The organism is Halobaculum sp. CBA1158 (genome assembly GCF_021431925.1).
Taxonomy (GTDB): Archaea; Halobacteriota; Halobacteria; order Halobacteriales; family Haloferacaceae; genus Halobaculum.
Window position 1 is genome coordinate 1,544,303 of record NZ_CP090371.1, and the last position, 109,372, is coordinate 1,653,674.

Here is a 109,372-nt window from a genome sequence, read left to right on the forward strand (position 1 = left end):
CACGAGCTGACGCGGGATTACCTCCGCTCGATGGTCCGTCGCGGCGCGTCGAAGATCGACCTCAGCCGGACGGTCCGCACGACCGACGACTACCGCGTGCGCGTCCACCCGGTCGCGTTCACGACCAAGAAGGCCGACCGCTCCCAGGAGCAGGCCATCCGGAAGATCATGATCGACCTCGTCGACGACGCCGCCGAGGAGCGGACGTTCGACGAACTGGTCGACTCCGTGGTCGAGGGCCGGCTCTCCTCGGCCATCTACGGCGAGGCGAAGACCATCTACCCGCTGCGCCGGGTCGAGGTCAAGAAGCTCTCGCTGGAGGCGCGCCCCGAGGAGATCGCCGCCGAGGAGGAGGCGTCCGTCGACGTGGACGACGACGAGTAACGGTCCCGGCGACCGTGACGCCGACGCGACGCCAGCGTCGCCCGCGACGCGACCGCAGACGCGACTTCTTTCGGACTCCGCACTCGACCGATCAGCGACTGCGCTGCACGCCGTCCCGGCCCCTCGTTACTCTTCGACGCGGACGACCCCGACCATGCCGGCCCCCTCGTGGGGGATACAGAAGTAGGTGTAGTCGCCGGCGACTTCGAAGGTGTGCGAGAAGCGTTGCCCGTTCGTGATCGCGCCCTCGTTGCCGTCCCACGCCTCCCGGGCGGCCGCCTCCGAGTCGAAGCCGCCGGTGGCGAAGTACTCCGCCTCCGCGGGGATCTCCTCCTCGTAGGCCGTCACCGAGTGCGCGCGCGTCGAGGTGTTGTCCCAGACGACCGTGTCGCCGACGGAGACGGTGATCTCGTATGGGCGGAACGCCTCGGCGGTCATGCCGACGTCGTAGTCGTCGGCAGCCGCCGAGGGGTCGATGACCGAACAGCCCGCGAGCGTGGCCGACGCGCCCGCACCCACGGCCGCGAGGAAGCGGCGTCGGTTCATGTCCGAACCGAGGGGACGGCGAGATAAATGGGCCGCGATCGGGGGCCGTCGCTCCCGCCGGCGGCGAGAGCCGCCGCCGTCGCTGGCGTCGCCGTCGGCGACCCCGGATGGAAAGCCATACGGCGAGCGCTGCCCTCCCGGCGCGTATGACCGACCGGCCGCGCTTCTGCTCGCGACTCGGCCTCGCCGATATGGTCACGGCCGGGAACGCCGCGCTGGGGACGCTCGCGGCCGCGGTCGTCGCTATCTCGCCGGAACTCGCCGCCCGACTCGTCCTCTTGGGAGCGATCGCCGACGGACTCGACGGCGTCGTCGCCAGGCGCTACGGCGGCACAGCGGTCGGCCCCCACCTCGACTCGCTGGCCGACGTGGCCTCCTTCGGCGTTGCGCCCGCCCTGCTGGTCGCCGCGACCGTGACCGGAGCGTACCCCCTGGCGGACTCGCCCGTCGTGTTCGCCGCCGGACTGGCCGTGCCGGCGGTGTACGTCGCGCTCGCGGTCGTTCGGCTCGCCGTCTACACCGTCGAGGAGTCCGGCGCGAAGACGACCCACGGCGTCCAGACGACGCTCGCGGCGACGGTCATCGCCGCGTCGGTGCTGGCGGGGCTGGACTCGCCCGCCGTCGTCCTCGGGCTGGCGGCGCTTGCCGCCCCGCTGATGGTCACGCCCGTGCGCTACCCGGACCTCCACCCGCAGGACGCGCTCGTGATGGGCGTGGTGCAGGCGCTCGCGGTCCTCCTGGGCGGGATGGCCGGCGAGTCGTTCGCGTTCGCGCTGTTGTTCCTCGCGCTCGGGTACCTCGTGCTCGGTCCGCGGTTCTACTGGCGCGAGGTGGTCGACCGACCGGACGGAGGCCCCGGCGGCGACGAGTCGCTCGCCGCCGCCGGCGACGCCGACCGCGACGCCTGACTCACTCCGACGGTCCGTCGGCTCCGACGGGTCCGTTCCGGGAACGGTTTACCCCCGGCCGCCGACGGGTCCGACATGGAACCGAGACAGGTGGCAGACCTCTCTCCCGACGAGCGCCGGGCGTTCTTCGAGCGCGACGCCGGCGTCGACGCGGTCCGCGGCGACGTGCGCGACATCGTCGAGCGCGTCCGCGACGAGGGCGACGCCGCGTTGCGGGAGTTCTCCCGGGAGTTCGACGGCGTCGAGGTGGCGAACGTCGACATCACCGACGAGGCCGAGCGCGCGGTCGAGTCCGTCGACGACGACGTGCTCGCGGCGATCCGCGAGTCGATCGCCAACGTCCGCGAGTTTCACGAGGCACAGCTTCCGGAAGACTGGACCCGCGAGTTCGGCGAGGGTCGCGAACTCGGCAAGCGGTACCGCCCGCTCGATCGGGTCGGCGTGTACGTCCCCGGCGGCACAGCGGCGTACCCGTCCTCGGCGATCATGGGCGTGGTGCCGGCGACGGTGGCCGGCGTCGACCACGTCGCCGTCGCGACGCCGCCGGCCGAAGAGATCAACCCGGCGACGCTGGCGGCGATCCACGAGGCCGGCGCGGACGCCGTGTACTCGGCGGGCGGCGCACAGGGGGTCGCCGCCCTGGCGTACGGCACCGAGACTGTGACGAGCGTCCGGAAGGTCGTCGGGCCGGGCAACAAGTGGGTCACGGCCGCGAAGGCCGAGGTCCGCGGCGACGTGGAGATCGACTTCCTCGCGGGCCCCTCGGAGGTGCTGGTGCTCGCGGACGACACGGCCGATCCCGGCGCGATCGCGGCGGACCTGCTCGCGCAGGCCGAGCACGACCCGAACGCCTCGGTCGTCGCGGTGACCGACGACGCCGACCTGGCGGCGGCGGTCTGCGACGAGGTGGAGGCGCGCGTGCCCGAACGCGAGCGAGCCGAGACGATCGAGGCCGCCCTCGACAACGACGCCTCCGGCGTCCTCGTCTCGCGGTCGATGCCCGAGGCCGTGCTGTTCGCAGAGGAGTACGCGGCCGAACACCTGTCGATCCAGGCGGCGGACGACGAGGCGCTGCTCGACCGGATCTCGAACGTCGGCTCGGCGTTCCTCGGGCGGTTCACGCCGGTCGCCGCCGGCGACTACGCCTCCGGGACGAACCACGTCCTCCCGACCAACGGCGGCGCGCGGGCGTTCGGCGGACTCTCGACGGAGACGTTCCTCCGGTCCTCGACCGTTCAGCGGCTCGACGAGGGAGGCCTGCGCGACCTCGCCGACGCCGTGACGACGCTCGCGGAGGCGGAGGGACTCGAGGCCCACGCCGAGAGCGTCCGGACCCGCTTCGCTGATCTCGAGGACGACGAGTAGGAGGTGGCCGAGAGCCGCGCGGCCCACCACCGCATCGCCGATGTCCGGGGGATCGCGTGTCCGGGGATCGTGCGAGTCGGCGTCAGGGTTATACCCCTGTGCGGAGATCCTCGAACCATGAGTACTGATACGTCCGGGGGCGGCGAGGCCGAGATCGCCGTCACGGTCACGCCGTCGGCCGCCGAGGAGGCGCTGTCCCTGATGGAGAGCGAGGGAATGGACGCCGACGTGGGTGGGCTCCGGCTGTTCGTCCAGCAGGGCGGCTGCGCGGGGCTGTCGTACGGGATGCGCTTCGACACCGAACCCGAGGAGGACGACCGCGTGACCGAACAGCACGGCCTGCGGGTGTTCGTCGACCCCTCGTCGATGAACTACGTCGGCGGGTCGACGCTCGATTACGAGGCCGGACTCCAGGCGGCCGGCTTCACCGTCGAGAACCCCAACGTCGAGGCCGAGTGCGGCTGCGGCGAGTCCTTCCGGACGTAACGCCTCCCCTCGGGTTCGCGTCCCTCCGGATTTTCTCGTGGGCCGTTCGACCCAGAATGTTCAACAGTCCCGGCCACCTCCGTGTGGTATGAACCTCGAGATCGTCGAGACGGCCGCCGGGGACCTGTACGTCGACCGCGCGGACGGCGAGCGCGGCTCGAAGTCCCCGTTCTACCACGTCTATGCCGACGAAGACGGCGAGACCCGCTGGGGGTACTTCTGCGGCAACTGCGAGACCGTGAACAACGCGATGGACGCGATGGGGCGCATCGAGTGCAACGAGTGCGGGAACATCCGCAAGCCCGACGAGTGGGACGCCGCACACGAGTAGGTCGCGGCGCGGTCACCGCCGCGACTCGCGACCGGGGGCGGTCGCTTTCGTGGGGTCGCTTCCGCAGGCGGGTGAACTAAGGAACCGCCGCGACCAGTCGGAGCCATGATCTCCGCCATCCCGGCACAGACCGGGACTGCGATCGTGGTGGACGCGCTCGACCGGTTTCTGACGGACGTGACCGAGGCGCTCCCGAACGTGTTGGCCGGGATCGTCTTCCTGGTCATCGCCGGCGTCGGCGTCAAGGTGATCATGGCGCTCGTGCGTGCGACGCTGCGGCGGACGGTGCCGGGCGAGTCCCCCGTCTACCGGCAGTTCGTCGCGACGATCGTCGCCGTGTTCCTGTGGTTCGGCGTCGGGCTGTCGTTCCTGTCGGTCGTCGGCCTGGACGGCATCGCGACCTCGTTGGGCACGGCCGCCGGGTTTCTCGCCCTGGGCGTCTCCTACGCCACGTCGGGCATGATCGCCGACGCGGTCGCCGGCGTCTACCTCCTGCGCGACCCGGACTTCGACCCCGGCGACAGGGTCGACATCGGCGGGACGACCGGCGTGGTCGACTCGATCGAACTCAGGAAGACGCGCCTGAGCGTCGACGGGGACACCGTCGTCCGCGGCAACGCCGAGATCGAAAAGAAGTGGACGAAGTTCGCGGACGAGGACGCTGGCCCGACAGATTCGGCCGATCTTAGCTGAATCACCGACTAATTCGGCTGATACGACGATTTCCGACCCTCGGTCCTCGTCGGGGAAGGAAATGGTTAGAACGAGACAGAGAGTGTCCAATGCTACCGTGTGACGGGTTCTACCGCGGATTTAACTCCGACGGGGCGGTAGTACGGTCGTATGTTCGTGGGCCACGCGCTGGCGGCGTTCGCGCTGGTGGCGCTGGCGACCCGGCGGTTCGACGGGTCGCCGGCGCGAGCGCTGACGCTGGGGGCCGTCGCCGGGCTGTTCGCGGCCGTCCCCGACGTGGACATCGCGTACGCGCTCGTCGGCGTCGCCTCCGGCCTCGTCGCCGACGCCGGCGTGCTGAGGCTCGCGGAGTCGTTCTGGTCCACGGGGAACGTGGTCCACCGCGGCGTGACGCACTCGCTCGTCGTCGCGCCGGTCGTCGCGCTCGCGGCCGCCGCCTGGGTCGCCGGCGGCCGCGTCGAGAGGGCGGGAGCGTTGGCGCTCGCCACCGGGCTCGTCGCCGTCGCCGTCGCTGTGAGCGGCCCGCTTGCGGGCGTCGTGATGGCCGCGTTCGCCGCCGGGTCGCTGGCGATCTCGACCGGGGTGAGCCGGCTGGACGGCGTGACGCCGCGGGCGACGTTCGCCCTGGCGCTGGTCGGACTCGCCTCCCACCCCTTCGGCGACGTGTTCACCGGCGAGCCGCCCGCGTTCGCCTACCCGCTCGTGACCGAGCCGATCGGCGCGCGCGTCGCGCTCTCGGCAGATCCGACGCTGCACCTGCTCGCGGCGTTCGGGCTGGAACTGGCGACGGTTTGGGCGGCCGTGCTCGTCTGGAGCCGCCTTCGGGCCGAACGCGCCGGCCGGATCCCCGGATCCGCCGGGATCGGTGACGCCGGCGCGTTCGGCGGTCGCTTCGGGATCGCGGGTCGACTCGGACTCACGGGTCGGGTCGACGCCCGAGCGGTCGCCGGCGCGGGCTACGCCGCGTCGGCGTTCGTCATCCCCGCGCCGACGCTGGAGCTGTCGTACCCGTTCGTGTTCTCCGTGCTCGCGGTCGGCGTGATCGGGTTCGCGCCGGTTCGAGTCCGCGGTCGCGGACGGACGGCGCTGGTCCCGGAGTTCGCACGCCCCGGGATCGAGCGCGCGGTCTTCACCGGACTGTCGGCCGTGACGCTCGCGGCGACGGCGTACTTGGTGGCGTACCTGGTCGGCGTCGCGTAGCCGTCCGGTGGGCGGTACGCGGCCGTGCCGTCGGCGTCGCGTGAGGCCGCCGGCAGTCGAATCCGGGGACGCCGCTGCCAAAGTGCTTTTAGCGTGGCTCGATCGTATCGGAGACGATGACCGGATCCGGACTCCGAAGCGTCGTCGAAGACAGGCGGGCGAACGCCGCCGTCGGGTGGCTGCTGCTGGCGTTCCTCGCGTCGGCCGGCGTGAGCGAGTTGGCGTGGGGAGAGCGGATCTGGGGGGCGTTCGTGCTGGCGGTCGTCGCTATCGCGGTCGTGCCGCCGGCGGCGTTTCGCGACGCGACGGCGATGCTGCCGTGGGAGGTGCTCGCGATCGCGTCGCTTCCGGCGGTCGGGCGGACGCTCATCGCCGGCGAGACGGTGGGCGGGATACCCTTCTCCGGCCGGGTGACGACGTACCTCGCGGTGGCGGCCGTCGCGCTCATCGTCGCCGTCGAGATGGACCTGTTCACCCCCGTCCGGATGACTCACTCGTTCGCGGTCGCGTTCGTCACCGTGACGACGATGGCGACGGCCGGCGTCTGGGCGGTCGCGCGCTACTTCGCTGACACCCTCCTCGGTACCAGCCAGATGCTCGACGGCCGCCCCGAGCACGTCATCGAGACGGCGCTGATGTGGGACTTCGTCGCGGCGACGCTGGCGGGCGTGCTCGCCGGCTTGCTCTTCGAGTACTACTTCCGTCGGCGCGCGGGCGCTGACGCCCGGATCGAGGTAGAGGTGGCCGAGACATGAGAGTCCGCGAGGCGCTCGGCATCTCACGGAGACGACAGCGCCAGGTCTCGCGGGCGATGCAGGTCGTCATGGTCCTGTTTCTCGGGATCGGCATCGAGCGCGGGTCCGTGGGGATCATCGTCAACGGGGGGATCGGGCTGGCGGTCACCTTCCTGCCGGCGGCGATGGAGCGCGAGTACGACCTCCCGATGGACGCCGGACTGACGCTGTGGATCTCTACGGCCGTCTTCCTCCACGCCCTCGGCGTCGTCGGGATCCCCGGGGTGACGGGCAACCTCTACGCCGCCGAGAGTCCGATCCCGTTCTGGGACCACCTCACCCACGCGCTGTCGGCGTCGGTCGTCGCCGCCGTCGGCTACACGGTCGCGCGCGCCCTCGACGAGCACAGCGACGCCGTGTCCCTGCCGCCGCGGTTCATGTTCGTGTTCATCCTGCTGTTCGTCTCGGCGTTCGGCGTGCTCTGGGAGGTGCTGGAATTCGCCGTCGGCGGTCTCGCGGCCGTCCTCGGGAGCGGGAACGTCCTCACGCAGTACGGTCTCGAGGACACGATATACGACCTCGTGTTCGACCTGGTCGGGGCTGTGCTCGTCGCGACGTGGGGGACGGCCCACCTGACCGACGTGGTCGGCGCGGTCGCGGACCGCCTGGACGCCCGACGCGACGCCGGGTGACCGCCCGCGGCGATCCCCGCGAGTACCTTTTTGGTCGCGCGCCGCCAGGTGTCACGTGACATGGTCTTCAAGAAGATCACGCTGATCGGTCGCAGCACCGAGAGCTTCGACGACGCCGCCGACGACGCCATCGACCGCGCCGAGGAGACGCTCGACGAGGTGCACTGGGTCGAGGTCGAGGAGTTCGGCGTCGAGGTGGCGTCGGTCGAGGGACGGGAGTACCAGGCGGAGGTGGAAGTCGCCTTCGAGCTCCAGAACTAGTCCGGTCGGGTCCGGAACCGGTCCCGCGGAGGTACGACCACGCGGGCGACGCGGCCGGCCGCCGCCCGACCGCGACGCCCGCACTCGAGCGCGCACCGATCTCCGATCAGGCGTCGCCGGCTCCGTCGCCCGCCACCGACTCGTCGGGAACGTCCTCGGAGGCGTCGCCGTCGACAGGTTCTTCGGATCCGTCGCCCGCGCCGTGCGTGTCGCGCGCGTGGTCGACGGTCGACTCCTCGCGCATCGTCACCTGCGCGACGCCGCTGGTGTCGTCGAACACGAGATGGCTGTGCGGGTACGCGAACTCGACGTCGGCTTCCTCTTCCTCCAACACCTCCCACACGGCCGTCTGGACGGACGAGCGGACGGTGAGCTCCTTGTAGGGGTTCTTCGCCCAGTAGCGGAGGGTGAGTTCGACGCCGTGGTCGCCGTAGGCGTCGATGTAGCACGTGGGCTTCGCGGGGTAGCGCGCGACGCCGATCCGGATGTCGGGACCGCCCTCGATCACCGGGTCACAGGAGGCGGCCGCCCGCTCGATCAACTGCCGCGCGCGCTCGACGTTCGACTCGTACGTCACGAGGATCGACAAAGACAGCCGGGTGCGCTCGTCCTCGGCCGAGAGGTTGGTGACGCGGTGGTCCCGGATGTAGGAGTTGGGGATCACCTCGAAGGTGTTGTCGACGGTGAAGACCTTGGTGTACCGCAGCGTCACGTCCTCGACGAACCCGCGGGTTCCCTCCGGGAACTCGACCATGTCGCCGATCTCGAACGGCTGGTCGGCGAGCACGAACACCCCGCTGATGATCGAGCCGACGATCGGCGCGAGGACGACGCCGACGACTGCCGAGAACACCGTCACCGAGAGGACGATGTTGCCCAACTCCACGCCGGCGGCGGAGAGGCCGGCGGCACCGAACAGGAGGACGACGGCGAGGCGAAGCCCCCGGAGGACGACGTGAGCGACCGACTCGCGCGCGAACCGTCGAGCGACCGGTCGCCCCAACAGCCGGATCGCGTACGTCGAGAGAATCAAGCCGGCGATGAGGAACGCCACCACGACTGCCACCTGTACTCCCGGAAACCCCAGGGCCGTCCGATACGCCGCACCGATGCCGGCCAGCGGCCCCTCGGCGGCCGTCAACGGTGCGGCTGTCGCGGCGCGTGCGGCGGTCGGCCCCGTCTGCATACCGCGGTCGTCGGCATCGGCGCGAAAAAGCGTTCCCCTCGCGGGAGCGTGGCGGGCGAGTGGTGCGCGCCGGGCGACTGCGGTCTCGGCGTGGCGCGGGTCGCCCGGTACTGCTAACAGCGTCACGATCGTACGGCACGACATGACCGAGTCACCGGAGGGAGCGAGCTTCCACGTCGCCACCCAGACGGAGCCGTCGAGCACCGTTATCGCGGGGTTCTCGCAGTTCGGGCTCGCGGGACTCACCGCCGCCGACTACCTCGTCGACCACCTCGAACTCGAACAGTCCGGGCAGATCCGTGCCGAGGGGCTCCCGACGATCACCCCGTTCGAGGACGGCAGGCCGCGAGCGCCGACGCGGCTGTTCTCCCGGCCCGACCTGGACGCCACGGTGCTGGTCGGGGAGCTGTTCGTCCCGGGAGAGTTCGCGGAACCGTTCTCGCGGGCCGTCCTCTCGTGGACCGAACGCGCCGACGTCGAGGAGGTGGCGGTGCTGTCGGGGACGCCGTTCCCGCACGGCCCCGAGGGCACCGGACGTTCTACGTCGCCAGCGACGACTACCGGGAACGGCACTTCCCCGGAGCCGCCGGCGGCGACGAACCGCCGGTCCCGCCGATGGCCAACGGCTTCCTCGACGGGACGAACGCCGCCCTGATGGCTCGAGGGATGGAGTCGGAACTGGGGGTGTGCGTGTACGCGACCCCGGTTCACGCGCAGGTGCCGGACGTGGAGGCGGCGATCCGACTCGTGAGCGCCGTCGACTCGGTTCACGGCCTGGGTGTCGACACCGGTCCGCTGGAGGCGTTCGCCGAGGAGGTCGGCGACTACTACCGGGGCCTCGCCGAGCGCCTCGAAGCGCAGGCCGACGACGACCGCCCCGACGACCGAATGTACATGTGACCCGCGACCGCGGGTCCGGGAGACGCGTGGCCGACGATTCGGGCGCGACGATTCGGGCGCGACGATGCGGCCGCGACCGTCGGAGCTCTGACGACGCCATCTGGGTACACCGTTTCGGATCCGGATGCTACTCGGATTTCAGTAAAACACATTAGCCTCCGCGAGAAGTAAGTGGTATGACGGACGACCTCCGGACGACGATGGAGCGGGTGGGGGAGCGGTTCAACCTCGGCGAGTACGAGATCGACGCGTATCTCGCGGTGCTGGAGCACGGGGAGCTGACCGCATCGGAGATCGCCGGCGAGACCGACATCCCGCAACCGCGCGTGTACGACACCGTCCGGAGCCTCTCGGACCGCGGGCTGGTGGAGCTTCGGGAATCGAGACCGATGAAGATCGTCGCCGTCGACCCCGACGAGGCGTTCGGCGACATCCGGTCGTCGCTCTCGGAGATGGTCGACGAACTGGAGGCGCGCTACACGGCCCCGACACGCGACACCGAGGCCGTGTCGCTGGTGAAGTCGCGCTCGACGATCCTCCGGTACCTGGAGGAGGTGATCGAGTCGGCCGAGTACGAGCTCGCGGTGTCGCTGACGCCGGACCTCCTGCGTCGCTTCCGGGAGTCGCTTGAGGCGCGCGTCGAGGAGGGCGTCGCCGTCGAGTTGCTCGTCACGCCGGCCTCGCGCGCGCCCTCGACGGCGGAGTTCGACTACGACGCCGTCGCGACCGAGACCCGGAGCAGACGAGGGATCACGACGCCCGTCATCGCCGTCGCCGACGGCGAGTACTCGGTGTACGCCACGCAGGACGCCCTCCGGGACGACCGCGACCGCTACGGCGTCATCTTCAATCGCTCGGCGCTGGGGTTCCTGGTGTCGGGCTTCTTCGGGACCGTCCTCTGGAGCACGGCCGAGACGGTCGCCGTCGACGGCGAGGACCGACCGTTCCCGCGGACGTACGCGTCGATCCGCCGCGCCGTGAAGGACATCAACGACGTCGACGGCGACTTCCACGCGACGATCTCCGGGCGCGACGTGGAGACGGGCAACGACATCCGCGTCGAGGGCCCCGTCGTCGACTACGAGTACGACGCCTCCGAGCAGGTCGCCTCCTTCACCGTCGAGGACCCCGACGGCGGCCGGGTGAACGTCGGCGGCCTCGTCGCCGCCTTCGAGGACGTGGAGGGGCAGGAGATCGAACTCGACCGCCGCTGAGGCGATCGGGCGGACGGAGCCCCTCGTGGGGAACCGGGGACCGCCACCGCGACGGCGACTCCCGAGGGATACGAACGGCGACAAGACACAAGCCGATCGGGGGCGACGTGGCCCGTGATGGCACGCTCGTGGTCCTCCGTCTCCGACGACATCGCCCCGACGACCGTCCTCGTGATCGGCTTCCTGTTGTTCATTTTCCCCGAGCCGGCCACGTCCGCGCTGGGCGCTGGACTGCTGTTACTCGGCGCGGCGTGGTGGTTCTACGAGTGGGACCGACCCTGATCCGCGTACTGGGTCGGTCCCCGACGGAACCGACGGAACCGACGGACCGCCGCGTGCGCCGCCCGACCGTCCCGGGGGTCAGACGTCGACGGCGAACGGCGCGGCGGTCGAGGCGCGCTCGGCCATCGCGCCGAACAGGTCCGCGACGGCGACGAGGTCGGTCGCGTCCACCACTTCGACGGGCGTGTGCATGTAGCGGTTCGGAATGCCGACGTTCAGCGACGGCGTGCCGCCGCGGCTGGTGAAGAACGCGTCGGCGTCGGTTCCGGTGCGCGATCCCGCCGCCTGAAGCTGGTAGTCGATCCCGTCGCCGTCGGCCGCCTCGCGCGCGAGGTCGACGACCCGGGGGTGGTTCGCCGACCCTCGGCCGACGACCGGTCCCGCCCCGAGTTCGACGGGGCCGCGCGCGTCGTCGTCCACGTCGGGGTTGTCCGTCGCGTGGGTCACGTCGGCGGCGACGGCCACGTCCGGGTCGAGGTCGAAGCCGACCATCTGTGCGCCCTTGAGTCCCACCTCCTCTTGCACGGTCGAGACGGCGTACACAGTAGCGTCCACGTCGGCCTCGACCGCGCGGCGGAGCCCCTCGGCCGCGGCCCAGGTGCCGACGCGGTTGTCCATCCCGCGCGCCGAGAGTCGGGTCCCGTGGAGGTCCTCGACGCCCGAGCTGAACGTGATCGGGTCGCCCACCTCGACCAACTCGCGCGCGTCCGCCTCGCCCGTCGCGCCCACGTCGACGAACTGCTCGGAAACGTCCTCGATCTCGTCGTCTGCGGCGTCGCGCAGGTGGATCGCGGTCTGTCCGATCACGCCGTGAACGGGACCGTCGTCGGCGTGCACGGTGACGTGCTGGCCCTTCGAGACGGTCCGGTCGGAGCCGCCGACGCGCGTCAGGCGGAGGAAGCCGTCGTCGGTGATCCGGCGGACCATGAATCCGATCTCGTCGGCGTGGCCCGCGAACGCGATCGCGGGGCCGTCGCCGGTCCCCTCGTGGACGGCGACGGCGTTGCCGTAGGCGTCGGTCGACACGTCGTCGGCGAACTCGCGGACGTACGCGGTCCACACCCGTTGGCCGTCGGCCTCGAAGCCCGAGGGGGAGGGGGTCGAAAGCAGGTCGTCGAGGAAGGCGCGTCGGTCGGCATCCATACCGTGTGTCGGGAGGTCGTCCGGCAAGAAGCCGACGGAACGCGGGCGAGGCGTTCCCGAGCCTCGCGGTCTACCCAAACCGATAACAGGTCCCGCGCCGTCGTCTCGGGTATGGCAGACATCACGCTGTTCGAACTGCACCTGCACGACGGCCTCGACTTCAGCCCCTCGCCCCGGTTCGGCGGCGACGCGGACCCGACGACCGATGGCTCGGAATCGACCGACGACACGGACTACGACGGGGACGATGAACAGGGCGCGGGTCGCGGAGCGCTCGTGGCGCTGGTCGGGGTGGTGCTCGCGGTCGCGCTTGCGGTCGGCGCGCGTAAGCTGCTGAGCGACGACCTCGAACCGCTGGAGGAACTGGACGACCTCGCCGAGGAGTGATCCCGGGAGAGAACTGACCGGTCGAGCGCCGGGGACGCCCCGCGTTACAGCGTTCCGACCCGCTCGGCGGCGTAACCGAACACGTCCGCGTAGCCGTAGGCGGACATGAGCACGGGGTGGAACGGCCGATCGGCGGTGAACGTCTCGCCGTCGGCCTCCGCGAACGCCTCGCCGACGGCGACGCGCTCGAAGTTCTCGGCGAGCACCTCGTAGCGCTCGGCCGGGGGTTTGGCTATCGGGTCGAGCAGGCGAAACACCTCGACTGCGTCGCCGACAGCCTCGCTGTCGACCGTGGGCGCAGCGGCCGTCTCCGGGTCCGTCGGGGACGCGTCCGGGTCCGTCGGGGACGCGTCACCGGCAGCACCGCCGCCGTCGACACCGGGGAGCGCGGCCGCGTCGCGTTCGGGAATCGACGACAGCACGCCCGTCGCCGAGAGGAACGCCGTCGTGAGTCGGTAGGCGTTGTCGGCGGCCTCGTCGCTCCCCTGGAGCCCGCACTCGACCTCGACGGTGTGGGGATGCTGAATGAGTCGGCCGTCGGCGAATCGGTCCGTCTCCACGAGCACGTCAACCGGGAGCGCCGGCACGGTCGCACGGGCCACCTCGTCGACCGTCTCACACAGCGCGAACGGCTCGGCGAACGACTGCGTCGAGTGAAGCGACAGCACCGTGCAGGACTCGACCTCCGCCTGGAGGTGGTGTGCGAGCTGAGACTCGTGGGTGTCGCCGTCGGGGTCGCCGGGGAACGCGCGGTTGAGGTCTTCCTCGTGGTAGCGCTCGCCGGCGTCGAGCGCCTCCTCGTTGGCGACGATCAGCTTCGCCGGCCGCTCGACGGACGGGTCCTCGGCGAGCAGTCGTTCGACCGCCCGGGGTCCGCACGGCTCGTCGCCGTGGATCCCCGCGACGACCGCCACCTCGGGGACGCCGTCGCCGAGCTGGTGAACTTGCATACCAATCGTCGGCGGTCGCCACATTTGAGCGAACCGGTTCCGGACGGACGCTGCCAGCAGGCCGGCCGCAGGGGCGGCGACGCGGTCGCGGCCGCGACCGCCGGGCGACGGCTACCCCTCGACGAGCCCCGCGGGACCGACTTCGATGGCTTCGGCCAGCAGATCGACCGTCGCCGCCAGGTCGTCGACGTGTGCCGTCTCGACCGTCGAGTGGTGATACCGGACCGGGATCGACAGCGCCCCGACGGGCGTCGAGCCGGCGGCCGTCTGGAGCGCGCCGGTGTCCGTGCCGATGTTCGAAGCGACCTCGCGCTGGAACGGTACCGCGTGCTCGTCGGCCAGCGCCTCCAGTCGCCGGACGAACGTCGGGGTCGGCACGACGGTCGCGTCGACGTGTTTTATCCCGACGCCGGCACCGAGTTCGGTCACGCGGTCGGCGGGGTCGACGCCCGGAACCGACCGCTCGAGGGTGCCGTCGACGGCGATGGCTGCGTCGGGTGCGACGTCGACGCCGACGCCGGCGGCCCCCCGCAGGCCGACCTCCTCCTGGGTGGTCGCGACCGCGTGGACCGTCGCGTCCGGGTCGGCCCGCTCCAGCGCCCGGAGCACGGTCCACACGCCCGCCCTGTCGTCGAGCGCCGTGCCGGCGACGCAGTCGCCGATCCGCTCGGTCGGCGCGCGGGTCGTCACGGCGTCGCCGACGGAGACGCGCTCGCGCGCCTCCTCGGCCGACAGACCCAGGTCGATCGCCACGTCCTCGACGTCCTGCTCGCCGTCGGTGTCGCGGACGTGCGCCGGCACCGCCCCGATCACGCCGTCCAGCGGGTCGTCGCCGTCGTCGGCGTGGACCCGGACGCGCATCGACCGGAGCACCTCGGGGTTCCACCCGCCGAGCGGCGAGACGCGAACGAACCCCTCGTCGTCGACGTGCCGGACGAGGAATCCGATCTCGTCCATGTGGGCGGCGACGAGTAACTCCGGAGGGTCACCGCCGGCCGCGTCCGCCGCACCCTCTACGGTACCGATCACGTTGCCCATCGCGTCCGTTCGGACGCGGTCGGCCGTCTCCTCGAACTCGCGGGCGACGATCGCCGCCGGTTCCGTCTCGTGGCCGACGGGACCGTGCGACTCTGTCAGTTCTCGCAGCAGGTCGAATCCGTCCATGTCCGACGGTCGCGAGCGACGGCGAAAAGCCTCTGGATGGCGGCCGATCGACTTGCCGACTACCGACCGACTTGCCGACTACCGACCGACCGCCTCCTCGACCGCGACCGCGACGGCGACGGCGGAGGAGTCGATCAGTGCTCGAGCGCCTCGACGTACTCGTAGTCGGCGTCGTAGGCGTCGGGTCGCTGGCCGTCGACGGCGATCCGCCAGCCGTCGAGGGCGGTCGGGTCCGCGAGGGCCCGCTCGAGCGTGTCGCGCACGTCGACCACGTCGACGCCGTAGAAGTCCGCCGGGATCCCCTCAAGGTAGCCGAGCGCGGTCCGAAAGAGGCTCCGCATGCCGTCGTCGTCGCCGCCGGCGGGGCCCGCACCGGCGGGGGGCTTGGTGCCGTCGGCGTCGAAGTCGAAGTGCTTGTGCGCGCCGGCGGCGACCTGGACCATGCCGTGGAGGAAGGCGCTCTCGGCCGTGCCGCGGCCGTAGTTGTACCACTCGTCCTCGAAGCAGTCGTGCGATTCGTGGAACGCGCCGTCGTTGAACAGTCGGACGCCGTGTTCGACCGCGCGACGGAGCGTCGCGTGCTCCCAGACGCGCTGCTCGCTCCGCCACCCGGTCGGATTTCCCAGCGGCGGGGCGACGCCGGGGTCGCGCGTGTGTTCGTCCACACTTCGGGGTGCGGAGGCGATCGGCGTAACTCCGTCGCCGACGGCGACGCCGGACGCGCCGGCGCTCCTCCGGCGAGCCTGTGCCGGTCCGTCGGGTATCCCACGCGCCGGAACGCCCGAGTGGACGAGTTTAATGTCCGTGGGCCCGTTGATCCGGGTGTCAGATGTCCCCGTTTCGTCGAGCGCTCTCGCGTCTCGCTGGTGCCGCCGGTCGCGCGCGAAGAGACGCGCGTCGGGCGCGCCGTGCCGTCACGGACCGCGGGAGTCGCCCGGCGGTGTTGTACCTGCTCGCGCTCGGCGTCGCCGGCGCGAGTTTCCTGCTGTTCTTCCTCGGCGGCGGCGGCAGCCCCGACCCCCTCGAGTTCGGTCTGCTCATGGGCTCGTTCGGCGTCGTCCTCTACATGTCGATCACGCAGGCGGGCAACGCGCCGCGTCGCGGTCGCGGACGGCCGTGAGGACACCGTCACGGTCGCTGCGGTAGCGTCGTTGGAAACCGGATCGTTAAACTCCGACGCCCCTAACTCACCGGACGCGTGCGAGGGTAGCCAAGCCCGGAAACGGCGGCGGACTCAAGATCCGCTCCTGTAGAGGTCCAAGGGTTCAAATCCCTTCCCTCGCATCGCCGGGGTCGTTCCCCGTGATGCGGAGGGCGCTCTCGGAGCGCTCTTCCCTCGCAAAAACTCACTTCCACACCCGGCCGAGGAGCCGAAGCGCTCGCCGTCACCGACCAGAGATCCGTTCCGGAGGCTACGGCGCACGCGACGGGGCCGAGAGAGAAACGGGCAAGAGAGAAAAGAGCAGGAGAGAGAAGATCCGAGGGTCCGAGACCGTCACTCGCCGCCGTCGGTGGCGACACCGAGCAGTTCGTCGGCGACGCGGCCGGCGTCGGCGGGGTCGGGGCGGCCGCCGTCGCGGACTTCCTCGCCGAGTTCGGCCGCGAGATCCGCCACGTCAGCACCGGTGCCCGCGGCGTGGACGCGTTCGAACGCCGGGCGGTAGCCGGCCGCACAGCGTCGACCGCCGTCGGTCGTCGTCGCGTCGATGACGTGTTCGATCTGTCTGACCGCCTCGCTGGGTCGCATTACAAAATATCTACACGCCATCGACAATAAGTCCCGTCTGAGTCGCGTGCGAGTAAACAGTCGTACCGAGGTGTTTGCGGGAGTCACACGCTCGAACGGTACGACACAACAGCCCGGATCCGAGTGCGATACGGCGGCTCATCCGCATCGCGAGCGGTCCCGGGCTACGGGAGTCGACGGCGCACGGCGTCGAGGTACTCGGCGGCGACCGTCGGGTCGGCCGCCGCGAGGTCGGCGACGCGCTCGCAGCCGTGGCGGATCCGGTCGCGACGGTCGCCGGGGGGCAGTTTGTTCTCCGCGACGGTGTGCGCGGTGTCGACGGCCGCGAGCGCCTCCGCCGTGCGCCCCTCGCGGACGGCGACGCGCGCGGACTCGACGAGCTGCGTCAGCGCCGACTCCACGTCCGCGGGAAGGTCCGACGGCGTCGCCCCGTCCGGAACGTCGGCGTTGGCGTCGTCGGTCCGCCCGTCGGTCGGACGTGAGGGACCGGTCGCGTCCGGCAGTTCGGGGAACCCGGACGACTCCGGGAGTTCCGACGGATCGGAAGGCTCCGGGAGCCCCGTGCGCTCGCGCGGGTCGCCGTCCTCGCGCTCGTCGTCCATGACCGGGGCGTGGAGACGCCGCACCAAAACTTCCGCGGCGAACCGACGGCTATTCCGGGGAGACTCCCCGAGAGGGGTGCATGCACGACGACGAGTCCGGCGAGTCCGTCGCCGAGCGCGCCGCGGTCGCCGAGGACGCCGCCCGCGCGGGCGGAGCGGTCGCGGGCGAGCACTTCCGGCGCGACATCGACGTGGAACGCAAGTCGGGCAAGACGGACGTGGTGACCGAGGCCGACCGCGCCAGCCAGCGGCGCGTCATCGAGCGCGTCCGCGAGACGTACCCCGCAGACGCCGTCGTCGGCGAGGAGGAGGACGAACTGAAGGCCGTGCCCGATTCGGGGGCAGCGTGGGTGATCGACCCCATCGACGGGACGAACAACTACGTCCGCGACATCCGGGCGTTCGCGACCGCCGTCGCCGCCGTCGTCGACGGCGAGCCGGTCGCCGCCGCGACGGTGGCCCCGGCGCTGGACGACGTGTACGTCGCCGACGGCGACGCGGTCAGGCGCAACGGGGAGCCGGTGAGCGTCAGCGACCGCACCGACCCCGAGACGGCGGCGGTCGCGCCGACGGTGTGGTGGGACTTCGATCACCGGGACGAGTACGCCGCCGCCTGCACCGAGATCGTCGAGCGCTTCGGCGACATGCGACGGTTCGGCTCCGCGCAGGTGACGCTCGCGCTGGTCGCCGCTGGGGCGCTCGACGCGACGATCACGAACGTCGAGTGCAACCCCTGGGACAGCGTCGGCGGCGTCCACATGGTTCGGGTCGCCGGCGGGACGGTGACGGACCTGAACGGCGAGCCGTGGCGACACGACTCGACCGGGCTGGTCGCCTCCAACGGCGGCGTCCACGAGGAGGCGCTTTCGGCCGCCCGCGCGGCCGACGCCGTCGGCGACCGGTAGGGTTCGAGCGACCGCGACGCGAACCCAAACGTCGAAGTCGGTGAGGCGGTCACAACGGGCATGGAACTCGACGAAACGGACCGAGAGATCCTCAGGATCCTCCAGGAGGACGCGCGAACTCCCTTCAGCGAGGTCGCCAGACGGATCGACATGTCGAGCGCGACAGTCCACGACCGGGTCTCCCGGATGGAAGAGGCGGGCGTGCTGACGGGGTATCACGCCGAGGTCGACGCGAAGGCGCTCGGCTACGGCGTCTCGGCGTTCGTCGGGCTCCGCGTCCAGCAGGGACACGAGGAGGAGGCGCTGGAGACCCTTCGCGAGGTCGAGGGGGTCCGCGAGGTCCACCTCACGACCGGCGAGTACGACGTGATGTTGCGGGTGTACGCCGAGTCGACGGACGACCTGCGAGAGCTGATGTTCGGCCAGATCGCGACGATGGAGGGGTTCGACCGGTCGCAGACGATGGTGATCCTCGGGACCGACTACGAGGAGTCGGGCGTCCCGATCTGACTCGTGCCGGGCAGCGGTGTGCGACGGGCGTCGATCGCACTCGCGTCCCGATGCCGGCGTCGGGTTGGCCGACAGCCCCCATGATCGCCGACTCCGCGAGGCACCGTCGCACCCGACACCGACACGACTACACGCCCGCACCCGCCTTCTCCGATAGATCGACATGAAGGCGATCAAGGACAGCGTCCACGACTACATCACCCTCGACCCCGTCGCCGTCGACCTCCTCGACACGCGCACCCTCCAGCGCCTGCGCCACATCAAACAGCTATCGACCGTTCGGCTCGTCTACCCCTCGGCCTCGCACACCCGCTTCGAGCACTCGATCGGCGTCTACCACCTCGCCGACCGCGCGCTCGACCACCTCGGCGTCGACGGCGACCGCGCGCGCCACCTCAGGGCCGCCGCCCTCCTTCACGACGTCGGCCACGGCCCGTACGGCCACCAGACCGAGGAAGTGATCCGCCGGCGCACCGGCGTCGACCACGACGAGATCGGCGACCTGCTCGACGACACCGACGCCGGCGACGTGCTCGACGACCACGGACTCTCGATCGACCGCGTCGCCGCCATCGTCCGCGGCGAGGGGGAACTCGGCCAACTCGTGTCCGGCGAACTGGACGTGGACCGGATGGACTACCTCGTGCGCGACGCTCACCACACCGGCGTCCCCTACGGCACCATCGACCACGGACGACTCGTTCGCGAACTCCGATACCGCGACGGCGCGCTCGTGCTCGGCGAGGGGAACGTCCAGACCGCCGAGTCGCTGCTGCTCGCCAGAGCCCTCATGGACGCCACCGTCTACCGCCACCACGTCTCTCGCGTCGCCGGCGCGATGCTCGAGCGCGCCTCCGAACGACTGCTCGAATCCGACGCCGGAGTCGACGTGGAGCGATTCCGTCGGATGGCCGACCACGACCTGCTCGTCGCGCTGCGCGAGCACGTCCCCGCCCTCGGCGAGCGCATCGAGTACCGTGACCTCTACAAGCGCGCGATCTGGGCCGACCTCTCGGCGACGCCCGCCGACGTGGTCGAGATGGACCACTCGGACGAGCGGGCGGCCGAACGCGAGATCGCCGAGGCGGCCGGCCTCGACGACCGCGAGGTGATCGTCGACGTGCCCGGCCGGCCCACGTTCACCGAGGCCGGCAGCAGGGTGCTCGTCGACGGCGTCCCGCAGCGCCTGGAGGACGCCTCCGAACTCGTCTCGGGGCTGCGGGCGGCCCAGCGCGCCGGCTGGCGAATGGGCGTGTACGCGCCCGCAGAACACACAGACGCCGTCGCCGCCGCCGCCGAGGACGTGCTCGGGGTGCGCGCGGGACCGATCCGCGATTGACAGCCGCGTCCGCGAGCGCGCGTCGGGCGACCGCATCGCCCACAGTTTATCACCGATGCCAGCAAAAGCCGGCGTAATGACGACGATCAAAGACTCCGTCCACGACCACATCTCCGTGGACGGCGTCGCCGCGGATCTCCTCGACACGGGGCCGGTCCAGCGACTCCGCCGGGTCGCTCAACTCGGAACGGTGAAGCTGGTGTATCCGTCCGCGAACCACACGCGCTTCGAGCACTCGCTGGGCGTGTACCACCTGGCCGACCGGGCGCTCGCGTCGCTCGGGGTCGAGGGCGTCGAGGCTGAGCGCGTCCGGGCGGCCGCCCTCCTCCACGACATCGGCCACGCGCCCTTCAGCCACAACGTCGAGGAGTTGCTCCACCGACACACCGGCCTGTATCACGACGACGTGACGGATCTGCTCGTCGACACCGAGGTGGGTGCGGTGTTGCGCGAGCACGACCTCGACCCCGGGCGGATCGCGGGGCTGATCGCCGGCGAGGGCCAGTACGGACAGCTCGTCTCCGGTGAACTCGACGTGGACCGGATGGACTACCTGGTGCGCGACGCCCACCACACCGGCGTCCCCTACGGCACCATCGACCACGAGCGACTCGTTCGCGAGTTGACGTTCGCCGACGGGGAGTTGGTGCTCGACGAGGGGAACGTCCAGACCGCCGAGTCGCTGCTGATGGCGAGAGCCCTGATGACGCCGACCGTGTACGCTCACCCCGTCGCACGCATCTCGAAGGCGATGCTCCGACGAGCGACCGAGCGGCTGATCGCGACGCCGGACATCTCGGCCGCGGAGGTCCGTCGGATGGACGATTACGACCTGATCTGTGCGCTCCGGATGACGCCTGACACCGAGGAGTTCGCGGAGCGCTACGACCGGCGCGACCTGTTCAAACGGGCGGTGTGGGCCGAGTACGGCGACACGCCCGAACGACTCCGTTCGGCCGACCACGGTGAGATCAGGGACCTCGAGGCCGACATCGCCGACCGAGCGGCGGTCCCGGCCGGCCAGGTCGTGCTAGACGTGCCCGCCGAGCCGTCGATGACGGAGTCGACCTCGGAGGTGCTCGTCGGCGGCGAGGTGCGCCGTCTCGGCGATCACTCCCCGCTCGTGACCGGGCTCCGGACCGCCCAGAAACGCCAATGGCGGATGGGCGTGTACACCGTCGCCGACGCGACCGACCGCGTCGGGAGGGCCGCTGTCGACGTGCTCGGGCTCGATATCGACGGCGCGCTCGTCTCGGAGGTGCGCCGGCGCGTGAACGCCAGCCTCGACGAGTTCGAAGGGGGTGCGTGACGATGGGGGCCGTCACGACCTTCGAGGGAACCGTGCTCGTCGGGCGCGACTTCGAGGCCGTCGAGGGCCGTGTCGTCGTCGAAGACGGCACGGTCGCGGGGATCGAAGAGGCACCGGTCGCCAGCGACGACATCGTGCTCCCGGCGTTCGTCAACGCCCACACCCACATCGGCGACTCGGTCGCGAAGGAGGCCGGTCGCGGCTTGGATCTGGACGAACTCGTCGCGCCGCCCGACGGACTGAAACACCGGATCCTCCGGGAGACGAGCACCGAACAGAAGGTCACGGCGATGATTCGCTCCCTGCGACACATGCACGCGACGGGGACGACCGCCCACGTCGAGTTCCGCGAGGGCGGCGTCGCCGGCGTCGACGCGATCGAGGCCGCCGTCGACGGACTGCCGATCGAGTCGGTCGTGCTCGGGCGCGAGACGGCCGACGCGATGGAACACCCCTTCGCCGCGGGCTTCGGGGCGAGCGGCGCGCGCGACGGCGACTTCGCCGCCGAGCGCAACGCGACCCGACGGGCGGGAAAGCAGTTCGGCATTCACGCCGGCGAGCGGGACTCCCTGGACGTCGAGGCGGCGATGGACCTCGACCCGGACCACATCGTCCACATGGTCCACCCGGAGGAGACCCACCTCGATCGGCTCGCGGACGCCCGGTGGCCGGTCGTCGTCTGTCCGCGCTCGAACCTCGTCACGGGCGTCGGTGTTCCCCCGGTACGCGAACTGCTCGACCGCACCACGGTCGCGCTGGGCACGGACAACGTGATGCTCAACAGTCCCTCGATGTTCCGCGAGATGGAGTTCGCGGCGAAGCTGACCGACGCCACCGCCGTCGAGGTGCTCCGGATGGCGACCGTGAACGGGGCCGACGTCGCGGGCCTCGACTGCGGCGTGATCGAGGAGGGGCGACCCGCGCGGCTGGTCGTCCTCGACGGCGACACAGACAACCTCGCCGGCGTTCGCGACGCCGTGCGGGCGGTCGTCCGCCGGGCCGGCGAGGGCGACGTGAAGGCGGTCACGACGCCGGACGGTCGGATCGAGTGACGGCTCGCGCGACGATGCGCCGACCGGTCTGACAGGACGGCACGGGCAGCGACCGCGACGGCGACGCCGACACGCCCAAATCCCGGGACCTCGACTCGCCGCGTATGGATCTCGACGACCTGCCGGCCCCCGGGAGCGTCATCACGCACGAACGGACGTTCACGACCGACGAGGTGGCGGCGTTCGCCGAGCTCTCGGGAGACCGCGGCGAGCACCACGAACGGCCCGACGAGGAGGGCCGACTGCTCGTCCACGGCCTGCTGACGGCGACGCTCCCGACGAAGATCGGCGGCGACCTCGACGTGCTCGCACGGACGATGGAGTTCGACTTCCACCGCCCCGTCTACACCGGCCAGCGGATCGTCTGTGAGGTCACCGTCGAAGCGGTCGACCGCGACGGCGACCGCGCGACCGTCGAAGCCGACATCGCCTGTCACCGCGACGGCGACGAGGTCGTCCTCACCGGGGCATTCGAGGGAGTCGTGTTGGGGTGAGGCGGCCGTCCGGTCGGCCGGCCCCCCAGCGCACGCGGCGAAACGACAGTCTCGCACGGCTCGCACCGGCCCGGTGACGCAGGCGTCACCGACGCGCGCTTTGAAGCGTCCGGACGCCGTCGGTCCGGCATGGCCTGTCCGCACCTGGAGTACCGCGAGTCCGACGGCGACCGCGAGTTCGACACGGCGCGCGCGTTCTGCACGGTCGCCGAGGAGTTCGTCCAGCCGGTCCACGCCGACATCTGCACAGAGCGCTACGGTCTCGATCCGGAGACGGACTGTGAGATATTCCGCGAGCACGCCGGGCTGGAGTGGGACGAATGACGTACGAGGAGTACCTTGACGGCAAGCCCGTCGTCATCACCGCGGCGCTCACCGGTGGGATCCAGGGGAAGGAGGCCCACCCCGATCTCCCCGAGACGCCCGAGGAGATCGCCGAGGCGGCCGCCGCCGTCGAGGCGGCCGGCGCGGCCGTCGTCCACCTCCACGCGCGCCGCGACAACGGCGAGCGGGCGTTCTCGACCGAGCGATTTCAAGCGGTGACCGACGCCGTGCGCGAGGCGACCGACGACATCGTGATCCAGCACTCGACGGGCGGCACCGCGGCCCCGGACGCGCTGCGCGCGGAGCCGCTTCGCACAGACCCCGCCCCGGAGATGGCGAGCCTCGACATGGGCCCGATGAACCGCGGGCGACGCCTCACGAGTGAGAACACCCGCGACACGATCGACGGGCTCCACGCCGAGATGCGCGAGCGGGGGATCAAACCGGAGTTGGAGGTGTTCAACAACGGCCACCTCAACGAGGCGTTCCGCATCGTCGACGACCTCGCGGACCCGCCGTACCTCAACCTCATCTTCGGCCCGGGGACGCTCTCGCCGCCGTCGCCCGCGAACCTCCAGCGGATGGTCGACCAGCTCCCCGACCGCGCGGAGTTCAACGTCATCGGCTTCGGCCCCCACCAACTCCCGCTGACGACGCAGGCGATGATCCTCGGGGGACACGTTCGGGTCGGCCTGGAGGACAACAGCTACCTCCGGAAGAGAGAACTGGCGACGAACGAGGCGCTCGTCGCGCGAGCCGCCCGGATCGCGGAGGAGTTGGACCGGCCGGTCGCGACCCCGTCGACGGCGCGGGAGTTGCTGGGCGTCGAGTCTCGACGGTAACGGGGATCGAGGCCCGGCGAGACGAGCCACGCGACTGGACCGGGTCGAGACGGTGTCCGGGCGGTCCGCCAGAACATCTAACCACGCACGGTCGAAGGACCGCCCATGAGCGAGGAGACGCCGACGGACCCGCGAGCGGCGGCGCGGCGACACGCCGAGCGGGTGCGGGCGCTCTCGGGCGACGACACCGACCCCGCGTTCCCGTCGGCGCGGCCGGTCGAGCGCCGCGACCCGTACGATGCGTTCGCGACGCCCGCGACCGCCCCGACGGCCGCGGGCGTCGACGGCGAGCTCGGCGATCTCCGCGTCGCCACGAAGGACAACGTCGCCGTCGGGGGGCTGACCCACAGCGCGGGGACGGGGGACCTCCGGTGGAGCCCCGAGGTCGACGCGACCGTGGTCGAGCGCCTCCGCGCCGCCGGCGCGGAGTTCGTCGGCACGACCCGGATGGACGCGCTCGCGCTCGGCGTCACCGGCGAGGCGTGTCGGGCGGGCCCCACCGCAAACCCCGTCGCCGACGGCCGCGTTCCCGGGGGATCCTCGAGCGGGTCTGCGGCGGCCGTCGCCGGCGACCTCGCGGACGCGGCGATCGGCACCGACACCGGCGGGAGCGTCCGCGTCCCGGCGGCGTTCTGCGGCGTCGTCGGCGTGAAGCCCACCTACGACCGCGTCCCCCGGACGAGGGTGTTGGACCTCGCGCCCACCCTCGACCACGTCGGCGTGCTCGCGCGGGACGTGGCGACGGCGGCGCGGACGCTCGACGTCGTCTCCGGCGGGGATCCGTTGCGGCCCAGCACGGCCCCCGCCGAGCCGACGGACGCCAGCGCCGCGCTGACGCGGGCACCGAGTCGCCTCCGCGTCGGCGTCCTCGAGCCGTTCGTCGACGCGGCCGAGCGCCGCGTCGCCGTCGCCTTCGAGGAGGCGATGGCGGCGCTCGCGACCCGCGAGGGCGTCGTCGTCGAGCGACTGCCGTTCCCCGAACACGACGGCGCTGAGGCCGTGAACCAACTGCACACGCTCGCGGAGTTCGGCGCGCTCCTCGGGGCGGACGCTCGACGGAACGGCGAGGGTCGTGACCCGACGATGGTGCCGCAGCTCCCGGCTGATATCGGGAGTCTCGACGTTCCCGACAGGGTCGAGCGACTGGCGGCGACCGGGCGGGAACTTGCCCGCGACCGGAACAGCGCCCGCGACCGAGACAGCACCCGCGACGGCGACGAGACGGATCACCCCGGCGATGCGTACGCCGACGCGTGGGACGCCAGACGGCGACTCGTCCGTCGGACGCAGGCGTGTCTCGACCGCGTGGACGTGCTCGCGACGCCGACGACGCCGACGACCGCGCCCGAGTACGGCGCGGTCGGCGACGGGTCGGAGGCGACGGTGTCGCCGGGCCGAGTGCTCGCGAACACGGCGGCGTTCAACTGCACCGGCAACCCCGCCGTTTCCGTGCCGTGCGGCGAGGCCGGCGGACTGCCGGTCGGCCTCCAGGTTGTCGCCCCGCTGGGGCGCGACGAGCGAGCGCTCCGGGTCGCCGCCGAGATCGAGTCGCTGACGGAGTAACCATCGAAGCGTTCAGGTGTCAGCTTTCGCTTTCGACCTCCCCGAACGTCGGTTCCGCTCACCCGAGCACGAACACGTACGCGAGAAACGCTGCGAGCATCGACAGCGTCAGCGCCAACTGCGCCGCCGAGGAGGCGAGCATCCCCGCTACCGTCCACGCGGCCATCCGGGCGGCCGTCGCGGGCTCTTTCCCGGCGCGAAGCTCCATCCCGAGAACGACGCCGGCGGTGCCGACCAGGATGCCCAGCGGTCCGAGGACGAACAACAGCACGAGCGATGCGACCGCCGCAAGCGCCGCCGTCGTCGTCGACGCGCCGCCGGCCTTCGAGGCGACGGCCCCGCCGAACTGCTCGATCAGGGCCGCGACCGCGCCGACGACGGTGAAGCCGACGAGCGCCAGCGCGCCGATTCGGCCGCTCCCGGCGAAGTGATACGCGTAGACGCCGGCGAGCGACAGCAGTCCAGAGGGGAGCAGCGGGAGGACGCTCCCGGCGACGCCGGCGACGAGGAGGGCGACGGCAAGGGCGGTGACCGGGTCGAGTGCGACCATGTTCGTCGGTGGGTCGCCGAGGGTGATAACTCCCGGCGACCCTGCTGATGGCCCTCTCGGCCGCCGGTCGGGGACCGAGCGGGGACCGGCCTTCGAGTCCGGTTCCGCTACTCGAACCGCTCGCGCTCGGCGGCCGCGGCGTCGCCGCCGTAGCGCTCGACCAGCGGTCGAAGCGCCCGCCCGAACGCGCGCATGCACTCGGCGGGGGAGACGTAGTCGAGTTCCTCCGCCACCTCGTCCCACGGGCGGGCCTGGAGCGCCCGATCCACCAACAGGCGCTCCTCGGTGGGCGAGAGGTCGCTCCCGTCGCCGGCCCGGTCGACCGCGTCCGCGACCTCGTCGGCTCCGTCGGGGACGCGGTCGAGCAGGTGTGCGAGGGCGAGTCGGCGGATCGGGCGCGGGGCCGTGTCGGCGAGCCCCGGCCCGTGGGCGGCCGCGACGGCGACGCGCCACTCGTAGGCCGAGCAGTCGACGGCGGGCGCGCCGTCCGCGTCGCAGGCGGCGAGCGCGGCGCGGACCACGTCGGGGTCGAGGTCCCGGAGGGAGTCGGGGAGGACGCCGACGATCCGTTCGCGGAACCAGCGGGCGTGTCTCTCGGCCAGCGCGCGGCCCGCCTCGGCGGTCGGCCGGAGCATGACCGCCGAGTGCTCGCCGCTGGCGTCGTTGCGGGTGGTCGCGAGGTGGACCGTCCGGTAGCCCGCGGCGGCCCAGAAGTCGAGCAGGCCGGGCGTCGCGCCGAACGCCGTCGAGAGGTAGTCCACGTCGCGAGGGCGGTCGTCGGCGACGTCGGCGAGGAGCCGCGAGCCGAGCCCTCGGCGACGAACCGCCGGGTGGGTCGCGATCCGCATCACGCGACGGCCGGTCGGAGCCGCCCCGTCGGGGTCCCGCAGTTGGCTGGTGAGCACGTCGGGCACCATGTTTCCGCGGACGCGCTCCCCCTCGTAGATCGCCTCGCGGGTGGCGGGGTCGAGGCCGCCCTCGCGCGCGAGCAGCGCCACCGAGACGACGTGCCCGTCGTGGGTCAGCGCCCGGACCGAGAGGTTCGGCGCGTCCAGCAGGCGCGCGAGGTCGTTCGGCTCGGTCCGGTAGTGTGCGAGCACGAGGAGGCCGAACGCCTCGCCGAGGAGGTGCTCGTCGGCCAGCAGGTCGTCCGGGTCCAACGCGCGGGACTCGACTGTCTCCGTGGTCGCGTCCGCGACCGCGGCGTCGACGGCGGGCCGGGCGTCGAGCGCGAGCGCGCGGAACGACCAGCCCTCGACGGGGTCCCCGCGGGCGTACCGGATCGGGTCGTCCATCCGGACGTCGGTCACCCGCCGGTCGGACGAATCGAGTCGGTCGCGAAATCGCACGGAGAAGCCCCGTCCAGCGCCCTCGTAGCCGTGGACGGTCGTGACGAACGCCGCGGCGGGCGCGTCCAGCAGGTCGGCGAGCAGCCGAACCGGGAGCGCGGCCGCCTCGTCCGCGACGACGGCGTCGGCGTCGCCGGCGGCCGCCGCCGCCTCCGCGGGCGGGAGATAGCGGATCCGACCGCTCCCGACTCCACCCTCGCCCCCGCCGTCCGCGAGTTCGATCCGTCGCTCTTCGTCGACCGCCAGCGTCGCGTCGAGGGCGGAAAGTAGTGCCCTGGCGCGCTCGAACAGCGCCGACGCCCCGGCGACGGACGGAGCGGTGACGAGCACGTCCCGTCCCTCCGCCGCCAGCGACGCCGCCGACAGCCCCGCGGCGCTGGATTTCCCCCGGCCGCGGTCGGCCTCGACGACGACCGCCGACCCCGGCTCACGGAGTCGCTCGAGCGACGACACCGCGCGCGACTGGTCGCGGGTGAGACACGACTCGTAGGCCGCCGCCGGGAACGTCGCGTCCGGCGGGACCGTCGGCTCGGGGGTCGGCGGGGGGGAATCGGTGCCGGTGAGTCCGTCGCGCTCGACGGTCGCGTCCGCGGTGGCGTCGCCGTCGCCGTCGCTGTCGCCGTTCGCCCCGCCGTCGACCCCGTCGCCGTCGGTCTCGTCAGCGTCGGAATCGCCGTCGGCGCGAGGCCCGCCCTCGCCGCCCACGTCGACGACGGCGACGCCCGGATGGCTGCGGAGCGTCCCGACCAGCCGGGTCCGGAACCGGCCGGAGACGTCGTCGAGACCGAACGGCGGGACGGCCAGCGACTCGTCGAACTCGTCGCGGCGATCGGGCCACTTGTCGAGCGGCGGTGCGAGGAGCACGTACAGGCCGCCGCCGTCGACCGCGCCGACCGACTGCCCGATCGCGTTGGGCGAGAACTCCGCGAACGCGTCGAGTATCACAGCCTCCCGGGTGGTGCCGAGCAGTCGCCGGGCGTGCTTCGGGCGGTGGCGGTCGAACCTGAACCCCTCGCGCGTCGAGAGGATCGCGGCGTCGTCGTCGTCGATACCGGCGGCCTCGACCGCCGTGAACGCGGCGTCGAGACAGGCGTCTCGGTCTCCGTGGAGCACGAGCAGGCGTCGCTGGTTCGTCCAGCGCGCCTCCGCCCGAAGGTCCGCCGAGAGCGTCGCGATCGCGTCGCGTGTCACGCCCGACGATGGGTCGGCCGGGGGCTTGCGCGTTTCGACCGGGCGGCGGAGCGCGTCGGGACCTCCCGGCGTCCGACACCGTCAGCCTCTCGGCGCGTCGGGCGGTCGAGACCGTATGGAACCGGTCGATCTCACGCGCCGCCTCGAACCCGGAATGCCCGTCTATCCGGGCGATCCCGGCGTCTCGGCGGAGCCCAGCGCGACGATGGACGAGGAGGGGTACCGCGTCACCGGCCTGTCGTTCACGACCCACGTCGGCACGCACGTCGACGCGCCGGCGCACATGGAACCCGAGGGGGCGACGCTCGACGAGTACGGGATCGCCGACTTCCGGTTCGACGCGCGTCTCGTGGACCTCGCGGACGGCGACGGACTCGAGCGGCGCGAGCCGATCACGCCCGCGATGCTCCCCGACGACGCCGGCGACGCCGACCTGCTCGCGATCCGGACCGGGTGGGGCGACTACTGGGGCGACGAGCGGTACTTCGATCACCCCTACCTGCCCCCGGCGGCGGCCCGACACGTCGCCGACCTCGGCTGTGCCGTGGGCCTGGACGCGATCAATCCCGATCCGACGCCCACACCACGGGCGAGCGACGACGAACCGGAGGGCGTCCCCGCCCACCACGAACTGCTCGGGGCGGGGCGGTTCATCGTGGAGAACCTCGCCCTCGGCGGCGACCTCCCCGAGCGCTTCACGCTACGGGCGTACCCCCTCCGAGTCGACGCCGACGGCGCGCCGGTTCGGGCGGTCGCCGAGTAGTTTCGAGGACGGACTGAATCGGCGCGAGGCCGTCACGTCCCTCGATTCGATCGTGGCGTGCCGTGATGAGAGCCCACACGGGCGCGAAGCATTGAACACGTTTATACGGCCATCCCGATTACCCGTGCAGTACGACCTGCTCGGGGTCGTGACCCGCTCCGTCGTCAGGGACTTACGACCGGCGGAGGTGTCGAGCCACCGAGCGGGAAGCCACACAACAATGTCAGTCTACGTCGACTACGAGACTCCCGCGGACCTCGCGGAACGAAGCCTCGACGCGCTCGAGGTCGCCCGCGACACCGGTATCGTGAAGAAAGGAACCAACGAGACGACCAAGGCCGTCGAGCGCGGCAACGCCGACCTCGTGTACATCGCCGAGGACGTCGAGCCCGAAGAGATCGTCATGCACCTCCCCGAGCTGTGCGAGGAGAAGGGCATCGCCTACGTCTTCATCGAGACTCAGGACGACGTCGGCCACGCCGCCGGACTCGAAGTCGGCTCCGCGGCCGCCGCCGTCACCGAGACGGGCGACGCCGAGGAGGACATCGAGGACATCGCCGGCAAGGTCGAGGAACTGCGGTAAGCCACCATGTCCGCTGAAGAGCAAGAGAGCGGCTCCACGCCCGCCGAGGTCGTCGAGATCGTCGGCAAGACCGGGATGCACGGCGAGGCCATGCAGGTCAAGTGCCGCATCCAGGAGGGCGAAAACCAGGGCCGCATCATCACGCGGAACGTCCTGGGTCCCGTCCGGATGGGGGACATCCTCCAGCTGCGCGAGACTCAGCGCGACGCCGACTCCATCGGAGGTCAGTAAGCCAATGCCCCAGCAACGAGACTGCGACTACTGCGGCGCGGACATCGAGCCCGGGACGGGCACGATGTTCGTGAGCGTCGACGGCAGCGTCACGCACTTCTGTTCGGCCAAGTGCGAGAAGAACGCGGACCTGGGTCGCGAGGCGCGCGACCTCGACTGGACTGCGGAGGGTCGCGAGTAACATGAGCCACCACGACGAGCGGACGTTCGTGATGGTCAAACCCGACGGCGTCCAGCGTGGCCTCATCGGAGACGTCGTCTCCCGGTTCGAGGACCGCGGCCTGAAGCTCGTCGGCGCGAAGTTCATGGAGATCGACGAGGAACTCGCCCACGAGCACTACGGCGAACACGAGGGCAAGCCGTTCTTCGAGGGCCTCGTCGAGTTCATCACCTCCGGTCCCGTCTTCGCGATGGTGTGGGAAGGCGCAGACGCCACCCGCCAGGTCCGGAAGATGATGGGTCAGACCGACCCCGCCGAGTCCGCCCCGGGTACGATCCGCGGCGACTTCGGCCTGGACCTCGGCCACAACGTCATCCACGGCTCCGACCACGAGGACGAGGGCGCGAACGAGCGCGAGATCGCGCTGTTCTTCGACGAGGACGAACTCGTCGACTGGGACCTCGACGCGGCCGACTGGGTCTACGAGGACTGATCTTCCCGTCGCCCCCCGGCGATGGGCACCTCCGACGTCCTACCGACGGCCGGTCGAGGTCGCGACTTCTTCCGAAACCGTACCGAACGAGCGTCGCCGCCCGTCACTCGATCCGTTCTTCGGTCGCCTCGTACCGGTCGATCAGCGCCGCGTAGTGGTCGGCACCGACCTGTCCGAGCGACGCCTCATCGGCCGCGTCGAGTTCGGTCGTCACGGTCGCCGGAACGCCGGTCACGAGGGTGTTCGGGGGAACCTCGGTCCCCTCGGTGACGACCGCGCCGGCACCGACGACGGCGTTCTCGCCGACGTGCGCATCGTCGAGGACCGTCGCGTTCATGCCGACGAGCGCCCCCTCCGCGACGGTCGCGGCGTGGACGATGGCGTTGTGTCCGACCGTCACCCGCGGCTCGAGGACAGCGTCCTCGTGCAGCACCGCGCCGTCTTGGACGTTCGACTCGCGGCCGACTTCGATCCGACCGTAGTCGCCGCGGAGCGTGGCGTTCGGCCAGACGCTCGCGCGCTCAGCGAGCACCACGTCGCCGATAACTACAGCCGTCTCGTCCACGCGGGCCGAATCGGCGATCTCCGGCTCCATCCCGTCGAGCGCTCGTATCATACCGGTCTCTGCGCGCGTCGATGGTTTCAAACGTCCGGACCAGGTCGGCCGACGAGACGACCGCACCCAACGACAGCATACAAGCCGGGCGGCGTCCAACCCAGCCCATGGTCACGTTCCTCGCCGGCGGCACCGGCACGCCGAAGTTGCTGGACGGTGCCGCCGAGGTGTTCGACCCCGAGTCGACGACCGTCGTCGGCAACACCGGCGACGACGTGGTGATCGGCGGCCACCTCGTGTGTCCGGACATCGACACCGTCCTCTTTCACGGCGGCGGCGTCCTCGACCGCGAGCGGTGGTGGGGGATCGCCGACGACACGACCGAGACCCACGAGGAACTCGCGCGCCTCGCCGACGCCGCCGGGCTCGACGGCGGGCCGCGCTACCTCCCGGACGACGCGCAGATATCGGGGAGACGGATCGCCCGCTGGCGACGCTTCTCGGGCGTCGCGGAGTTCATGGAGATCGGCGACCGCGACCGCGCGGTCCACGTCACGCGCACCTCGCTGCTCGATGAGGGCCACACCCTCACCGAGGTCACGCGCACCCTCGCGGACGGGTTCGACCTCAATATCGACCTGATCCCGATGAGCGACGACCCCGTCGCTACCGTCGTTCACACCGAGTCGGGGTCGATGCACTTCCAGGAGTACTGGGTCGCGAACCGGGGCGAGCCCCCCGTCGATGACGTGGAGTTCCGCGGCGGCGACGACGCGAGCGCGACCGACGCCGTCCGCGACGCCCTCCGCGACGAGGTGGTGATCGGCCCCTCGAACCCCGTCACCAGCATCGGCCCGATGCTCGCCGTCGACGGGATCGCCGACGCGCTGGACGAGACGCCCGTCGTCGCCGTCTCGCCGTTCGTCGGCGACCGGGTGTTCTCGGGTCCCGCCGCCGACCTCATGCGCGGCGTCGGTCGCGACCCGAGCACGGCCGGCGTCGCCGCGGCGTACCCGTTCGCCGACGCGTTCGTCCTCGACGACGAGGACCCGACCGACCTGGATCGGCCGGTCGTTCGCACCGACACCCGGATCGACGACGCCGACGACGCCGCCCGCGTCGCGCGAGCCTGTCGGGAGGCGCTGGAGTCGCCGGAGGTGGCGACGTGACCGGCCGCGGGGAGGAGGGCGGCCCCGCGACCCCGGCCACGGCCCTGCCGAGCGCGACCGATGGCGGCTCCACCCGCGCGGCCGACCTGGGGATCGACCCGCCGCTCGCGCTGGCGAGCCTCTCCGGCGAGGCCGACGCCGACTGGGCCCGTGCGGGCAGCGAACACGCCGGCGCGGCGTTTCTCGGCGGGATCGCCCTCGACGCCGAGAGCCGCGATGCCGTCCGGGAGATGGTCGCCGACCGCGACCGAACGGAGTTCCTCCCGGCGGACCCGATCGCGTGGATCGACCGACAGCTCGCGGCCCTCGCGGACACCCCGATCCGGCCCGCGGTGAACGTCCGCGCGACCGGGACCGCCCCGTTGCGCGCGGCCGGCGAGGCCTGTGCGGGCCACGACGCGATCCTGGAGGTGAACGCCCACTGCCGGCAGGCGGAGCTGTGCGGCGTGGGCTGCGGCGAGGCGCTCCTGTCGGACACCGAGCGCCTGATCGAGTACGTCGCCGCCGCGAGCGACGCCGACTGCGACGTGAGCGTGAAGGTGCGCGCGGAGGTGGACGGCGTCGACTTGGGACGGACAGCCCGCGCCGTCGCCGACGCGGGCGCGGACGCCGTCCACGTCGACGCGATGGACTCCGAGGGCGTCGTCGCCCTCGCGAAGGACGCCGCCCCAGAACTGGTGGTGATCGCGAACAACGGCGTCCGCGACCGCGCGACCGTCCGAGAGTACCTCGCCGCCGGCGCGGACGCGGTGAGCGTCGGCCGTCTCAGCGACGACCCGCGGGTGCTCCGCCGGGTGCGTGCGGCCGTCGACGGATGGGTCGCCGGCGACGCCTCGAGGCCACGTGAGACCCGAGAGTCCAGAGAGCCCAGGGAGATCCGGGACACCCGGGAGGTGTCGCGGTGACGCCCCCGGCCGCACCCGACGGCTCCGACGGCTCCGACGGCGACCGCGGCGACGACCTTCGCCGCCGAGGGCCGGCGGCGAACGCCGAACTCGCGCTCCTGTTGGAGGTCGCCGGGACGCCCAAGCCGGGCAACGTCGACCGCGAGCGCGACCTCGCGGACCTCCGGTTCGAGCAGTTCCTCGCGGGCGCTGTGGGCGCGCGACCGGGACTCGAGCGCGCCGCCGCCGGCGATCCGGTCGGTTCGGCGTTCGAGACGGCCGTCGCCGGGATGAGCCGGCAGTCCGGCGGAAACACCCAGTTCGGCTGCCTGCTCCTGTTGGTTCCGCTGGTGCGTGCCGCGGCCGCGGACGACCGCGCGCTCGATCCCGAGGGCGTGTCGGGGATCTGTGCGTCGACGACCGTCGACGACGCGGCCGGCTTCTACCGCGCGTTCGAGCACGTCGACGTGGCGGTCGCGGAGCCCCGGCCCGGGATGGACGCGCTGGACGTGCGCCGCGGCGGCGACGCGGTTCCGGCGCTTCGCGAGCGCGGCCTGTCGCTGTTCGACGTGATGCGCGAATCGGCCGAATCGAAGGGGGACCGCGCGGGCGACGGCGGGGACGGCGATTCCGCCGGACGCGACCCCGACGGCGGCGGCGACGCGAACGCCCGCGAGTGGGTCGAGGGGTTCCCGCGGACGTTCCGCGCTGCCGAAGCGATTCGGGCGGACGACGGGCCCGTGACCGACCGGGCCGCCCGGGCGTTCCTCGACCTGCTCGCCGAGGCCGAGGACACGCTCGTTCGAACCCAACACGGCCCGACTGTCGCCCGCGAGGTCCGCGAGACCGCCGCCGAAATCGACTCGCTCGAGGAGGCGGATGCGTGGGCCGACGACCTGGTCGACCGCGGGATCAACCCGGGGACGACGGCGGACATCACCGCCGCGGCGCTGTTCGTCGCGCTGGAGCGCGGGGTGGCCGTGTGACCGGCGGGGTGGCGGTGTGAGCGACGATCCGCCCGCGAGCGACGCCGGTCACGGCGATCGCGACGCCCCCGCCGAGGACGGCGACTGGCCCGCCCGTCTGCGAGGAGTCACCGAGTCGGTCGTCGCGACGCTCGGGCCGAACGACCTGTGGAACCTCGCGGCGCTCGGGCTTCACGACCCCGAACACGACGGACGGCCCTCGGAGGAGCCGGTGCGTGCGCGGACCTGGGGTCGGACCCGGACCAGGCGTAACTTCGAGGCGCGCGGCGGCGGCGTCGTCCAGTTCGTGACGGACCCGCGGGAGTTCGTCGACGCCGCGGCGACCGTGCGCGAGGAGTCCGACCCCGTGCTCGACTCGGCCGACGCGTGGGCCGAAGTGACCGCCGAGCGCGTCGACGCCGGAGAACGCGGCGGCACCGAGTGGGCGGACTGGCACCTGCGCGTCGTCGACAGCGCCGTCGAGCGCGAAGGGGTTCGGACGATCAACCGCGGCTTCGGCGCGGTCGTCGACGCCACGGTCGCGGCCTCCCGACTCGACGTACCCGCCTACGACACGGAGGAGCTGCTCGGACGGTTGCGGTACTTCGAGAGCGTGGTCGAGCGGTGCGGCGGCCCCGCCGAGCGCGAGGCGTTCGAGCGACTGAGCGACGTTAGCGGATGGCGCTCCCGACTCTCGGGTGGCGTCGGCGGAATCGACGACGGCGGAATCGACGACGGCGGAAGCGGCGACGGCGAGGGCGACGACCGCGACGGCGACGAGGACGCCGACCGCGACGACGCCTGAGTTCCCGGGCGCGGCGGGCCGTGGCTCCGGTTCGGGGACGGAACGAACGCTTTTAGTTCGCGTTCCGTCTTACTGCCCGTATGGCGATCAAACCGAAGTACGTCAAGCAGCTCGCGACGCTCCTGCTCGAGAAGTACCCGCAGTCGTTCAACGCCGACTTCGAGACGAACAAGGAGAACGTCGAGAAACTCACCAACGTCGAGTCGAAGGGCGTTCGAAACCGCATCGCGGGCTACATCACGCGCAAGAAGGCGGGCGGCAACGCCGGCGCGGCGTAACTGAGGGGGATTCTGCGGTCTCGCACCGAGTGCGTCCTCGGAGCCGTCGGCTCGTCGGGGGTTGTGGACCCGGGGAGTACCGGCCGGAGTCCGTCCGGCGAGGAGACGCGGTGAGTCGCACGCGACGCACGCGACCGACACCTTCAACGAGGAGGGAGCCCGCACCCCGGTATGTCGACTTCCTCGCTGGCCGACCGGCTCGGCACCTCCCCGGTGGTCGCGTACCTCGCGGCGGTGTCGGCGGGGACGCTCGCGCTCGTTGCCGGGGCGGTCGCGTTCCCCGAGACCGTCTACGACGGATTCGTCTGGCACTACTTCTGGGGACCGGTGCAGGCGGACGCCAACTCGGCCGTCTGTGCGATCCGACCGGGGAGCACCGTCGAGTATCTCTACTCTAGTGCCGAGTGCACGGCGGCCGCCGAACCCGTCGCGTACCCCGGGTACACGCTCGTCTCGGAGGCGGGGTACGTCGCGGTCCTGCTCGTCGCGCTCGCGGGCGTGGTGCTGTTGCTGCGCCGCCTCGACATCGGTCGTCGGATCGAGTTCTTCCTCGCGCTCGTCCCGTACTTCCTGTTCGGGGGCGCGCTGCGCGTCGTGGAGGACGCCGACAACGCGATGTCCGACACGCTGCTCCCGTACCCGTGGGACACCCTGCTCATCAGCCCGATCATCTACTTCACCGTGTTCGGCGTGACGCTCGGGATCGTCGGCGCGGCGATCGCGGCGGAGCGCCGCGGCGTCGTCGACAACATCCACCGACCGATCCTCGCGTCCGGGATCGGACTGAACGTCCTCACGATCGGGTTCCTGGCCGCGCTTTCGGCGACACCGGACAACCCCGTGACGTTCTACCCGCAGGTGATCGGCGTCATACTCGTCGGCACCGCCGTCTCCGCGGCGGCGACGTGGTACGCGACGCGGGCGTGGATCCCGTGGGTCCACTCCGGCACCGGCACGGCGGGGATCGTCGTCCTCGGGGCGCACGCGCTCGACGGCGTCGCCAACGTCGTCGGTCTCGACTACATGGTCGCGCTGGGCGCGGGACCCAACCTCGTTCCGAAACACCCCGTGAACCAGTTCATCGTCGACACCGCCGGGGCGGCGTGGCCGTTCCTCGTGGTGAAACTCGCGGCGGCCGTGCTCGTGCTCGCGATCTTCGAGGAGGAACTGTTCGACGACTCCCCGCGGTACGCCGTGCTCCTGCTGATCGCGGTGACGGCCGTCGGAATGGGACCGGGGAGCCGCGACATGCTGCGCGCGACGTTCGGGATCTGATCGGCCCTCGTCAGAACGCGACCCCCACTCGGGGGGTCAGTTCTTCGGGGTGACGACGGCCCCGAGGGTCTGCGTCTCGATCGTCCCGTCCCGGATCAGGAACGTGTCGGTCGCGAACTCGTAGGCGTTGTCTGGCGTCTCCGCGTGCCAGGTGATGTACGCGATGTCCCCTTCGACGACCTGCTGGTCCCGCTGGAAGTCGACGCCGTTCTGGCCGAACTCCGCGAACAGCCCCTCGAACAGCGTCCGGATCTCGTCGAGGCCGCGGAACGACCCGTTCGTGTTCGTGACGACGACGGAGTCCTCGTCGTAGTCCGCCAGCGTCTCGTCGAGGTCCTGATCCGTGAACGCGGCGAGGTGGTGGTCGAGAACGGACTCCGTCGTGGCCGATGGGCTCGTGGATGCCATGCGTCACCTCGTCTCTTCGACAGCGGCGGAAAACTGCGTATCGGCAGGAAAGCGTCGGTTGCGTATCAGGTGGCTCGGCCGGCGACGCCGGCGTCGGCCACCGCGTCGGTCCTCGTCGCGGTCACTCCAGGACGACGAGCACGTCGCCCATGTCGACGGAGTCGCCCTCGCCGACGAGCACCTGATCCACGACGCCCCCCTTGTCGGCGACCACGTCGTTCTCCATCTTCATCGCCTCCAGCACGCACACCACGTCGCCGGCGGCGACCTCGTCGCCCTCGCTCACGTCGACCGAGAGGATCGTGCCCTGCATCTCCGCGGCGATGGCCTCTCCGTCGCCCTCGATGACAACCTCGTCGTCGTCGTCGTCCGCCTGCGCCACGTCGGGGCGCTCCATCCGTCCGGAGCCGGAGCCGGAATCGCCGCCGTTGGGCGTCGGGATCGCGGGCGCGCCGCGCTCCTCCAGGCTCACGTCGAAGCGCTTGCCGTTCACCTCGACGGTGAACTCGCGCTCGGTGGACTCCTCCCCGGCGTCCGCGTCGCCCCCGAGGTCGGCGTCGCCTGTTCCCCACCGCTCTTGCGCCTCGGTGAACTTCGAGCGGTCGGCCTCCTCGTCGAGGTACTTCGTCGTGTGTTTGCCCGCGACGAACTGCTCGTCGGTGAGCATCAGCCGGTGGAAGGGGACGATGGTGACGACGCCCTCGATGTCGTACTCGGCGAGCGCGCGTCGCGACCGAGCGATGCACTCCTCGCGGTCGCTCCCGTGGACGATGAGCTTCGCGATCATCGAGTCGTAGTCGGTGACGAGGTCGTCGCCCTGCCGGAGCGCGTCGTCGAGGCGGACGCCGATGCCGCCAGGCGGGTCGTACGTGTCCAGGCTCCCCTCGTTCGCGGGCGCGAAGTCGTCGGCGGCGTTCTCGGCGTTGATCCGGAACTCGATGGCGTGGCCCTCCAACTCGACGTCGTCCTGTGAGAACCCGATCTCTTCGCCCATCGCGACCCTGAGCTGCTCTTTCACGATGTCGATACCGGTCAGCTCCTCTGTGACGGTGTGCTCGACCTGGATCCGGGTGTTCACCTCGAGGAAGTAGAAGTTCGTGTCGGGGCCGAGCAGCTCGCCGTCCGCGCGGTCGGTGTCCTCCTCGACGAGGAACTCGACGGTGCCGGCGTTGGTGTAGTCGGCCGCGCGGACGCCGCGGCGGGCGGCCTCGCCGATCTGCTCGCGCAGTTCGTCCGACAGCGCCGGCGACGGCCCCTCCTCGATCACCTTCTGGTGGCGACGCTGGAGCGAGCAGTCGCGCTCTCCCAGGTGACGGACGTTACCGTGGTGGTCGGCGACGATCTGCACCTCGATGTGACGCGGGTTCTCCAGGTAGCGCTCCAGGTACACCGAGTCGTTCGAGAAGTACGCCTCGCCCTCGCGCTTGGCCGAGTCGAGTTGGTCCGCGGCCTCGTCCGCCGACTTGACGACCTTCATGCCGCGACCGCCGCCGCCGCCCTCCGCCTTGATCGCGACGGGGTAGCCGTGTTCGTCGCCGAAGTCGGTGACCGCCTCGACCTCGGTGACGGGGTCGTTCGTCCCGGGGACGATCGGCACGTCGGCCTCTTGCATGATCGTCCGGGCCTTCGTCTTCTCGCCCAGCGACTCCATCGCATCGCCGTCGGGGCCGATCCACGTGATCCCCTCGGCGTCGCCGACCTTCGCGGCGAAGTCGGCGTTCTCCGCCAGGAAGCCGTATCCCGGGTGGATCGCGTCCGCACCGGCCTGTCTGGCGGCGTCGACGATCGCGTCCTGGTCGAGGTAGGAGTCGGCCGCGCGGGCGGGACCCACGTTGTACGCCTCGTCGGCGTATCGGACGTGGCCGCCGTGTTTGTCGGCCTCGGAGTACACGGCGACCGTGTCGATGCCGAGCTCCTCGCAGGCGCGCATCACGCGCACCGCGATCTCCCCGCGGTTGGCGACGAGCACCTTGTCGAATTCCTGAGTTTCGGTCATTCTTGCGAGGTGGTTCTGCAGGCCGTCTACTCAAACCGTCGGTTCGGGATCGTCCGGCAAGCGGGGGTTCACGCGCGACGGGCCGGAAGCGTATGGTGCTCGCGATCGAACCGTGTGGTATGCGCGTCGTCGGCCACCGCGGCTGTCCGGAACTGTACCCCGAGAACACCGCCCTCGCGTTCGGCGAAGCGAGCGCCCGCTGCGACTGGATCGAGTTCGACGTTCGCCGGTGCGGCTCCGGCGAGCCGGTCGTCCTCCACGACGAGACGCTCGCCAGGACCGTCGGCGTCGAGCGCGCGGTCGCGGACCTGTCGCTCTCGGATCTTCGAGCGTACAGCGTCGGCGACTCGGACGAGCCGGTTCCCACGCTCGCAGCGGCGCTGGCGGCGGTTCCAGAGGACACCGTGGTAAACGTCGAACTCAAGGAGGAGGGGCTGGCCGAAGCAGTCGCGGACGCGGCCGACCGCGTCGGCAACGAGGTGGTCGTCTCGTCGTTCTCTCCGGCGGCGCTCCGGGCGACGCAGGCGGCGTCCGGCCTCCCGATCGCGACGGTGACGATGGACCCGGACGCGTGGGAGGACACCCTGGCGCTCGCGACGGAACTGGACGCGGAGTACGTCCACCCGCGATACGACCTCCTGTTCTCGAGGCCCACGCGCGTCGCGGAGGCACACGACCGCGGGCTAGACGTGAACGCGTGGACCCTCAGATCGGCGGAGCCGTTCGACCGGGTGGCCGCCCTCGGTGTCGACGGCGTGATCGTGGACGACCCGGCGTACGCGGGGCGGTAGCGACGCGGAGAGAGGTCGCCCCGGGCTGTCAGAACCGGTCGGTGCGCCCGCTTGCCGTCCACGCGTCCGTCGGGCCCCCCCGCGGAACGCGTGCGCCGCGACCGCCGATGCCCTCGAGTCGGCCGGCGAACGCCCAGCGCTTGCCGTCCCACGTGTCCGCCGCCTCGTCCGCGTCGTCCGCAGCGGCGGCGGCCGCGACCTCGGCGTCGCGGACGTGCGCGCCGACGGCGGCGAGTATCGCGGCCGCCTCCTCGTCGTCGGCGTCCTCGGGGACGGTCAGGCGCTCGGCGACCGGGGAATCGTCGTCGGTCATCTCAGATCGGGATGTTACCGTGCTTCTTGTCCGGAAGCGATTCGCGTTTCGAAGAGAGCATCTCCAGGTCGTCGATGAGCCGCGGACGCGTCTCCGTCGGTTCGATCACGGCGTCGAGAAAGCCCTTGTCCGCGGCGGTGTAGGGGTTCGCGAACTCCTCGCGGTACTCGTCGATCAGCTCCTCGCGCTTCGCCTCGGGGTCGTCGGCGTCGGCGAGTTCGTCGTCGTAGAGGATGTTCACGGCCCCCTGGGGGCCCATGACCGCGATCTCGGCGGTCGGCCACGCGTAGTTCACGTCGCCGCCGATGTGCTTGGAGGCCATCACGTCGTACGCGCCGCCGTACGCCTTGCGCGTGATCACCGTCAGGAGCGGGACGGTCGCCTCCGAGTAGGCGTACAGCAGCTTCGCGCCGTGGCGGATGATCCCGTTGTGCTCCTGATCGGTGCCGGGCATGAACCCGGGCACGTCGACGAAGGTGACGATCGGGAGGTTGAACGCGTCGCAGAAGCGGACGAACCGCGCGCCCTTCTCGGAGGCTTCGATGTCGAGCGTTCCGGCGTTGACGCGGGGCTGGTTCGCGACGACGCCGACCGAGCGGCCGTCGAGCCGGGCGAAGCCGGTGACGATGTTCTTCGCGAAGTCCGCGTGCGTCTCGAAGAAGGAGCCCTCGTCGACGACGCGGTCGACGACGTTCGTGATGTCGTACGGCTTGCGCGGCTCGTCGGGGACGATCGAGGTCAGCTCGTCGTCGCGCCGGTCGGGATCGTCCCACGGGTCCACCCTGGGCGGGTCCTCGACGTTGTTCTGCGGGAGGTACGACAGCAGGCGACGCATGTCGTCGAGCGCCTCCTCCTCGGACTCCTCCGCGAAGTGCGCGACGCCGGAGGTGGAGGCGTGCGTCTGTGCGCCGCCCAGTTCCTCGAAGCTCACCTCCTCGCCCGTGACGGTCTTGATGACCTCCGGGCCGGTGATGAACATGTGGCTGGACTCTTTCACCATGAAGGTGAAGTCCGTGATGGCGGGCGAGTACACAGCGCCGCCGGCACACGGCCCCATGATGCCCGAGAGCTGCGGGATCACTCCGGAGGCCTCGGTGTTGCGTCGGAAGATCTCCGCGTAGCCGGCCAGCGAACTGACGCCCTCCTGGATCCGCGCGCCGGCGGAGTCGTTGAGGCCGACGACGGGCGCGCCCACGTCCATCGCCTTGTCCATCACCTTGCACACCTTCTCGGCGAACACCTCTCCCAGCGAGCCGCCGAAGACGGTGAAGTCGTGGGCGAACACGAACGTCTTGCGGCCGTTCACCTCGCCGTAGCCCGTCACGACGCCGTCGCCCGGGATCTGCTTCTCCTCCATCCCGAACGAGTGGGTGTCGTGGGTGCGGAACTGGTCGAACTCGTGGAAGGTGTCGTCGTCGAGGAAGTAGTCGATCCGCTCGCGCGCGGTCATCTTCCCCTTCTCGTGTTGGGCCTCGATCCGGTCCTCGCCGCCGCCCTTCCGGGCCTCGGCGCGCTTCTCGCGGAGCTCCTCGATTCGGTCCTCCATCGTCACGGCCGGTCACCTCGGTGCGCAGCGGTCATTCGTTGCCGTCAGGTGTGACCACGTGGGCCTTAGGGGTTCCGTAACAGGCCACGGATAGCCAACTCAGGCGTCGTCGAGGAACGCGGCCACGCGCTCGGAGGTCACCTCGACGCGCGCGCCGACCTCGCCGGCGGCGATCGCGCCACAGGCGTTTGCCACGGAGAGCGCCCGTTCGTAGCCGTCGCCGTCGAGTCGGGCCGACAGGAAGCCCGCGGCGAAGGCGTCGCCCGCGCCGGTCGTGTCGACGGCGTCGGTGGCGAAGCCGTCGTGCGTGTAGGTCCGTCCGGCTCCGCGGTCGCGGACCTCCGATCCCGCCGCGCCGTGGGTGACGACGAGCGCCGCGTCCTCGTGCAGCGCGGCGACGCCCGTGCCACCGTCCCCGTCCTCATCGAGCAGGGCGGCCGCCTCGCGCCGGTTACAGAAGATCAGGTCCGAAAGCGGGAGCGTCGCCGAGAAGTCGCGGTCGGCGAAGCGCCGCCCCGGCGCGAAGCTGACGAGCGCGCCGACCTCCCGTGCACGCCGGGCCAGCGCCGCCGCCACCGCCGGCGGCTGGTTCGTCAAGTGGATCAGATCGGTGTCGGTCGTCAGCACTCCCGCGGGGAGGTCGTCGGCGGTGAACGCCTCGTTAGCCCCCTCGTTCGACAGCACCATCACCTCGCCGTCGGCGTCGACGATCAGGTACTTGACCGCCGTCTCGCCGTCGACCTCGACGAGGTGGGCGGTGACGCCCGCCTCGGTCAGTTCGCGGCGCGCGAGCAGTCCCGATTCGTCGTCGCCGACGGAGCCGAACAGCGACGCCTCGGCGTCCAGTCCGGCCAACGCGGCCGCGACGTTCGCGGCGCTCCCGCCGCCGGCCTGGTGGCGACGCCGGATCTTCACCTCCCCGTCCGGTGCCGGCAGGCTGTCGACGATGAGCGTCACGTCCCAGTTCACGTGTCCCGCACAGAGGACGCGCGGTCGGTCCGACGCCCGGGTCATTCGACCCGGTCCCCCGCCCCGGATTCTACCCCGGATCCCGCCCTCGACTCCGGGCCCGACTCGGCGTCCGAACCGGGTTCGGACGCCCGGGCGTCCGGCCGCTCCCAGGGCCGGTCCGCGGTCTCGCCGAACAGTTCGCGCATCAGGGTGACGATGCTCTCGGGCGGGAACTGACCGGACTCGGTGACGATGGCGTCGACGTACCGCGGCGGCGTCACGTCGAACGCGGGGTTGCGGACATCGATGTCGCCGATGGCGTCGCGCGCGTCGTCGTCGATCACCTCGGTCTCGTCGCGCATCTCGATCTCGACGGTGTGGCCGGTGAGCGTGTCCGGATGGAGCTTGATCGTCTGGGCGGCGACCATGATCGGGACGCCGCGCTCGCGGGCGTTGACAGCCAGCCCGGAGGTGCCGATCTTGTTGACGACGCCGCCGTCGGCGGCGATCGAGTCCGCGCCGACGAGCACGTGATCGGCCTCGTCGAGGTAGCGACGCGCCGCCGAGTCGACGACGAGCGTCACGTCGACGCCCATCTCGCGCAGGGCCTCGGCGGTGATGTGCCCCTGGTTCCGGGGGCGCGTCTCCTTGACGATCGCCGAGAGCTCCTTGCCCTGCGCGACGGCGTGCTCGACGCACGAGAGCGCGTCCGTCGAGTGGCAGTGCGTCATCACGGTGTCGCCGTCGCGGAGGCGATTCGCGCCGACGCGCCCGAGGTCGTTTTGCGCGCGGTCGAGTCGGTCTGTGAACGCGGCCGTCGCCGCCAGCAGGGACTCCCGGAGCGCCTCGACATCGTCGCCTTCCATTCGTCCCAGCGTGTACCGGAGGGCGTTCGGGAGCGACACGGCAGTCGGGCGGGTGTCGTACAGCCGACGGCCCGCGCGCCGCATCGTCCGCTCGAACGCCGCCGGACCGTCGGCGTCGACCGCGCGCGCCTGGTCGGCCAGCGCCTCGGCGGCCGCGGCCGCGATGGTCGCCGCGCCGCGCGTCTCCATCGTCGCGATGTCCTCGGCGGTGGACTCGACCGCCGGCGAGAGCGCCGGAGGTGTGTCCTCGGAGTTCATGCCCCTGCGGTTGTCGCCCCCGGGGTATGAGTCCACGGGTCGAGCGTCGCCGCGGTCGCGACGCGGTCGCGGACGGCCGCCCCACCGACGGCTCCGACCGGCGTCCGCGCGCGCTCACTCCGAGAGGAATCGCTCGGCCGCGGCGCGGCATTCGGGCTCGTCGGCGACCGTCGAGAACCCCTCGACCAGCCGCGCGCGCTCGTCGGCGTCGGCGGTCGCCGCCCGGACGTACCGCTTCACCAGCGCCACCGACGGAGCGGGGACCGAACACACAGACTCGGTCAGCCCCGCGACGGCGTCGTTCAGGGCGTCGGGGTCGTCCGCGTCGACGACGCGGTTGCACAGCCCCCAACTGCGGGCCGTCTCGGCGTCGATGGGGTCGCCGGTGAGCGCGAGTTCGAGCAGTCGCTTGCGGCCGCACGCCTCGCCGACGCGCGCGACGGCGTACGGCGGATACGCGCCGATCGTCGCCTCCGGGAGCGCGAACGTCGCGTCCGCGGTCGCGACCGCGAGATCCGCGGCGGCGACGACCTCGAAGCCGCCGCCGTAGGCCGGGCCGTCGACGGCGGCGATCACCGGCACCTCGACCTGCTCGGGACCGAACAGGGCGTCGTACAGCCGGGTGGCGAGCGTCGCCGGCGCGACCTCCTCGCCCAGTCCCGCCACGGAGGCGATGTCGTCGCCGGCGCAGAACGCCTCGCCGGCTCCACGGAGCACGACCGCGCGCGCCTCCTCGGCACCGCGGTCGAGCGCCTCGCGGAACTCCCGGAGGCCGTCGAGCGTCAGGGCGTTGCGCTTCTCGGGACGGTCGAACGTCAGCGTCGCCACCTCGCCGTCCAGGTCGTAACGGATCACGGCGACGTGGTTTCGGTTGCGAGGTGAAAAGCGGGAGGTCGGGTGAGTTCACGATCGACGGTGCGCCGCCGTGATCGCGGCCGCAACCGCCGTTCCCGCAGTCAACAGTCCGAACCCGGGACCGGTCGTCTCGGTCCCCGTTCCCGTCGGCGTCTCGGTCGGCGTCTCAGTCGTCGGCGGGCGCGGCGTCTTCCACCGCGGGCACGTCGATTTCGCCGGCGTCGAGTTCGGCCTCGACCTCGCGGGCCGCCTGCACCATGTTCTCCATCTTGCCGTAGGCGGCCTCGCGGGGCAGGAGCTTCAGTCCGCAGTCGGGGCTGACGGTGAGCTTCTCCGGCGGGACCACCTTCAGCCCCTGCTCGATGTTCGCTTTGATCTCCTCGACCGACTCGACCTCGGCGACGTGGGCGTCGACGACGCCGAGCGCGAGGTCCGGCTGGAAGTTTCCGTCGGCGAACACGCCGATCTGCTTGTAGTCGTCGTTCGCGAGCTCCACGTCGATCTCGTCGATCGGGAACTCGTTGACCTCGGGGTAGACGCGCGAGTAGTCGCCGTAGCAGACGTGGAGGCCGATGCGGACCTCGTCGTCGATGTCGCTGACGATGCGCTCCAGGCACTCGCCGACGATGGCGTGATCGTCGGGCGTCGTCGCCAGCGCGGGCTCGTCGATCTGGACGTAGCGCGCGCCCGCCTCGACGAGCTTCTCGACCTCCTCGTTCACGAGATCGGCCAGGGCGTACGCCAACTCCTCGTCGTCGTCGTACGCCTCGTTGAACGCCCAGTTCGCGAGCGTGTACGGGCCGGTGATCGGCACCTTCACCGGGCGGCTGGCAACGTCGTCGACGAACTCGAACTCGTCGACCAGCCACGGCTCGTCGTACTCGACGTCCTCGACGACCGACGGCTTGTCGAAGTAGTTGTGGCCCCACACCTTCACCGGGCCGTTGAACTCGTAGCCGTCGATGCGCTCGGCGAAGAACTCGACCATCTCCTCGCGGCGCATCTCGCCGTCGACGACCGTGTCGAGGCCGGCGCGCTCGTGCTCGTGTGTGATGACCCGAGAGGCGTCGTCGGTGGCCTCCTCCCACTCGGAGTCGCCGAAGGAGTGGTCGTCGTCCTCGAAGTGGTCGCGGGCGCGATTCAGCCACTTTGGCTTCGGGTACGAGCCGACGACCGTCGTGAGCAGGAAGTGGTCCGACTCGTGGTCGTCGGGGCGGAACTGCTCGCGGTTCTCCGGGTTGCGACTCACGCCTCCACCTCCGTCTCCGCGGCGTCGGCGTCGCCGGCGGCGATCTCGGCCGCTTCCGCCAGCACCGACAGCTTCGCCTGATGCTTGTTCACCGGGAGGTAGAACGGCTCCGTGTTGGTGGTCACGTACGTCGTCTCGAACTCCTGGGCCGGGATCTGGTCGCGGACCCAGTCGACGCGCTCGGCGACCGTTTCCGGATCCTCGACGAGCGTGTTCTGCCCGTCGACGAGGCCGAGCGCGATGTCGTCGGCCGTGCCCAGTTCGTTGATGCACTCCAGGTTCGCCTCCCGGTCGGCGGCGACGAAGTCGAAGCCGACGGCGTCGACGCCGGCGTCCATGAGGTGGGCGTACGCCGTCTCCTCGAACGCCTCCCAGTACGTGTGGACGACCACGTCGGCGTCGGTCGCGCCCGCGACGCGGTCGATCGTCTCGCTCGCCAGTTCGTTCAGGTCGTCGTCCGGGGCGTTCGTCACGTAGGAGGGCTCGAGCAGGAACAGCGTCTCGTGGGCGGGGAACGCCTCGACCTCGTCGGCGAGGAAGTCGCCGACCGCGTCGAGGAACTCCGCCGCGTCGCCGTAGTGCTCGTCGCTCGCCAGGTCGGCGAGGGTGTACGGACCCGGGAGAACGGCCTGGAGCGCGTCGTCGTCGCCCGCGAGGTCCGCCGCCGCGGTCAGTTCCTCGGCCACGTCGCCGGAGGCGGTCAGCTCGCCGACGACTCGCGGGTCGCGATAGAAGTTGTTGTTGTCGTAGTAGCGGACGATCCCGCCGGTCTCCACGTTGTCGTGGACGGTCAGCGGGTGCGCGAGCATGTCGTCCCACCGGCCCTGACCTTCGACGATCCGGTCGACTCCGGCCTCGCGCTGGTCGGCGACGAACTCGGCGCGCACGTCGTCGTACGCCTCGGCGATCGCCGCGCCCTCGTCGCCGTCGATGAGGTCGTGTTTCTGGTGCCCCTTCAGGTCGGAGAGTTCGCCCTTCGCCCAGTCCGGGAGCGGATACAGCCCCGGCGTGGTGGCGACTACGTCAGTCATCGGTAGAGCGTACGAAATACCGAAGCATAATACTTGTCGTTCGTATTGATGCTTTAGAGTAATCTCCTCTCGCGGTCACGGCCGCGCTGTCGGAGTCACTCCCGGTGGCGAAGCGCGAGGATCGACAGCGTCTCGAACGGATACGACTCCTCGGCTACGGTTTCCGCGTTGAGACCGCGGTCGACGGCGTACTCGACCACCTCGGGGAACCCCGTCAGCGAAGAGACGAGCAGCAGGGCGACGCCGCCGGGCGCGAGCGCGCGCGGGAGGTCGTCGAGGAACGGTTCGATCAGCGCTCGACCGGTCTCGCCGCCCGACAGCGCGACCTCCTGCCAGTCGTCCCACTCGTTGTCCGGGTCCGTCGGGAGGTACGGCGGATTGAACAGCACCGCGTCGAGCGCGCCGTCGCCGAACGGTGCGAGGAGGTCCCCGCGAACGGCCTCGACGCCCCGGCCGCGAGCCCGCTCCGTGGCGTGGGGGTTCACGTCGCTGCCGATCACGCGGTCGGCGTCGCCGTCGGCGGCGACCCGCTCTGCGACCCACCCGGATCCGGTTCCGACCTCCAGGGTCACGCCGCGGGCGTGCTCGACGGCGGCCTCGGCGAGCAGGCCCGAGTCCTCGGCCGGTTCGTACACCGGTGCGTCCAGTCCGCGGCGCTCGGCGAGCGCGTCGCGGGTGTCGTCGCCGTCGACGTCGTCGCCGACCCCGTCACCGCTCCCGTCGCCGTCTCCACGGCGGTCCCCGTCAGGCATCGTCCGACCCGTCGGTACCGCCGTCGTCGGTCGCGGTGTCGGAGTCGCCTCCGGCCTCGCCCCCGGCCTCGCCGTCGGGGTCGATCGGTTCGTCGCCGGCGGCGACCCGGAGTCCGTCCGTCCCGGGACGCGCAGACAGTTCGCGCTGGGGGAACGGGATCTCGATGCCCGACTCGTCGAACGCGCGCTTGACCGCGAGGGTGACCCGGGTGCGCGCCTTCCACATCTTCCTGGCGCTTGGGTTGTCGATGTAGAAGCGCAGTCGCAGACCGACGGCGTCGTCGTCGAAGCCGGTGAGTACGACGTGTGGGTCCGGAGCCGACAGCACGAGATCGATGTCCGTCATCGCTTCCTCGGCGATCTCGATCGCCTCGTCCACGTCGGCCGCGTAGTCGACCCCGACGTCGAGATTGAGCCGGAGTCGTCCCCTGCGCGAGCGGTTCACGACGTCGGTGTCGGTGACGAGATCGTTGGGGATCATCACGTACTCGTCGTCGAAGGTTCGGATCTGGGTGTTGACGATCGTGATGTCGGTGACGACGCCCTCCTGGTCGCCGATGACGACCCAGTCGCCCAGCTCGAACGGCCGCGAGAACAGGACGACGAAGCCCGCGAGCACGGCCCCGAGCGTCTGTCTGGCCGCGAGGCCGAGGACGATGCCGGCGAAGCCGGCACCGACGAGGAGGCTTCCGGGGTTGACGCCCCAGACGGCGAACACGACCATCAGCGCGATCGCGTACACGGTCACCTGGACCACGTGGTGGGCGATCTCGCTTTGGTGATCCGACAGCGCGCTGCGCTGCCGCCCGACCTTCCTGATGGTCCGTTTCGTGAGGCGGGTGAGAAGCGTCGCGCCCGCGAGAATACCGAACGTCAGCACCGCCCGCGCGACGTTGCGGCCCGTGAATATCTCTTCGGGGAGCGCGGTTCCGACGAGCGACACGCCCCGCCAGACGACGATCACGAACAGGCCGAACGCCGCGATGGACGACGTGACGACGACCGCCTGGGCCGATTCGACGAGCAGGTCGCGGTCGTCGAGGCGGTCCTTGAGGAGCGGGCCGGCCCGACGGACGCCGACGACGAGCGCCGCCAACACCAGCGCCGCGAGGGCGGTGACGAGGATCTGCGCGCCGGTGGTCGCGACGAGCGACTGGATCCACGTGACGAGGTCGGTCAGCGCCGCGGCGGTCGCGTCGCCGCCGGGAACGGCCGGCGTGGCGGTTCCACCGACCGGCGTAGGCGAGGGCGTGGGCGAGGGGGTGGGAGTCGACTGCGTCACTGTCCCGGGCCGATCTCGGTCGTCTCGCGAGCCAACTCCGCCAGCGCCGCGAACGACGCCGGCGGGAGGTCGCCCGGTCGGCGCGCGAGGAGGTCCTCGTCGGCGGCCGCGACGACGGCGTCGGCGTCGGCCAGCCCCGAGATGTGCGCCGTGTTCCTGATCGCGTTGCGGACCGTCTTGCGTCGCTGGGTGAACAGCGCCTTCACGAACCGGAGGAAGAACGCCTCGTCGCCGATGGTGTAGTCGGGGTCCCGCGGGAGACAGCGGACGACCGCGCTGTCGACGCGGGGTTGCGGGTCGAACGCTTCCGGCGGGATACACTCGACGATCTCGGCGTCGGCGTAGTGCTGAGTCGACACCGACAGCCGGCCGTACTCGGGGGTCCCCGGCTCGGCGACCATCCGGTCGGCGAACTCCGCCTGGAACATCAACACCAGCGGCCGCCCGAGCGGGAGGAGTCGAAACGCGATCTCCGAGGAGACGCCGTACGGGAGGTTCGACACGGAGGCGGTGAACTCCGGAAGCGCCACACCGAGGGCGTCGCCCGAGACGACCTCGAGTCGGTCGTCCGCGACGGCGTCGGCGAACTCCTCGCGCAGGAACGCCGCCAGGTCGCGGTCGCGCTCGACGACGGTCACGCGCTCGCCCGCGGCGAGCAGTCGGTCGGTGAGCGCGCCGGTGCCGCCGCCGATCTCAAGCAGGTGCGAGCGGTCGGCGTCGTCGGGGAGGTAGCCCGGCAGCCGGTCGAGGACGCGGTCGTCCACGAGGAAGTGCTGGTCGCGGTCGGGGTCCCCCCGGACGCCCGCGCGCCGACGGAGGTCGTCCGGGTCGCGAGACCGGGAGTCGGCGTCAGTCATTGCTCGGGGTTGGAAACCGGCGGGTGTAAATCCGTCCATCACGGCCGAGTCGCCGGCGCGGTCGGAGTCGCGCTCGCGGCGCGGCCACGGCTCGGTCGTCGCCCCGCCCGGTCGCCGACCGGTCAGCCCTTGTTCGCGGTCGGCGCGTCCACGCCGACGAAGATCCGGTACTTCAGGTCGTCGTCGCGTAACTCCTCGAGCACGCGCTCGGCGAGCGTCTCCTGTGGGTCGTGGAGCCCCGAGACGCGCTCGCTCAGGTCCTCGAACGACTCGAACGGGCCGCGCTTTCGCGCGTCGAGGACGTTGTTTCGGAGCTTCTTGCCGATCCCGGGGAGGAGATTCAGCTGGTGGAGGCGCAACGAGATCGGTTCGGCGTCGTTGAAGAAGTCGACGAAGCGTCGCTCGTCGGCCGCGATGACCTCGGAGACGACGTACTCCAACTCCTGGCGCGCGCCCCGATTCAGGTCGTCGTAGCCCACGTCGCGGACGCGCTCGATCCCGGAGGCCGTGTCGGGATCGACGCGGACGCGGTCGCCGATGCCGAACTCGGCGTCCTCGCTCAGTTGGAACTCGAACAGCCGGAAGTCGCGGTCGCCGAGCGCGTACGCGACCGGCGTGCGTCGGTGTTGGGGGCGGTCGTCGTCGGCGCGGCCGTGCGGAAGGAACTCGAGGACGATCGCGTGCACAGCGTCTTCGTCCTCGCCCGCGTCAGCCGCGTCGCCTCCCGCGTCCGCGTCGGCCGCAGCGGGGTCGTCGTCGACCTCGCCGCCGTCGGTGACCGCGTCGCCATCGGGGGGCTCGCCGTCGGGTCCGCCGTCGTGTGCGTGAGTCATGCCTCGGCGTAAGTCGTCGGTCGTGATAAAAGGTCGTCGCCGCCGTCGGATGCCGGGCACGACGCGGCGGGGATGCGCCGAGTCAGCGGGCGTGGTCAGGCGTACTTCGCGACGACGTTCAGTATCTCGTCGAGCTCGTCGCCGTCGAGCGCGTACCGCTCCTGTGCGTACACGGAGCGAAGCTCCGCGCGGTCGCGCGGGAGCAGGTCCGCGATCTTGTACGCCTGCGGCTCGTCCACCTTCTCCAGCTCGAGCAGCTCCTCGACCAGCTCCAGCGACTCGTCGGCGTCGAGGAACGCGAAGCGGTTGACGTGCTCGACCGCGCGCGCAAGCTCGTAGCGCATCTCGCGGTCCTCGTCGGTCGCGCGGTCGTCCTCGACTTCGAGCAGGAGCCGCTTCGTCTGCGAGACGGTGAGGTACTCCTCGTCGAGTTTCTCCTTGAAGATCGTCATCGCGTCACTCGGTTTGCGCGTTCAGGTGAGCGGGCTTGGCGATGATCGTCTTGGCGGTGTCGCCGTCGACGATCTCGACCTTGAACGCCGTTCCCTGCTTGCCGATGACGGTACCGGTGTGGCCGTTGAACCGCGGGTGGAAGCGGCCGTCGGGGATCGACGGGTCCAGCGAGAGGTGGACCTTCTGTCCCTCGTCGAACTCCGCGATCGCCCGCTGGGGCGGCGATGTGCCGCGGTCGCGGGGGTCGTTCGAGAGCTTTCCTCGCGTGCTGTGAAGGGGGCCGTTCGAGCTCGGCATAGTCGTGCGCACGTCTTCTTCCGTCCGGGGTATAAACCCCGCGTTCCGCGCCCCGGGTGGGGCGGAGTCACACGGGAGACGCCGGTGGCGTCGCTCGCCCGTCGGCACCGATCACGCGCCGATGTACTCCTCGTTGATCTCGTACTCGCCGCGGTCGTTCTCGACGAGGTACTCCCCGTAGTAGGGGACGCGGTCGGCGACGACCTCTCGGAACGCCTCCCGGATCTCGGGCTTCGTCATCTCGCCCATCGACTTCAGGTCGTCGTTGCGGTTGAGACAGCCCTTGAGGTATCCCTCGTGGGTGACTCGGACGCGGCCGCAGTTCGCGCAGAAGTCGGCGTTTTCGACGGGGTCGACGATCTCGACCATCCCGAGCCCGGCGGCGTCGGGGGAGTCGGCGCTGGCCGCGTCGGCGTCGCCGACGTAGTAGCGCTTGCGGTCGTGCATCTCCCGGTGCTCGACGCGCACCGCGATGTCCGAGAGCCAGTCGTGGACGCGCCCGATGTCGATGTTCCACTCGGGCCTCCCGGTCAGCTCCGGCATGTACTCGATGAGCTGGAGCTGGAGCCCGTCGTTCTCGGCGACGTGGTCGACCATTCCCTCGACGTAGCCGGCGGTGTGCTCGAACACGACCATGTTGAGCTTCACCGGGTCGAGGCCGGCGTCGACGGCACAGCGCACGCCCTCGAGCACCTGCTCGTAGGCTCCCGACTTGGTTATCTCCGCGAACGCGTCGGGGTCGAGGGCGTCCTGCGAGACGTTGACGCGGTCGAGCCCGGCGTCGACGAGGTCCTCGGCACGACCCGGAAGGAAGGTACCGTTGGTCGTCATCGAGGTCTCCATCGACTCCGGCGTCCGTCGGATGATCTCCTCCAGGTCGTCCCGAAGCATCGGCTCGCCGCCGGTGAACTTCACCGCGTCGACGCCGAACTCGGCGGCGACCTCCAGGAAGCGGACCACGTCGTCGGTGGACATCTCGTCGTCTTGAGCGTCCATCGGCCCGCGCGTGTCCCCCAGTCCCTCGTTGTGGCAGTAGACGCAGTCGAAGTTGCACCGGTCGGTGAGCGAGACGCGTACCCCCGTCACCTCCCGCCCGAAGTCGTCGACCAGCGGTGTCGGCATTATGTAGCAATCTTCGTTCGCTCGTACTTGAACGTGTGGGACGTTCGGGACAAATAGTAATTGTTTGTGGTTACCATCGACGTTTCTACAAAGATACATCGGTCGCCGTTCGGCGGTGCGATGTCACCCCGTGGGAAACCCTTATTCGGGGCGCTCGCCGACAGGCGGACATGGATGAAGCCGCCGTACGCGAGCGACTCGCGGGCGTCGAGGACCCGGACCTCGGCGACGACATCGTCTCGCTCGGCCTCGTGAACGCGGTACAGGTGGACGACGAGGAGGGCGTGATCAGGGTGTCGCTCGCGCTCGGTGCGCCGTACGCCCCGAACGAGACGGCCATCGCCGAGGAAGTTCGAGACGCGCTGGCGGACAGCGACTACGCGCTGGACATCTCCGCGAACGTGGAGTCGGATCTCGACTCCGGGGAGGAGGTGCTCCCGAACGTCAAGAACGTCATCGCGGTCGCCTCCGGCAAGGGCGGCGTCGGGAAGTCGACGGTCGCTGTGAACCTCGCGGCCGGACTCTCCCAACTGGGCGCACGCGTCGGGCTGTTCGACGCCGACATCTACGGGCCGAACGTCCCGCGGATGGTCGACGCCGACGAGGCCCCGCACGCGACCGACCAGGAGACGATCATCCCGCCGCAGAAGTTCGGGATGAAGCTGATGAGCATGGCGTTCCTCGTCGGCGAGGACGACCCCGTCATCTGGCGGGGGCCGATGGTCCACAAGCTGCTCACGCAGCTCGTTGAGGACGTGGAGTGGGGCGCGCTCGACTATCTCGTGCTCGACCTGCCGCCGGGCACCGGCGACACTCAGCTCACTATCCTCCAGACGCTTCCGCTCACGGGGGCTGTGATCGTCACGACCCCCGAGGAGGTCGCCCTCGACGACGCGAACAAGGGCCTGCGGATGTTCGGCAAGCACGACACGAACGTGCTCGGGATCGTCGAGAACATGTCCGGGTTCGTCTGTCCCGACTGCGGCAACGAACACGACATCTTCGGCAAGGGCGGCGGCAAGCAGTTCGCCGCCGACAACGACCTCCCGTTCCTGGGCGGGATCCCCCTGGACCCGTCAGTCAGGCAGGGGGGCGACGGCGGCGCGCCGGTCGTCCGCGAGGACGACGCCGGCGAGGTCGCCGACGCGTTCAGGCTCGTCACCGAGAACGTCGCGAACAACGTCGGCGTCGTCCAGCGCCGGAAGGCGAGCCGGCGCGCAGAGCGCGAGTCGCCGACGCAGTAACGCGAGCGGGTCCCAGCCCGACCCGAGACGAGGCGGGACGGAGACACACCGGTTTTCACGAGCTTCCGACGAGTCGGAAAGGGCTTAGCCGACGGCGCGACGAACGCGGGACATGACCGACGGTGACGACGACTGGCAGCTCGCGCCCGACTCGGATCGGGAGTTCGCCGACGACCCGGAAACGAGAGCGTTCCTTCGCGCCGTCGCCGAGGACGTCCGCGGCGACTCGGGCGAGTCGAAACAGCTCTCGGCGATCCTCTATCGCGTCTCGGACCTGTACGACCCCGACGAGGACACCTCGCCCGAGGAGATCTACCTGAACGTTCGCCGGATCATGCAGATCAAAGAACGCGGTGGGCTGGAGCGGGACTGACCGGGCTCGGCGGATCGACTCCGCTCGGGCGCGGCCGTGGTCCGAGGGGGGCAGGGTCGACGTGAACACCTATTGTCGCGTGGGGGAAACGGGGAGGCGAACTGAATGTCCGAAGACCCGTCGTCGAGCCGCCCGTCGGGCGATCCGAGCGCGAGTCCGGTCGAGCGTCACGAACCCACGATCGAAGGCCTCTTCACCGATCTACGGGGGCTGACGGCGGAGGCGGACGATCCCGAGACCCGCGAGGAGGTCAGAGACGTCGAGGAGCTGCTCGCGGAGGCCCACGAGCGGGGGATCATCGAGTCGGGGGTTCGCACCCTCGACGCCCGCGACGCCGCAGAGGCGTTCGTCGGGAGCGTCATCTTCGCGTCGCCGCTCCTCGTCGAGGACGGCGTCTTCGACATCGCCGATCATCTCTTCGGGTTCACCCTCCACGGCGTTCCGGTGTTCCTGATCGCCAACACGGCGTTCGTCGTGTTCATGACGTACGCGCTGCTCGAGTGGACTGGCCAGAACAAAACGGAGGCGCAGACGCTGTTCGGGGTCGTCCCGCTGCGCGTGTTCATGACGCTCACGGTCTCGTTTCTCGTGGCCGCAGTCCTGATGACCGTCTGGGGGCGGGTCGGGAGCTGGGCGTCGCCGATCGAGGCGATCGCTCGCATCAACGTGATCTGGACCGTGGGGTCGCTGGGGGCGGCACTCGGCGACATCCTCTCGGACGCCGATCCCGCTCCGTCCGTCATCGCACGGACTGAATCGGTCCGAGACGACCCCCGACACGGAGCCCGGAGTAGGGTCGGTGGCGTTCGGTCGGACGACGACCGGGACGCGGTCGGGAGCCTGAGTGACAGCGCGCTCCTGGAGGCGATCCACGAGGAGTTCGACGATCTGGAGTCGGTCGTCGACGACTTCGCCCAGCGGTCCGAGGTCAACCGGATCAGGGGGGCGGCGATCGAGGCGACACTCGACGACGTGTTCGGCGACAGGATCCAGAAGTACACCTCGCGCGACATCGCCGAGGCGTTCGTCGGCAGCATCTTCTTCTCGATCCCGTTTCTGGTCGAGGACGGCGTCTTCGACGTCGCGGCCTTCTTTCTCGCGTTCCGGCTCGAGTTCTTCCCGGTGTACTTCCTCGCGAACACCGCGTTCGTCCTCCTGATGGTCCACTCGCTCGTCTACTGGGCGGGACCGCAGGACGTGCGAGAGCTGCGACCGATCTTCGGCTACGTCCCACGGCGGCTGGTCGGGACGGCGCTCGTCTCGTTTTTGACCGCGGCCGCGCTCATGACGATGTGGGGGCGCGTCGAGAACTGGGAGGACCCGGTCGTGGCGTTGGCCCGGATCAGCGTCGTCTGGACGGTCGCGTCGTTCGGGGCCGCGCTCGGGGACATCCTGCCCGGGGAGAGCTCGGGGGACGACATCAACGACGACATCGCGGCGCTCGGGGACGCGACCGACGACGAACTCTGAACGCGACCCAGATCATCGCACCCTCCAAAGCCCGGCAGCGAGGCTCGGGAGGGTCCGATGAGTGTTCGGGCACGACGAACGAGAGCGCCCACAGCACCGCCCGCGCGAGGCGCTCGACGGCGGGGTCCGGATCGATCGAACGCTCCGCGCTTACGTGGGAGTCGGATCCACCGGGGATCCGACGACCCGAACGCGCCCTCTACTGGAAGGTCCGACCCAGTTCGGTCTCGGACTGCTCGCGGGGTTCCGTGCTCTGGAACCGCTGTTCGATCTCCTCGTAGCGCTGTCTGGTCTCGTCGGTGACGGAGGGGTTCACCTCGTCCAGGGCGTCCTCGAAGTGGGCCATCGTCACGCGGACGTTGCCGACGGAATCGTCGACCTCTTCGGGCGAGACCGACTGGATGAACTCCCGCGAGGCGTTCATCGACGCCTCGCGGCAGACGGCTTCGATGTCGGCCCCGACGTATCCCTCGGTCCGGCGCGCCAGCGCGTTGAGGTCCACGTCGTCCGCCAGCGGCTTGTGGTCCGTGTGGACCTCGAAGATCTTCCGGCGGCCGTCCTCGTCGGGGACGGGGACGTGGACGTGCCGGTCGAGCCGTCCCGGGCGAAGCAGCGCGCTGTCGATGAGGTCCGGACGGTTCGTGGTCGCGATGACGACCACGTCCTCCAGCGTCTCGAGACCGTCGAGTTCGGTGAGGAGCTGGGAGACGACGCGCTCGGAGACGCCCGAGTCGCTGGAGTTGCTCCCGCGCTCGGTCGCGATCGCGTCGATCTCGTCGAAGAAGACGATCGTCGGCGAGTTCTCGCGCGCCTTGCTGAAGATCTCGCGGACGCCCTTCTCGGACTCGCCCACGTACTTGTTCAACAGCTCCGGCCCCTTCACCGAGATGAAGTTGGACTCGGACTCGTTGGCGACGGCCTTCGCCAGCAGGGTCTTCCCCGTCCCCGGCGGGCCGTACATCAGTACGCCCTTGGCCGACTCCATGTCCATCTGCTCGAACACCTCGGGGTAGTCGAGGGGCCATTGGATCGTCTCGCGGAGCCGCTCTTTGGTGCCCTCGAGTCCGCCCACGTCGCCCCACGTCACGTCGGGCACCTCGACGAACACCTCCCGGAGCGCGGACGGCTCGATGCCCTTCAGCGCCTCCTTCATGTCGCGGCTCGTGATCTCGATCGACTCGAGGATCTCCGCGTCGATCTCGTCTTCATCGAGGTCGATCTGTGGCCGGATACGACGGATGGCGTTCATCCCAGCCTCCTTCGCCAGGCTGGCGATGTCCGCGCCGACGAAGCCGTGGGTGGTCTCGGCGTACTCGTCGATGTCGATGTCCTCCGACAGCGGCATGTTCCGGGTGTGGACCTGGAGGATCTCCTTGCGGCCGTCGCGGTCGGGCACGCCGATCTCGATCTCGCGGTCGAAGCGACCGCCGCGGCGCAGCGCCGGGTCGATGGCGTCAACGCGGTTGGTCGCGCCGATGACGACGACCTCGCCGCGCTCCTCGAGCCCGTCCATCAGCGAGAGCAGTTGGGCCACGACGCGGCGTTCCACGTCGCCGCCGGCCTCCTCGCGCTTGGGCGCGATGGAATCCAGTTCGTCCATGAAGATGATCGCGGGGGCGTTCTCGGCGGCCTCCTCGAACACCTCACGCAGTTGCTCCTCGGACTCCCCGTAGTACTTCGACATGATCTCGGGGCCCGAGAGCGTCTGGAAGTGCGCGTCGATCTCGTTGGCGACGGCCTTCGCTATCAGCGTCTTCCCCGTGCCCGGCGGGCCGTGGAGGAGCACGCCCTTCGGCGGCTCGATACCGAGGCGCTTGAACAGCTCCGGGTGCCGCATCGGCAGCTCGATCATCTCGCGCACCTGCTCAAGTTCGTCGTCGAGGCCGCCGATGTCCTCGTAGGCGACGTCCGGCGTCTCCGCGCCGCCGCCTGTCGCCGACTCGGCGATCTGTTCGGCGGGCTTCTCGGAGATGTCGACCTCCGTCGAGTCGGTGATGACGACGGTACCGGTCGGCTCGGTGGACGCGATCTTCAGCGGGACGGCCTGCGAGCCGCCGCCCATGAGCCCGAGTCCGAGGGGGAACCGGATGGTCTGCCCCTGCGTGACCGGCTGGCCCGAGAGCTTGTCGCGGATGATCGAGCCGACGTTGCCGCGTATCCCGAACTGCTGCGGGAGCGCGATCGTGATCCGGTCGGCGGGCTCTACGTCCGCGGCCTCGATCGTCACTCTGTCGTCGATACCGACGCCGGCCTCCTGGCGGAGTTGACCGTCGATACGGACGACGCCCGTGTTGTCGTCCTCCGGATACCCCGGCCAGACGCGGGCGATCGCCGTGGAGTCGCCCTCGATTCGAATGTAGTCCCCGCCCGAGAGATCGAGTTCCTCGGCGGCGACGCGGTCGATAGCGGCCAGGCGACGCCCGGCGTCCTTCTGTTTCAGCGGTTTGACTGTGAGTTTCATGCGGTCTGGATCGTGAGTACGCCGTTCTCGATGTCAACGTTTGCGGCCGGACCGGGAAGTTCGAACTCGAACTCCTCGTCATTCTCGTCGCCCGCGATGACGACGATCGCAGTTCCGTCGACGGTGTCGACGGAGACGTCCTCGTCGGCCGCGTTCAGATCCGCCGCGACGACGGTCCCGTCCGCGTAGTCGTACCGCCGGACGAACCGGTCGCGGCGGTCGGTGAATTGGCGTTGTGTCATGTCTATTCCTAACCCAAGGTAATGCGGCTAAGTATATAAACATATCGTCCATGAATCGCAGTAAGGCGGCCGTTCTACCCGAGAGACGTTGTGTAGCAGTTCACGACCGTCGGGAGCGAAGTCGAGAGAGGCATCGACGTCGTCGCCGGCCAATTTAAGCCCCGGCCGCGGCGACGTATGGTATGCGAACCGTCGACCACCACGGCAGGCGAACGGCGTATCGGGTCCTCGGCGAGGACCCGGACGACGGTATCGACGCCGATCGCAGCGGAGACGCCGAGCAGCCTCCCGACAGCGACGTTCCCGGCGTGCTGTGCGTCCACGGGAGCGGCGCGACCGGAGAGCTGTGGGTCGGACTGTCCCGGCTCGCCGATCGTGCGTCCGTGGCGGCGCTCGATCTCAGCGGTCACGGCGACAGCGACGACGTGGACGCCGCGCCCGGACCGGAGACGCTGGAGGCGTACGCCGCCGACGTGGTGGCCGTCGCCGAGGCGACAGACGCCTCGGTGCTCGTCGGGAACTCCCTGGGCGGCGCGGTCGCGATGTGGGTCGCGTTGGAGCGCGACCTCGAGATCGATGGCCTCGTCCTCGCCGGGACGGGCGCGAAACTAACGGTCCTCGATGATCTGCTCGTGTGGCTGCGCGAGGACTTCGAGCGCGCCGTCGAGTTCCTCCACGAGGCCGACCGGCTGTTTCACGACGCCGACGACGCGACCCTCTCGCGGTCCCGAGAGGCCATGCGTGAGGCCGGCCGTGCGACCGTCGAGCGCGACTTCCGTACCTGCCACTCGTTCGACGTTCGGGACCGACTCGACGAGATCGACGCCCCGACCCTCGCGATAGTCGGCGAACACGACGGACTGACGCCGCCGCGATACCACGAGTATCTCGCCGCCGAGATCTCCGACTGCTCGCTGCGGGTTCTCGACGACGCCGCTCACCTCGCGATGCTCGAACGTCCCGTCGCATTCGGCGATTCGGTCGCCGAACTGCTCGACCGGGTGTAGCCGCTTCCGAGCGAGAGTTCAAATGGGATGACGGGACCACGGCCGCCGTGGCGAACTGAGCCGCTCCGGAACGGCTCGCGGGTGCGCGGCCGACCGTTCCGGAGGCGAGCGGGGCCGCCTGTCAGCCAGAATCGGGAGACGAGTCAGTAGACGTCGTCCACGTCGTCTTCGACGTGGCTGTGTTCCTCGGCCGGGAACTCCCCGTTCTCGACCTCCCGCTTGTACGCGCCGATCGCCTCTGCCATCTCCCCGCGGAGGTCCGCGTACTGCTTCGAGAACGGCGGCGACCACTCGTCGAGGCCGAGCACGTCCGTGATCACGAGCACCTGTCCGTGCGTGTCCGAGCCCGCGCCGATGCCGATCGTCGGGATCTCGAGCGCCTCGGTGATCTGTTCGGCGAGGTTCGCGGGGACGTGCTCGAGCACCAGCGAGAACGCGCCGGCGTCCTCGTGTTCGCGGGCGAGCTCGAGCATTCGTTCGGCGGCGTCCGCGTCGGTGCCCTGCCGCTGGTAGCCGCCGGTCTCGTTCACGTGTTGGGGAGTCAATCCCAGGTGTGCCATCACGGGAATACCGAGTTCCGTGAGTCGACGCGTCAACTCGACGGTATGCGCACCGGACTCGAGCTTCACAGCGTCCGCGTCCGCCTCCTTCAGCATTCGACCGGCGTTCTCGACGCTCTCTGCCTCGTCGACGCCGAAGGAGAGAAACGGCATGTCGGCGACGACGAGCGCGTCGTCGGTCGCGCGAGCGACGGCCCCGGTTCGACTGCGCACCTCCTCGAGGGTGACGGGCAGCGTGGAGTCGTGACCGAGCACGGCGTTGCCCATGGAGTCGCCGACGAGAACGATGTCGATACCGACGTCATCGACGACGGCGGCGGTCGGGGCGTCGTACGCCGTGAGCATCGTGATCGGCTCGTCTGCCGCCCGCTCGCGGATGTCCCGCGTGGTGACCATAGCTCCGGGTTCGTGAGGCCACCCGATTAATCCGTGCGATCCGGACGAGGCTTCGTGATCCGAACGGCGTGAGCGGCGGGTCTCCCGGTCGTTGGCATCGCCGCCGGTCGAAACCGACACGGCTTACCCGATCGGGTCGAACTCCCGCCCGTGCCCGAGCGCGTCGAGACGACCGATCCCGAAGGGGTCGACTACGGCTGGGTGATGCAGACGACGTTCGTCCTCACGGTCACGTTCGGGGCGCTTGTCGTCGCCGCGCTGTCGGCGTTCGTCACCCTGCCCACGTGGGGCGCACGCGCCGGGTTCGCGATCCGTGTCGGCGCGGTGATCTGGATCGTCACCGCGGTCGCCGTGTTCTACTACGAAAAGACCGTCCGAGCGTGAGTCGGCGAACGGCGCGAACCGCTCCCCGGCTACGCCCACCGGAAGTCGACGCCGGCGCGCTCCGCCGTCGCGGCGTCGCGCTCGGAGTCGCCGACGAACAGCCCGTCCGCGGGCGCGACGCCGAGGCCGTCGAACGTCGCCAGCAACGGCTCGGGGTCGGGCTTGTACGTCGCGACCGAGTCGCGACCGACGACGCTTCGAACGTGATCCGCGATCCCGTGTCGGTCGAGCGCGGTTCGACACGCCATCTCGCAGTTGAGCGAGCACACGCCCGTCGGCACCGACAGCGGGAGGTGATCGGCGCGGGGAAGCCGGGCAGAGGCGGCCGCGCCGGCGGTCTCGTGGTCCGCGAGCACCGCCTCCAGGTCCGAGCGGAGGTCGACCGCGTCGGCGCGCTCGAGGAGCCCCCACAGGTCCGCGCCGGCGGCGTCGTGTCCCGCGCGCTCGAACAGTTCGACCGCGTCGGCGGCGGCGGCGTCCCAGTCGACAGCGAGGTCGACGAGCGTGCCGTCGAGGTCGAACACGACCGCGTCGTAGCCGGCGTAGTCGTCGCCGGCGTTCGCATCCGCGGCCACCGCCTCAGGTGAGTCGGCGGGTCCGGTCACGGGTTACAACAGCTCCCGAGCGATGATCGTCTTCTGGATCTGGGTCGTCCCCTCGTAGATGGTGGTGATCTTCGAGTCCCGGTAGAACCGTTCCACGTCGAACTCGCTCATGTAGCCGTAGCCGCCGTGGAGCTGGATCGCGTCGTTGGTCACGTCCACGGCCGACTCGCTGGCGAAGTACTTCGCCATCGACGCCGCCAGCCGGGGGTCCTCGCCGGCGTCGGACTGGCGGGCCGCCTCGCGGACGAGCAGGCGCGACGCCTGTACCTTCGTCGCCATCTCTGCAAATGTGTTCCGGACCGACTCGATCTCGCCGATCGGCCGGTCGAACTGTTCGCGCTCGCCGACGTACTCTCGGGCCTCGTCGAGCGCCGCCTGCGCGAGCCCGACCGCCTGCGCGGCGATGGCGATCCGGCCGCCGGTGAGCGTCTCGAACGCCGCCGAGAGCCCCTTCCCCTCCTCCGTGAGCCGGTACCGTTCGGGAACGCGCACGTCCGAGAACTGCATCCCGACGGTGTCGGAGGCGCGCAGGCCCAACTTCTCCTCCTTTTTTCCGACGGCAACGCCGTCGCGATCGGCGGGGACGAGGAACTGGGTGATCGAGCCGTCGTCAGCGGGATCGGTCTTCGCGAAGACGATGTACACGCCGGCGCGCTCGCCGTTCGTGATCCACTGCTTCTCGCCGTTCAGGACGTACTCGTCGCCGTCGCGTTCGGCGGTCGTGCTCATCTGTGCGGGGTTCGAGCCGGCGTCCGGCTCGGAGAGGCAGAACGCGCCGACGGGTCGACCGTCGACCATCTCGGGGAGCCACTCGTCTCTGACCGCCTCCGAGCCGAAGTTCGCGATACAGGAGGTGGCGAGGCAATGTACAGAGAGGGCGGTCGCGACCGCGAGCTGTCCGTACGCGAGTTCCTCGTTCACGACCGCGTACGTCGAGCGATCGGCGTCGAACCCGCCGTACTCCTCGGGGACGGTCAGGCCGGTCAGGTCCAGGTCCGCGAGCGTGTCCCACGCGTCCTCCGGGAACGTCTCCGTCTCGTCGGCCTCCCGAGCGCCGGGGCGAAGCTCCTCGACGGCGACCTCCCGGACGACCTCGCGGATCGCACGCTCCTCCTCCGAGAGCATCGACGGGGAGTGCGCGTACGGACCGGGGTTCGCGTTCGTCATGCGAGAGGGTTCGCGTCGCGGCGGTTAAGCGTGTCTCACTCGTGCCTTGTCGGCAGGGCGTTTCGTCGGCGAACGACGAGTCCGCCTGCGGCGACCGGCGACGAGCGGGTCACAAGCGGGCTGGGTGAAACTACGAGTCGGGGAACCACGAGTCGGGGAACCACGAGTCGTGAGGAACCGCGAGTCGAGAGGAACACCGAGTGATCCACGTTAGCCGCCGCCTGTTTCCGCGAAAGCCGCGCGTACCTTTCAGCCCGAATCCAGTAGGGATCCACGAGATGTGTCCCCGTTCACGGTCGATGGTCCTCGCGACGGTCGTCCTCCTAGTGGCGGTGCCGGTCGTCGGAGTCGCCGGAATATCCGGTGCCGCCGGCGTCGACGGAACCGAGAGTCCCGTCGGCTCCGCGACGGCCCCGCCGGCCGCGACACAAGAGGCGACTGTCACCATCACGGTCGCCGTCGAGACGGCCGCGGGCGACCCCGTCGACGACGCGGAGATCACCGCCGCGTGGGACGACGGCACCGACACCGCGTCGACCGCCAGCAACGGCCGCGCGTTCCTCGACGTGCCAGCCGGCGCTCGTGTCGAACTCGGCGTCGATCACCCGGATTACGTGCTGAACGCGCCGGTAGTCATCGGAAACGCCACAGAGCGTGAGGTCGGCGTCACCGTCCGCGAACGGGCCCGGCTCACGGTCTCCGTCGAGGACGACTCCGCCGAGCCGGTCGCCGACGCCCGGGTCCTGCTCAGACAGGACGGTGAGATCGTCGTTGACGCCCGAACCGACGCCGACGGCACGTACACGACGGGCGTGATCGAACAGCGCGAGTACGGTCTGACAGTCGTCAAGGAGGGCTACTACCGGTCGCGGACCGACGTGACCGTCGGCGCGGATACGACCGCCACCGTCGGAGTCGAGCGCGGGTCGGTCACGCTCTCGTTCAGCGTTACCGACGACCGCTTCGACCCGCCCCGTGGGGTCGCCGACGCGCGGATCGACCTGGAGACCGCCGGCACGTTCACCACCCTCGGCAACGGCGAGGCGACCGCGCAGGTGCCGGTGAACGCCGAACTCGACGTCGACGTGACGAAGGAGGGGTACGAGACGGTGAGCCGGACCGTCGACGTTGGGGAGTCCCCGCGAGCGGTGAATCTCACGATCGGGCGGACGCCCCGGCTGAATCTCACCGCCGTCAACGACCGCGTCGTCGCCGGCGAGCGCACGGTCGTCCGCGTCGTCGACGCCTACGGCGACCCGGTCGCCGGCGCGACCGTTCGCGTCGACGGCGAGGCCGTCGGCACCACCGGCGACGACGGCTCGCTGACCGTCCGGTTCGACGCCGAGGGGAACCACACCGTCGTCGCCGAGACGGACGAGTTGACCGCAGAGGCGGTGACCGTCGAGGTGGTGAGCGAGCGGACGGCGCTCCCGTCGACCGCGTCGCCGACCGCGACGGCCACAGCGACCGAGCCGCCGGACGCCGCGACTGCGACGCCCGAGCCCGACGCCGGGATCAGCATCCCCGGGTTCACTCCGATCACGGCCGCACTCGCGATGGTCACGCTCGGGGCGCTGGCGGCGGTACGAATCGGTCGATCACGGCGAGCTGACTGAAGCTCGCGGGCCCCATCCGACGAGTGCTCGCGGGTCGCTGTCGACGGATACTCGTTGGTCGCTGTCGACGGTAGAGGTCGATCCGAGGCTCGGATTTCCCGGCTACGGCGACCGGAGGAACGAGACGACTGCGTCGGGTTCCGCGTCGAGACCGCCGCCCTGTGCGAACGCCGGCGATCCGCCGCCTCCGCCGCCGAACTCGTCGGTCACCCGGTCGACCACGTCGCCGGCGTCCACGGCGTCGACGGCCGGGTCCACGGCGACGACGACGAACGGTGACTCCCCGTCGCCGACGGCCGCGACCGCGTGGGGGGCGTCAGCGACCGCGGCGTCACCGGATTCCGATCCGGCGGACTCCCCGCGGACGACCGTCTGGGCCGCCTCGCCGACGGCGTTCGCGTCGACTCCCGAGACGGAACCGACTCGCCAGCCGACGCCGTCGCGGTCGACCCTGTCGAAGCCGCGGACCCGCCGGACGAGCGCCTCCTCGCGCAGCGCGGTCGCCTCCGCGAGCGCCTCCTCGCGCTCGTCGTCGACGCGCTCGACGGCCTCGGGAAGGTCCTCGAGCGCGACCCCGAGCGTTCTGGCGGCGTCGAGCGCCGCGCCGTGGGTGTCCGCGCGGCGACGGATCCCGGCGGGTCCGACCGCGAACTCGACGCGGGTGAGCCCCTCGCCGGGGTTCGAGCGGCCGAGGACCGTCACCGGACCGATCTCGGACGTGTTGGCGACGTGCGTGCCGCCGCAGGCGGCGGCGTCCCACCCCTCGATCTCGACGACTCGGACGGTGTCCGCGTCGGCCATCACGCCCTCCTCGGTCTTCGTGTTGAACGCGACCGCGCCGTCCTCGCGGGCCGCCTCGACGGGCCGCTCCTCCCACGTGACCGCCCGGGCGTCCCAGACCGCGCGGTTGACCAGTCGCTCCAGCTCGACCAGCACCTCGTCTGTGATCTCCGTGCTCGTCACGAAGTCGACGCGGACCTTCTCCTCGTCGGCGCTCGGGGCGGCGACATCCCCGCCGTCGCCGTCGGTGATGCCGGCATCGGGGTTCCGTCGCTCCGGGGAGGCCGCGCGGATCCCGAAGCCGCCGTATCCGAGGTCGTCTAGCAGTCGTCGGCCCGCACCGTACAGGACGTGGCTGGCGGTGTGGGCACGCATGCAGTACGTTCGGAAGTCGTCGTCGACGACGCCGGCTACCGCGTCGCCGACCGAGAGCGCGGGCTCCTCGGCGAGGGTGTGTACCACCGCGTCGTCGCGCGACTGGACGTCGACGACCGGGACCCCGGCGACGGTGCCGCGGTCCGGAGGCTGGCCCCCGCCCTCGGGGTAGAAGTACGTCTCCGCGAGCGTGACTTCTGTGCCGTCGACCGACTCGACGCTCGTCTCGAAAGACCGAACGGTCGGCTCGGCCGGCGCGAGCGAATCGCTCATGCCGGCGACTCGTGAGCCGGAACGAAAAGTCGTCCGCCTCCGGCGATCGGTGGGGTATCGCTCGCCCTCGCGTTTTGCCCGGGCGGCTCGGCACGCAGACCTCGCCGTTCACGAGACCTGCGGTCTCGTGAGCTCGAAAATCGCGCCGCGATTTTCGAACGCTGAGCTTCGAGGGCTCGCTCCGCTCGCCCTCGCGTTATTCGTCCACGAGGACCACGTCCAACTCCTTCTCGATCGCTCGCACCACGGACCCGCCGACGCCCGCGCGAGCCGCGCGTCCCTCCTCGACCGCGTGGACCTGCTCGGCGTCGACGCCGAGTTCGGCCGCGAGGTCGTCGACGCTCATGCCGGCGTCCTGTCGCGCCTCCGTGACCGTCTCCCCGTAGTCGTCGACGAGGTACGGGAGCCGGTCCTCCTCGTAGTCGGTGCCCTCCTCCTCCCAGCGTCTGGAGTCGCCCGTTCCCGCGTCCATCGCCTTCGCGACGTTCTGGGCCGCCCGTTTCTTGCGGTTCGGCTCGTCCTCGCCGCGGGATCCGCCGCCTCCGCCGCCTCCGCCGCCCGAACCCGAGCCGCCGCGACCGCCGCGGCCGCCGCCGCGCGCGCTGTCGTCGTGGGGGGCACAGTCGGAACAGACCAGCAGATCCGCGCCGGCGACGTTGGCGCGCGAGAGGCTCGCATCCTCGCGGCCGCACAGCTCGCACGCGCCGCCGTCGTCGCCGCCTCCGCCGCTTCCGGTGGAGTACTTCGCCATGCTCTCTGCACCTCGCGCGGACAGTTAAAACCGCGCTCCGCGAGCCGCGGTGAACCGGGAACCGATGCCGGGGGCGGTACTCCCGCTCTCAGACGACCCGGTTCTCCAGGTCCACGCCGGCGGGGACGGGCGATCCGTCGCCCGGGTCCTCCCCGGGCACGTCGTCGCCCGCGTCGCCCGTGTCGCCCGTGTCGCCCGCGTCTCCGACCCCGTCAGCCGCCGCGAGTCGCTCGACGTTGCCCGCGAGGATGTCGGCGACGCGGTCGAAGTAGCGGGGGGTGTGGCCGGCGTTGTGCGGGGTGATGTGTACGTCGTCGAACCCCCACAGCGGGTGGTCCTCGGGCAGCGGTTCGGGGTCGGTCACGTCGAGGAACGCCCCGCGGATCTGGTTCCAGCGCAGCGCGTACACCAGGTCGTCGGTGTCGACGACCGGGCCGCGGGCGATGTTCACCAGCGTCGCCTGCGGCGGGAGCGTCCGGATCGCCTCGCGGTCGATCAGTCCCTCCGTGTCGTCGGTCAGCGGGCACGCGAGCACGAGGTGGTCCGTCCGCGCGAGCGCGTCGTGCAACTCGTCGAAGCCGAACACCTCGTCGGTCGGCCCGCCCTTCTCCGGGGTGTAGCGCACGCCGAGCGTCTCGACGCCGAACGGCTCCAGGCGGTCGACGACGGCCGTCCCGATCGCCCCCAGACCGACGACCGTCACCGTCGAGTCGTACAGTTCCGTCGTGGGGTACGCGCGCCACTCGCGACGGTCCTGCTGACGCGTCGCTCGTCGAAAGTCGCGGGCGAGCGCGACGAGCGCGCCGATCACGTACTCGGAGATGTTCGGCCCGTGCACCCCCGAGGCGTTCGTCACCGCGACCCCCGCCTCCTCGAAGGCGTCCAGATCGAGATGTCCGGTGCCGGCGTACACGCCGGCGAACAGCCGCAGCGACGCCGCGTCGTCGAGGTGCTCCTCGACGGCGTACCCCTCGCCGGTAGCCACGTCGGCCGTCCGAAGCGCCTCGCGCTCGCGTTCGGGCGTGTCCGCGACCACGACCTCGTGGTCCGGTAGTCGCTCGCGCAGCGCCGCCGCGAACTCCTCGGCCGGATGGCCGTGGATCTTCTGTCGTGTTACGACGATTCGCATGACCGGCGCGACGACGGCGCGGTACTTAATGTCGCTGTCGTCGGCGATCGGGACGAGACCGAGGTGGGGGACGGCGGCGCGTGACTGATCGGCCGCTCAGTCGCCGTCGACGACCTCGTTGGTGAGCGTTCCGACGCCCTCGTAGGTGATATCGACGGTCTCGCCCGGCTCGACGAGGCCCGGGTTCGCCGGCGAGCCGAACGCGACGCAGTCGCCGGCGCGGAACTCGAACCGCTTCGAGAGGTACGAGACGACCTCGTGGGGGTCGAACAGCATCAGCTCGGTGTTCGCCTCCTGGCGACGCTCGCCGGCGACCTCGGTGTGCATGTCGACGTCCGCGGGGTCGACCTCCGTCTCGATCCACGGCCCGAGCGGGCCCGAGGCGGTGAACGCCTTGCGCGCGGTTCGCCCCTGCTGGTCGAGCGCGTCCACGTCGTTCATCACGGTGTACCCGCGGACCGCGTCCGGCACCTCCGCGGGCGCGAGATCCGAACACGGCTCGTCGACGACGGCGACCAACTCGCCGGCGTAGGTGAGTTCGTCGGTCCACTCGGGGTACGGGATCGGGTCGCGGTGGCCGACGACGGAGTGGGGCGGCTTGATGAAGAAGTCCGGCTCCTCGGGGCGCTCGTAGTCCATCTGATCGAGCGTCGCGGCGAAGTTGCGGCCGACGCAGAAGAGCGCGTCCGGGTCGCAGGGCGCGATCAGGTCGTTCTCGTCGACCTCGTACTCGGCGTCGTCGGCGATCAGCGCGCCGTCGCGGTACTCTCCCTCCCGGACGCCGTCGTCGGTGCGGACGCGTGCGAGTCGCATGCGCGGCACGTGCCGCGGGGGCGGCAAGTAGCTCCCGGTCGCTCGACGGATGGACAGCCGGACGGGCGGGCCGTCGATCGCGGCACCCGCCGTCCGGCGGTCGACGCGGGGGAAAACACCAAACCCTCCCCGCCCGATCCGTCGCCCGTGAGTTCTAGAACCGACACGACAGTCGAGGAAGCGATGTCGACGCCGCTGGAGACGATCTCCCCGGACGCGACGGTTCGGGAGGCCGCGCGACGGATGCGCGACCGGGAGATCAACGCGCTCGTCGTCGTCACCACGCCGCGCGCAATCGTCAGCAACACCGACATCGTCGACGCCGTCGCCGACGGCCGCGACACGGGCTCGCTGCTGGTCGAGAACGTGATGACGACCGACGTCGAGACCGTCACGCCCGACCTCTACATGCAGGAGGTCGCCGAGATGATGACCACCTACGACATCAAACACCTCCCCGTGGTCGACGGGGACTACGTCGGGATGATCTCCTCGACGGACGTCACCGCGTACCTCTCGTAGTCGCCGCCGAGTCGGGCTGATTGGCCCGTCGAAACGGCCACGTCGGGGAGGCCTGAGCCACCGAGGTGATCGGATCCGTCGAGGTGATCGGACCGATCGAGACCGTGGGCCCGTCCCGCCCTCGACCGCTCAGTTACCGACCTGCGTGGCGCGCTCGACCACGTCAGCGCCGTATATTTCTTCGAGGTCCTCGTGCTGGTCCGGCCGGTGCTCGTACACGTCCTGGAACAGCGCGATCGGGGTCTGTGCGGCCTGATAGGTCGCCTCGTCCCACATTCGGTCCTTGCTGAGGTCGACCTCGACGCCGTCGATCGACAGCGTCGCGGACTGTGTCATCGCGATCGCGCCCTTGCCGGCCTCCTTGGCCGCCTCGAACTCCTCCATCGACTCGACGATGTCGTCCATGCTCGGGACGTAGGAGGTGCGGTCGAGCAGCGCATCGCGGAGTTCGTCCTCGCTGAGTTCGTGCTCGTCGCCGTCGATCCCGAGCACGTACGAGCCGCCGGACTCCGAGAGCGAGACCTCGTCGCCGTCGTACACCTCGCGGTCGCCCTCGCTCACGAGTTCGACGTCCTCGCCGTCGACTTCGAGCAGCCACGTGCCGGTCCTCGGCGGGAGCGGGGCCTTGTTCGCGACCTCGACCTGCGTGGGGGTGAGCGACCAGATGCCGGTCATCCCCTTCGCCCGGTTCGCCTCCATCCGCGCTTTGTACCCCTCCACGTCGCGGATGTTGTCGTACGGGCCGTCGACGGCGATCAGGCCCGCGGCGCTTGCGCCCTTTGAGGTGTTGTGGCGGAGTTCGGGCCACTCGGGCAGCTCGCCCGTCGGCGTCATCGCGCGCATGTCCTTCGTGTAGTCGACCTCGCCGTCGACCAGGAGGAACATGCGCTCGAGCGTGTTCGAGGGCTTGCCCATCTCGTCGCGGATGCGGTTCAGCGCGATCTCGGCCTCGCCGGACTCGACGATGACCGACATCGAGAGGCTTCCGGGCTCCAGATCGTGCTCCTCCTCGATTATCTGGAAGAACTCGTCCGCCTTCTTCCAGTCGTCGATGTCCCCGACCTCGGGGATGACGAAGCCGTCGATGTGGTCGACCGCGCCGTTTGTTGGGTCGGCGATCTCGCGCATGTACTCGAAGCCGGCCAGACGCTTCGAGGGGTCCTCACGGTGCCAGACGACGCGCGGGTGGATCTCGCCGGGGAAATCGGCCCCGTGCTCGCTCACCACGTCGATGATGTTCTGCGCCCCCTCGTCGCGCATGGACGGGGCCGTCGCGTCCTCGTTGTCCGGCACCCACACGTCGGGTGCCTGAATGCCGCGAAGTCCCGCGGCGCTTCGCATCATCTTCGCCGAGTCGTCCTCGCCCTGCACAGCCGTCGGCGACGTGAAGAACGTTCGAACGAACTCCCGTTCGTAATTCCGTTGTACACTCATGTCTACCGGTTTCACCGTTCGCGGGTACAATCATAAACGTTCGTCCTAAACACAGTATTGTCCGGTGTGAGTCCGGAGACAGAGGCGAGAGACGCCGTCGCTCTCGCCCGGCGTGGTCACTCCAGCGGCTGGACCAACTCGACGGTGTGGCCGTCGGGGTCCTTCAGGAACGCGGTCCGCGCGCCCGCCTCGGGCTGGTCGGCGGGCGCTTTCACGACGCCGTGGTGGTCGATCCGGTCGAACGCGGCGTCGACGTCCTCGACCGACACCGCGACGTGGTCGTAGGCGGTTCCCTCCTCGAACTCGTCCTCGCCCTCGGTGTCGGACAACTGGAGTTCGACGCCGTTCTCGTCGGCGACGTAGAGGTTTCGCGCGTCGCCGTCGGCGGTCGTGAACTCCCACGAGCGCTCGAACCCGAGGTTCTCCGCGTACCAGTCGGCCGCGCGCTCCGCGTCGGCGACGTTGAGACAGACGTGGATGAACGCCATGTGCACACCCCGCACAGCCACCGGCATAACCGTTCGTGTCCGTGCAAGGCGGTCGGGCGTCCCGCGACCTGCGGGAGCGGAGACGGGACGTCGCCGTCGTCACGCCGTCGGGTGGCAACATTTGACAAAGGGCTTTTACACGATTGTTCCTTCGGATTCCCCATGGCAACGCAGGAACCGGGGGCCGACGGACGCTGGGACACGTCCGCCGCGTCGCTGGGACACGATCGACCAGACGTGCGGGAGTACGCCGACCTCGCGAGCGACCTGCGCGAGCGCGTCGCCGGCGAGGTGCAGTTCGACGAGTACGCGCAGGTGCTGTACGCGACCGACGGATCGATCTACCAGGCCGAGCCCGCGGGCGTCGTCTGCCCGCGCGACGCCGACGACGTGGTCGCGACCCACGAGGTCGCCGCCGAACACGGGGTGCCTGTGCTTCCCCGCGGGACGGGATCGTCGCTCGCGGGACAGACGGTCGGACCGGGCTGCGTCGTCATCGACACCACCCGGCACATGGACGACATCGTCGACGTCGACCCGGCGGGGCAGGAGGCGACCGTCCAGCCCGGCGTCGTGCAGGACCACCTCGACGCCCGCCTCGCCGAGGACGGCCTGAAGTTCGCGCCCGACCCGGCCTCCTCCGGGCGCGCGACCGTCGTCGGCGGCATCGGCAACAACTCCACGGGCGCACACTCGGTTCGCTACGGTATCACCGACGCGTACACCGAGGAACTCGAGGTGGTGCTCGCTGACGGCACCCGCATCCACACCCGGGAGGTCGTGCTCGACTCCCCGGAGTACGAGGAGATCGTCGCCAGCGACGACCTGGAGGCGAGCCTGTACCGAACGGTCCGCCGCCTCGTCGAGGAGAACCGCGAGGAGATCGACGAGAAGTACCCGAACCTGAAGCGCTCGGTGTCGGGATACAACCTCCACAAGGTCATCTACGAGACCGACGACGGCGAGGAGGTAATCAACCTCTCGAAGCTGTTCGTCGGCGCGGAGGGGACCCTCGGCACGATCGTCGAAGCGACCGTCTCGCTGGTGACGAAGCCCGAGGAGACCGCCCTCGCGCTGTACTGCTTCGACGACCTCGTCGACGCGATGCGGGCGGTGCCGGTCGCGCTGGAGTACCCTGTCAGCGCCGTGGAACTGATGGACGACGAGGTGTTCCGGCTCGCCCGCGAGTCCACCGAGTACGCCCAGTACGAGGAGCCGATCCCCGACGACGCCGCCGCGGCGCTGATGCTGGAGTGGGACTCCGAGGTCGTCTCCCACTCGCCCGACGGCGAGTCGTCGGGCGAGGGGCCGGACTTCGAGGCGGCGATGGCCGACACTCACGAGGAGTTCCTCGAGACGGGCGCGGCCTTCGACGTGCTCGAGGCGTACACCGAGGAGGCGCAGGACGACCTCTGGAAGCTCCGGAAGGCGGCGATCCCACTCCTCATGAGTCTCCAGGGCGACCCGAAGCCGTACCCGTTCATCGAGGACGCCACGGTCCCCCCCGAGGAGTTGGCCGAGTACGTCCAGGAGTTCGAGGACGTGCTCGAGGACCACGACACGTCGGCCGCCTACTTCGCGCACGCCGGCTCCGGAACGCTGCACATCCGTCCGATCCTGAACCTCAAGGACGGCGAGGGCATCGAGAAGATGCACTCGATCACCGACGACGTGACCGACCTCGTGCTCGACCACTACGGGGCGTTCTCCGGCGAGCACGGGGACGGCCTCGCGCGCACCGAGTTCAACCCCAAGATGTACGGGGAGGACTTGTGGGGCGCGTTCCAGGAGTTGAAGTCGACGTTCGACCCCGACTGGCGGATGAACCCGGGAAAGGTCGTCTACGTCGACGGCGACACGGCGACGGACCGCGGCTATCCCGACTCCGCCGCGGACACCGACATGCGGGAGAACCTCCGCTACGGCGCGGAGTACCGGTCGATCGAGCCGCAGACGGCGATCGACTTCTCCGAAGAAGGAGGCTTCTCGCATCTCGTCGAGTTGTGCAACGGCTGCGGCACCTGTCGAGAGACCGAGGGCGACGTGATGTGTCCCACCTACCGCGCCTCCGGCGAGGAGATTCAGGCGACGCGGGGACGGGCCAACATGCTCCGCGCGGCGATCTCGGGGGAGCTGTCGGAGGACGAGATCCACTCCGATCGCTTCCAGGAGGAGGTGCTCGGCCTCTGTGTCGGCTGTAAGGGCTGTATGTCCGACTGCCCGACCGGCGTCGACCTGGCGAAGCTGAAGGCGGAGGTGAAACACGAACACCACGAGGAAGAGGGCGCGAGCCTTCGCGAGCGGCTGTTCGCCGACATCGACGCGGCCAGCCGGATCGGCAGCGCGTTCGCGCCCGTCGCCAACGCGGCGACGAAGCTGCCGGGCGCGCGGACGGTGATGGAGAAGACGCTGGGGATCGCAAGCGAGCGCGAGCTACCGACGTTCACGCGCGACACCTTCCGAGACCGCTGGGAGCGTCGCGACGGGGCGGACGTGAGCGCGGCGGAGGCCGACGCGAAGGTCGTCCTCTTTCCCGACACGTACACCAACTACACCACGCCCGAGGCGGGGATCGCGGCCGTAGAGGTGCTGGAGGCGGCGAACGTCCACGTCGCGGTGCCCGACGACCTGGCGGCCTCGGGGCGGGCCGCCTTCTCCACCGGCTTCCTCGAGAAGGCGCGCGACCGCGCCGCCGAGAACGTCCGGCGGCTGGAGCCGTACGTCGACGACGGCTACGAGGTCCTGTTCGTCGAGCCCTCCGACGCCGTGATGTTCCAGGACGAGTACCTCGACCTCCTCGACGGCGACGGGGTCGAGTCGGTGTCCGCCGCGAGCTACGGCGTCTTGGAGTACGTCGACACCGCCCGACTGGACGAAGCCATCGAGTTCGAGTGGGAGCCTGAGGCGGGCGAGTCGCTCGCGTACCACGGCCACTGCAACCAGAAGTCGGTGAACACCGACCACCACGCGGTCGGCGTGCTTCGCCGGGCGGGCTACGACGTCGACCCGCTCGACACCTCCTGTTGCGGGATGGCCGGGAGCTTCGGCTACGAGGCAGAACACTACGAGCTGTCGAAGGCGATCGGGTCGATGCTGTTCGAGGCGGTCGACGAGAGCCCGGCGACGGCCGTCACAGCGCCGGGGGCGTCGTGTCGCTCGCAACTCGGCGACCGCGACGACGCGAGCGAGCAGCCGCCGCACCCGGTGGAGAAAGTGGCCGACGCGCTGCGACGGTAGCGTCTCGATCGGGTCTGGGTCGGTCGGAATCAGTCGGAATCAGTCGGAATCGGACCTGATGGCCGTTTCCGCTCGGGTCAGATCCAGCCTTCGCTCGCCAGCAGTTCGCCGTTGAGCAGCGACGCGCCGGCGGCACCGCGGATCGTGTTGTGCGCGAGGCAGTTGTACTTCACGCCCGCGGGCGTCGACTGGACGCCGCCGGCGACGACCCGCATCCCGTCCCCGCGCATGCGGTCCATTCGGGGCTGCGGGCGTTCCGGCTGATCCTCCCCGAAGACGTGGATCAGCGGCTCGGGCGAGGAGGGGAGGTCCGCGCTCGGGAACGACTCCATGGCCGCGCGCACCTCCTCGGGGGTCGGGTCGTCGGCGAGTTCCGCGAAGACGTTCTCGAGGTGGCCGTCGATCGTCGGGATCCGGTTACACGACGCCGTGACCTCCGCGGCGTGCAGCGACAGTTCGGCACCGTCGAACTCGCCCAGCAGCTTCCGGCTCTCGGTCTCCATCTTCTCCTCCTCGCCGCCGATGTGCGGGACCGCGTTGTCGATGATCTCCATCGAGGTGACGCCGGAGTACCCCGCGCCCGAGACGGCCTGCAGCGTCGACACCTGCGCGCGTTCGAGGCCGAACTCGTCGAGCGCCGCCAGCGTCGGGACCATCGTGATGGTCGAGCAGTTCGGGTTCTTCACGAGCGCGCCGTCCCAGCCGCGCTCGTCGCGCTGCACCTCGATCAGATCGAGGTGTCCGGGGTTGATCTCGGGGATCGTGAGCGGCACGTCCGCCGCCATCCGGTCGTTCGAGGAGTTCGAGGAGACGACGTACCCCGCCTCGCACAGTTCGGGTTCGATCTCCGCCGCGGGGCCCGACGGGAGCGAGGAGAACAGGAGGTCGATGTCGTCCGGGATCTCCGCAGGATCGGTCGCGCGGACGGTGCTGTCGCGTACCGACTCCGGGATCGCGGTGTCGAGTCGCCACTTCGCCGCCTCGCCGTAGGACCTGCCGGCGGACGCGTCGCTCGCGGTCAGACACGCGATCTCGAACTGCGGGTGGCCGTCGAGCAGTTGGATGAACCGCTGGCCGACAGCGCCCGTCGCGCCGAGGATACCGACTCGGTGAGTCATTGTGTGCCCGTGTGACACACGCGGATAAGACGCTTCGGATCCGGGTGGGTGCGGCGAGCATTGCCGCGGTCGCGGTCCGTCGATCTCGGGGCGGTCTCGCCGAGAACACGTCGGGTCGTCGCCGGCGTCGCCGAGGGATCGTCGAGGGGCGACGGGGAGGGAGGCCGACAACGGGAGAGCCGGCGAGAGAACGGGAGTTCGCGGCCAAAAGGCGGCGAAGGAGCGGGTCGACCGGGAGATCGAGGGTGAGGCCGGTTACTCCTCGGCCGCCGCGAACGCCGAATCGAGATCGGCCTTCAGGTCGTCGACGTGCTCGACGCCGATGGAGACGCGGATCAGTCCGTCGGTGAGCCCGGCGGCCTCGCGCTCCTCCGGCGGAATGGCCGCGTGGGTCATCGCGGCCGGCTGTTCGATGAGGCTCTCGACGCCGCCGAGGCTCTCGGCGAGCGTGAACACCTCGGTCTCCTCGACGACCGTGCTGGCCTGCTCCAGCGTGCCGTCGAACTCGAACGAGAGCATGCCACCGAAGTCGTCCATCTGTTCGCTCGCGAGGTCGTGTTGCGGGTGGGACTCGAGCCCGGGGTAGTAGACCCGCGAGACGGCGTCGTGGTCGTCGAGCCAGCGGGCGAGGTCGCGGGCGTTCTCGCAGTGGCGGTCCATCCGGACGGGCAGCGTCTTCGTGCCCCGGAGGACGAGGAAGCAGTCGAACGGCGAGGGCGTCGCCCCCACGGAGTTCTGATAGAAGCCGATGCGTTCGTCGAGGTCGGCGTCGTCGGTGACGAGCGCGCCGCCGACAACGTCGGAGTGGCCGCCGAGGTACTTCGTCAGCGAGTGGCTCACGATGTCGGCCCCGTGTTCAAGCGGGCGCTGGAGGTACGGCGTCGCGAACGTGTTGTCGACGGCACAGAGCGCGTCGTGCTCGTGGGCGATGTCCGCGAGCGCGCCGATGTCGTTGACGCGCATCAGCGGGTTCGTCGGGGTCTCGACCCACAGCAGTTCGGTCTCCTCGCGCATCGCCTCGCGGACGGCGTCGTGGTCCGTGGTGTCCACGAAGTCGAACTCGAGGTCGTACTCCTCGTACACCTGCGTGAAGATGCGGTGCGTGCCGCCGTACACGTCGTCGCCGGTGACGACGTGGTCGCCGGCCGACAGGAGGTTGCACACCGTGTTGATCGAGCCCATCCCGGAGGAGAACGCGCGGCCGAACTCGCCGCCCTCCAGCGCCGCGAGGTTGGCCTCCAGGTCCGTCCGCGTGGGATTTCCGGTTCGACTGTACTCGTAGCCGCGGTGGTCGCCGGGGGCGTCCTGTTGGTACGTGGAGTTGGCGTGGATGGGCGTCATCAGCGCGCCCGTCTCCGGATCGGGATCCTGTCCGGCGTGGATCGCGTCCGTCTCGATTCGGAACCGGCGGGCGGAGTCACCGTCGCGGTCGTCGGAGGTGTCGCGGTCGTCGGAGGTGCCGCTGTCGCGGTCGCCGTTGCTCATGTCGACGAGGACGACCCCCGGCCGCCTGGGTCTTGCTATTCGTCGCGCAGCCGATCGGACGGCGAACGCGTCGGCGACACGGTACCAGGGGGCGACGGGAGCGTCAGACGGTCGTCCGACCGATGCGAATGTTTATTCGACAGACCGGGGGATGATCGCACATGGATCGGCGGAGACTTCTACAGACGCTCGGGGCGACTGGACTCGCGGGACTCGCCGGCTGCGGCGGCAGCGGCGGTGTCCTCGGGTCGCCGACGCCGACTGCGACGCCCCGGCCGGAGCCGGCAGACCTCTCCGAGCCGGAACTGTCGGCTCCCGAGGAGGTCGCGTTCGACGAGACGTTCACCGTCGAGGTCGCAGTCAGCAACGCGGGCGACCTGAGCGACGAGTACGAGGCGACCATCCGGAGCGTCGGCGACACGCTCGACGTGGAGACCGAGGTGTCAATGAGCGTCCCCGGCGGAGAGACCGCGACCGCGGAGACGGACCCGATCTCGCCGCCGGCGGCCGGCGAGTACCGGTTCGAACTCGTCGAGTCGGCAGACGAGGACGACGGCTCCGACGGCGGCGGGTTCGGCGACACCGAAACGGCGACAGCCACGTCGACGCCGAGCGACGAGCCGTCGGTGTCGGTCGTCGCGGACGTCGCCGTGGCGGTTCGCGCGGCGGCGCTCTCGGCGGGCGAGACGATCGAGTTGCCGGACGGAGTCGCGATAACGGTGGAGTCGGTCGACCTGTTCACGAGCGCGTTCATCGCCGACGGCGACGATCTCCCGGACGGCGTGTTCACAGCACCCACGGGCCGAGTCCTCGCGGCCTACCGGGTCGCGATCGAGAACCGCGGAACCGAGTCGGTCAGGTGGAACAGGTCGATGCTGCGTGCCCTCGACGGCGACGTGTACGACGACCCGCCGGATCTCCGCGGCTACGACGGGGCGTTCGCCCGGTCCGTGTCGCTGTCCCCCAGCGAGGGATTCGAGGGCTACGTACTCGCGCAGTTCCCGACCGACGTGGCCGAGGCGGAGGCCCCGATGGCGGTGTCGATCCCCGACACGTCGGACGCCCAGGAGTACGTCTGGTCGTTCGAGGCCGACGGCACCCGGTCGTTCCCGCAGTTCGAACTCGAGGGGATCGACGCCCCCGAATCGACCCCGACCGAGCAGCCGTACGACATCGTCTTCTCGGTGACCAACACCGGATCGGCCGCCGGGACGTTCCGCGGGCTGGTCGAGTACGAGTCCCAGAGCATCTTCTCGGCCGAGGAGTGGCCGGCGCTGACATCGCTGGAGGGATCGCCGGCGATCGAAACGGAGATCGAGGCGGGTGCGACCGCCGATATCACCGTGACCAACGTCTCTGAGAGCACCGGAGAGTACACCTACCGGATCCAGCCGTTCGGCGAGGAGTGGACGACGACGCTGGAGTGAGGCGGTTCAGTCGCTCCGTGGCGTGACGTGATGCGGTCGCCGCGTCGAGTCGGGCGACGCGGTTGCTGCGGAGCGATATGTCGCCCGGAACACTAACGAGCCGGCGTCATCCCGTGGCGGCGTGCCGCGTCGGCCGGTAAACCCTCGTGCCGGGCGGTCGCGATCGCGGCTCGCGACGGGCCGTGTGTCGCGCGCCCGGGTTCTCCGCGCCGTCATCGCACCCTGAGCGGGTGTACTGGGGCGGGGACTGAAGGCGCGCAGACGGAGCTAGCTTGCGGAGGCACAAACCGTTGCCGGAGCGTCGGCGGCCCTCAAACGGAGCCGAACCGCGAGCGGCGGGGACGCTATCGCAGGAACTTCGAGAGCCGGTCGGTGAGGGAGGCGTCGTCGCCCAGTTTCAGGTAGTAGGCGTCGCCGCCGTCCTCGTAGTAGCCGTCGATGCGACGGACCACGTCGAAGCCGATGTGCTCGTAGAACGCCAGCGCCTCCTCGTTCGTCGTCCGCGCGTGACACGACACCGACCGACTGTCCTCGGCGACCTCGGCGACCAGGCGCTCGCCGTGACCGCGGCCGCGAGCGTCGGGCGCGACCGCGAGAAACAGGACGTAGCCGTCCCGACGGGTGGCGGCGAACGCGACCAGTTCGTCGTCCTCGACGAGGAGGTGACAGGTGGCGCGACGGTAGGCGTCCGTGAAGAAGCCGCGACGCTGCTTCAGTACGCCGTCGGCCTCCCGGATCTCTTCTTTCAGCGCCCAGGCGGCCTCGACGTGTGTGGCGTCGCCGGGGGGGTCTACGCGCTTCTCGACGTTGACACTCACTACACAACTCGTACTTCTGACGGGCATTTAATTCCACCGTCGCCAGCGACTGTTGTCGGGTACACCCCCCGACAGAATCGGCCTTGACGGGGGTGAGCGCACCGGTGTGCGCCGCGTGGCAGAACGATTTTACCCCCCTCGCGCGTGGGCGGACACATGTCGGATTGGTCGCCACGCGAGGTCGGTGGGTCGATCGCGGACGTGTTCCGGAGCGCGTTCGTGACCGGCGTCGCGGTGATCGTCCCGCTTCTCATCTCGCTCATCGTCCTCGCCGTCGCCGGGCAGTACGTGTACGACTACCTCGACCTGTTCTCGAACTACGTGCTCGGCATCGGCCCGGAAGCGAGCTACATCCTCGCCACGCCGGCGGGACCGATTCGGTTCGGCAAGGAGCGACTGATCGAGATCCTGACGCCGATCGTCCTCCTGTACTCGATCGTCGTCCTCGGACTGTTCATCAACGCCACCCGCTTCGGCGGCGCGGCCGTCGAGTACTTCGACGCCGCGATGGCGCACATCCCCGGGTTCGGATCCGTCTACGAGTCGTTCCGACAGATGTCCGACGTGATGCTGGAGGAGGACACCCAGAACTTCCGCGACGTGAAACTCGTCGAGTTTCCGCACGAGGGCGCGTACACGCTCGGCTTCGTCACCACGGAGACGCCCGACGCGCTTCGAGCGCCCGCCGGCCACGACCGAATGCTGACGCTGTTTCTTCCGCTCGCGCCGAATCCGGTGATGGGCGGCCACCTCGTCCACATGCCCGCCGAGAAGGTGATGGACGTGGACATGACCGTCGAGGAGGGGATACGCGCGGTCGTCACGAGCGGCGTCGCCGTCTCCGGTGGCTCGACCGGCGGCGAGAGCGGCCTCTCCGAGGAGCACCTGCGGAGCCTCGCGGGCATCGAGCACGCCGATCAGAAGCTGAACCCGGAGGAAGGCTCCCCGGACGTCCGGCGCTCTGACGGAGTCGACGCCGACCGCGACCACGAGTGGGACCAACAGGTCGCCCCCGAGCGCTCGAAGACGGCGACCGACATCGCGCGGCGGATGCGCGCCCAGCGCGAGGAGGTCGACGACGAAACCGCGATCCCCGACGACGAGCAGCCCTACTCGCTGTACGGGCGCGAGGAAGCGACGTCGACGCCCGCACGCGAGTCGGGGCGGTACGACGCCGAGACCGAGTCCACCGACGAGCGGCCGGCTCGCGAGGCCGATCGGCCGAAGGCGTTCCGCGATGCCGAATCGATCCGTCCCGAGGCGGCCGGCGACCGGGATCGAGAACACCGCGACAGCGACGGTGTCGTTCCCGAGGAGGCGGGAGGTCGTGCCGAAGGAGAACGCGAGTCGACCGACACCCTGCCGGCGGAGGTCACCGATCGATCCGAGATCATCGACGAGGACGAGGAAGAGGAGGAGGACGAGTGAGTTAACAGCGGCCGCGACGACTGTGTAACGAGGACGTGACCGACGACACCCCAGATCCGCCTCGCGCCGAGAGCGACGACCGCTCCGGCGTCGATCGACGCCGCGGCTCGTACGAGCTTCGAGACCACACGGCCGACATCGCCGTCGCGGCGACAGCCGAAACGCTAGGCGGCGCGTTCGCCGCCGTCGCCGACGGTCTGACCGCGGCGATGTGTGACCGAGTTCCCGACGGCGGTGATCGGTTCCCGATCACCGTTCGCTCGGAGTCGCCGGAGGCGGCGCTGTTCGACTACCTCGACGAGTGCATCTACGAGCGCGACGTGCGTCTCGTGCTCCCGGTTGACCACCGGGCGACCGTCCGCGAGTCGGGAGACGAGTGGGTCGTCGAGGGCTCCGCCCGCGGGGTTCCGCTCGCGTCCGTGAGCGCCCGCGACGTGAAGGCGGTGACGTACTCGGAGATGGAACTCGCGGGGACGGACGGCGGCTGGCGGGCGTACGTCGTCTTCGACGTGTGAGTCGCGATCGGTCTGCCGGTGTGACCCCCGGCGGACCGCTCCCCTGCGAGCCGAACCGTCGTAGGGCTTACCACGGTCCCATTATAATCGGGTGTCATGCGTTCACATACGCGGTCGACGGCGACGCGGCTCGCGGTCAGTATTCTCGGCGTCGCGCTCGCGGGAAGCGGTCTCGCGTCCGCACACGTCCAGTATGTGACGGACTCCGGGGAGCGTGGCGACCCGATCGCGTTCCTCGTCGGGGCGCTGTCGGCCCCGATGGTGGTGATCCCGCTCGTGCTCGGGGGCGTCGTCGTGCTCGGATCGATGGGCGGCTACCTCTGGCGAAAGCCGTTACGGGCGGACATCAGGGCGATCCGACGGGAGCTGTCGAACTACGTCGACCTGCTGCCGTGGCTGCTCCGGCTCGGGATCGGGCTCCCGATGGTCGGGGCCGGCTTCGCGGGCTATCTGTTCACCCCGCTCGTGACGACCGCCGACACCGCGGTCCCGGTGCGACTGTTCGGCGTCGCGATCGGTTTCATGCTACTGTTCGGACTGGCGACGCGATTCGTCGCCGCCGCCGGACTGGCGGCGTACGTCGCGTTGCTGCCGCTCCACCCGTCGATGTTCTTCGCGTTCGAGTACTCGGCCGGCCTGCTGGCGATCGTGTTGGTCGGCGGCGGCCGACCGAGCGCCGACCACGTCATCGCCAAGATGGCCGCCAACGAGGAGACCGTGTACTCCCGGTTCGATCCGTTCTATCGCCGGATCGCGGTGCCGTTCGGGGATCGAGTGGACCCGTATCGGAAGTTCGTTCCGACGGTGATTCGACTGGGAATGGGCGTGGTGTTCGCCTACCTCGCGTTCGCGGAGAAGCTGCTCGTCCCCGAGCGGGCGCTCGCGGTCGTCGAACAGTACGGCCTCTCGACGCTGTTACCGGTGCCGCCGGAGCTGTGGGTGCTCGGCGCGTCGCTCACCGAGTTGTTCCTGGGCGTCCTGCTCGTCGTCGGGTTCTTCACGCGGGCGTCCTCGGCGGCAGCGTTCGTCGTGTTCACGACGACCCTGTTCGGTCTCCCCGACGATCCGGTGCTGGCGCACGTCTCGCTGTTCGGGCTCGTCTCGGCGCTGCTGGTCACCGGCGCGGGACCGCTGGCTATCGACACCGCCGTGTTCCGCGCGCCCAACGAGATGGGCGTTCCGGGAGCGGGTGATCGATCCGACGCCGACGCGAGGACGACGCCGACGGCGACGGAGGCGACCGCCGGACGGTCGACGGGCGGCACCGACCGGTAGTAACGCTATTCCGTCCGCCCGCGGGAGAGACGAGCATGACCGAGACGCCGGAGACTCGCGAGATGGACGGGATCGAACTCCGGAAAGTCCGCGAGTTCGTCTGGGAGATCCCGAAGGAGGGTGAGATGAACACTCCCGCCCGGGTGCTCGCCAGCGACGAGCTGTTGGAACAGATCGCCGACGACAACACCCTCCAGCAGCTCCGCAACTCGACGCATCTCCCCGGGATAACGAAACACGCCATCTGCATGCCCGACGGCCACCAGGGGTACGGCTTCCCCGTCGGCGGCGTCGGCGCGATGGACGCGACCGATGGCTGTATCTCTCCCGGAGCGATCGGCTACGATATCAACTGCGGCGTCCGGATGATCCGGACGGATCTCACCTACGACGACGTACGGGGCAGCGAGGAGGAACTCGTCGACAGCCTCTTCGCGAACGTCCCCTCCGGACTGGGCGGCGGCGGGATCGTCGACGGCGACGCCGACACCGTGGAGGCCGTGCTCGAACGCGGGATGGAGTGGGCACTCGAGGAGGGGTACGCTAGAGAGGACGACCTCGCCCGCTGCGAGGACGAGGGACGGCGACCGGACGCGCGTCCCGAGTTCGTCTCCCAGAAGGCGAAAGATCGCGGAAGGAACCAGCTGGGCAGCCTCGGATCTGGGAACCATTTCCTGGAGGTTCAACGCGTGACCGACGTGTTCGACGAGGGCGTCGCCGCCGCGTTCGGGCTCGCCGAGGATCAGATCGTCGTGTTGATCCACTGCGGGTCGCGCGGCCTCGGCCACCAGGTGTGCTCCGATTACCTCCGCCGGATCGAGAAGGGCCACGGCGACCTGCTGGAACCGCTTCCCGACAAGGAACTGGCGGCCGCTCCGGCGGGGTCGGAACTGGCCGACGAGTACTACGGCGCGATGTGTGCGGCGATCAACTTCGCGTGGGTGAACCGACAGCTCATCACGCACCGGACGCGGCGCGTGTTCGAGCGCGTGTTCCGCGCGGACGCCGAGGAACTCGGAATGGAACTCCTCTACGACGTGGCACACAACATCGCCAAGCGCGAGGTCCACGAGGTCGGCGTCGACGCCGACGGCACCGCCGTCGCCGAGGAACGGGCGGTCGACCACGAGGAGCGCGAGCTGTTCGTCCACCGCAAGGGCGCGACGCGCGCGTTCCCCGCCGGACGCGAGGAGGTACCGGCCGCCTACCGCGACGTCGGCCAGCCGGTGATCATTCCCGGGAGCATGGGCGCGGGAAGCTACGTCCTCGTCGGCGGCGACGAATCGCTCGCAGAGACCTTCGGCTCGACGGCTCACGGCGCAGGCAGGACGATGAGCCGCACCGCCGCGAAACAGGAGTACTGGGGCGAGACCGTCCAGGACGAGCTTCGCGATCAGGACCACATCTACGTGAAGGCACAGTCGGGTGCGACGGTCGCCGAGGAGGCTCCCGGCGTCTACAAGGACGTCGACGAGGTGGTCCGCGTGAGCGACGCGCTCGGCATCGGCGACAAGGTGGCGCGCACGTTCCCCGTCTGCAACATCAAGGGCTGATCGGTGTCGGAGGTGGGGCCTTCAGGGCTGACAGGCGACGCCCGGCACGGCACACGGCGCGCGGCGTCGCACACCCGCGATCGCGCCGTGGCAACGGTCAAGCCACGCCGGGTGTGCTGCCGTCATCGTATTTGAACACTCACCCCTAATGGGGTCAGTAGAAGTCGCTCGAGGGCCCCGACGGCCCGTCCGGACCGGACGGACCCTTCGGACCGCGTCCCTCCGCGAGTTCGACCGTCTCGCCGTCGGCATCGAGGCGACGTGGGTCGACCTCCTCGCCGTCCTCGTAGCGGACGAACGAGAGGTAGAAGCTCTCCCCGCAGCCGTCGTCGTCCGACTCGGCGTCCGCGTCCGCGCCGGCGACGACCGACTCGTCGCTGTCGCCGGCTGCGTCCGCCGGGAGTTCGGGCGTCGGGTGGTCCCCGCACACGAACCGGACGCCGTCGGCGGCTCCGTCCTCGAACCGCTCGTCGGGGGAGACGTACTCCCACCCCTCGAAGGGATAGGGGGTGACCGCCTTGTCCGAGAGGTACCCCTCCCGCTTCAGTTCCACGAGTCGACCGCAGGCGGGGCAGTAGTACGTGACGGGATAGCTCATACGCGAGACAGGGGCCGGCGGCACTTTCGACTGTCGGGGGACCGCGCGGGCGACGCGCATCGAGGGCCGACTATCGAGGTTCGACTGTCGAGCGGCAAGAGGGGCGACGCGGAGCGCGGATTTGAAGCCCCCCGACGCCGAGGGGATACGCAATGACACCCGAGGAGACCGTCGAGGCGTACTACGATGCCCTCCGCGCGGGGGAGGCGCTCGCGCCCTTCTTCGTCGAGTCGCCGGCGACGGTGAAGGTCGGACTCGAGGAGCGACTCGTCGGCTACGCCGAGGTCGCCCGAGGCCTGCGCGAGCAGACCCGAACGACGGAGGACTGGACCGTCGAGAGCCGCGATCTCCACGTCGTCGAGCGCGAGGGCGGAGCGGCCGTCGGCGACGAGGTGGCGCTGTCGTGGTACGACACCGAAGCGTTCGCCGAACGCGCCGCTCGAACTCGCTGGAGCGGAACCCTGGTTCCGGCTGACGACGGCTGGGCGTTCGCCGGGATGCACGTCTCGCAGGCGACGGACCTCGACGAACTCGACGGGACCGACGGGCTCGACGGCTGATGGTCGGACCCAGCATCACCGAGGAAGAGCGCGACGCGACGAACAGGCGGCTCATGGTCGGGATGGTGCTCCTCGTCGGAGTTTCGGGCGGGCTCGTCTCGCTTCAGGTCGACCCGACGCCGGCGCAGGTGGCGGGGGCCGTCGGCGTCTCCCTGTTGGTGGGGGTCGCGCTCACATGGTTCGTCGTGCGGAGCCTCAGAGAGTTCTCGCCGAAGCGGTAGGCGAGAGACGGAGCCCGCGGGGAGGTCACGCCACCCGGCGGATCCACGCTGCGGGGTCGTCGAGTTCCGCGTCGGTGGGCAGGTTCTCGGGGCGCTCCCACACGAGCGAGGCCGTTTCGAGGTCGGTCTCGTCGGCGACGGCCGCGAAGAACGCCGCGCCGCGCTCGTACTGGCGGCGCTTCATGCCGAAGCCGAGCAGTCGCTTGAACAGGTTCGTGATCGGGTCGCCGCCGCGTCTGCGAGCGTCGAGCTTCGCTCGCAGGTCGTCGTACTCGTCGTCGAACGCCCGGTCCATCAGCAGTTCGGCGTACCCCTCGACGGCGGTCATCGCCGTGTTGAGTTCCGCAAACGCCGCTCGGGGGTCGTCCGTCGAGTCGGCGGAGGCGTCGGTTCCGTCACCATCTCCGAGTCCGAACCCGGTTCCGTCTCCGAGTCCGAACCCGGTTCCATCCCCGAGTCCGAACCCGGTTCCATCCCCGAGTCCGATCCCGTCGAACGGCGAGACATCTCCCTCCGAGAGCGCGCCGATTCCCTCCTCGACGCGCTCCTCGAGGTAGCCGGGGAGCCACGGGGCCGCCCCGAACTCCGCGGCGTGGGCGACCTCGTGGAAGGCAATCCAGCGTCGGAACCGCGGGTAGCCCACGTCGAGATCGACCGCCGCCTGGCGGATGTTCGGGCGGACGAAGTAGAGGCCGTGATCGTCGCCGTCGGCCTCGGCCAGAAGCAGCGGGTCGTACTGGCCGAGCACGTTGCGCGCGAGGAAGGCGACCGTGACCGCCATCGTCCCGGTGTTGAGCGACCGGGCGACGCCGGGGAACGCGCCGCCGGCGTGGTCTTCCAGCGGGCGGAGGACGCGCTCGAAGGTGGCGACGTTGGCGTCGATCCAGTGGTGGCGGTGTTGCACCTCGACCGAGTCGGGGAGGTCGAACTCGACGCCCGAGGCGTCGCGGAGGCCGTCGCGTGCGGCGCGCACGTCGTCGGCGAACGCCTCGCGCTCGGCCGGGCCCATCCGCAGGTCGCCCGGCTCACAGCCCCCCTTCGCCGCCTCCCCGACGGCGTCCCAGTCGATGACGCCGTCGGGGGCCGCTGCGGCGTCGGCGATCGCGCGGATGCTCCGCGAGAGATCCATGTCCGGACTCGGGGAGGCGACGGGATAGGCCTTCCCCCGGGGAACGTCCGGGAACGGATCGCACGACCGGGCGAGGCCGCCGCCCAGGTGCGTGTCGGGCGATTTAAGACCGACTGGCGGTCCCCTTGGAGCATGCAACGAGTCGACGTCGCGGTCGTCGGCGGGGGGCCCGCCGGGTCGGCCGCCGCCCACGCGGCCGCCGAGCGTGGGGCCGACGCGCTCGTCTTGGAGAAGGGCGTCCCGCGGGAGGACCGCGACCGCCTCGGGCCCGACTCGACGGACGCCGCGGGCATCCTCGACTACTGGGTCGACATCATGGGGATCCACCCCGACGAGTTCCCCGAGGGCGTCGTCCAGGACCACCTCGACCGCGCGGAGTTCCGCGGCCCGACCGAGTCGTGCACCCTCCGGTCGACGGGGATCGAATCGAGCTACGACGAGTTCGGGTACACGATGCACCGCGCCCGATTCGACGACTTCCTGCGCGACCGCGCGGAGGACGCCGGCGCGGAGTACCGCGTCGAGGCGTCCGTTCGGGGCGTCGAGACCGACCCCGACGCGGGCGTCGGCGGCGACGATCCCAGGCACGTCCTCTCGATCGCCTCGGACGAGGAGATCGGCGCGGACTTCCTCGTGCTCGCTGACGGCCCACAGCGCACGGTGACGAACCGCGTGCTCGACGAACTGCTCCCGGCGGACGCGACGGCCTCGGACCGACTCGCCTCGACGGAGAACAACCACATCGCCTACCAGGAGTACCGTCGGTTCCCCGAGGAGGTGTACGACGAGGTCGACGGCTCGATCGTCTTCTGGTGGGGCGTCATGCCGGGTCACACGGCCTATCCGTGGGTGTTCCCGAACGCCGGCCGCGTCTGTCGCGTCGGGCTGACGATGCCGATCGGGATGGATCTCGACTCCGTCGAGGACAGAGATAGCTACGATCTCATCCGCGAGGACGACGAGCGGATCCCCGCCGGCTCCGAGTACGTCCGCCGGATCCTCGAGCGCGAGTGGGGGGACGAGTACGACATCGAGGAGGACTTCCCCGTCGTCGAGGACGCGGGCAAGACGAAGGGAACCGAGACGTACCCGATCTCCTCGACGCGTCCCATCGAGAGCCCGGTCGACGCCGGCGTCTGCGTGACAGGCGGCGCGATGGGCGCGACCTCGGCGTTCCACGAGGGCGGCGACCACGTCGCCGTCCGCACGGGCGCGATAGCCGGCGAACTCGCCGCCGAGGGCGACGTGTCGAGCTACAACGACCGCTGGCACGACGCCATCGGCGACGAGGTGCTCCGAAACGTCGCCATGGCGGAACTGTGCCGCGACTACGGTCCGGACGACTGGGACGACGCCTTCCGGATCGGCCGGAAGATGCTCGCCAGCGAGCGCGGGTATCGGATGTTCGAACGGAAGTTCGGGGCGGGCTGGGGCGCGACGAAGCTCCTGCTTCGCTATCAGTGGATAAAGTGGCGGAATCGGGACCGCCGGTACGTCCAGTTGGCCGAGGACGAGTACACGTACTGAGGTCCGCGGAGGACAGTCTTCGGCGTCGATCGGTCGGTGCTACTCGGCGTCGGGTACTCACATCCCCATGTCCGCGGCGGCGTCGGGGACCGGGAGGTCGTGGGCGGCGACGCCGAGCAGCTCCGCGGCGTGGTCCAACGCCATGTCGAAGCCGTAGTATCGCTCCAGTTCGTCGCCGTCGGCTCCGCCGGTTCGTACCTTCAGCATCGCGTACCCCTCCAGGTTCTGCGCTACCGCCGCCCGCGTGCCGTCTCGCTCGAACGTCAGCACGCGCTCGGTGTCGGTCTCCTCGTAGCTCGCGGTGATCCCGTCGGCCTCGGCGCTGCTCATGGAGGGACAACGGGCGGGAGATACTCGGGGGTTGCGGTCGCGGTTCGCGGTCGCGGTCCACCGTCGCCGACGCCGAGGGCGTCGCTGACGAATTGAAAGCGGAATGAATGGCGGACGGGCCGGCGTTGCCCGGGAGTTCCGTCGGGGGGAATCCCGGTCGCTGACTCCGCCCCGCGACCCGACGAGCGACGAACGTTCGGCGGTGGGCTGCTCGCTTCCGCGCCTGGCCCGGTGCCGCCGTCGAACCGCGGGCGCGCACCCCTGCGGGTGCGTCCCGGCGGACCGCCGTCCCCGGCGGACGAGGCTTCTCCGTCAGCTTCCGAGGCCCGCGACGGGCGTCCCGGACGCTGGCGGCGTTCGGTCCCCGCTGAAGACTCTATCGCGGGTGACGAGCAGGGCCTAACTGCCCGACCTAGTCCATACCAGAGTAGTCCGCTGTGGCTTAAGGGCCTTGCGATACGAGGTCAGCGCGGTCGACGAGAACCGCGAGACGGAAGCGATGTATCGACCCCAGCCGGGCGTAACGGCGAGCGTCGACTCACTCCGTATCGCAGTAGATCATCCCGTGTCGCTGCCGGTGGCTACACCACAGCGCGTGCGTACGCGGCGGCGCTGGCGGGGACGGCCGCCGCGACGGCGACGACGACCCAGCGGTGCCAGACGATCCAACTGGCGGAGGCGGGGAACGAGAAGAGGTTCTGCTGGTCGACCGCCAGCGCCCACGCGACCGCGATCGCGAACAGGGCGACGCCGGCGACGAGGGCGACGCCGGCGACTGTGTCGGCCGGGCTTCGGTCCTGTTTCCCCGAGAGGAACACGACGATCAACAGCGCGGAGAGGAAGCCGACGCCCGCGACCCCCAGCGTTCCGGCGGCGTAGTAGACGCGCAGGCCGGTTCCGGGATCGGCGATCAGGAGCACGGGCGCGACCAACACGGCCAGCAGGGCGACGCAGGCGGCGATGCCGGCGGTCGGCGCGGCGTCGGCGAGGTCCATGTCCGGCGATCGGAGCGGGTCGCACTTAACGCCCGCCGATCCGACCGTCCGCCTCCGCCGGTAGGGGAACGCCGAAGTGCTCCGCCCCGGATGGGGGGGTATGGAAGAGATCGCAGTCATCGGCGCGTCCATGACCCAGTTCGGGCAGCGCGACGCGTGGGTACGAGAACTGCTCGCCGAGGCCGGTCAGGCCTGCCTCGACGACGCCGGCGTCCCGGCGGACGCCGTGGACCACCTGTACGTCTCGAACATGGCGAGCGGTGAGTTCGAGGGGCAGACCGGGGTCCCCAACGCGCTCGCGCACGACCTGCAGGCCGTGCCCGCCTACACCGCGCGGATCGATCAGACCTCGTCGTCGGGAGGGGCGGGCATCTACGCCGCCTGGCAGTCGATCGCGTCGGGGGCCTCCGAGATGACGCTGCTCGTCGGCGGCGAGAAGATGACCCACCGCACGACCGCGGAAGCAACGGACGTGATCGCCTCGCTCACCCACCCCTGCGAGTACAAACACGGGCTCACGCTCCCCAGTTTCGCGGGCCTCACCGCGCGGCTGTACCTCGACACCTACGACGCCCCGCGCGAGAGTCTCGGGAAGGTCGCCGTAAAGAACCACAAGAACGGCGTCGACAATCCGCACGCGCAGTTCCGCACGGAGGTCGACCTCGACACCGTGCTCGACTCGCCCATCGTCGCAGACCCGCTCCGGCTGTACGACTTCTGCCCGATCACGGACGGGTCGGCGGCGCTGCTGTTGTGTCCCGTCTCCGTCGCCGAGCAGTACACGGACGACTACGTCACCCTCACGGGGATCGGCGGCGCGACCGACACCCACGTCGTCCACGAGCGCGCCGACCCGACGACGATGGGCGGCGTCGTCGACTCTAGCGATCAGGCCTACGAGATGGCGGATCTGTCGCCCGACGACGTCGACGTGGCGGAGCTACACGACATGTTCACGATCCTGGAGTTCCTCCAGTTCGAAGACCTCGGGTTCGCCCAGAAGGGAGAGGGCTGGAAGGCCGTCGAGGAGGGCCGGACCGCCCGCGACGGCGACCTCCCGATCAACACCTCCGGCGGTCTGAAGTCGAAGGGACACCCCCTCGGAGCCTCCGGCGTCGCCCAGGCGTACGAGATCGTCCAGCAACTGCGCGGCGAGGCCGGAAAGCGTCAGGTCGACGCCGACGTCGGACTGGCGTGCAACGTCGGCGGCTTCGGGAACTGCGTTACCACCGCCATCTTCGAGGGGGTGGACGCGTGAGCGACGAGCGCGCGGACGGGCGGAGCGAGTCCGCGAACGGTGCGGGGGGCGGGGCGACCCGCGACGACGCCCCCGCCTTCGAGGCCGCTCGCTACCCGGACGGATCGATCACCTACCCGGCGCACCCGGTCGGCCCGGGCGGCGAGGAGCCGGTCGGGACCGTGGATCTGAGCGAGTACACAGCGGAGGTCGTCACGTGGACCACATCGCAGGCGACGCCGCCGGGCGTCAGGGAGCCCAACCACATCGCGATCGTCGAGTTCGACGTGGACGGCGAACCCGTCCGCGCCATCGGTCAGGCCACGACGGGCGATATCGACATCGGCGACGAGGTCGAGCCGGTGTACTGCGAGGAGTTGCGCGACCCGGAGGCTGGCATCCGGGAGCCCGCCAGTCAGGAGTGGGACGGCTTCCGGTTCCGACCCGTCGAGTAGCCGACCGTGATCGACCCGGACGCCCGACGCGCGACGGTCGCCGGCGCGGTCGCCGGAGCCGCGCTCGTCGCGACCGCGTGGGCGATGCTCGGCGTTCCGCCACTCGATCAGGTGCTTGCGGCGTATGCGCTGCCGGGGGCGGCCGCGGTCGGGGCCGCCGCGGGGTGGGCGCGAGCGACCCGTCGGCTGGTCACACCGGGTGCGCTCGCGGGCGTGACGTTCGCCGTCGCCGTCGCGTCGACGTGGCGGACCTACGTCGCCCCGGAGATCATGCCGACGCCGGTGGGCCCGACGCCGCTTGGCTGGCTCCTGCTCAGTTGGCCCGTGATCCTCCTGGTGGCGGTCGTCGCCGGCGGCGGAGAGCGACTCGTCCGCGCGCGAGTGCTCGCGGACTGATCAGGAGCCGTCGCCCGCGTCGCCGTCGGCAGCGTTCGGGTCTCCCTTCTCGTCGCCCTCGTCGCTCGCGTCGCCGTCGGCCGCGGGCTCCTCCCCGTCGCCGCCTTTGCCCATCTGTCGCTTGATCGACGCCAACTCGGCGTCCACGTCGACCTCGGGGGACTCGGGCTCGTCTCCCTCACCGTCGTCTTTCCCGTTCTCGTCGGCGACAGCGTCGCCGGCGGCGTCCTCCGTGTTCTCGGCGTCGCCCGCGGAACTCGACTCGCCAGGGTCGTCGACGGCGATCGTGACGGGGCCGCCGGCGTCAGTGTCGGTGGTCGCGCCCGCGTCCGCGGTTGCGCCCGTGGCCGCGTCGCCGACGCGGTCGGCGTCCGCGCGACGCTCGCGGTCGCGCTCCCGGGCCACCGTCTCGCGCGACTCGCGCACGCGACGCTCCAGCTCGGCGCTCAACTCCCGCGCGTCGGCGACGAGGTCTCGACTCGCCTCGTCCTCCGGGAGGTCGGCCTCCGAGAGCGTCTCGCGGAGCCGTCCGAGGGCGTCGGCCGCGTCGGTCGTCGCGCGGTCGGTCGCCGAGGAGACGCCGTCGGCGAGCGCGTCCGAGAGGATCGAGCCGCTGCGGCCGCCGAAGCCGGAGCGGTCGCGTCGCGCGCGGCGGTCGGGGCTGCGGCCGGGTGCCGTGAGGTCGATCACGCCCTGGAGGAGCTCCAGCGCCTCGATCGTCGCCTCCAGCACGGCGACGACCGTCGGGATCGTGTAGTCGGAGGTGAACCGGGCGAGGTCGCCGACTGCGGGCGGTCGAGGCGGGCGAGGCGAACGGGACGAACGGGACGGATCCGGTCGCCGTGACGAACCGGTTCGCTCTGAGTCGCGTCCGTCACGACCACGCGATCGGTCGTCGCGACGCTCGACGCGGTCGCGGTCGTCGAGCTCCGTCCGGAGCCGCGACAGCGTCGTCTCCAACTCGGAGACGAGCGTCGCGACGTCATCGGCGTCGGCGGGGTCGCGTGAGGGGGCGCTCATCGCCGAATCATTGGGCGCGTCCGGACAAAAACGCTCGCACGAGTCTCGCGAGCCGAGCGAACTGACCGAAAAGGCGGAAACGAAACGGGGAGCCGAAGCGCTACTGCGGCTTCGCGCGTCGGTACTGCACCGGCCACTCGATCTCCTGATCGAGTTCGTCGGCGGCGTGCAGCGGCCAGTACGGCGACCGGAGGAACTCCCTGGCCATGAGCACGGCGTCCGCGCGGTCGTTGGCGACGATCGCTTCCGCCTGCGTCGGATCCGTGATCCCCCCGACGGAGGCGACGGCGATGTCCGTGCCTGTCTCCACGACGTGCTCGCGGACGACCTCGGCGTACGGAAGCTGGTAGTTCGGCCCCGCGTACGGCACATCCTGTGCAGGCGAGATGCCCCCCGCGCTCACGTCGACCAGATCCGCGCCGGCCTCGGCCAGGATCGGCGCGAGTCGCGCCGACTGCTCTACGTCCCACGACTCCCGGTCGGCGATCCAGTCGGTCGCGGAGAGCCGGACGAACACCGGCTTGTCGTCGGGCCACGCCTCGCGCACAGCCTCGGTCACCTCGCGAACGAGTCGGGTCCGGTTCTCGAAGGAGCCGCCGTACTCGTCGTCGCGGTCGTTGGCGACGGGCGAGAGGAACTCGTGGAGCAGGTAGCCGTGGGCGGCGTGGACCTCTGCGACCTCGAAGCCGGCCGCGAGTGCGCGCTCGGCGGCCGCCCGGAAGTCGTCGATCACGTCCTCGATCCCGGACTGAGAGAGGCTCTTCGTGGGGTGTTCGTCGCCGTCGCGGGGGTAGGGCCCGGAGGGCGCGTGGACCTCCCAGCCCCCCTCATCGAGCGGGACGGGACCGTCCTGGTCGCCCCAGGGGCGGTGCGTCGACGCTTTCCGCCCGGCGTGTGCGAGTTGGATCGCCGGCACCGATCCCTGGTCGCGAACGAACGCGGCGGTGTCGGCCCACGCGTCGGCCTGCTCGTCCGACCAGATCCCCACGTCGTGGGGGGTGATCCGACCCTCCGGCGAGACGGCCGTCGCCTCGGCCATCACGAGTCCCGCCCCGCCGACGGCCCGCGAGCCGAGGTGGACCAGGTGCCAGTCGGTCGGCGCGCCCGAGGGCGCGGAGTACTGGCACATCGGCGAGACGAACACGCGGTTCGGGATCTCGGTGTCCCGCAGCGTGAGCGGCGAGAACAGGTGGTCGACCATGGCCGTCCCTCGTCCGCCTCGGTACAAACGGCTGGCGGCGAGGGAGGGGATTTCCCCTTCCGACGGTTCCCTCTCCCTCGACGGCCCGTCGGTCGGGCTTCCGGTTCCCGCGGCTTTTCAGTCGCGGTCGGTCTCTGGCGGGCCATGGGACTCTCCACGGACGAGATCATGCGGGTCAGCCTCGACCTCGTCGGCTGGGACGACGTGCCGGCGGACAGCACGGTGTACGTATCGGGCGACGACATCGAAACCGCGCTGGTCGGGATCGACCTGGAGTCGCCGGAGATCCGACTCGCTCACGACCTGGGCTACGATCTCGCGCTCGCGCACCACCCGACGGGAATGGGTGCCCGCCTGGACTTCCCCGAGGTGCTCGACACGCAAGTGGAGTTCATGACCGCCCACGGCGTCCCGGAGGACGCCGCCGAGGAGGCGGTCGCGGACCTCCGCTCGCGGATGGACCACGGCGGTCACTCCAGCAACTACCGTCACGACCCGAGCGTCGCCGAACTGCTCGACCAGCCGTACCTGAACACGCACCTCGCGCCCGACGAGTACGGCCGACGCGTCTTCCGCGAGGTCGCCGACGACCTGGCCGGGGACGCGACGGCCGGCGAGTTCGTCGACGCGCTCGCGACGATCCCGGAACTCGAGGCGGCCGAGACGGACGTTCGCCTGCGCGTCGGCGACCGCGACAACGACCTCGGCGACGTCGCCGTCCACCACGCAGCGGGAACGAACGGCGGCGCGTCGGTCGCCCGAGCGTACTTCGAGCACGGCGTCGACACGGTCCTCTACATCCACGTCGGCGCGGGCGACACCGCCGAGTTGCGCGAGGAGTTCGCCGACGCCGGGAAGAGCCTCGTCGTCACCGGGCACATCGCCAGCGACGCCGTCGGGATGAACGCCGTCGTCGACGCGCTCGAGGAACGCGGCGTCGAGTGCGACACGATCTCCGGATGCGGGATCGGTCGCGACGACTGAGCGACCGCGGCGAATCGCCGATAGCGGCGTCCGTTTAGGTCGCCCTACCGTTTAGGGCTACCAAAACCTATATGTCCACGCACCCTCGAGAGTCTGGTAATGACCCATGATGCGCTCGCGGAGCGGGGTGAGGAGGCGTCGCCCGAGCGTGACGCCGTCGCAGCGACCGACGTGACCGCCCTCGGGACGTGTCCCGACAGGACGGTGTTCAGCGAGAGCGGCAACGCCGATGGCTGGATCTCGACGGACCTGACGGTCGATCTCGAGCGGTAGGCGCGAGGCTGTCGTCGTCGCGTCGTCGCGTAAGAACGTGAAGTCGGGAGTCGGGCGGTCGAACGACCGCAGTTCGTGCCGGCGAGTTACTCCATCGAGCCCCCGGTGACGAGCGTGTCGTCCTCGAGGTAGTGCTCGATGTGGTGGGCGTCATCTTCGACCTGCACGATGTTCTGACGGAGTATCTCACCGGTCGTGGGATCGCCGAGACCGTCCGCGAGCTCGACGTGCTCGCGCAGCGTCTCGATGATCTCGCCGTACATCTCCATGTCGTTCGCCAGCGACGTGCGAATGTCGTACACGTCCTCGTCCTCGGGCTCGACGGGGGCCTCCTCCGTCAGCGTCGTCATCGAGGCGTGCGGGACGCCGCCGAGCGCCTGTACGCGCTCTGCGAGTTCGTCGGCGAACGCCTCCGCGTTCTCGGCGGCCTCGCCGAGGAAGATGTGGAGGTCGCGGAACTCCGCGCCCTCGACGTTCCAGTGGTGTTTGCGAAGCTGGTGGTACAGGACGTACGTCGCCGCGAGATCCGTGTTGAGTGCGTCGATGATCTGCTCGGCCTTCTCGGCGTCCATCCGGAGCGCCTCGCTGCCTTCGACTGTTCCCGCCGACTTGAGTACGCGCTTTTGAGTGCTCATCTGTACCTGGAGATACGGGAGCAACTCACTTAAATCCCGGGCATTGGATAACTTCTTTTTCGGATAGCCAAAATATGATTCGTGGTATGAGAACACACGGTGGTGACGCGACGAGACTCACACGTCGTCGAGAACCGGAATGAACTCCCGCTGTTCGGCGAGCACCGCGGGGTCGAGGTCGGCGATCAGGTCGCGCTCGTCTCGATTGAGCGCCGCGGCGACGTGGCCGTCGGGGCGGACCACGGCCGACCGTCCGGCGTACGCCGTGCGGGGCGCATCGGGCACGTCGCGTGCGCCGGTGCGACCCGCGCCGACGACCCAGCGGACCCCGTCGAGTGCACGGGCGCGAAGCAGCAGCCGCCAGTTCTCGGAGTGAGCCGCCGGCCAGGCACCGGCGACGAACAGCGCGTCGACCCCGGCGGCGGCGAACGCGGCGCTGTCCTCGACGAAGTTGAGGTCATAGCAGGTCACGAGCCCCGTGGACCCCGCCGGCGTCTCGATGGTGACCCGCTCCTCACCGGGTGTGAGCACGTCGGCCTCGTTCGCCCAGAGGTGGCGTTTTCGGTACACGGTGGTCTCCCCGTCGGGCCCGACGTACGCGAGAGCGTTGTACAGCGTGTCGTCGTCGCGCTCGACGTAGCCCGCGAGAACACCGAGGTCGACGGCGGCGGCGATCGACCGCAGTCGTTCCACGGCCGGGCCGTCGCGGTCGATCGCCACGTCGTGGATGCGATCGTCGGCGACGAACCCGGTGATCGCGTACTCCGGGAACAGCGCCGCGTCGACCTCGGCGGGGAGCGCGGCGACGCGGTCGGCGATCTCGTCGAGGTTCGCGGCGGGATCGAGATCCGCGATCGAGAGCTGAGGGACGGCGACGGTTGGCACGCCGGTTCGGTCGGGGGCGACTCCCAAAACGCCCGCGGTCGATCGAACGGCGGAGTCGACCGAACGGCGAAGTCGACCGAACGATGGGGTCGCGCCCGCCACGTCGCGTCCGCGGTCGCGGCGGCCCGGAATATGGAAACGCCCTTGTAGCCGACACACCCATCGTCGGCCATGAGCGACGACGACCCGGCCGAGGAGTCAGGCGACCCCGAGGAGGCCGAGGAGACGGAACTCGTTCCCGAGGTGTCCGCGGAGGACCTCGACGCCCGGCTGGACGAGACCGCCGAGGCGCTCGAGGCCGCCGAGACCGAGGCCGACCTCGACGACGTGGAGGCCGACCTCGACGACATCGAGGCGGACCTCGAACGCGCCGACCTTCCGGAGCCCGACGAGGACGACGAGGACGCTGAGGATCCGCGCGAGCAACTGGAGTCGCGTCTCTCCGACCAGCGCGACGACCTCGCGGACCAGCGCGGCCCGTACGCGTCGGACGTGATCGACGGCATCGAGTCCGCGCAGGCGACGATCACCGATACGCGGTGGACGGAAGCCGGCGAGGCGGACCTCCCGGGCGTCGTCGACGAGTTCCTCGCAGCCGCGAACGATGCGCTCGACGCGGACCTCGACCGCACGGGCGACGACGACCCCGAATCGGTGGCCGACGCGCTCGACGACGCCGTGGCGGCCGTCGAGAACGCCGACCTCGACGCCGACGAGGACGACGAGACGATCGCCGCGCTGCTCGAGGCGACCGACGCGCTGGAGACGGGCGTCGACGACGCCGAGGAGTGGGACGACCTCGAGACCCACGAGCAGCTCCAGGCGCAGGGCTTCTACGACGTGCTCGGCCACTACAAGGACTTCCCGCCGGAGCTGGCCGCCCTGAAGGAGCACGAACAGCAGGGGAACGTCGACATGGTGCTGCTCGCGCTCGACTCGCTGCAGTCGGAGTTCATGGAGGAGAACTGCCTGGACGCGCTCACCCGCATGAACGACGACGGTGCCTTCGAGGCGATGCACCAGCGCGCGCAGAAGCGCGACCAGCCGGCGATCCGCGCGCTCGGGAAGATGGCGGCTGACGACGCCGTCGAGACGCTCGTCGAGTACGTCGACTCCGACTCGAACCCGACGCTCCAGAAGGCGACGTTCAAAGCGCTCGGCGAGATCGGCCACGAGGACGCGGTCCAGCCGCTGGCGAACAAGCTCGTCATGGACAACGACGAGGTCCGGCCGTACGCCGCCCGCGCGCTCGGCATGATCGGCGACACCCGCGCGGTCGACCCGCTGGCGGACGCCGCCGCGAACGACGAGGCCGACACCGTCCGCGCGGCCGCGCTGTGGGCGCTTCGGCAGATCGGCACCGAGGACGCGCTGGAGGCGGCCGCCGAGGTCGAGGAGGACCGCGCGTTCATCGTCCAGACCGAGACCGAGAAGGCCCGCGACGCCCTCGACGACGACGCCGAGGAAGCCGAGCCCGCCGCGTAACGACGCCGAGGGACCCGGCCGATCGCGGGTCCGGTACCTCTTACGGCCGCCGTCGCCGTCCTACAGGAGTTCGCCGACGAACAGCAGCGCGAACCCGAGCGAGACGAGCAGTCCGCCCGCGCGGCCCAAGATCGTGTGTTCTTTCACCTCGTTCGGCGCGATGTCCACGTCGTAGCTGTCCCACTCCTCCTGATAGCTGACGTACGACGGCACCTGGAAGAACTCCACGGCGATGAGGGCACCGCCGACGGCCCCGAGCGCCGCGCCGGCGAGTCGCACGCCCGCCCCGAGAGCGACCATATCCTGTCGCGCTCGCGTCGGGGCAAAAGCTCACCGGACCGCCGCGCCGCGTCGACCGCGTCTGAACCCCCCGGGCGACGACCGCACCGCGGGGACGATGACCGCGTGGCGAGGGTTCAAGTCGGATACCGACACCAGACCGTTGCGGTGTCACGCGCCGCCGTCGCCGTCGCGCTCGCGCTCTGTCTCACAGCGCTCGCTCCGGCAGTCGCTCCGGCGGGGGCATCGCCGAGCGCGTCGCCGACTGCGCCACCGACCGCGTCTCTCACCGCATCGGGCGAGTCCGGGGTGTCGCCGAGTGCGTCGACCGCGACCGACGGCCCCGGCCCGCGGATCGTCTCCCTGCTTCCGAACCCCGTCGCCCCCGACGACGCCGGCGAGTACGTGCGCGTCAGACTCCCCGCGGGCAACTGGACGGTGACCGACGGGGAGTCGTCGGTTCGGATCCACCAGCGTCAACAGGGGGCGGTCGTCGTGACCGCCGACGCGGACGCGCTCGTCGATCCGCCCCCGGGACGCGTGGCCGACGGCGGCCTGTCGCTGTCGAACGCCGGCGAGCGCGTCGCTTTGCGCCGCGGGGGACCGGACGGCCCGGTCGTCGACGCCGTGCGCTACGGTCGCGCGCCCGAGGGACAGCGGTGGGTCCGCGACGCCGATCCGCCGTGGCGACCCGTCGGCCTCGACCCGCGCGAGCCCGTCCCACTCGGTTCCGCGTCCGCGACGGCGTTCGTGCTCCCCGACGCCCCGGGGCCGGCGATCGAACCGATCCAGAGCGCCGAGGATCGGATCCTGTTGGCCGGCTACACCTTCGCCTCCGAACGGGTCACGGAGGAACTGATCGCCGCACACCGCCGGGACGTGAACGTCCGCGTGCTCCTCGACGGCGATCCAGTCGGCGGGGTCACGACCCGGCAGGCCCGGCTGCTCGACCGTCTCGTCGCTGCGGGGATCGAGGTTCGCGTCGTGACGGGGGCGCACGCGCGGGTCCGCTACCACCACGCGAAGTACGCCGTCGCCGACGACACAGCGGTCGTGCTCACCGAGAACTGGAAGCCGAGCGGCACCGGCGGAGCCGACAACCGCGGGTGGGGCGTCGCCCTCGAGTCGGCCCGGGCGGCGGCGGCGCTGGCGGAGCTGTTTCGATCGGACGCCGGGTGGATCGACGCGATCGCGTGGAACGACGTCCGCACGGACGGGTCGTTCACGCCGGCAGAGCCGGCCGAGGGAACGTACCCCGAGGAGCACCCGCCGTCGACCGTCCGGGCCGAACGGGCGACCCTGCTGACCGCGCCTGGCAACGCCGAGTCGGGCGTCGTCGCCGCGATCGACGACGCCGACGAGCGCGTCGACGTGCTCCAGCCGACGGTCGCATCGGGGCCGATGCTGTCGGCGCTTCGCCGTGCGGCCGAGCGCGGGGCGACGGTCCGGCTACTGGTGTCGAACGCGTGGTACGTCGCCGAGGAGAACGCCGCGCTCGTCGAGCGGCTGAACGACTGGGCCGACCGGGCAGGCGTCCCGCTGGAGGCTCGGGTCGCCGATCCCGGCGGTCGGTTCGGTGCGGTCCACGCCAAGGGCGTCGTCGCCGACGACACCGCGGTCGTCGGGTCGCTCAACTGGAACCCGACGAGCGCCCGCGAGAACCGCGAGGTCGCCGTCGCGTTGGAGGGCGAGGCGGTCGCCGGCTACTACCGCGAGAGCTTCGGAGCCGACTGGCGCGAGAGAGGAAGCGGGAACGGGCTCGTCGGCGAGACCGGGGTTCCGCCCGCGCTGGCGGTCGCCGCCGTCGGGAGCGCCGCCGGAGCCGTGCTGTACGCGCGGCGACGCATCGCGTTCGGCGACCCAGGTTCGGGCGACGATCGGGGGCCGATCGGCTGACGAGGGAGGCGGCTACGAAAGGTGATCGACGGGAGTGAGTCCCCGAGACCGTCGGTCGCTACCGCGGGGGCGGTTCCGTCGCCGGCGCGGTCAGTCGTCGAGATCGATCGTCGTCGACAGCTCCTCGTCGAGTTCGGCCTCGGCCATCTTCTCGACGAGCGCGTCGATCACGTCCTCGCGGCGACCCTCGACGAACTTGATCGAGCCGACGACGAGGTGCCCGCCGCCGGAGACGCCGCCGCCGACGACCTCCTCGTTCAGTTCGGTGACCATCCGCGGGATGTCGAGGCGCACGCCGTCGCTGCGAAGCACAGCGAAGTCGGGACCGTAGCCGATGGTGATCACAGGCTCGCCGGTCGCGCGCACCTTGCGGTCGTGGAGTTCGCCGGTGGTCTTACCCGGGGCGGGGTAGGTGAACCGCTTGGCGAAGTTCTCCAGGTCGATGCGGTACAGGTGGGCGTCGGAGTCGAGCCGCTCGTGTTCGACGTGCGGCTCGACGGCGTCGAGCTGTTCTTCCACGTCGGCGGCCGCGCGCGACGAGAGGAACTCCACGAGCTCCTCGTGGCGCGCCTCGTCGTCGCTACCCACGTCGAGGGCGTCGCCGACGAGGGTCTTGCCCTCGCTGTATCGAAGCCAGTGGGCGGCGTAGTCGAGCGCCTCGCCGATGTCCTCGATGTGCTCGCGGTCGTAGCCGGCGTCGGCCGCGAGCTCGAGGTACTCGTCCATCACCTCGGCCTTCGACCGGTCCGACAGCCCCGCGACCGCGGGAACGTGGCGTAGTTCGTCGGTCACCTCGGGGTCGATCATGCGCGCGAGCTCGACGCACATCATCCCCGTCGTGATCCGGTAGTCCTCGTCGTGGATGTAGGGGTTGACGTGGTGGTCGAGGAGGTCGTCGACGGCCTCGGGGTCCGGGTGGTGGTGGTCGACGACGGCGATCGGCACGTCGTAGTGCGCGAGGTTCTTGTAGGCGGGCACGTCCTCCTCGGTCGAGCCGTTGTCGAGCATCAGGAGGAACGGGAGCTTCTGTCCGTGGCGCGCGCGCCCCTCGAGCGCGAAGCTGAGGTCGCGGGTCACGTCCTCCATCTCGTAGTACGGAGCCTTGCTCGGGAGCCGCTTGAGGTTGTGTCGAGCGGCGTCGGTTCCCTCGTGAACCGATTCGATGTAGTTCTCCAGGGCCAACTGGACCGGGATCGCCGCGCACATCCCGTCGCCGTCGGCGTGGTGGCGGATGCGGATGGGCCGCCCCTCGAGCACAGTCCGTCGCAGCGTTCGCGCGAGGTCCTCGAGTTCCGGCCGAAGCTTCTCGAAGGCGTCCCAGCCCACGAGCGGGTCGACGGCCTCCGGCTCGGCGCGCTCGCTCAGCGCCTCGTCGAGGCGTTCGCGTGCTGCGTCGGCCGTGTCGCCGTCCAGCGCGTCGATGTCGGCGACCTCGAGCTGCGTTGCTCCCTCGTGTTTTTCGACGCTGCCGGAGATACGGACCACGTCGCCGATCTCCACCTCGGGGTACGCGCGAACCCCCGCCTCCTCGAAGGCGGCGGCCGCGAGCACGCCGGACTCGTCGGCGACGTGGAAGATCGTCGGACCGCCCGTCTGTTTGATCTGGACGATCTCCCCCTCGACGGTCACGTCCGAGCCGACCGACGCCTCGGAGACGAGGGTGATCTCGGGGTCGTGCTCGACGGAGAGCAGGTCGGCCTCGTCGAGACTCACGTCGGCGAGGTCGAACGACACGTCGCCGTTGTCCTTCAGTTCCTCCAGCAGGACGACCAGTTCGTCGCCGACCGCGAACGTCTCGCCGTCGAGGTTCGACTCGTGAAGCAGTCCCGAGACGTGCTCGGAGACGTCGACGAAGACGCCGTAGTCGACGACGCCGTTGACGACCGCACGGTAGCGCGCGCCGACCTCCACGTCGGTCAGCGTGCACGCGTCGTCGAGGTCGTGGACGGCAGGGCGGGAATCCCCCGCCCCGTTCGCGCCGGAATCTCCGGCGGCGGAATCAGTCATATCTCGTCGTGGGTGACGGCGGGTGTTAAGGGTTGTAGTATCGATCCAGTCCGTGAGACGGGCGCGCACGGCGGCGCGATTCGAGGGGTGTCGCTCGGTGGACGAGGGGGAGAGAGCTCCCCGTCGGTGACCCGCATCGACACGCTTAGTTGTCGTCCGACCCCAACGCATCCAATGCGACTGTTCCGGTCGAGCGAGCTGCTCGGCATCGCCGCCGAGACGCTGACGTTCGCGCTGGAGGCCTCTCGGGACACCCACCCGAACGAGTACATGGGGTTCCTCCGCGCGACCGACGCCCGGGACCTGGGCCTCGACCGCAGAGGGCAGGTCATCACCGACGTGCTCGTCATCCCCGGCACAACGTCGACGCCGGAGTCAGCGACCGTGCGAGAACACATGAAACCGAACTCCTCGCGTGCGGTCGGGTCGATCCACTCGCACCCGAACGGGGTGCTTCGTCCCTCCGACGCCGACCTCGCGACCTTCCACGCCGGCGAGGTGCACGTCATCATCGGCGCGCCCTACGAGCGCGACTGCTGGCGGGCGTTCGACTCCGACGGCGACCCGCGCGACCTGGACGTGATCGACGTGGCGCTGCCCGACGACGAGGCGTTCTTCGACTTCGACCAGACGGACATCGACGCGGAGCTGTACGATGAGTGAGGACGCGGGGTACGCCGCCGACAGCGACGGCGACGAGGACCGCGACGGGGGGGACCGAGCGCGAATCGCGCTCGCGCAGGGCACGTTCGACATCCTCCATCCCGGCCACATTCACTACCTCACGGAGGCGGCCGCCCGCGGTGACGAGCTTCACGTGATCGTCGCCCGCGGCGAGAACGTCACGCACAAGCCGAAGCCCGTGTGCCCCGACCGCCAGCGCCGCGACGTGGTCGCCGCGCTCGACGTGGTCGACGAGGCGCACCTCGGCCACCACGAGGACTTCTTCGTTCCCGTCCGGGAGATCGACCCCGACGTGGTCGTGCTCGGGTTCGACCAGCACCACGACGAGGACGCCATCGCCGACGCGCTCGCGGCCGAGGGGATCGACGCGGCGGTGACTCGCGCCGACGGCCGCGAGCCCCGCTACGAGGGGGAACTCCTCTCGACAGGCGACATCATCGATCGGCTGCTCGCCCAGCGAGGGTGAGTCGCGATCGGCGGATCGGGACCCGCTCACTCGCGCTCCAGCGTCGCCCGCCATCGGTACAGCGGCGCGGCGGTGACCGCCACCAGACCGACCGCGACGGCGACGACGGCGGCAACCCGAAGCGTCGGCGCGTCCGCGATCGTCGACCGGAGCACCGCCGGGGTGCCGGCCGCGAGCAACACAGCGCCGACGGCCCAGACGCCGAAGGCGGTTCGCGTCGCCGCGGCCGACCGCTCGTCGTCGTCGCCGACGCGGACGTGGACGGCGACCAGCCCGATCCCGGCGGCGAACGCGACGCCCGCTCCCGCCAGCGCCAGCAGGACCGTGATCACGGCCGCGGTCGGGGACGCGCCGGTCACGGTGAGATCACGTCCGAGTACCGCGCCGAGACGGGCACGGCGATGGAGACGGGCACGAGTCGTGTCCTGTCACGGATGTTATAAAAATGTGCCGGGGCGACGAGCGTGTTCGGGGCACCCGGATCCGGCCGATCACCGAGGGAGTACCCGTTCACTCCACCTCCGCGTTCGTCGGCGCTCTCTTTCGAGCCGTGAGTGGCTGGCGAGAGACGAGTTCACAGTCGAAGGCGGGGTGCTCGGTGAGGTGCCTGACGAGCAGGTGCCGCCGGCCGCCCGTGAGGCCGTTCCGGCCGACCGTCTCGGCGTCGAACTCCCGCGGGAGTCGGTCGTACAACCGTCGGAGCGCGGCGAATCGCTTGAACACCTTGCTGTGCCCGGCTGAGTCCGCAGCGCGCCGTTCGACCACGTAGCTCCCGTCGGGACGGTGTTCGCCTGCTGTGTGGAGGAACTCCCGGCACTCGGTGAGCGCGTCCGCGAGTCCGTCTCGGAGCGCTATCGCCGCCTCGCGAGAGAGCACGCGCTCGTCGCCCTCGAGGGAGATCGTCAGCCGTTCGCCGTCGGCGGTCGCCGATACCGTCGGACGGTCGTCGTGAGAAGCGTCGCTACCGTCGAATTTCGCGGCCAGCCGCCTCGCGGCGACTTGACCTATCCTCGCGCGTCGGTGGTGCCGACATGCAGCCAACCCTTGCGACGCACCCGGTATAAGTCCGCCGGCGTCACTCGACGTGTTCGATGAGTTCGACGATGGTGCCGTCGGGGTCGAGCAGGAACGCGATCCGGAGGTCGCCGAAGCGGTCGGGGCCCATCACCCAGTCGACGCCCGGGTGGTCGGCGTCGATCGCCTCGCGAGCGGCGACCACGTCGTCGACGACGAATCCGAAGTGGAGCACCCCCGTCGGCATCGGCTCCACGTCGCCGGTCGCCTCGTAGGGGGCGCGATCGAAGACGTACACCCGCTTGTCTGCCACCTCCAGAGCGACGTGCTCGACGGCGGTCGCGCCCTCCCCGTCGTCAGCGCTGCCCCGCTCGATGATCGTCCCGTCGAACGCATCCGCGTAGAACGCCGCCGTGGCGTCCAAGTCGTTCGCTTTCAGCGCCACGTGGAAGAACGAATTCGGTGTCACGACCGGGGCATCGGTCTCCGGGACCAAGGCGTTGCCGGCGGGACGGACGGGAATCGGCGGCGACAGGAGCCGCGACCGCGGCTTCCGACCACGACCCGCGACGCCCGATCGCGACCCGGACCCGCGACCGCGACGCCCCGGCGACGAGGCGCTTTTCACCGTACCGCCGGTAGGGCGTGACATGGAAGTCCGCGGGGAGCGCGAGTGCACCGAGTGCGGCACCCGGTGGTCGTACTTCGAGACGGGGAGCGTCGAGTGCCCGGAGTGCGGGAGCCTCCGGAGCGTCGGCACGGGGGAGCGTCGCGAACACACCGACGCGCCGGCGGAGTTGGACCTGACCGCGGTGTTGGCCCGACTCGACGACACGCCGCTCGACGACCTCGTCGACGAGATCAAGACCGGGTGCCGGTCGTACCTCCGGAAGCGCGGGTTCATCCGCGGCGGCGACCTCGCGCCGCTGGACGACGCCTACCTCGCGGCCGCCGAACTCCGCCACGCGGCCGACGTGTACGGTCGACTCGCCGATCCCGGCGGCGGTCGGGCGGACGCGACCGTTAGTGAGGGCGGCCTCGAAGGGACCACTCCGGGCGTCACCGACGACGAGGAGTGGTACCTCACGAGCCTGCTCCGCGCGGCCGACACCGGCGAGCGTCCCGACACCGACGAGGTGCCGCCTCGAATGCACGAGGCGCGCGGGCTCGCGGCCAGCGAGGCAGTACTGGAGTACCGCACGGACGTAGTGACGTATCTCGAGACTCACCCGGACCCGGAAGCGAGTCGGACGCTCGGCGCGATCCGCGACCGCGCGAAGCGGATCGACGCGCTGGGGGGCGACGTAGTGCCCGCGGAGGCGGACGCCCTCGTCGCCGCCGCCGGCGAGTTGGGTCGATACCTCATCGCCGGCGACGCAGAGGCGCTGGCGAGCGCTCGCGAGCGACTCGATCGGATAGAGTAGAACCGGGATCGGGTCCGCCCTCCCGCCGACTCAGGGAAGTTCGACGGCCACGTCGTGCTGCTCGCTCGCCGCCTTGACCGTGTTGTACAGCAGCATCGCGCGCGTCATCGGGCCGACGCCGCCGGGGACCGGCGTGATCGCGTCCGCCTTGTCCGCGACCCCGTCGTAGTCGACATCGCCGACGAGGGTCGACTCGCCGTCGCGCTCGACGCGGTTGATCCCCACGTCGATGACGGTCGCGCCCTCGCTCACCATGTCGGCGGTGATCATCTCGGGCACGCCCGCGGCGGCGACGACGATGTCCGCGCGGCGGGTGTGGCTCGCGAGGTCGTCGGTCCGCGAGTGACAGACCGTGGTGGTGGCGTTGCCGCCCGAGCCGCGACCGAACAGGAGGTTCGCCATCGGCTTGCCGACGATGTCGGAGCGACCGACGACGACCGCCTCCGTCCCCTCGGGGTCGACGTCGGCGGCCGCGAGCAGGCGCTGGATGCCGTGGGGGGTGCAGGGCTTGAACCGGGGGTTGCCGGCGACGAGGCGGCCGACGTTCTCCGGGTGAAAGCCATCCACGTCCTTCGCGGGGTCGACCGAGCGCAGGACGCGTCGGGTGTCGACCTGGTCGACGACTGGCATCTGAACGAGGATGCCGTGGACCTCGTCGTCGGCGTTCAGCTCGTCGATCGTGTCGTACAGTTCCTCGGCGGGCGCGTCGTTGTCCACGTCCACGTGGATCCCCCGCATCCCGACCTCCTCGCAGTCGTTCTGCTTCATCGAGACGTACGTCTCGCTGGCGGGGTCGTCGCTCATCAGTACGGTCGCCAGCGCGGGGTCGATTCCCTCCGCCTGCAGCGTTTCCACGCAGTCGGCGACGCCGTCTCGGATCTCGGCGGCGACGGCGGTGCCGTCGATATCGGTCATGCTCGATGGACCGGCGGCGAGGCGTAAGTATCCTCGGGTTCGTGCACAACAGAAGGATAAAATACGACTGAATGATCGAGAACGTGGATCGGACCGCGCAGCGCGACTTACCGGTACAGCGGGTTTTCGTCGGTGAGTTCGCCGACGCGCTCGCGGACTGCCGCGATAACGCTCTCGTCGTCGACGTTGTCCACGACCCGGTGGATGAGGTCGCCCACCTCGCGGCAGTCGGCCTCGTCGAAGCCGCGGGTGGTGAGCGCGGGCGTCCCGGCGCGAATGCCCGAGGGGTCGAACGGCGAACGCGTTTCGCCGGGAACGGTGTTCGCGTTGAGGACGATTCCAGCGTCCGCGAGGGCCTCCTCGGCGTCGCCGCCGGAGGTGTCCGGATGCGACTCCCGCAGGTCGACGAGCACGAGGTGGGTGTCGGTGCCGCCGGAGACGATCTCGAAGCCGTTGTCGGCGAACGACTCCGCCAGCGCCTCGGCGTTGGCGACGACCTGCTGAGCGTAGTCCTCGAACTCCGGCTCCAACGCCTCGCCGAAGCCGACGGCCTTGCCCGCGATGTTGTGCATCAGGGGGCCGCCCTGTCCGCCGGGGAAGACGGCGGCGTCGACATCGTCGGCGTGTTCCTCGTCGCATATGACGATGCCGCCGCGACCCGCGCGGATCGTCTTGTGGGTCGAGCCCGTGACGAAGTCGGCGACGCCGACGGGCGAGTCGTGGACGCCGGCGGCGACGAGGCCGGTGATGTGGGCGATGTCCGAGAGGTGGTAGGCGTCGACCGCGTCCGCGACCGTCTGGATGCGCTCCCACTCGACCTCCCGCGGGTACGCGGAGTAGCCCGAGACGATGATGTCGGGGTCAAACTCGTCGGCCTGTTCGGCGAGCGCCTCGTAGTCGATGTAGCCCGTCTCGGGATCGACGCCGTACTGCTCGACCTCGAACAGCTGGCCGGTGAAGTTCGCCGGATGGCCGTGGCTCAGGTGACCGCCGTGTTCGAGTTCCAGCGAGAGGATCCTGTCGCCCGGATCGAGGACCGCGAGGTAGACCGCCATGTTCGCCTGCGTGCCGGAGTGCGGCTGGACGTTGACGTGTTCAGCTCCCCACAGCTCCTCGGCACGTTCGATGGCGAGCTCCTCGACCGCGTCGGCGTACTCGCAGCCGGCGTAGTAGCGCGCGCCGGGATAGCCCTCGGCGTACTTGTTCGTCAGGGCGCTCCCCTGCGCCTCCAGCACCGCCTCGGAGACGTGGTTCTCCGAGGCGATCATCGCCAGCGTGTCCTCCTGTCGCTGCACCTCGCCCGCGAGCGCGTCGGCGACGGCGGGGTCGGTCTCGCGTACCTCCGGATACTCCATACCGAGACTGGGGTCAGCGAGGACAAAAAGCCACCCGTACCGCCGCGGGGCGACGCCGATAGGGCTAAATGTTGCCACGTCGGAGTACGGCCAGTTGATGAGGGTGGAGCCTGTCGAGGACGGGCTGCGCGCGGTCGACGCCGCAAAGCACTCGATCACGGTCCGAACCGAGGACTGGGAGGACAGCGGCGCGTCCACCCCACCGTCGCTTCCCGACGCCCTCGCGGACCTCGACGTGAACGCCGTCCGCCGCCCCGACACGATCGTCACGGGGAGGACCGCCGCCCTGGAGTTCCCGCCCTACTACCTCATCGCGACCGACATCGACACCGGCGAGACGTACGACGTGGGTCCACATCGGACGCACACGTCGCTTCCGGCGGCCACGTACGTCGTCCGGCTCAACGGAAACCCGCTGGTGTACGTCGCCTTCGAGGGTGCCTGCGAGCTGACGCTGCGCGGCTACGAGTCCGCGCGGCTCTCGTTTCCCGAGCCCGCGAGCGTCGCCGTCGGCTTCACGTCGTCGGTGCAGTCGGACGCGGCGACCGTCACCGTCGAGCGCTCGCCCGAGGGGGTCGCCGCGGCGCTCTCGGCGCTGTCCGCCGGAAACCGAACGACGACCGCCGATCGGTCGTTCCCCTCGATGCGGGGGCATCCCCCGCTGATCGAGTTCGGCGAGGAGCGACGGTTCCCCGACGAGGTGGCCGAGCGACCCGAATCGAACGTCGAGGTCGTCGTTCCGCCGTCGCTGGATCGACTGCTGCCGGTCGCGCCGCTCGCGACCTACCTCGACGCGACCGTCCGAGTCGAGGCCGACACCGACCCGCGGGTGACCGCCCCGGGAGTGTCGCGGTCGCTGCCGACCGACGACGGCTTCGCGGCGGCGGTCGCCTCGCTGACCGAGCGGACGTTCTACCTCGACTGCGTCGTGCGGACGGCCGGTCCCTACAGCGGTCCGCTCGACACCGAGTGGGTGCTCGACGAACTCGGGCTCGACGCGTCGGCGCTGTACGGCGCGCCGATCGGCGACCGGCTGGCGGCGTATCTCGACGCCGACTTCGACGCGGTCGCCGACGCGTTCCCGGAGTGGCACCACACGCTGTACGTCGAGCCGAGCTACGAGCACGTGCGGACGCTCCCGTACGTCGTGAACGGGCTGCCGCACGTGTTCGAGCCGCGGTCGACGCCGCTCGACGACGAGCGCTGGCTCAGTCGCTCGCTCAGCGACGTGTACCGGGGCGCGACCGAGGCCGCCAGCGTCGACCTCGTGGACCCGAGACTGGGCCCGGGAACGACCCACGGCTGGCTGGCGGACGGCGTTCCGATCGACGTGTACAAGACGCTCCCGGAGGCGTACGAGAACCGGGACGACTACCTCGACGAGTCGGTCGACGCCACGCGAGTCACGGCCATCGTCAACGACCGGGAGATGCGGACCGAACACGACGACGCCGCCGCGATCTACCGCCGGAAAGCCGACCGGCTCGACCTCGACGTGACCGTCCGGGAGTTCCTCACCGTCGACGAGTTGGCGTCGGTGTTCGAGTCGCGGACCGACTTCGTCCACTACATCGGCCACTGCGAGACGGACGGGCTCACGTGCGCCGACGGCTACCTCTCGGTCGACCAGATCGACCGCTCTCGCGCGCAGACCTTCTTCCTCAACGCCTGCGGCTCGTTCCACGAAGGGGTCGAACTCGTGCGAAAGGGCAGCGTCGCGGGCGGCGTGACGTTCAACGAGGTGCTCGACAGCCAGGCGGCCACAGTCGGCACGTCCTTCGCCCGACTCATGACCAACGGCTACTGCATGGAGCGCGCGCTCGACCACTC

Annotated in this window: 117 protein-coding genes, 1 tRNA gene, 1 other RNA gene and 2 pseudogenes (2 of these 121 cut by a window edge); 64 read left to right on the top strand and 57 right to left on the bottom strand. The window is 70.4% G+C overall.

Annotation, left to right across the window (positions count from 1 at the left end; genetic code table 11):
* Positions 1-384, top strand: partial view of a 30S ribosomal protein S3ae gene (locus Hbl1158_RS08095; protein ID WP_234296269.1) — the 3' portion only. Its footprint begins 243 nt before the window's first position; 384 of the gene's 627 nt are visible here — the last part of the coding sequence; its start codon lies beyond the left edge, outside the window; its stop codon occupies positions 382-384.
* Between the two features lie 126 nt (positions 385-510).
* On the opposite strand, the gene Hbl1158_RS08100 is transcribed toward Hbl1158_RS08095, so the two are convergent.
* The gene (locus tag Hbl1158_RS08100) at positions 511-930 is read right to left on the bottom strand and encodes a plastocyanin/azurin family copper-binding protein (RefSeq protein ID WP_234296270.1); all 420 of its coding nucleotides are present in this window, start codon (positions 928-930) and stop codon (positions 511-513) included.
* 146 nt (positions 931-1,076) lie between these two features.
* On the opposite strand from Hbl1158_RS08100, the gene Hbl1158_RS08105 reads away from it, so the two are divergent.
* The 9 genes from Hbl1158_RS08105 (at position 1,077) to Hbl1158_RS08145 (ending at position 7,600) form a co-directional block, all read left to right on the top strand.
* Complete coding sequence (locus Hbl1158_RS08105) at positions 1,077-1,838, top strand: protein sorting system archaetidylserine synthase (RefSeq protein WP_234296274.1); 762 nt, start codon at positions 1,077-1,079, stop codon at positions 1,836-1,838.
* A gap of 75 nt (positions 1,839-1,913) precedes the next feature.
* Entirely contained in the window at positions 1,914-3,203 is a 1,290-nt protein-coding gene (hisD, locus tag Hbl1158_RS08110; RefSeq protein WP_234296276.1) for a histidinol dehydrogenase, read from the top strand.
* A 117-nt stretch (positions 3,204-3,320) separates the two neighbouring features.
* Positions 3,321-3,689 carry an iron-sulfur cluster assembly accessory protein gene (locus Hbl1158_RS08115; protein ID WP_234296278.1) on the top strand — a complete coding sequence of 123 codons (369 nt, stop codon included), beginning with the start codon at positions 3,321-3,323 and terminating at the stop codon, positions 3,687-3,689.
* An 88-nt stretch (positions 3,690-3,777) separates the two neighbouring features.
* Positions 3,778-4,020 (top strand): DUF5816 domain-containing protein, encoded by a 243-nt coding sequence (locus Hbl1158_RS08120; protein WP_234296280.1) that lies wholly within the window; start codon positions 3,778-3,780, stop codon positions 4,018-4,020.
* A 105-nt stretch (positions 4,021-4,125) separates the two neighbouring features.
* The gene (locus Hbl1158_RS08125) at positions 4,126-4,713 is read left to right on the top strand and encodes a mechanosensitive ion channel domain-containing protein (RefSeq protein ID WP_234296282.1); all 588 of its coding nucleotides are present in this window, start codon (positions 4,126-4,128) and stop codon (positions 4,711-4,713) included.
* Positions 4,714-4,863: 150 nt separating this feature from the next.
* A complete protein-coding gene (locus Hbl1158_RS08130; protein WP_234296284.1) occupies positions 4,864-5,913 on the top strand; it encodes a metal-dependent hydrolase in 1,050 nt (349 codons plus the stop codon).
* A gap of 116 nt (positions 5,914-6,029) precedes the next feature.
* Entirely contained in the window at positions 6,030-6,668 is a 639-nt protein-coding gene (locus Hbl1158_RS08135; protein ID WP_234296287.1) for a hypothetical protein, read from the top strand.
* Complete coding sequence (locus tag Hbl1158_RS08140) at positions 6,665-7,339, top strand: hypothetical protein (RefSeq protein ID WP_234296289.1); 675 nt, start codon at positions 6,665-6,667, stop codon at positions 7,337-7,339. The genes Hbl1158_RS08135 and Hbl1158_RS08140 overlap by 4 nt, the downstream gene beginning before the upstream one ends.
* Before the next feature lie 60 nt (positions 7,340-7,399).
* Positions 7,400-7,600, top strand: a complete 201-nt coding sequence (locus Hbl1158_RS08145) for a dodecin (protein WP_234296290.1) — start codon at positions 7,400-7,402, stop codon at positions 7,598-7,600.
* 106 nt (positions 7,601-7,706) lie between these two features.
* Here the strand turns inward: Hbl1158_RS08145 and Hbl1158_RS08150 are convergent, their stop codons facing one another.
* Positions 7,707-8,786 (bottom strand): mechanosensitive ion channel family protein, encoded by a 1,080-nt coding sequence (locus Hbl1158_RS08150; RefSeq protein ID WP_234296291.1) that lies wholly within the window; start codon positions 8,784-8,786, stop codon positions 7,707-7,709.
* Positions 8,787-8,928: 142 nt separating this feature from the next.
* Here Hbl1158_RS08150 and Hbl1158_RS08155 point away from each other — a divergent pair.
* The 3 genes and pseudogenes from Hbl1158_RS08155 (at position 8,929) to Hbl1158_RS08165 (ending at position 11,182) form a co-directional block, all read left to right on the top strand.
* A pseudogene (locus Hbl1158_RS08155) lies at positions 8,929-9,686 on the top strand (PAC2 family protein).
* A 176-nt stretch (positions 9,687-9,862) separates the two neighbouring features.
* Positions 9,863-10,900 carry a TrmB family transcriptional regulator gene (locus Hbl1158_RS08160; protein ID WP_234296292.1) on the top strand — a complete coding sequence of 346 codons (1,038 nt, stop codon included), beginning with the start codon at positions 9,863-9,865 and terminating at the stop codon, positions 10,898-10,900.
* A gap of 117 nt (positions 10,901-11,017) precedes the next feature.
* A complete protein-coding gene (locus Hbl1158_RS08165) occupies positions 11,018-11,182 on the top strand; it encodes a hypothetical protein (protein ID WP_234296293.1) in 165 nt (54 codons plus the stop codon).
* Between the two features lie 78 nt (positions 11,183-11,260).
* On the opposite strand, the gene Hbl1158_RS08170 is transcribed toward Hbl1158_RS08165, so the two are convergent.
* Positions 11,261-12,325: a M42 family peptidase gene (locus tag Hbl1158_RS08170; protein ID WP_234296294.1), complete on the bottom strand. Its 1,065-nt coding sequence runs from the start codon at positions 12,323-12,325 to the stop codon at positions 11,261-11,263.
* A gap of 111 nt (positions 12,326-12,436) precedes the next feature.
* Here Hbl1158_RS08170 and Hbl1158_RS08175 point away from each other — a divergent pair, with 111 nt between their 5' ends.
* Positions 12,437-12,712: a hypothetical protein gene (locus Hbl1158_RS08175; protein ID WP_234296296.1), complete on the top strand. Its 276-nt coding sequence runs from the start codon at positions 12,437-12,439 to the stop codon at positions 12,710-12,712.
* Between the two features lie 44 nt (positions 12,713-12,756).
* On the opposite strand, the gene Hbl1158_RS08180 is transcribed toward Hbl1158_RS08175, so the two are convergent.
* The 3 genes from Hbl1158_RS08180 to Hbl1158_RS08190 form a co-directional block, all read right to left on the bottom strand.
* Positions 12,757-13,662, bottom strand: coding sequence for a succinylglutamate desuccinylase/aspartoacylase family protein (locus tag Hbl1158_RS08180; protein WP_234296300.1), 906 nt, complete (start codon positions 13,660-13,662; stop codon positions 12,757-12,759).
* Positions 13,663-13,773: 111 nt separating this feature from the next.
* Positions 13,774-14,826 carry a M42 family metallopeptidase gene (locus Hbl1158_RS08185; RefSeq protein ID WP_234296302.1) on the bottom strand — a complete coding sequence of 351 codons (1,053 nt, stop codon included), beginning with the start codon at positions 14,824-14,826 and terminating at the stop codon, positions 13,774-13,776.
* A gap of 134 nt (positions 14,827-14,960) precedes the next feature.
* Positions 14,961-15,491 carry a DUF309 domain-containing protein gene (locus tag Hbl1158_RS08190; protein WP_234296304.1) on the bottom strand — a complete coding sequence of 177 codons (531 nt, stop codon included), beginning with the start codon at positions 15,489-15,491 and terminating at the stop codon, positions 14,961-14,963.
* Positions 15,492-15,766: 275 nt separating this feature from the next.
* On the opposite strand from Hbl1158_RS08190, the gene Hbl1158_RS08195 reads away from it, so the two are divergent.
* Both Hbl1158_RS08195 and Hbl1158_RS08200 read left to right on the top strand, forming a co-directional pair.
* Positions 15,767-15,946, top strand: a complete 180-nt coding sequence (locus Hbl1158_RS08195) for a hypothetical protein (RefSeq protein WP_234296306.1) — start codon at positions 15,767-15,769, stop codon at positions 15,944-15,946.
* Positions 15,947-16,026: 80 nt separating this feature from the next.
* Positions 16,027-16,110, top strand: a tRNA-Leu gene (locus tag Hbl1158_RS08200).
* A gap of 211 nt (positions 16,111-16,321) precedes the next feature.
* Here Hbl1158_RS08200 and Hbl1158_RS08205 read toward each other — a convergent pair.
* Positions 16,322-16,573: a hypothetical protein gene (locus Hbl1158_RS08205; RefSeq protein WP_234296308.1), complete on the bottom strand. Its 252-nt coding sequence runs from the start codon at positions 16,571-16,573 to the stop codon at positions 16,322-16,324.
* 164 nt (positions 16,574-16,737) lie between these two features.
* Positions 16,738-17,175 carry a hypothetical protein gene (locus Hbl1158_RS08210; RefSeq protein ID WP_234296310.1) on the bottom strand — a complete coding sequence of 146 codons (438 nt, stop codon included), beginning with the start codon at positions 17,173-17,175 and terminating at the stop codon, positions 16,738-16,740.
* Positions 17,176-17,255: 80 nt separating this feature from the next.
* Here Hbl1158_RS08210 and Hbl1158_RS08215 point away from each other — a divergent pair, with 80 nt between their 5' ends.
* From Hbl1158_RS08215 to Hbl1158_RS08255, 9 genes are all read left to right on the top strand, one after another.
* A complete protein-coding gene (locus tag Hbl1158_RS08215; protein WP_234296312.1) occupies positions 17,256-18,080 on the top strand; it encodes an inositol monophosphatase in 825 nt (274 codons plus the stop codon).
* Positions 18,081-18,140: 60 nt separating this feature from the next.
* Complete coding sequence (locus tag Hbl1158_RS08220; RefSeq protein WP_234296313.1) at positions 18,141-18,590, top strand: Lrp/AsnC family transcriptional regulator; 450 nt, start codon at positions 18,141-18,143, stop codon at positions 18,588-18,590.
* Positions 18,591-18,753: 163 nt separating this feature from the next.
* Entirely contained in the window at positions 18,754-19,929 is a 1,176-nt protein-coding gene (locus Hbl1158_RS08225) for an HD domain-containing protein (protein WP_234296315.1), read from the top strand.
* 76 nt (positions 19,930-20,005) lie between these two features.
* Positions 20,006-21,238 (top strand): HD domain-containing protein, encoded by a 1,233-nt coding sequence (locus tag Hbl1158_RS08230; protein WP_234296316.1) that lies wholly within the window; start codon positions 20,006-20,008, stop codon positions 21,236-21,238.
* Positions 21,239-21,240: 2 nt separating this feature from the next.
* Positions 21,241-22,290 carry an amidohydrolase family protein gene (locus Hbl1158_RS08235; RefSeq protein WP_234296320.1) on the top strand — a complete coding sequence of 350 codons (1,050 nt, stop codon included), beginning with the start codon at positions 21,241-21,243 and terminating at the stop codon, positions 22,288-22,290.
* Between the two features lie 104 nt (positions 22,291-22,394).
* Entirely contained in the window at positions 22,395-22,784 is a 390-nt protein-coding gene (locus Hbl1158_RS08240) for a hotdog domain-containing protein (RefSeq protein ID WP_234296321.1), read from the top strand.
* A gap of 129 nt (positions 22,785-22,913) precedes the next feature.
* On the top strand, positions 22,914-23,108 hold the full coding sequence (locus tag Hbl1158_RS08245) for a hypothetical protein (protein WP_234296323.1): 195 nt from the start codon (positions 22,914-22,916) through the stop codon (positions 23,106-23,108).
* The gene (locus tag Hbl1158_RS08250; RefSeq protein WP_234296325.1) at positions 23,105-23,950 is read left to right on the top strand and encodes a 3-keto-5-aminohexanoate cleavage protein; all 846 of its coding nucleotides are present in this window, start codon (positions 23,105-23,107) and stop codon (positions 23,948-23,950) included. The genes Hbl1158_RS08245 and Hbl1158_RS08250 overlap by 4 nt, the downstream gene beginning before the upstream one ends.
* Positions 23,951-24,055: 105 nt before the next feature.
* Positions 24,056-25,513, top strand: a complete 1,458-nt coding sequence (locus Hbl1158_RS08255; protein ID WP_234296327.1) for an amidase — start codon at positions 24,056-24,058, stop codon at positions 25,511-25,513.
* Positions 25,514-25,571: 58 nt separating this feature from the next.
* On the opposite strand, the gene Hbl1158_RS08260 is transcribed toward Hbl1158_RS08255, so the two are convergent.
* Together Hbl1158_RS08260 and tmcA are read right to left on the bottom strand one after the other, a co-directional pair.
* Positions 25,572-26,063 carry a DUF456 domain-containing protein gene (locus Hbl1158_RS08260; RefSeq protein WP_234296328.1) on the bottom strand — a complete coding sequence of 164 codons (492 nt, stop codon included), beginning with the start codon at positions 26,061-26,063 and terminating at the stop codon, positions 25,572-25,574.
* Positions 26,064-26,170: 107 nt separating this feature from the next.
* Positions 26,171-28,603, bottom strand: coding sequence for a tRNA(Met) cytidine acetyltransferase TmcA (tmcA, locus tag Hbl1158_RS08265; protein WP_234296333.1), 2,433 nt, complete (start codon positions 28,601-28,603; stop codon positions 26,171-26,173).
* 115 nt (positions 28,604-28,718) lie between these two features.
* Here tmcA and Hbl1158_RS08270 point away from each other — a divergent pair, with 115 nt between their 5' ends.
* The 5 genes from Hbl1158_RS08270 to ndk all read left to right on the top strand — a co-directional run bounded on the left by Hbl1158_RS08270 (position 28,719) and on the right by ndk (position 30,833).
* A complete protein-coding gene (locus Hbl1158_RS08270) occupies positions 28,719-29,366 on the top strand; it encodes a cyclase family protein (protein ID WP_234296335.1) in 648 nt (215 codons plus the stop codon).
* Positions 29,367-29,586: 220 nt separating this feature from the next.
* Positions 29,587-29,949 (top strand): 50S ribosomal protein L7Ae, encoded by a 363-nt coding sequence (rpl7ae, locus tag Hbl1158_RS08275; protein WP_234296339.1) that lies wholly within the window; start codon positions 29,587-29,589, stop codon positions 29,947-29,949.
* Between the two features lie 6 nt (positions 29,950-29,955).
* Complete coding sequence (locus tag Hbl1158_RS08280) at positions 29,956-30,180, top strand: 30S ribosomal protein S28e (RefSeq protein ID WP_222607661.1); 225 nt, start codon at positions 29,956-29,958, stop codon at positions 30,178-30,180.
* A 4-nt stretch (positions 30,181-30,184) separates the two neighbouring features.
* Positions 30,185-30,361, top strand: coding sequence for a 50S ribosomal protein L24e (locus tag Hbl1158_RS08285; protein WP_234296341.1), 177 nt, complete (start codon positions 30,185-30,187; stop codon positions 30,359-30,361).
* 1 nt (position 30,362) lies between these two features.
* Complete coding sequence (ndk, locus tag Hbl1158_RS08290; protein WP_234296343.1) at positions 30,363-30,833, top strand: nucleoside-diphosphate kinase; 471 nt, start codon at positions 30,363-30,365, stop codon at positions 30,831-30,833.
* 103 nt (positions 30,834-30,936) lie between these two features.
* Here the strand turns inward: ndk and Hbl1158_RS08295 are convergent, their stop codons facing one another.
* Positions 30,937-31,449, bottom strand: a complete 513-nt coding sequence (locus Hbl1158_RS08295; RefSeq protein WP_234296345.1) for a gamma carbonic anhydrase family protein — start codon at positions 31,447-31,449, stop codon at positions 30,937-30,939.
* 107 nt (positions 31,450-31,556) lie between these two features.
* Here Hbl1158_RS08295 and cofD point away from each other — a divergent pair, with 107 nt between their 5' ends.
* The 6 genes from cofD to Hbl1158_RS08325 all read left to right on the top strand — a co-directional run bounded on the left by cofD (position 31,557) and on the right by Hbl1158_RS08325 (position 36,765).
* Positions 31,557-32,558 carry a 2-phospho-L-lactate transferase gene (cofD, locus tag Hbl1158_RS08300; RefSeq protein WP_234296347.1) on the top strand — a complete coding sequence of 334 codons (1,002 nt, stop codon included), beginning with the start codon at positions 31,557-31,559 and terminating at the stop codon, positions 32,556-32,558.
* Between the two features lie 86 nt (positions 32,559-32,644).
* Complete coding sequence (locus Hbl1158_RS08305; RefSeq protein WP_234299496.1) at positions 32,645-33,463, top strand: tRNA-dihydrouridine synthase; 819 nt, start codon at positions 32,645-32,647, stop codon at positions 33,461-33,463.
* The gene (locus tag Hbl1158_RS08310) at positions 33,460-34,428 is read left to right on the top strand and encodes a triphosphoribosyl-dephospho-CoA synthase (protein WP_303647412.1); all 969 of its coding nucleotides are present in this window, start codon (positions 33,460-33,462) and stop codon (positions 34,426-34,428) included. Before Hbl1158_RS08305 ends, Hbl1158_RS08310 begins: the two co-directional genes overlap by 4 nt.
* A 16-nt stretch (positions 34,429-34,444) precedes the next feature.
* Positions 34,445-35,212, top strand: a complete 768-nt coding sequence (locus tag Hbl1158_RS08315) for a DUF447 domain-containing protein (protein WP_234296349.1) — start codon at positions 34,445-34,447, stop codon at positions 35,210-35,212.
* A gap of 80 nt (positions 35,213-35,292) precedes the next feature.
* Positions 35,293-35,490: a 30S ribosomal protein S17e gene (locus Hbl1158_RS08320; protein ID WP_234296351.1), complete on the top strand. Its 198-nt coding sequence runs from the start codon at positions 35,293-35,295 to the stop codon at positions 35,488-35,490.
* 171 nt (positions 35,491-35,661) lie between these two features.
* Positions 35,662-36,765: a DUF63 family protein gene (locus tag Hbl1158_RS08325; RefSeq protein WP_234296352.1), complete on the top strand. Its 1,104-nt coding sequence runs from the start codon at positions 35,662-35,664 to the stop codon at positions 36,763-36,765.
* Positions 36,766-36,801: 36 nt separating this feature from the next.
* Here Hbl1158_RS08325 and Hbl1158_RS08330 read toward each other — a convergent pair whose 3' ends face one another.
* On the bottom strand, positions 36,802-37,173 hold the full coding sequence (locus Hbl1158_RS08330; RefSeq protein WP_234296353.1) for a nuclear transport factor 2 family protein: 372 nt from the start codon (positions 37,171-37,173) through the stop codon (positions 36,802-36,804).
* Positions 37,174-37,294: 121 nt separating this feature from the next.
* Positions 37,295-39,169 (bottom strand): acetyl-CoA carboxylase biotin carboxylase subunit, encoded by a 1,875-nt coding sequence (locus Hbl1158_RS08335; protein WP_234296357.1) that lies wholly within the window; start codon positions 39,167-39,169, stop codon positions 37,295-37,297.
* 119 nt (positions 39,170-39,288) lie between these two features.
* Here Hbl1158_RS08335 and Hbl1158_RS08340 point away from each other — a divergent pair, with 119 nt between their 5' ends.
* Positions 39,289-39,960, top strand: a complete 672-nt coding sequence (locus tag Hbl1158_RS08340) for a glycerophosphodiester phosphodiesterase (protein WP_234296359.1) — start codon at positions 39,289-39,291, stop codon at positions 39,958-39,960.
* Positions 39,961-39,988: 28 nt separating this feature from the next.
* Here the strand turns inward: Hbl1158_RS08340 and Hbl1158_RS08345 are convergent, their stop codons facing one another.
* From Hbl1158_RS08345 to moaA, 14 genes and pseudogenes are all read right to left on the bottom strand, one after another.
* Complete coding sequence (locus Hbl1158_RS08345) at positions 39,989-40,273, bottom strand: acc operon protein (RefSeq protein WP_234296361.1); 285 nt, start codon at positions 40,271-40,273, stop codon at positions 39,989-39,991.
* A gap of 1 nt (position 40,274) precedes the next feature.
* Positions 40,275-41,819 carry an acyl-CoA carboxylase subunit beta gene (locus Hbl1158_RS08350; RefSeq protein WP_234299498.1) on the bottom strand — a complete coding sequence of 515 codons (1,545 nt, stop codon included), beginning with the start codon at positions 41,817-41,819 and terminating at the stop codon, positions 40,275-40,277.
* A gap of 99 nt (positions 41,820-41,918) precedes the next feature.
* Positions 41,919-42,833: a carbohydrate kinase family protein gene (locus Hbl1158_RS08355; protein WP_234296362.1), complete on the bottom strand. Its 915-nt coding sequence runs from the start codon at positions 42,831-42,833 to the stop codon at positions 41,919-41,921.
* Positions 42,834-42,949: 116 nt separating this feature from the next.
* Positions 42,950-43,894 (bottom strand): annotated as a pseudogene (locus Hbl1158_RS08360) (ribose 1,5-bisphosphate isomerase); the annotation flags it as partial.
* Between the two features lie 114 nt (positions 43,895-44,008).
* Entirely contained in the window at positions 44,009-44,749 is a 741-nt protein-coding gene (locus Hbl1158_RS08365) for an enoyl-CoA hydratase/isomerase family protein (RefSeq protein ID WP_234296368.1), read from the bottom strand.
* A 166-nt stretch (positions 44,750-44,915) separates the two neighbouring features.
* Positions 44,916-45,998, bottom strand: a complete 1,083-nt coding sequence (locus Hbl1158_RS08370) for a methionine synthase (protein WP_234296369.1) — start codon at positions 45,996-45,998, stop codon at positions 44,916-44,918.
* Positions 45,995-47,029: a 5-methyltetrahydropteroyltriglutamate--homocysteine methyltransferase gene (locus Hbl1158_RS08375; RefSeq protein ID WP_234296371.1), complete on the bottom strand. Its 1,035-nt coding sequence runs from the start codon at positions 47,027-47,029 to the stop codon at positions 45,995-45,997. The genes Hbl1158_RS08370 and Hbl1158_RS08375 overlap by 4 nt, the downstream gene beginning before the upstream one ends.
* 95 nt (positions 47,030-47,124) lie before the next feature.
* Entirely contained in the window at positions 47,125-47,781 is a 657-nt protein-coding gene (locus tag Hbl1158_RS08380; protein ID WP_234296373.1) for a HemK2/MTQ2 family protein methyltransferase, read from the bottom strand.
* Entirely contained in the window at positions 47,774-49,063 is a 1,290-nt protein-coding gene (locus Hbl1158_RS08385) for a mechanosensitive ion channel family protein (RefSeq protein ID WP_234296375.1), read from the bottom strand. The genes Hbl1158_RS08380 and Hbl1158_RS08385 overlap by 8 nt, the downstream gene beginning before the upstream one ends.
* Positions 49,060-49,920 (bottom strand): 16S ribosomal RNA methyltransferase A, encoded by an 861-nt coding sequence (locus Hbl1158_RS08390; protein ID WP_234296382.1) that lies wholly within the window; start codon positions 49,918-49,920, stop codon positions 49,060-49,062. Before Hbl1158_RS08390 ends, Hbl1158_RS08385 begins: the two co-directional genes overlap by 4 nt.
* A gap of 122 nt (positions 49,921-50,042) precedes the next feature.
* Positions 50,043-50,753, bottom strand: a complete 711-nt coding sequence (locus Hbl1158_RS08395; protein ID WP_234296384.1) for a DUF655 domain-containing protein — start codon at positions 50,751-50,753, stop codon at positions 50,043-50,045.
* Between the two features lie 95 nt (positions 50,754-50,848).
* Positions 50,849-51,205: an RNA polymerase Rpb4 family protein gene (locus Hbl1158_RS08400; protein WP_234296386.1), complete on the bottom strand. Its 357-nt coding sequence runs from the start codon at positions 51,203-51,205 to the stop codon at positions 50,849-50,851.
* 4 nt (positions 51,206-51,209) lie between these two features.
* Entirely contained in the window at positions 51,210-51,503 is a 294-nt protein-coding gene (locus tag Hbl1158_RS08405) for a 50S ribosomal protein L21e (protein ID WP_234296389.1), read from the bottom strand.
* 111 nt (positions 51,504-51,614) lie between these two features.
* A complete protein-coding gene (gene moaA / locus Hbl1158_RS08410) occupies positions 51,615-52,625 on the bottom strand; it encodes a GTP 3',8-cyclase MoaA (protein WP_234296391.1) in 1,011 nt (336 codons plus the stop codon).
* Positions 52,626-52,795: 170 nt separating this feature from the next.
* Between moaA and Hbl1158_RS08415 the strand changes: the two genes are divergently transcribed.
* The 3 genes from Hbl1158_RS08415 (at position 52,796) to Hbl1158_RS08425 (ending at position 55,712) form a co-directional block, all read left to right on the top strand.
* The gene (locus Hbl1158_RS08415; RefSeq protein ID WP_234296393.1) at positions 52,796-53,869 is read left to right on the top strand and encodes an Mrp/NBP35 family ATP-binding protein; all 1,074 of its coding nucleotides are present in this window, start codon (positions 52,796-52,798) and stop codon (positions 53,867-53,869) included.
* A 112-nt stretch (positions 53,870-53,981) separates the two neighbouring features.
* Positions 53,982-54,242, top strand: a complete 261-nt coding sequence (locus Hbl1158_RS08420) for a hypothetical protein (protein WP_234296394.1) — start codon at positions 53,982-53,984, stop codon at positions 54,240-54,242.
* 105 nt (positions 54,243-54,347) lie between these two features.
* Positions 54,348-55,712 carry a hypothetical protein gene (locus Hbl1158_RS08425; RefSeq protein ID WP_234296395.1) on the top strand — a complete coding sequence of 455 codons (1,365 nt, stop codon included), beginning with the start codon at positions 54,348-54,350 and terminating at the stop codon, positions 55,710-55,712.
* A 199-nt stretch (positions 55,713-55,911) separates the two neighbouring features.
* On the opposite strand, the gene Hbl1158_RS08430 is transcribed toward Hbl1158_RS08425, so the two are convergent.
* Both Hbl1158_RS08430 and Hbl1158_RS08435 read right to left on the bottom strand, forming a co-directional pair.
* A complete protein-coding gene (locus Hbl1158_RS08430) occupies positions 55,912-58,173 on the bottom strand; it encodes a CDC48 family AAA ATPase (protein ID WP_234296396.1) in 2,262 nt (753 codons plus the stop codon).
* The gene (locus Hbl1158_RS08435; RefSeq protein WP_234296398.1) at positions 58,170-58,415 is read right to left on the bottom strand and encodes an Hsp20/alpha crystallin family protein; all 246 of its coding nucleotides are present in this window, start codon (positions 58,413-58,415) and stop codon (positions 58,170-58,172) included. The genes Hbl1158_RS08430 and Hbl1158_RS08435 overlap by 4 nt, the downstream gene beginning before the upstream one ends.
* A 182-nt stretch (positions 58,416-58,597) precedes the next feature.
* On the opposite strand from Hbl1158_RS08435, the gene Hbl1158_RS08440 reads away from it, so the two are divergent.
* Positions 58,598-59,422: an alpha/beta hydrolase gene (locus Hbl1158_RS08440; protein ID WP_234296399.1), complete on the top strand. Its 825-nt coding sequence runs from the start codon at positions 58,598-58,600 to the stop codon at positions 59,420-59,422.
* A gap of 143 nt (positions 59,423-59,565) precedes the next feature.
* On the opposite strand, the gene panB is transcribed toward Hbl1158_RS08440, so the two are convergent.
* Complete coding sequence (panB, locus tag Hbl1158_RS08445) at positions 59,566-60,378, bottom strand: 3-methyl-2-oxobutanoate hydroxymethyltransferase (RefSeq protein WP_234296402.1); 813 nt, start codon at positions 60,376-60,378, stop codon at positions 59,566-59,568.
* Positions 60,379-60,528: 150 nt separating this feature from the next.
* Between panB and Hbl1158_RS08450 the strand changes: the two genes are divergently transcribed.
* Positions 60,529-60,762 carry a DUF5822 domain-containing protein gene (locus Hbl1158_RS08450; protein WP_234296404.1) on the top strand — a complete coding sequence of 78 codons (234 nt, stop codon included), beginning with the start codon at positions 60,529-60,531 and terminating at the stop codon, positions 60,760-60,762.
* Positions 60,763-60,791: 29 nt separating this feature from the next.
* On the opposite strand, the gene Hbl1158_RS08455 is transcribed toward Hbl1158_RS08450, so the two are convergent.
* Both Hbl1158_RS08455 and Hbl1158_RS08460 read right to left on the bottom strand, forming a co-directional pair.
* A complete protein-coding gene (locus Hbl1158_RS08455) occupies positions 60,792-61,367 on the bottom strand; it encodes an HAD hydrolase-like protein (protein WP_234296409.1) in 576 nt (191 codons plus the stop codon).
* Between the two features lie 3 nt (positions 61,368-61,370).
* Positions 61,371-62,534 carry an acyl-CoA dehydrogenase family protein gene (locus tag Hbl1158_RS08460; RefSeq protein ID WP_234296412.1) on the bottom strand — a complete coding sequence of 388 codons (1,164 nt, stop codon included), beginning with the start codon at positions 62,532-62,534 and terminating at the stop codon, positions 61,371-61,373.
* Between the two features lie 299 nt (positions 62,535-62,833).
* Between Hbl1158_RS08460 and Hbl1158_RS08465 the strand changes: the two genes are divergently transcribed.
* A complete protein-coding gene (locus tag Hbl1158_RS08465; RefSeq protein WP_234296413.1) occupies positions 62,834-64,150 on the top strand; it encodes a carboxypeptidase regulatory-like domain-containing protein in 1,317 nt (438 codons plus the stop codon).
* A gap of 102 nt (positions 64,151-64,252) precedes the next feature.
* Here Hbl1158_RS08465 and Hbl1158_RS08470 read toward each other — a convergent pair whose 3' ends face one another.
* From Hbl1158_RS08470 to Hbl1158_RS08485, 4 genes are all read right to left on the bottom strand, one after another.
* On the bottom strand, positions 64,253-65,578 hold the full coding sequence (locus tag Hbl1158_RS08470) for an alanine--tRNA ligase-related protein (protein ID WP_234296415.1): 1,326 nt from the start codon (positions 65,576-65,578) through the stop codon (positions 64,253-64,255).
* Between the two features lie 196 nt (positions 65,579-65,774).
* Positions 65,775-66,329 (bottom strand): transcriptional regulator, encoded by a 555-nt coding sequence (locus Hbl1158_RS08475; RefSeq protein ID WP_234296416.1) that lies wholly within the window; start codon positions 66,327-66,329, stop codon positions 65,775-65,777.
* A gap of 88 nt (positions 66,330-66,417) precedes the next feature.
* Positions 66,418-67,458, bottom strand: coding sequence for a D-2-hydroxyacid dehydrogenase (locus Hbl1158_RS08480; RefSeq protein ID WP_234296417.1), 1,041 nt, complete (start codon positions 67,456-67,458; stop codon positions 66,418-66,420).
* Positions 67,459-67,554: 96 nt separating this feature from the next.
* The gene (locus tag Hbl1158_RS08485) at positions 67,555-68,271 is read right to left on the bottom strand and encodes a fumarylacetoacetate hydrolase family protein (protein ID WP_234296418.1); all 717 of its coding nucleotides are present in this window, start codon (positions 68,269-68,271) and stop codon (positions 67,555-67,557) included.
* Positions 68,272-68,454: 183 nt separating this feature from the next.
* On the opposite strand from Hbl1158_RS08485, the gene Hbl1158_RS08490 reads away from it, so the two are divergent.
* Positions 68,455-68,793, top strand: a complete 339-nt coding sequence (locus Hbl1158_RS08490; RefSeq protein ID WP_321169951.1) for a CBS domain-containing protein — start codon at positions 68,455-68,457, stop codon at positions 68,791-68,793.
* A gap of 129 nt (positions 68,794-68,922) precedes the next feature.
* Here the strand turns inward: Hbl1158_RS08490 and aceB are convergent, their stop codons facing one another.
* Positions 68,923-70,227: a malate synthase AceB gene (gene aceB / locus Hbl1158_RS08495; RefSeq protein ID WP_234296424.1), complete on the bottom strand. Its 1,305-nt coding sequence runs from the start codon at positions 70,225-70,227 to the stop codon at positions 68,923-68,925.
* Between the two features lie 116 nt (positions 70,228-70,343).
* The gene (locus Hbl1158_RS08500) at positions 70,344-70,715 is read right to left on the bottom strand and encodes a VOC family protein (RefSeq protein ID WP_234296426.1); all 372 of its coding nucleotides are present in this window, start codon (positions 70,713-70,715) and stop codon (positions 70,344-70,346) included.
* Positions 70,716-70,877: 162 nt separating this feature from the next.
* Between Hbl1158_RS08500 and Hbl1158_RS08505 the strand changes: the two genes are divergently transcribed.
* Complete coding sequence (locus Hbl1158_RS08505; RefSeq protein ID WP_234296436.1) at positions 70,878-73,952, top strand: FAD-binding and (Fe-S)-binding domain-containing protein; 3,075 nt, start codon at positions 70,878-70,880, stop codon at positions 73,950-73,952.
* Between the two features lie 77 nt (positions 73,953-74,029).
* Here the strand turns inward: Hbl1158_RS08505 and asd are convergent, their stop codons facing one another.
* Together asd and Hbl1158_RS08515 are read right to left on the bottom strand one after the other, a co-directional pair.
* Positions 74,030-75,070, bottom strand: a complete 1,041-nt coding sequence (gene asd / locus Hbl1158_RS08510) for an aspartate-semialdehyde dehydrogenase (RefSeq protein ID WP_234296445.1) — start codon at positions 75,068-75,070, stop codon at positions 74,030-74,032.
* Between the two features lie 255 nt (positions 75,071-75,325).
* Positions 75,326-76,555: a cystathionine gamma-synthase gene (locus tag Hbl1158_RS08515; protein WP_234296454.1), complete on the bottom strand. Its 1,230-nt coding sequence runs from the start codon at positions 76,553-76,555 to the stop codon at positions 75,326-75,328.
* A 161-nt stretch (positions 76,556-76,716) separates the two neighbouring features.
* Between Hbl1158_RS08515 and Hbl1158_RS08520 the strand changes: the two genes are divergently transcribed.
* On the top strand, positions 76,717-77,982 hold the full coding sequence (locus tag Hbl1158_RS08520; RefSeq protein WP_234296456.1) for a hypothetical protein: 1,266 nt from the start codon (positions 76,717-76,719) through the stop codon (positions 77,980-77,982).
* Between the two features lie 344 nt (positions 77,983-78,326).
* On the opposite strand, the gene Hbl1158_RS08525 is transcribed toward Hbl1158_RS08520, so the two are convergent.
* Positions 78,327-78,800 (bottom strand): N-acetyltransferase, encoded by a 474-nt coding sequence (locus Hbl1158_RS08525; protein ID WP_234296458.1) that lies wholly within the window; start codon positions 78,798-78,800, stop codon positions 78,327-78,329.
* Between the two features lie 156 nt (positions 78,801-78,956).
* Here Hbl1158_RS08525 and Hbl1158_RS08530 point away from each other — a divergent pair, with 156 nt between their 5' ends.
* The 4 genes from Hbl1158_RS08530 (at position 78,957) to Hbl1158_RS08545 (ending at position 83,571) form a co-directional block, all read left to right on the top strand.
* A complete protein-coding gene (locus Hbl1158_RS08530; protein WP_234296467.1) occupies positions 78,957-80,228 on the top strand; it encodes a DUF502 domain-containing protein in 1,272 nt (423 codons plus the stop codon).
* 35 nt (positions 80,229-80,263) lie between these two features.
* The gene (locus tag Hbl1158_RS08535) at positions 80,264-80,743 is read left to right on the top strand and encodes an archease (RefSeq protein ID WP_255764044.1); all 480 of its coding nucleotides are present in this window, start codon (positions 80,264-80,266) and stop codon (positions 80,741-80,743) included.
* Between the two features lie 96 nt (positions 80,744-80,839).
* The gene (locus tag Hbl1158_RS08540; RefSeq protein WP_234296469.1) at positions 80,840-82,018 is read left to right on the top strand and encodes a DoxX family protein; all 1,179 of its coding nucleotides are present in this window, start codon (positions 80,840-80,842) and stop codon (positions 82,016-82,018) included.
* 35 nt (positions 82,019-82,053) lie between these two features.
* Positions 82,054-83,571, top strand: coding sequence for an RtcB family protein (locus Hbl1158_RS08545; protein ID WP_234296470.1), 1,518 nt, complete (start codon positions 82,054-82,056; stop codon positions 83,569-83,571).
* A gap of 154 nt (positions 83,572-83,725) precedes the next feature.
* On the opposite strand, the gene Hbl1158_RS08550 is transcribed toward Hbl1158_RS08545, so the two are convergent.
* On the bottom strand, positions 83,726-84,169 hold the full coding sequence (locus Hbl1158_RS08550) for a hypothetical protein (RefSeq protein WP_234296479.1): 444 nt from the start codon (positions 84,167-84,169) through the stop codon (positions 83,726-83,728).
* 152 nt (positions 84,170-84,321) lie between these two features.
* On the opposite strand from Hbl1158_RS08550, the gene Hbl1158_RS08555 reads away from it, so the two are divergent.
* Both Hbl1158_RS08555 and Hbl1158_RS08560 read left to right on the top strand, forming a co-directional pair.
* Positions 84,322-84,729 carry a nuclear transport factor 2 family protein gene (locus Hbl1158_RS08555; RefSeq protein WP_234296481.1) on the top strand — a complete coding sequence of 136 codons (408 nt, stop codon included), beginning with the start codon at positions 84,322-84,324 and terminating at the stop codon, positions 84,727-84,729.
* A complete protein-coding gene (locus Hbl1158_RS08560) occupies positions 84,729-84,950 on the top strand; it encodes a hypothetical protein (RefSeq protein ID WP_234296483.1) in 222 nt (73 codons plus the stop codon). Before Hbl1158_RS08555 ends, Hbl1158_RS08560 begins: the two co-directional genes overlap by 1 nt.
* Positions 84,951-84,975: 25 nt before the next feature.
* Here Hbl1158_RS08560 and Hbl1158_RS08565 read toward each other — a convergent pair whose 3' ends face one another.
* On the bottom strand, positions 84,976-86,079 hold the full coding sequence (locus Hbl1158_RS08565) for a zinc-dependent metalloprotease (protein WP_234296493.1): 1,104 nt from the start codon (positions 86,077-86,079) through the stop codon (positions 84,976-84,978).
* A 132-nt stretch (positions 86,080-86,211) separates the two neighbouring features.
* Between Hbl1158_RS08565 and Hbl1158_RS08570 the strand changes: the two genes are divergently transcribed.
* Complete coding sequence (locus Hbl1158_RS08570) at positions 86,212-87,606, top strand: NAD(P)/FAD-dependent oxidoreductase (RefSeq protein ID WP_234296510.1); 1,395 nt, start codon at positions 86,212-86,214, stop codon at positions 87,604-87,606.
* A gap of 57 nt (positions 87,607-87,663) precedes the next feature.
* Here the strand turns inward: Hbl1158_RS08570 and Hbl1158_RS08575 are convergent, their stop codons facing one another.
* The 3 genes from Hbl1158_RS08575 to Hbl1158_RS08585 all read right to left on the bottom strand — a co-directional run bounded on the left by Hbl1158_RS08575 (position 87,664) and on the right by Hbl1158_RS08585 (position 88,931).
* A complete protein-coding gene (locus Hbl1158_RS08575; protein WP_234296512.1) occupies positions 87,664-87,936 on the bottom strand; it encodes a hypothetical protein in 273 nt (90 codons plus the stop codon).
* A gap of 108 nt (positions 87,937-88,044) precedes the next feature.
* Positions 88,045-88,361: signal recognition particle sRNA (ffs, locus tag Hbl1158_RS08580), an RNA gene on the bottom strand.
* A gap of 156 nt (positions 88,362-88,517) precedes the next feature.
* Entirely contained in the window at positions 88,518-88,931 is a 414-nt protein-coding gene (locus Hbl1158_RS08585; RefSeq protein WP_234296514.1) for a hypothetical protein, read from the bottom strand.
* Between the two features lie 100 nt (positions 88,932-89,031).
* On the opposite strand from Hbl1158_RS08585, the gene Hbl1158_RS08590 reads away from it, so the two are divergent.
* The 3 genes from Hbl1158_RS08590 (at position 89,032) to Hbl1158_RS08600 (ending at position 91,019) form a co-directional block, all read left to right on the top strand.
* A complete protein-coding gene (locus Hbl1158_RS08590) occupies positions 89,032-90,189 on the top strand; it encodes a thiolase family protein (protein ID WP_234296516.1) in 1,158 nt (385 codons plus the stop codon).
* A gap of 107 nt (positions 90,190-90,296) precedes the next feature.
* Entirely contained in the window at positions 90,297-90,623 is a 327-nt protein-coding gene (locus Hbl1158_RS08595; RefSeq protein ID WP_234299500.1) for an OB-fold domain-containing protein, read from the top strand.
* A gap of 6 nt (positions 90,624-90,629) precedes the next feature.
* On the top strand, positions 90,630-91,019 hold the full coding sequence (locus tag Hbl1158_RS08600) for a hypothetical protein (RefSeq protein WP_234296518.1): 390 nt from the start codon (positions 90,630-90,632) through the stop codon (positions 91,017-91,019).
* Here Hbl1158_RS08600 and Hbl1158_RS08605 read toward each other — a convergent pair whose 3' ends face one another.
* Together Hbl1158_RS08605 and Hbl1158_RS08610 are read right to left on the bottom strand one after the other, a co-directional pair.
* A complete protein-coding gene (locus tag Hbl1158_RS08605; protein WP_234296520.1) occupies positions 91,020-92,039 on the bottom strand; it encodes a hypothetical protein in 1,020 nt (339 codons plus the stop codon). It lies immediately after the preceding gene.
* 100 nt (positions 92,040-92,139) lie between these two features.
* The gene (locus Hbl1158_RS08610) at positions 92,140-93,240 is read right to left on the bottom strand and encodes an NADH:flavin oxidoreductase/NADH oxidase (protein WP_234296522.1); all 1,101 of its coding nucleotides are present in this window, start codon (positions 93,238-93,240) and stop codon (positions 92,140-92,142) included.
* Between the two features lie 144 nt (positions 93,241-93,384).
* On the opposite strand from Hbl1158_RS08610, the gene Hbl1158_RS08615 reads away from it, so the two are divergent.
* Complete coding sequence (locus tag Hbl1158_RS08615; protein ID WP_234296523.1) at positions 93,385-94,224, top strand: hypothetical protein; 840 nt, start codon at positions 93,385-93,387, stop codon at positions 94,222-94,224.
* A gap of 99 nt (positions 94,225-94,323) precedes the next feature.
* The gene (locus tag Hbl1158_RS08620) at positions 94,324-94,497 is read left to right on the top strand and encodes a hypothetical protein (RefSeq protein ID WP_234296525.1); all 174 of its coding nucleotides are present in this window, start codon (positions 94,324-94,326) and stop codon (positions 94,495-94,497) included.
* Positions 94,498-94,583: 86 nt separating this feature from the next.
* Here Hbl1158_RS08620 and dpsA read toward each other — a convergent pair whose 3' ends face one another.
* Together dpsA and Hbl1158_RS08630 are read right to left on the bottom strand one after the other, a co-directional pair.
* A complete protein-coding gene (gene dpsA, locus Hbl1158_RS08625) occupies positions 94,584-95,132 on the bottom strand; it encodes a DNA starvation/stationary phase protection protein DpsA (RefSeq protein WP_234296527.1) in 549 nt (182 codons plus the stop codon).
* Positions 95,133-95,249: 117 nt separating this feature from the next.
* On the bottom strand, positions 95,250-96,017 hold the full coding sequence (locus Hbl1158_RS08630; RefSeq protein ID WP_234296529.1) for a carbon-nitrogen hydrolase family protein: 768 nt from the start codon (positions 96,015-96,017) through the stop codon (positions 95,250-95,252).
* A 171-nt stretch (positions 96,018-96,188) separates the two neighbouring features.
* Between Hbl1158_RS08630 and Hbl1158_RS08635 the strand changes: the two genes are divergently transcribed.
* Positions 96,189-97,502: a HEAT repeat domain-containing protein gene (locus Hbl1158_RS08635; protein ID WP_234296531.1), complete on the top strand. Its 1,314-nt coding sequence runs from the start codon at positions 96,189-96,191 to the stop codon at positions 97,500-97,502.
* Positions 97,503-97,562: 60 nt separating this feature from the next.
* On the opposite strand, the gene Hbl1158_RS08640 is transcribed toward Hbl1158_RS08635, so the two are convergent.
* Complete coding sequence (locus Hbl1158_RS08640) at positions 97,563-97,802, bottom strand: hypothetical protein (RefSeq protein ID WP_234296533.1); 240 nt, start codon at positions 97,800-97,802, stop codon at positions 97,563-97,565.
* A gap of 147 nt (positions 97,803-97,949) precedes the next feature.
* On the opposite strand from Hbl1158_RS08640, the gene Hbl1158_RS08645 reads away from it, so the two are divergent.
* On the top strand, positions 97,950-99,677 hold the full coding sequence (locus Hbl1158_RS08645) for a phospholipase D-like domain-containing protein (RefSeq protein ID WP_234296535.1): 1,728 nt from the start codon (positions 97,950-97,952) through the stop codon (positions 99,675-99,677).
* A gap of 90 nt (positions 99,678-99,767) precedes the next feature.
* Here Hbl1158_RS08645 and Hbl1158_RS08650 read toward each other — a convergent pair whose 3' ends face one another.
* A complete protein-coding gene (locus tag Hbl1158_RS08650; RefSeq protein ID WP_234296543.1) occupies positions 99,768-101,684 on the bottom strand; it encodes an OB-fold nucleic acid binding domain-containing protein in 1,917 nt (638 codons plus the stop codon).
* A 174-nt stretch (positions 101,685-101,858) separates the two neighbouring features.
* On the opposite strand from Hbl1158_RS08650, the gene Hbl1158_RS08655 reads away from it, so the two are divergent.
* Both Hbl1158_RS08655 and Hbl1158_RS08660 read left to right on the top strand, forming a co-directional pair.
* Positions 101,859-102,347, top strand: coding sequence for a Mov34/MPN/PAD-1 family protein (locus Hbl1158_RS08655; RefSeq protein WP_234296560.1), 489 nt, complete (start codon positions 101,859-101,861; stop codon positions 102,345-102,347).
* Positions 102,340-102,834 (top strand): FAD synthase, encoded by a 495-nt coding sequence (locus Hbl1158_RS08660; protein WP_234296562.1) that lies wholly within the window; start codon positions 102,340-102,342, stop codon positions 102,832-102,834. The genes Hbl1158_RS08655 and Hbl1158_RS08660 overlap by 8 nt, the downstream gene beginning before the upstream one ends.
* Before the next feature lie 26 nt (positions 102,835-102,860).
* Here Hbl1158_RS08660 and Hbl1158_RS08665 read toward each other — a convergent pair whose 3' ends face one another.
* From Hbl1158_RS08665 to Hbl1158_RS08675, 3 genes are all read right to left on the bottom strand, one after another.
* Positions 102,861-103,193, bottom strand: coding sequence for a hypothetical protein (locus Hbl1158_RS08665; protein WP_234296564.1), 333 nt, complete (start codon positions 103,191-103,193; stop codon positions 102,861-102,863).
* A 151-nt stretch (positions 103,194-103,344) separates the two neighbouring features.
* Positions 103,345-103,710 (bottom strand): hypothetical protein, encoded by a 366-nt coding sequence (locus tag Hbl1158_RS08670; RefSeq protein WP_234296566.1) that lies wholly within the window; start codon positions 103,708-103,710, stop codon positions 103,345-103,347.
* Positions 103,711-103,909: 199 nt separating this feature from the next.
* Complete coding sequence (locus Hbl1158_RS08675) at positions 103,910-104,317, bottom strand: VOC family protein (RefSeq protein WP_234296568.1); 408 nt, start codon at positions 104,315-104,317, stop codon at positions 103,910-103,912.
* Between the two features lie 181 nt (positions 104,318-104,498).
* Here Hbl1158_RS08675 and Hbl1158_RS08680 point away from each other — a divergent pair, with 181 nt between their 5' ends.
* Positions 104,499-105,272, top strand: a complete 774-nt coding sequence (locus Hbl1158_RS08680) for a hypothetical protein (RefSeq protein ID WP_234296569.1) — start codon at positions 104,499-104,501, stop codon at positions 105,270-105,272.
* A gap of 30 nt (positions 105,273-105,302) precedes the next feature.
* Here Hbl1158_RS08680 and Hbl1158_RS08685 read toward each other — a convergent pair whose 3' ends face one another.
* Both Hbl1158_RS08685 and glyA read right to left on the bottom strand, forming a co-directional pair.
* Positions 105,303-106,187, bottom strand: coding sequence for a tetrahydrofolate dehydrogenase/cyclohydrolase catalytic domain-containing protein (locus Hbl1158_RS08685; protein WP_234296571.1), 885 nt, complete (start codon positions 106,185-106,187; stop codon positions 105,303-105,305).
* A gap of 107 nt (positions 106,188-106,294) precedes the next feature.
* The gene (gene glyA, locus Hbl1158_RS08690; protein WP_234296573.1) at positions 106,295-107,542 is read right to left on the bottom strand and encodes a serine hydroxymethyltransferase; all 1,248 of its coding nucleotides are present in this window, start codon (positions 107,540-107,542) and stop codon (positions 106,295-106,297) included.
* A 97-nt stretch (positions 107,543-107,639) separates the two neighbouring features.
* Here glyA and Hbl1158_RS08695 point away from each other — a divergent pair, with 97 nt between their 5' ends.
* On the top strand, positions 107,640-109,372 hold the 5' portion of the coding sequence (locus tag Hbl1158_RS08695) for a hypothetical protein (RefSeq protein ID WP_234296575.1). The gene runs 352 nt beyond the window's last position; only the first 1,733 of its 2,085 coding nucleotides appear in the window; its start codon is at positions 107,640-107,642; its stop codon lies beyond the right edge, outside the window.

Bases quoted from the DNA above. Each gene is read 5' to 3' on its own strand.
- Hbl1158_RS08100 (WP_234296270.1), bottom strand. From the start codon at position 930: ATGAACCGACGCCGCTTCCTCGCGGCCGTGGGTGCGGGCGCGTCGGCC.
- Hbl1158_RS08105 (WP_234296274.1), top strand. From the start codon at position 1,077: ATGACCGACCGGCCGCGCTTCTGCTCGCGACTCGGCCTCGCCGATATG.
- hisD (WP_234296276.1), top strand. From the start codon at position 1,914: ATGGAACCGAGACAGGTGGCAGACCTCTCTCCCGACGAGCGCCGGGCG.
- Hbl1158_RS08115 (WP_234296278.1), top strand. From the start codon at position 3,321: ATGAGTACTGATACGTCCGGGGGCGGCGAGGCCGAGATCGCCGTCACG.
- Hbl1158_RS08120 (WP_234296280.1), top strand. From the start codon at position 3,778: ATGAACCTCGAGATCGTCGAGACGGCCGCCGGGGACCTGTACGTCGAC.
- Hbl1158_RS08125 (WP_234296282.1), top strand. From the start codon at position 4,126: ATGATCTCCGCCATCCCGGCACAGACCGGGACTGCGATCGTGGTGGAC.
- Hbl1158_RS08130 (WP_234296284.1), top strand. From the start codon at position 4,864: ATGTTCGTGGGCCACGCGCTGGCGGCGTTCGCGCTGGTGGCGCTGGCG.
- Hbl1158_RS08135 (WP_234296287.1), top strand. From the start codon at position 6,030: ATGACCGGATCCGGACTCCGAAGCGTCGTCGAAGACAGGCGGGCGAAC.
- Hbl1158_RS08140 (WP_234296289.1), top strand. From the start codon at position 6,665: ATGAGAGTCCGCGAGGCGCTCGGCATCTCACGGAGACGACAGCGCCAG.
- Hbl1158_RS08145 (WP_234296290.1), top strand. From the start codon at position 7,400: ATGGTCTTCAAGAAGATCACGCTGATCGGTCGCAGCACCGAGAGCTTC.
- Hbl1158_RS08150 (WP_234296291.1), bottom strand. From the start codon at position 8,786: ATGCAGACGGGGCCGACCGCCGCACGCGCCGCGACAGCCGCACCGTTG.
- Hbl1158_RS08160 (WP_234296292.1), top strand. From the start codon at position 9,863: ATGACGGACGACCTCCGGACGACGATGGAGCGGGTGGGGGAGCGGTTC.
- Hbl1158_RS08165 (WP_234296293.1), top strand. From the start codon at position 11,018: ATGGCACGCTCGTGGTCCTCCGTCTCCGACGACATCGCCCCGACGACC.
- Hbl1158_RS08170 (WP_234296294.1), bottom strand. From the start codon at position 12,325: ATGGATGCCGACCGACGCGCCTTCCTCGACGACCTGCTTTCGACCCCC.
- Hbl1158_RS08175 (WP_234296296.1), top strand. From the start codon at position 12,437: ATGGCAGACATCACGCTGTTCGAACTGCACCTGCACGACGGCCTCGAC.
- Hbl1158_RS08180 (WP_234296300.1), bottom strand. From the start codon at position 13,662: ATGCAAGTTCACCAGCTCGGCGACGGCGTCCCCGAGGTGGCGGTCGTC.
- Hbl1158_RS08185 (WP_234296302.1), bottom strand. From the start codon at position 14,826: ATGGACGGATTCGACCTGCTGCGAGAACTGACAGAGTCGCACGGTCCC.
- Hbl1158_RS08205 (WP_234296308.1), bottom strand. From the start codon at position 16,573: ATGCGACCCAGCGAGGCGGTCAGACAGATCGAACACGTCATCGACGCG.
- Hbl1158_RS08210 (WP_234296310.1), bottom strand. From the start codon at position 17,175: ATGGACGACGAGCGCGAGGACGGCGACCCGCGCGAGCGCACGGGGCTC.
- Hbl1158_RS08215 (WP_234296312.1), top strand. From the start codon at position 17,256: ATGCACGACGACGAGTCCGGCGAGTCCGTCGCCGAGCGCGCCGCGGTC.
- Hbl1158_RS08220 (WP_234296313.1), top strand. From the start codon at position 18,141: ATGGAACTCGACGAAACGGACCGAGAGATCCTCAGGATCCTCCAGGAG.
- Hbl1158_RS08225 (WP_234296315.1), top strand. From the start codon at position 18,754: ATGAAGGCGATCAAGGACAGCGTCCACGACTACATCACCCTCGACCCC.
- Hbl1158_RS08230 (WP_234296316.1), top strand. From the start codon at position 20,006: ATGACGACGATCAAAGACTCCGTCCACGACCACATCTCCGTGGACGGC.
- Hbl1158_RS08235 (WP_234296320.1), top strand. From the start codon at position 21,241: ATGGGGGCCGTCACGACCTTCGAGGGAACCGTGCTCGTCGGGCGCGAC.
- Hbl1158_RS08240 (WP_234296321.1), top strand. From the start codon at position 22,395: ATGGATCTCGACGACCTGCCGGCCCCCGGGAGCGTCATCACGCACGAA.
- Hbl1158_RS08245 (WP_234296323.1), top strand. From the start codon at position 22,914: ATGGCCTGTCCGCACCTGGAGTACCGCGAGTCCGACGGCGACCGCGAG.
- Hbl1158_RS08250 (WP_234296325.1), top strand. From the start codon at position 23,105: ATGACGTACGAGGAGTACCTTGACGGCAAGCCCGTCGTCATCACCGCG.
- Hbl1158_RS08255 (WP_234296327.1), top strand. From the start codon at position 24,056: ATGAGCGAGGAGACGCCGACGGACCCGCGAGCGGCGGCGCGGCGACAC.
- Hbl1158_RS08260 (WP_234296328.1), bottom strand. From the start codon at position 26,063: ATGGTCGCACTCGACCCGGTCACCGCCCTTGCCGTCGCCCTCCTCGTC.
- Hbl1158_RS08270 (WP_234296335.1), top strand. From the start codon at position 28,719: ATGGAACCGGTCGATCTCACGCGCCGCCTCGAACCCGGAATGCCCGTC.
- rpl7ae (WP_234296339.1), top strand. From the start codon at position 29,587: ATGTCAGTCTACGTCGACTACGAGACTCCCGCGGACCTCGCGGAACGA.
- Hbl1158_RS08280 (WP_222607661.1), top strand. From the start codon at position 29,956: ATGTCCGCTGAAGAGCAAGAGAGCGGCTCCACGCCCGCCGAGGTCGTC.
- Hbl1158_RS08285 (WP_234296341.1), top strand. From the start codon at position 30,185: ATGCCCCAGCAACGAGACTGCGACTACTGCGGCGCGGACATCGAGCCC.
- ndk (WP_234296343.1), top strand. From the start codon at position 30,363: ATGAGCCACCACGACGAGCGGACGTTCGTGATGGTCAAACCCGACGGC.
- Hbl1158_RS08295 (WP_234296345.1), bottom strand. From the start codon at position 31,449: ATGATACGAGCGCTCGACGGGATGGAGCCGGAGATCGCCGATTCGGCC.
- cofD (WP_234296347.1), top strand. From the start codon at position 31,557: ATGGTCACGTTCCTCGCCGGCGGCACCGGCACGCCGAAGTTGCTGGAC.
- Hbl1158_RS08320 (WP_234296351.1), top strand. From the start codon at position 35,293: ATGGCGATCAAACCGAAGTACGTCAAGCAGCTCGCGACGCTCCTGCTC.
- Hbl1158_RS08325 (WP_234296352.1), top strand. From the start codon at position 35,662: ATGTCGACTTCCTCGCTGGCCGACCGGCTCGGCACCTCCCCGGTGGTC.
- Hbl1158_RS08330 (WP_234296353.1), bottom strand. From the start codon at position 37,173: ATGGCATCCACGAGCCCATCGGCCACGACGGAGTCCGTTCTCGACCAC.
- Hbl1158_RS08335 (WP_234296357.1), bottom strand. From the start codon at position 39,169: ATGACCGAAACTCAGGAATTCGACAAGGTGCTCGTCGCCAACCGCGGG.
- Hbl1158_RS08340 (WP_234296359.1), top strand. From the start codon at position 39,289: ATGCGCGTCGTCGGCCACCGCGGCTGTCCGGAACTGTACCCCGAGAAC.
- Hbl1158_RS08345 (WP_234296361.1), bottom strand. From the start codon at position 40,273: ATGACCGACGACGATTCCCCGGTCGCCGAGCGCCTGACCGTCCCCGAG.
- Hbl1158_RS08350 (WP_234299498.1), bottom strand. From the start codon at position 41,819: ATGGAGGACCGAATCGAGGAGCTCCGCGAGAAGCGCGCCGAGGCCCGG.
- Hbl1158_RS08355 (WP_234296362.1), bottom strand. From the start codon at position 42,833: ATGACCCGGGCGTCGGACCGACCGCGCGTCCTCTGTGCGGGACACGTG.
- Hbl1158_RS08375 (WP_234296371.1), bottom strand. From the start codon at position 47,029: ATGACTGACGTAGTCGCCACCACGCCGGGGCTGTATCCGCTCCCGGAC.
- Hbl1158_RS08380 (WP_234296373.1), bottom strand. From the start codon at position 47,781: ATGCCTGACGGGGACCGCCGTGGAGACGGCGACGGGAGCGGTGACGGG.
- Hbl1158_RS08390 (WP_234296382.1), bottom strand. From the start codon at position 49,920: ATGACTGACGCCGACTCCCGGTCTCGCGACCCGGACGACCTCCGTCGG.
- Hbl1158_RS08395 (WP_234296384.1), bottom strand. From the start codon at position 50,753: ATGACTCACGCACACGACGGCGGACCCGACGGCGAGCCCCCCGATGGC.
- Hbl1158_RS08400 (WP_234296386.1), bottom strand. From the start codon at position 51,205: ATGACGATCTTCAAGGAGAAACTCGACGAGGAGTACCTCACCGTCTCG.
- Hbl1158_RS08405 (WP_234296389.1), bottom strand. From the start codon at position 51,503: ATGCCGAGCTCGAACGGCCCCCTTCACAGCACGCGAGGAAAGCTCTCG.
- moaA (WP_234296391.1), bottom strand. From the start codon at position 52,625: ATGCCGACACCGCTGGTCGACGACTTCGGGCGGGAGGTGACGGGGGTA.
- Hbl1158_RS08415 (WP_234296393.1), top strand. From the start codon at position 52,796: ATGGATGAAGCCGCCGTACGCGAGCGACTCGCGGGCGTCGAGGACCCG.
- Hbl1158_RS08420 (WP_234296394.1), top strand. From the start codon at position 53,982: ATGACCGACGGTGACGACGACTGGCAGCTCGCGCCCGACTCGGATCGG.
- Hbl1158_RS08425 (WP_234296395.1), top strand. From the start codon at position 54,348: ATGTCCGAAGACCCGTCGTCGAGCCGCCCGTCGGGCGATCCGAGCGCG.
- Hbl1158_RS08430 (WP_234296396.1), bottom strand. From the start codon at position 58,173: ATGAAACTCACAGTCAAACCGCTGAAACAGAAGGACGCCGGGCGTCGC.
- Hbl1158_RS08435 (WP_234296398.1), bottom strand. From the start codon at position 58,415: ATGACACAACGCCAATTCACCGACCGCCGCGACCGGTTCGTCCGGCGG.
- Hbl1158_RS08440 (WP_234296399.1), top strand. From the start codon at position 58,598: ATGCGAACCGTCGACCACCACGGCAGGCGAACGGCGTATCGGGTCCTC.
- panB (WP_234296402.1), bottom strand. From the start codon at position 60,378: ATGGTCACCACGCGGGACATCCGCGAGCGGGCGGCAGACGAGCCGATC.
- Hbl1158_RS08460 (WP_234296412.1), bottom strand. From the start codon at position 62,534: ATGACGAACGCGAACCCCGGTCCGTACGCGCACTCCCCGTCGATGCTC.
- Hbl1158_RS08465 (WP_234296413.1), top strand. From the start codon at position 62,834: ATGGTCCTCGCGACGGTCGTCCTCCTAGTGGCGGTGCCGGTCGTCGGA.
- Hbl1158_RS08470 (WP_234296415.1), bottom strand. From the start codon at position 65,578: ATGAGCGATTCGCTCGCGCCGGCCGAGCCGACCGTTCGGTCTTTCGAG.
- Hbl1158_RS08475 (WP_234296416.1), bottom strand. From the start codon at position 66,329: ATGGCGAAGTACTCCACCGGAAGCGGCGGAGGCGGCGACGACGGCGGC.
- Hbl1158_RS08480 (WP_234296417.1), bottom strand. From the start codon at position 67,458: ATGCGAATCGTCGTAACACGACAGAAGATCCACGGCCATCCGGCCGAG.
- Hbl1158_RS08485 (WP_234296418.1), bottom strand. From the start codon at position 68,271: ATGCGACTCGCACGCGTCCGCACCGACGACGGCGTCCGGGAGGGAGAG.
- Hbl1158_RS08490 (WP_321169951.1), top strand. From the start codon at position 68,455: ATGTCGACGCCGCTGGAGACGATCTCCCCGGACGCGACGGTTCGGGAG.
- aceB (WP_234296424.1), bottom strand. From the start codon at position 70,227: ATGAGTGTACAACGGAATTACGAACGGGAGTTCGTTCGAACGTTCTTC.
- Hbl1158_RS08500 (WP_234296426.1), bottom strand. From the start codon at position 70,715: ATGGCGTTCATCCACGTCTGTCTCAACGTCGCCGACGCGGAGCGCGCG.
- Hbl1158_RS08505 (WP_234296436.1), top strand. From the start codon at position 70,878: ATGGCAACGCAGGAACCGGGGGCCGACGGACGCTGGGACACGTCCGCC.
- asd (WP_234296445.1), bottom strand. From the start codon at position 75,070: ATGACTCACCGAGTCGGTATCCTCGGCGCGACGGGCGCTGTCGGCCAG.
- Hbl1158_RS08515 (WP_234296454.1), bottom strand. From the start codon at position 76,555: ATGAGCAACGGCGACCGCGACAGCGGCACCTCCGACGACCGCGACACC.
- Hbl1158_RS08520 (WP_234296456.1), top strand. From the start codon at position 76,717: ATGGATCGGCGGAGACTTCTACAGACGCTCGGGGCGACTGGACTCGCG.
- Hbl1158_RS08530 (WP_234296467.1), top strand. From the start codon at position 78,957: ATGTCGGATTGGTCGCCACGCGAGGTCGGTGGGTCGATCGCGGACGTG.
- Hbl1158_RS08540 (WP_234296469.1), top strand. From the start codon at position 80,840: ATGCGTTCACATACGCGGTCGACGGCGACGCGGCTCGCGGTCAGTATT.
- Hbl1158_RS08545 (WP_234296470.1), top strand. From the start codon at position 82,054: ATGACCGAGACGCCGGAGACTCGCGAGATGGACGGGATCGAACTCCGG.
- Hbl1158_RS08550 (WP_234296479.1), bottom strand. From the start codon at position 84,169: ATGAGCTATCCCGTCACGTACTACTGCCCCGCCTGCGGTCGACTCGTG.
- Hbl1158_RS08555 (WP_234296481.1), top strand. From the start codon at position 84,322: ATGACACCCGAGGAGACCGTCGAGGCGTACTACGATGCCCTCCGCGCG.
- Hbl1158_RS08560 (WP_234296483.1), top strand. From the start codon at position 84,729: ATGGTCGGACCCAGCATCACCGAGGAAGAGCGCGACGCGACGAACAGG.
- Hbl1158_RS08565 (WP_234296493.1), bottom strand. From the start codon at position 86,079: ATGGATCTCTCGCGGAGCATCCGCGCGATCGCCGACGCCGCAGCGGCC.
- Hbl1158_RS08570 (WP_234296510.1), top strand. From the start codon at position 86,212: ATGCAACGAGTCGACGTCGCGGTCGTCGGCGGGGGGCCCGCCGGGTCG.
- Hbl1158_RS08575 (WP_234296512.1), bottom strand. From the start codon at position 87,936: ATGAGCAGCGCCGAGGCCGACGGGATCACCGCGAGCTACGAGGAGACC.
- Hbl1158_RS08585 (WP_234296514.1), bottom strand. From the start codon at position 88,931: ATGGACCTCGCCGACGCCGCGCCGACCGCCGGCATCGCCGCCTGCGTC.
- Hbl1158_RS08590 (WP_234296516.1), top strand. From the start codon at position 89,032: ATGGAAGAGATCGCAGTCATCGGCGCGTCCATGACCCAGTTCGGGCAG.
- Hbl1158_RS08605 (WP_234296520.1), bottom strand. From the start codon at position 92,039: ATGAGCGCCCCCTCACGCGACCCCGCCGACGCCGATGACGTCGCGACG.
- Hbl1158_RS08610 (WP_234296522.1), bottom strand. From the start codon at position 93,240: ATGGTCGACCACCTGTTCTCGCCGCTCACGCTGCGGGACACCGAGATC.
- Hbl1158_RS08615 (WP_234296523.1), top strand. From the start codon at position 93,385: ATGGGACTCTCCACGGACGAGATCATGCGGGTCAGCCTCGACCTCGTC.
- Hbl1158_RS08620 (WP_234296525.1), top strand. From the start codon at position 94,324: ATGACCCATGATGCGCTCGCGGAGCGGGGTGAGGAGGCGTCGCCCGAG.
- dpsA (WP_234296527.1), bottom strand. From the start codon at position 95,132: ATGAGCACTCAAAAGCGCGTACTCAAGTCGGCGGGAACAGTCGAAGGC.
- Hbl1158_RS08635 (WP_234296531.1), top strand. From the start codon at position 96,189: ATGAGCGACGACGACCCGGCCGAGGAGTCAGGCGACCCCGAGGAGGCC.
- Hbl1158_RS08640 (WP_234296533.1), bottom strand. From the start codon at position 97,802: ATGGTCGCTCTCGGGGCGGGCGTGCGACTCGCCGGCGCGGCGCTCGGG.
- Hbl1158_RS08650 (WP_234296543.1), bottom strand. From the start codon at position 101,684: ATGACTGATTCCGCCGCCGGAGATTCCGGCGCGAACGGGGCGGGGGAT.
- Hbl1158_RS08655 (WP_234296560.1), top strand. From the start codon at position 101,859: ATGCGACTGTTCCGGTCGAGCGAGCTGCTCGGCATCGCCGCCGAGACG.
- Hbl1158_RS08660 (WP_234296562.1), top strand. From the start codon at position 102,340: ATGAGTGAGGACGCGGGGTACGCCGCCGACAGCGACGGCGACGAGGAC.
- Hbl1158_RS08680 (WP_234296569.1), top strand. From the start codon at position 104,499: ATGGAAGTCCGCGGGGAGCGCGAGTGCACCGAGTGCGGCACCCGGTGG.
- Hbl1158_RS08685 (WP_234296571.1), bottom strand. From the start codon at position 106,187: ATGACCGATATCGACGGCACCGCCGTCGCCGCCGAGATCCGAGACGGC.
- glyA (WP_234296573.1), bottom strand. From the start codon at position 107,542: ATGGAGTATCCGGAGGTACGCGAGACCGACCCCGCCGTCGCCGACGCG.